Here is a 115,343-nt window from a genome sequence, read left to right on the forward strand (position 1 = left end):
GAACACCTCGGATCAGGACGCGGAGGTGACGATTCATGCTTATTTCGAAGACCGCGAGCCGCTGATGAATATGCAGGCCATCGTGCCTGCGCGAAGAACACGCCATATTCGAACGAGCTCATTAATTGCGGGCAGCGAACGGATTCCTCCCGGTGTCCCCTATGCGATGGAGGTGCGGAGCTCTGTGCCTGTATATGTGCAGTACAGCCGGCTCGATTCCACGCAGGCGGAGAATGCTCTGATGAGTGTTATGGCTTTTCCGGTGAGGGAGTAGGGAGCGAGTTCGGGGAGTCACATTCAGGAGGAGTTGTTACAGTTAAGCTTGCTACCGCTAATGTTCGTCAAACACTGGAAGAGCATGCTAAACTAGAGATTATTGATGATGGCATGGCGGGGAGCACTCTCGCAGCCGAATCGGACGTCATCTTTTAACCAGCCCATTCATATATTTAAGCACTGTCATAGTACAGTTCTGAAAGCGATGAATGGGGGAATGATCGATGGCCAAACAAAAAAGAGGAAAATCACTATGGCATCTGCCAAGCCGAGCACGCGGCACTTGTCCAATCTGCGGCAGCACTCGCACGAAGCTTCTCTATCCCCGCACGAAAACTGACGGTACGGCTGTCAAGGTATGCAAACGTTGTGATGGGGCACCGCAATCGAGAGTAGATGCGGTTTAAGGGTGGAGATGGCCGGTCGCGAGGTGTTGTTCCGAAGCAAGTGGATTACGTTTGTAGCAAGAAAACAGCCGGTTTAGCCGCTCCGGAACGGCTGGACAGATCATGATGAAATCAAACATTGACGAAGACAAGGGCCACTCGTGCGAAGGCGACGGGGGCCCTTGTTATATGGATTGAAGCTGTGGTCGAGGCTATGAGCTTGCATGTTCAGCTTTTTGAGCGAGGAACAGTGCGGATGCCAAGTAATCGCTGTTGTCGAGAATCATCCGGTCATGCTGAAACACGGTTTCCCACAGTGACAGGTCAAGCAAAGCGCCTTCGTCGCGCAGCTCCAGTGCGTCCAGGTGGCGGGTCTGATCCTCTTTCAGCTGCTCGGTAAAGTAATGATATTCAAGGATGTCCTGGCTTCCAAAGCCGCTGTCAAGAAAGGCCTGTTTCCATTCCTCCCGCTTCATCAGCCGCGGAATGCCGAAGAAGTTTTGCAGTTCCGAGAGCTTTGCCTCCGGCATGTTTTTGTCCAGAATGAGCTCGCGGTCGTACAGCTTGCCGCCGGGAGCCAGAACCCGGCTATATTCCGGAAGAGAACGGCTTGTATCGGTGAAGACGGTCACGGATTCTGCAATAATGATGTCAAACTGCGCATTCGGAAACGGAAGGGCACAGACATCCGCTTGCAGAAACTCGACCTCAACCTGCATCGTTGTGGCACGAGTCCGCGCTTTGTTCAGCATGTGCTCATTCAGGTCAATGGCTGTCACATGATGTCCCTGCTCGGACAAATAGCAGGCGGTTCGTCCGGTTCCGCAGCCAACCTCAAGAATCCGGCTGCCCGGCTCAATCGGATAGTTCTTCAGCAGCCGCAGCGTCGCTTCAAATCCGCCGGGGTGGGCGCTGCCCATACCGAGTTTTGACAGCATATTAATGTAGTTCATGTTTGTAAGCATCCCTTCTCCCTATAATCAGCACCAACACATTCGTTTTATTTACCATATGATGGAGGTACGTCTTTCGTTTAAGCTGAATTTAATATTTTGAGCCCTTTTTATCGGGAAGGGAAACTGGGCTGTTCCGGTGTCCGGAATAGGCATTGGGGGAAGGTAACGATGAGGATGGAGCCGATGCTGGCTGCGGAGCGAATTATTGAGGATTCGTATCCGGACTGTTTGCTTGCTGTGCTGGGCGGGAGCGCAGGACGCGGCGAGTTCAACGAATTTTCCGATTTGGATATTGCGGTTGTCAAGCGTGACGGGGAAGAGCTCCAGCGGAGAACCATAGAAGCTTGCGGCTGGGTAGTAGAGCTGTTTCTGCTGCCTATAGACGTATATCGTACTTATTTTGACCATGGAATTATGGCGGGGAACCCGACCCTGCAGCGGATTATTGCCGAAGGCAAAGTCATTCGCCGCACACCGGATGGCGACGAGGTTCTGCATGAGGCGCAGAGCGATCTTCGCTACGGACCGTTGCCCCTGGTTTCATCGGATATTGACGCATACCGTTACATGCTCACAGAGTACATTGCTGATCTGAGAAGTGTGCGGCCGGGAGCGGAGCTATGGTTCACCGTGCAAAAGATTACAACGCTGCTATGTGAGTTTGTCCTGCGCGTTCATAATCAGTGGACAGGAGAAGGCAAGACGCTGTTTCGCCTGCTGAGCGCTTTCGATCCTGACTTCTCGCAGCGGCTGGAGCAAGCGATGGAGGCGATCTATCATCAGGATGAGCCCGCTCAGCTGATGGATCTGTGCGCCGATACGCTGAATGCCTATGGCGGGTTTCTTCTTGTCGGATACGAAGAATAGGCTGAGGACAAGAAGGACAATCGCCGTTCCCGAGAGGCTGCATCACTAATAGATTAATATTGTGATTACATCACGCAACCTTATTTTTTCGGGAGGGATTGCCATGAGCGGAGCATACGGTGGTTTCTGGGGAACTTCTACAGGTGTGGTTCTGGTCCTCTTCATCCTGCTTGTTATCATCACAGTTGCTTGGGTTTAATCCCACCATGGGCAAGGCATCCTAGTAACGCGCGATACACGAGATAAAGACCCGGCCGTGAGGCCGGGTCTTTATCATTTCATGGATGAGGGGAAGCAGAGTTTTGTTAATAAAAGAGCTGGCCTGACGGCACTCGCGTGCTGATGACCAACTCCTGAATTCCTTATTTGTATACTTTTACGCGATCTTCAATAGGAGCGAATTCTTTGTCTCCAGGCTCGGCTGCCGGTTTGCCAAACGGCATCTGGGCGATCAGCTTCCAGCTGTCCGGGATGCTCCACTCGGCTTTGACCTTGTCGTCGATCAGTGGATTGTAATGCTGGAGCGAAGCGCCAAGACCTTCTGCCTCGAGGGCTGTCCAAACGACTAACTGCAGCATGCCGTTGGATTGATTGGACCATACCGGGAAATTGTCTGCATACAGTGCAAAGTTTTTCTGCAGGTCTGCAACGACATCATTGTCTTCAAAGAACAATACCGTACCGTAACCTGCACGGAAGGAAGCCATCTTCTCGGCAGTGGATTTGAAAGCATCTCCATCGCCAACCACTTCTTTCAGAATTCCTTCTGTAATATTCCACAGTTTATCATGCTGTTCACCAAGCAGGACAACGACACGTGCGCTTTGGGAGTTGAAGGAAGACGGCGTGTATTTCACGGCTTCATTCACGATTTCTTGGATCCGTTCGTCAGAGATGACAGATTCTTTCGTGATGGCATAGTAAGAACGGCGCTCTTTAATGGCTGTAGAAAAATCTTTGGACATGGGTAAACCTCCTGCTATCGTTGTTTTTGTACCAAAAATGGCCAAGCTTCTCAGATACAAACCTGATTTAAGATTTCCCTGTAATCAGGCGAATATGCACGAGGGAATTCCAATGGAAAAATCCCTCGTTAATCATTATTCCCTACTTACTTACAAATGGTAAGGAATAATATTTATGTAAGGATAATATTACAAATTCGTCATCGCTGTCAAGAAGAAAATTAAACATTCAGACGTCTTGTGAACCAAATCCACGAAAATGACAAAAATCAAATTTTAATTGATTTTTATTCTCATTTAGACTTGATGGCAAATTAAGTGAATGCTATAATGCTAAACATAGCGAAAATGAGAATCACTATCAATTGGGTCGGCATACAAAATCGCTTGTGCTGCTGATACACTGCATTAAAAGGAAAGTGCCATGAAGATTCGATATTTGATCGCCATCGTTATCGTGCTGTCCATGATCTCTTTGTTCATCGGGGTCAAGGACATCACCCCTCTTGACCTGTTCCGTATGACGGAGCAGCAGCAGCATATTATGGTCGCGAGCCGAATACCGAGGCTGGTGAGTCTGCTATTAGCCGGTGTAAGCATGAGCATCTGCGGTTTGATTATGCAGCAGCTCAGCCGCAACAAATTCGTATCGCCAACGACAGCCGGAACGATGGATTCGGCCAGACTGGGAATTCTGGTTGCAATGCTCGTCTTCTCGACTTCGGGTCCGCTTGTCAAAATGCTCGTTGCCTTCGTATTCGCTCTTGCCGGTACGTTCATATTTATGAAGATACTGGATCGGATCAAGTTCAAGGACGCGGTCTTTATCCCGCTGGTCGGATTGATGTTTGGCAACATCGTCAGTTCGATTGCGACATTCTTCGCTTATAAATATGATCTGATTCAGAACATGTCCGCTTGGCTTCAAGGAGACTTCTCCATGATTCTCAGAGGAAACTACGAGCTGATGTACATCAGCATACCGCTTGTCGTTCTGGCTTATCTGTTTGCCAACAAGTTCACGGTCGCCGGAATGGGGGAAGAGTTCGCAACGAACCTGGGCCTCCATTACCGAAGTGTTGTGAACACCGGCCTTGTGATCGTGGCGATGGTAACGGCATCCGTCGTCCTGACGGTAGGGATGATTCCGTTTCTCGGGCTCATTATTCCGAATATCGTCAGCCTGTATCAGGGGGATCACCTGAAGAAGAGCCTCTCGCACACCGCGCTGCTGGGAGCAGGGTTTGTGCTGTTTTGCGACATTCTGGGACGGATTATTATCTATCCTTATGAAATTCCGATCAGTCTGACTGTAGGCGTGCTCGGAAGCGGTATATTTATCTATTTGCTGATGAGGAGAAGGGCACATGAATCTTAAAGGCAAAATCATTCTCCTGGCTGCGGTGTCCACCGTTCTGATCGCTTTGTTCCTGCTCATTGATCTTAATGGAAGCTGGGATTATGCGTTTCCGCGAAGAGTCAAGAAGGTGCTGGCCATCGTAATGACCGGCGGAGCCATTGCGCTGTCAACGATGGTGTTCCAGACCGTAACGAACAATCGGATATTGACGCCAAGCGTTATGGGGCTGGATTCACTGTATATGCTCATTCAGACCACAGTCATTTTCGTATTTGGCTCCTTTACCCTGTACCAGATGGGGGCGAATGCGAACTTTCTGATAAATGTCTGTCTCATGGTGATTTTCTCAGGGATACTGTACAAAATGTTGTTCCGCAGGGAAGGCAGCAGATCGATATTCTTCCTGCTCTTGATCGGCATGATCTTCGGGACGCTGTTCTCCAGTATGACATCTTTCATGGAGGTGCTCATCGATCCGAATGAGTTCCAGTTCGTATCTGACAAGATGTTTGCCAGCTTCAACAATGTGAAGACCGAGCTGCTGCTCATCGCCGGCATCGTAATGGCTGCAGCACTTCTGTACTTTGCAAGGTTTGCCAAATATCTGAATGTGATTTCACTCGGAAGAGAGCAGGCGATCAATCTCGGGGTTCCGTATGATTATGCGGTGAAGCGGCTGCTGATTGTCGTTGCAATATTGATCTCCGCAGCGACCGCCCTGGTAGGGCCGATTACATTCCTGGGCCTTCTGGTCGTTAATGTGGCCTATGAATGGATGAAGACCTACCGGCATTCCTATCTCATTACCGCTTCCATTCTGATTAGCGTGATCGCGCTTGTCGGAGGGCAGCTCGTGGTAGAACGGGTATTCACTTTCTCCACGACGCTAAGTGTCATCATCAATTTCATCGGCGGTGTTTATTTCATCTATCTGCTATTAAAGGAGAGTAAAGCATGATCCAGGTAACGAATGTATCGAAGGTCTATGGCGGCAAAAAAGTCGTTGATAATGTGTCGATTACGATCCCGACAGGGCAAATTACCTCGTTCATCGGTCCCAACGGGGCCGGAAAAAGCACCTTGCTGTCCATGATCAGCAGATTGACTGGCAAGGACACCGGACAAATTCTGGTTGATGGCAAAGAGGTAAGCCAGTGGAAGAGCGGTGATCTGGCAAAGAAAATTTCCATCCTCAAGCAGTCCAATCACATCAGTCTGCGGCTGACTGTGAGAGAGCTTGTATCCTTCGGGCGTTTTCCGTATTCCCAAGGCAGGCTGAATGCAGAGGATGAGAAGTTCGTGGATGAAGCGATCGGCTATATGGGGCTGGAGGAAATGCAGCACCGGTATCTTCACCAGCTGAGCGGCGGGCAGCTGCAGCGCGCGTATATCGCGATGACGATTGCCCAGGATACCGATTACATCCTGCTCGATGAGCCTCTGAATAACCTGGATATGAAACACTCGGTCCAGATTATGAAGATCCTTCGAAAGCTTGTTGCGGATCTGAACAAAACCATTGTGATTGTCATCCATGACATTAACTTTGCTTCCTTTTACTCCGATTACATCGTGGCGTTGAAGGATGGACGAATTGAGAACGAGGGTAAGACAGACTCGATTATTCAAAGTCAGGTACTGCGGGACATCTACGATATGGATATCAAGATTGAGGAAATCAATGACAACCGTGTATGCGTGTATTATGCCTGATGTTTCATGAGTAGGCTCAGCCTTTACGATCTGTAGCACAAGGCCCTTGTGGCCTTGGCTTATCAGGGCAGGCTTACTGCCGTCTTAAGAATCCATATATAGTAAGAAATTGAAGATATTATATAATATTTAGAGGAGTGTTACATATGAAAAAATGGCTGATTCTATTAACCCTAACCGTATTTACTATCGTAATCGCAGCATGCGGTCAGGATCAAGGAGCTTCCAGCGCTGCAGGCGGAGCGAATGGTGCCGGCGGTGGCGAGTCTGAAGCTCCTGTAGCTGAGGAATTGACGATTACGCATCAGCTTGGTGAAACCAAAGTGGCAAAGAATCCGGCCAAGGTCGTTGTGTTTGACTTCGGGATTCTGGATTCCCTGGATGAGCTCGGCGTTGAAGTAGCCGGTGTGCCGCAGGCGAACATTCCTCCGTATCTGTCCAAATTCGAGGATGCCAAGTACGAGAATGTCGGCAGCTTGAAGGAGCCGGATTTCGAGAAAATCAACAGCATCAAACCGGATTTGATTATCATTTCCGGAAGACAGCAGGAAGCTTATGACGAGCTGCAAAAAATCGGCCCAACCATTTATCTGGGGGTAGATACAAGCCGTTACATGGATTCTTTTAAAGAAAACATGCATACGCTGGGGCAAATCTTCGATAAAGATGCCGAGGTTGAGCAAAAGCTTGCCGACATTGAGGAGAGCATTAAGGCTCTGAATGAAAAAGCGACAGCTTCCGGCAAAAATGCATTGATCATTCTGGCGAACGAAGGCAAAATCAGCGCTTACGGCCCGGGTTCCCGCTTCGGTATTCTGCACGATGTATTCGGCTTTGAAGCCGTTGACAGCAGCATTGAAGTAAGCACGCACGGCAAGGACATTTCCAATGAGTACATTGTAGAGCAAAATCCGGACTACTTGTTTGTTGTTGACCGCGGTGCCGTTGTGACAACAGGAAGCGGCGAGTCGAGCGCACAGCAAACGGTAGAGAACGAGCTTGTCCAAACAACCAATGCTTATAAAGAAGGCCATATCGTTTATTTGAACCCTAACTATTGGTACCTCTCCGGCGGCGGCTTGCTGTCCGTATCGGAAATGGTGAAAGAAGTAGAAGCGGCTATCGAATAATCCAAGCTTGTCCTTTCATCACCTACTACCCCAAGGACCTCATCTTCCACGCAGACGTGGGAGGTGAGGTTCTTTTATGATCAGAGATGAGGATTAAGGCGGTGCGCGATGTCTGAGTCCAGCCTGACTGGTCCGGATAGAGCGTTGTCCGTTTTGCAATTGGGCAGAAGGTTAAGTGATAATATAGAGATGGAAGGCAGCCTTATTTTTAATGGGAGGGATTTGCAATGTTTCGGAATGACATTTATATAGATGGAGAGTGGATCGGGACCCCTGAGGGGACGGATGTCTATAATCCGGCGACCGGTGAGGTGCTTGGCACGTCAGCCAAGGCCGGCCGCAAGGAGGCACAGCAGGCGGTTGACGCCGCTGCCAGGGCGCTGGCTTCCTGGTCGGGCACAACGGCAGATGAGCGCGGCAAGCTGCTATGGCGCTGGCATGATCTGATTGAAGAGCATACGGAGGCATTGGCCCGGATCATGACTTTGGAGCAGGGCAAGCCTCTGAAGGAGGCAGCCGGGGAGATTGCGTATGCGAACAGTTTTGTATCCTGGTATGCTGAGGAAGGTAAACGGGTATATGGCGATACGATTCCGGCCTCGTCCTCCGGGAAGCGCATTATTGTGACCAAACAGCCGGTCGGGGTTGTTGCGGCCATTACGCCATGGAACTTTCCCGCGTCGATGATTACGCGCAAAGTAGCCCCGGCGCTGGCTGCAGGCTGTACGGTGGTGATCAAGCCGTCGGGTGAGACGCCGTTCACCGCTTTGAAGCTGGTGGAGCTGGCGGAGGCGGCCGGTTTTCCAGCAGGTGTCATCAATATCGTAACCGGGCCGTCGGCGGACATTGTGGATGTGTGGCAGCAGGATTCCCGAGTGAGAAAGCTGTCATTTACCGGTTCAACCGAAGTGGGCAGAATGCTGATGGAGGGAGCGGCGGCCAATATCAAGAAAATATCACTGGAGCTTGGTGGACACGCGCCGTTCATCGTAACGGCCAAAGCAGACCTGGATAAGGCTGCTGCCGGACTGATCGCTTCGAAATTCCGCAATGCGGGCCAAACCTGCGTGTGTGCCAACCGGGTATATGTGCAGGAGGAGATTGCCGAAGCATTCGCCGGCAAAGTCGCGGAATTGGTCCGCGCGCTGAAGGTTGGCAGCGGTCTGGAAGAGGGCGTTGATATCGGTCCCCTGATCAATCGGGATGCGGTGGAGAAGGTAGCGGCCCACATCCGGGATGCCGTAGACAAAGGAGGCGTCATTCTGGCAGGGGGCCGTGTGCTGGGCGAACTGCAGGGACATTATATGGAACCGACAGTGATCATGAATGCAACTGATGACATGCTATGCATGGTCGAGGAAACCTTCGGGCCGCTGGCACCGATCTCCAGCTTCCGGAAGATCGAGGAGGCAGTGGAGCGGGCCAATAACAGCCCGTATGGGCTGGCCGCCTATGTGTATACCGAGCATTTGGGCGAGGCAGTCCGGTTGGCTGAGTCGCTGGATTACGGGATCGTGGGCGTTAATGACGCGCTGCCTTCGACGGCGCAGGCCCCTTTTGGCGGGTTCAAGGAAAGCGGTCTTGGCCGCGAGGGCGGCCGGTACGGCATCGAGGAATATTTGGAAACGAAATATATTTCAATCGGGCTGTAGTGCTGCTGTAGCAGCGAGTGGGAACAAGCAGCCTTCGATAGGACTCAACCCAAAAAAGCGCCCGAAAACGGCGCCTTTTTGGTGATTGAATCCCTGCTGAAACCATCTGTTACGCACGGTTATACACTGCCCTCTGGTGAATCCGGCTGTGGGCTGGATCGATTCAGAGTGAAAGTTAGGCCAGCACGTCCGTCATCGAAACGGTATCTTTGCGCTCATCCGAGCGATAGGCGGCGACGGCAACAGCCAGCGCTTGCAGGCCATCCTCTCCGGTGACAGAGGCTTCGGACGCCCCGGATGCAATCGAAGAGACAAAATCACGCACCAGCGCCAAATCCATATCATCGCCCCAGAAGTGATGGGAGTAACCCTGCTCATCCCGGTACACGTTCAGCTTCTGATTGATCGCGTTGAGCGTCAACGTGCCGGCAGACCCGATAATCTCCAGGGTAACATCGCCCCAGACGGGATACGTTTTGTTGCGGGACCAGCTACAATCTAGGGTGGCGAACACGCCGTTGTCAAACTCCAAACTCAGCATGCCACAATCGTCAATCGGGGTCTCGGCAATCAAATGATCGACCTCGGCATACACTTCCTTCACCTCGGCGCCGGTCATCCAGCGCATAATGTCCGCGACATGCACCGTATGGTCGATAACGGCACCGCCCCCGGAAAGGGAAGGTTCGACAAACCATCCGCCCGGATTCCGCCCGCGGTTCGTGCCTTTCATGGCCAAGATGCGTCCCAGCTTGCCTTCATCCACCAGCTGTTTAGCTCGCCGAACCGATGAGTTGAATCGAACCGGAAAGGCGGTCTGAAGCAGCACGCCATGCGCGCGGCAAGCCTCAATCATCGCCTGAGCATCCTTGACGTTGGTCGAGAGCGGCTTTTCGCACAGCACGTGAACACCCGCTTTCGCGGCAGCAAGCACATGCTCTTTATGATAAGCGTTCTCAGAAGTAACGACGACACCGTCCAAGCCTTGTGCTAACAAATCTTCATAGCTTTGAAAATACGATGTTCCAAACTGTGCGGCGTACTTCTGGCCGCGCTCCGCAACCGGATCGGCAATACCGACGAGTTCGACGCCCTCGATCTGCATCAGGGCGGAGGCATAGCCGGCAGCATGCATATGGGCGAAGCTGATGATTCCGATTTTCATTACAATATCCTCCTTATTAACCTGATGTCGACCGGGCGGCGTCGTTCAACGTAACCGGACGACCGGTGCGGGCCGACTCCAGCGCGGCAAGTGAGATACGAAGGGCTTCCCAGGCATCCTCCGCTGTAACAAGCGGCTCGCTTCCGTCCTGAATACACGACACAAAATGCGCAAGCTCCCGGGCATACGGGCTAGGCTCAAGCGGACTTTCCGGAACAGGAACCCCCGCGCGCGATCCGGGTCTCTGCCCCCGATCCCGCATCATCAGCGGTGTATCCTTGGAGCTGTCATAGTCGATCACTCCGCTCGTTCCCGCCATTTCCAATTGCATGAAGAATCCTTCATGCGCCCAGGTTCCTTCGATATGGGCGATAACGCCGCTCTGGAAGCGGAGCGTAACCAGCGCGTAATCGAGCTGTGCTTGAACACGGCCGTGTAGACTTTTGGCAAATACGCGCTCCACCTCGCCAAAGCACCAGCGCAAATAATCAAAATCATGGATCAACGCATCCACAATGACGCCCCCGCTGGCTGACGTATCGCTGTACCAGTCGTTCCAGCCGACCGGATAGCTGCCGCCGCGCGCGGCGCGAATGACAGCAGGACTGCCGATCGCTCCTCTGTCCAAAAGCGCCTTGGCGTTTTGATACTCCGGGAAGAAGCGCAGCACCTGGCCGACGAAAAGGCGCACTCCTTTTTGCTTGCAGTAGTCGATCATCAGACGGGCATCGGCCAGGCTGCCTGCGAGCGGCTTTTCACAGATGACATCCTTGCCATCATCGGCGGCTCGGAGGACATAGCTCTTGTGAAGCGGGGTTGGCAAGCAGATGTCAATGACATCGATGTGCTCGCTGCCAAGCTGTCCAAGGGCCTGATCATAACTCGTGAAGGCTCTGCATTCGCAATGTGCGGCGAGCAGCGCTGCTTTATCCGCTTGGAGATCAGCGATGCCAACGAGTTTAACGCCGGGCATGTTCTTGTAAGCTTCGGCATGGACACTGCCCATTGTGCCAGCACCGATCACCAGTACGTGTAACATGGTTGAACCACTCCTTTTGACTGCCTAATGGGACCCCTAGACACATAGTTATTCCAATGTTCGAAAAAAGTAACGATGATCACAACATGATAAAACGAGTCAATATCGCTCATTTGCGAAAATTATATAATTCTTGAGCCTATATTTCAAGTGAAACGATAGAGAGGACGGTTCGATTGAACGATATGATCTTAACAGACAGGTTTCTGTTAAACTTCTTGTTTCGAGTTATGGAAAAAGTCGAAAAACATGGTATAGTGTTGTTAACATCGATTTTAATATCCGAACACATATGCTGTGTATCATAGGGAATAGAAAGGTTGGACTTGCTTGACCAATATGAGAAAGGGCGATCATAGACTCATTCAGGAGCTGAACCGATCAAAGGTGCTTAACCATATTCGCAGAGAGGGTCCCATCTCCCGCATTGCGTTGGCCAAACAGAACGGGATCAGTCCCTCCACGGTGGCTTCTGCCGTACAGGAACTGATCAAGGAAGGCTACGTGTCGGAGATAGGACCGGGAAGATCCAGCGGGGGGAGGAAGCCCATTCTGCTTCGATTCAACCCGGATCATCACCATTTGATCGCTGTTGCTATTACCAATTCCAGGATGCTGCTGGCGCGCATGAATTTGGAAGCCAGGGTGCTTGCGAAGGCGGAATACCCGATATCCGGCGTCAAGGGGGAGGCGGTGGCCGAGTTTTTGGTTGAGCACCTGGATCGTTTTCTGACCGAGGACGGCGTTCAGAGCACATGCATTGGCATTTCCGTTACGGTTCCAGGCATTGTGCGAAGTGATGAAGGGATTGTGCTTTATAATACAAAGCTCGGCATGAACCGCGTCCCACTCAAGCGTATGCTGGAGTCGCGATATGGAATGAAGGTGTGGCTTGAGAATGACATGAACTCCGTCGTGCTGGCCGAGCGGCAATTTGGCAAGTATGCTTATGCGAATCTGATCTACATTTCTATCGGTGACGGTCTCGGTTCCGGCATTCTTATTAACGAAACGCTGCTGCACGGCAAGCATGGCGGTGCCGGGGAGTTTGGCCACACCAGCGTGAACCGGGGCGGGGTCCGGTGCGAATGCGGCAACGTCGGCTGTCTGGACAGCTATATCAGCTGGATGGCAGTCTATTCCCGGATCCTGACCGCACTGACCTCCGGGCGTACGACACAGATTAACGAATTGACGGGAGGCGATTATACCCGCATCGTGCCTGAGGTGTATAAGGAGGCGCTGCGCAGGGGGGATCGGCTGGCGCTAGATATTAATGAAGAAGTCGCGGACCATCTGGGGGCGGCAATCGTGAATTTGATCAATATGTTTAACCCGGAAGCGCTGGTCCTTGGCGGCGAAATGGGCAGGGACAACGAGGCATTGCTTGAGAAGGTGCGCCTATATATCAACAAGCATGCGATGCCGATCCTGAGGGAGGATCTGGTGTTCGGGATGACCTCGCTTGGGGAGGACGATAAGCTGATCGGCGCGGCAGCGGTATTGCTGCAGGATTTGTTCGGGTTTTCACTGATGGAATCCTGATCTGAATGCGAACATCGGTTTGTGACCGATTTGACAACGTTTCCACCGCATCGTAATCTTTGGGTAAATGCATCCGCAAAGGGGAGACGAAACATGGAGCAGTACATGATGGCGCTCGATCAGGGAACGACAAGTTCCAGAGCCATTTTGTTTGACCGTGACGGGAAAATGGTGCATGCCGCCCAGAAGGAGTTTCCGCAATATTTTCCACAGCCGGGCTGGGTTGAGCAGAATGCGAATGAAATTTGGGGGTCGATCCTTGCGGTGATCGCCACCTGCTTGTCTGAGGCCGGTGTGAAGACCGACCAGATCGCCGGCATCGGAATTACGAACCAGCGGGAAACTACGGTGGTCTGGGATAAGGAAACGGGAGAGCCAGTCTACCATGCCATTGTGTGGCAATCCCGGCAAACAGCCGATATTTGTGAGCAGCTGGCTTCGGCGGGCTATGACAGTCTGATCAGAGAGAAGACGGGACTGCTTATTGATCCCTATTTTTCGGGAACGAAGATCAAGTGGATTCTGGATCATGTGGAGGGCGTTCGTGCAAGGGCAGAGCGCGGAGAGCTGTTGTTCGGGACGATCGACACCTGGCTTATCTGGAAGCTGTCCGGTGGCAAAGCGCATGTGACCGATTATTCGAATGCCTCCCGCACGATGCTGTACAACATTCACGAGCTGAAATGGGATGAGGAGCTATTGGAGCTGCTGGACATTCCAGCCTGCATGCTGCCGGAGGTGCGGCCTTCGTCGGAAATTTACGCGTTGACGGCGGCGTATCATTTCTTTGGACGCGAGGTTCCGATTGCCGGAGCGGCGGGCGATCAGCAGGCGGCTTTGTTCGGCCAGACCTGCTTCAAGGAAGGCATGGTCAAGATCACTTATGGCACGGGCAGCTTCATGCTGATGCATACCGGCGAGCGGCCGGTGAAATCGGAGCACGGACTGATCACTACCATCGCCTGGGGCGTTAACGGCAAGGTGGAGTATGCGCTGGAAGGCAGTGTTTTTGTAGCGGGCTCAGCCGTTCAATGGCTGCGTGATGGCTTGCGCATGTTCCGTGAATCCAAGGACAGCGAGCAATATGCGCGCAGGGTCGACTCAACAGAGGGCGTGTATGTAGTCCCGGCGTTTGTCGGCCTTGGCAGCCCTTATTGGAACAGCGAGGTCCGAGGGGCCGTGTTCGGGCTGACCCGCGGGACAACGAAGGAGCATTTTGTGCGCGCAACGCTGGAGTCTCTGGCGTATCAGACGCGGGATGTGCTGGCTGTCATGGAGGAGGACACCGGCTATAAGATTGAAACGCTGCGGGTCGACGGCGGCGCGGTATCGAACTCATTTCTGATGGAATTTCAGAGCGATATTCTGAATGTGCCGGTGGAGCGCCCGGTCATTATCGAGACGACAGCGCTGGGCGCTGCTTACCTCGGAGGCCTGGCCGTCGGCTTCTGGAAGAGTCAGGACGAAATATGCAGCAAGTGGAGCCTGGAGCAGCGCTTTGACCCGGCGATGGAGGATGAGGTCAGGGAGCGGCTGTATGGCGGGTGGAAAAAGGCCGTCCATGCAGCGATGGCGTTCCAGTGATCGGCTGATGATGTCTGTTCGCCAGGGTTTTGCCGGGAATTGAGGAAACAGATACAGGGGAAATGCAGAGAGCAGCATCTAAGATCGATTTCGGAGATTGGATTGGGGAGGAGTTCTTATATGAACGAAGTACGGTCATTCTCAAGCTTGGAGCGACAGTCGATATTTGAAGGGCTGGGAGCACATCCTTATGATCTTATCGTTATTGGCGGCGGGATTACAGGGGCCGGGATAGCGCTGGATGCGATCACGCGCGGAATGAAAGTGCTGCTGGTTGAGATGCAGGATTATGCCGCTGGCACCAGCAGCCGTTCTACGAAGCTGGTGCATGGGGGGCTTCGCTATCTGAAACAGCTTGAAGTCGGGATGGTCGCCGAGGTTGGCAAAGAGCGTGCGGTTGTATATGAGAACGGCCCTCACGTGACGATACCGGAATGGATGCTGCTGCCGATTCACAAGGGGGGCACCTTCGGCAAATTCAGCACTTCGATCGGGCTGATGGTTTATGATTTCCTGGCGGGTGTCAAGCGGAGCGAGCGCCGGGTGATGCTGTCCCCGGTGCAGACGCTGCTCAGGGAGCCGCTGCTTAAAGCGGACGGTCTGCTCGGGGCTGGGTATTATGTAGAATACCGGACCGATGACGCCCGGTTGACGCTGGAAGTGCTGAAGGAGGCAGCGGCCCGAGGCGCGGTGCTGCTGAATTATGCCAAGGCCGAGCGGCTGAACTACGATGCGAACGGGCGAATTGCCGGAATTACCGTCCGTGATATGATCAGCGGCCAGACGCGCGACGTCAGCGCTCTGAAGGTCGTCAATGCGGCCGGGCCTTGGGTTGATCAGATTCGGGAGATGGATCAATCGCGAAAGGGGAAGCAGCTTCAACTGACGAAGGGCGTGCATCTTGTCATCGACCAGTCGAAGTTCCCGCTGAAACAAGCGATTTATTTCGACACGCCGGATGGTCGGATGGTGTTTGCCATTCCGCGGAGCGGCAAGACCTATGTTGGCACAACCGACACGGTGTATAAGGATGATCCTGCCAGCCCGCACATCCATGAGGAGGATCGGGACTATATTCTACGAGCCATTCACTATATGTTCCCTGAAGTGAAGCTGACGGCTGCCGATGTGGAATCCGGATGGGCCGGGGTCCGTCCGCTCATTCTGGAAGAAGGAAAGAGCCCGTCGGAAATTTCACGCAAGGATGAAATCTGGGAGTCCCCGAGCGGGATGATTACGATTGCCGGCGGTAAGCTGACCGGATACCGCAAGATGGCCGATACGGTCGTGAATCTGGTGGCTGCCAAAATCCGGGAGGCGGGAGGCCCGGCCTTTGGCGAATGCCAGACCAGGCATATGCCGATATCGGGCGGCCACGTCGGCGGTTCAGCCGGGTTCGCGGACTATGTCCGGGAACAGACCGAGATCGCGGCAGCTCAAGGAATTGACCGCAAGCTGGCTGAACAGTGGGTACAGACTTACGGCTCCAACGTGCCTGTTCTGTACGAGCTCGCCCAAGAGCTCGCGGAGCAGAGCATGGGCGAAGGGCCGCATAAAGCCACCCCCCTTCCGGATGCTGTGCTCGTTCCGCTTGTGTATGCGATCCGGCACGAAATGGCATGCAAGCCGACCGACTTTTTCATTCGGCGCACCGGTTCCCTGCTGTTTGATATTAGCTGGACCCAGAAATGGAAGGAGCCGGTCATTGATTACATGGCGTCCGTACTGAACTGGAGTGATCAGGAGAAAGAGCAGCATGCGTCCGAGCTGGAGCAGGAGATCGAGCGTGCAACACAGCCGCAGACAAGGCCGCAGTTATAAACTGCGGTCCACTGTCTCGAAGTGTGCCAAAAAGGATAGAATGACCGTGCTTTCTATGGTAATCTATTAGCGTTCTTAGTTGAGAGGAGAGATCTAGCGTGAGTCATAAAGCATATGAAGGAACCTATCAGGGTGAGAAGGCAGTATGGCTTCAGTTTGGACCATATGAAGCCGTGGTGCTGCCGGAAATCGGCGGCAATCTGATTGCATTTCGCGATACCGAAAGCGGTTACCGTTTTCTGCGCGAGCCAGCCGAATCGGAGATGGAGCAGTTCAAGGCCAACCCTGGCGTGCACGGCATCCCGGTGCTGTTTCCGCCAAACCGTTATGAGGACGGCAAATTTCCTTGGAACGGAAAAACATATCAATTCCCGGTCAACGAGGAGTCCACAGGCAACCACCTGCACGGTTTCTTGCATACGATTCCATGGCGTGTGGAAGAGTTCGGCAGCACCGCTTCCGAGAGCTATGTAACCGTATCCGTGAAGATTGACGAGAATCATCCGGTATACCGCATGCTTCCGCACACGTTCACCTTCCGTCTGCGTTACGCTTTGAGCGAGGACGGATTGTCCCAGCACGTCTTCATTCGCAATGAAGGCCGTGAGTCGATGCCTTGTCTGTTGGCGTTCCATACGGCGGTCAATGCGCCGTTTGCTCCGGGCAGCACCGAGGCGGATTGCAAGGTTAAACTTACGATCGGCGAGCGCTGGGAACTGGATGGACGGATGCTGCCGACGGGCAAATATCAGCCGCTGACTGCGGAAGAGAAGCAGCTGCAGGGAGAAGGGGTCAGCCCGTTCTTCACGTCGATGGATAACCACTATACCGCAGTTCCCCAGAACGGCCGAAACCGGATGGAGCTGACCGATTCCAATATCGGCAAGACGCTCGTATATGATGTAGGAGCTTCCTACAAGCAATGGATGATCTGGAACAACGGCGCTGCCGGGAAGTTCTTCTGTCCAGAGCCGCAAATCAACCTGGTCAATGCGCCGAATGTGAAGCTTCCGGCGGACGAAATCGGATTGTTCGGTCTGGAGCCGGGAGAGATCTGGGAGGAAACCTCTCGATTGTATGTTAGAAACAACGGCTGATTCCTTCTGCTGATTTCTGCTAAGGAAATGGGCCGCAGCCGTTCCACCCAAAAACGCATCCCGTCTGCAGGCACTCCTGCCGATGCCGGATGCGTTTTTTTGATTCGTTAATCGATGGAAGAGGAGGAGCCGGCCTTCGGAGCTGCGCGCTTCCGATAGCGGGCCACTCGGGAAGGAAGCGCGAAGAAGAGCGCGTACATGACCACAAATAGCATCAGTGCAATCAGTTCCTCCGCGAGAATGTAATACGGATGCGGGCCCAGCAGGTCCAGCAGCGAGGACGTCTCGGGCTTGCGCATAAGAAACATATAATTGGAGCCGAGCGCCATGTTGATCAGTCCTACTGCCAGCGCAGCACCGTTCAGGAACAGCATCGTCCAGCCGATGGAGCGCCAGGTTGGTCTGTTTTTCCGCACCCATGTCATATAGAGCGCGGTGAGGATGATCGCACTGTGGATAATGAAGAAGTGAAAGAAGCGAAAATGCGGAAACGGGTAATCCAGGCTCGGTGTCAATATCGCCTGCATGGCCCCGCCGATACCGGCAAAATACACAAGCGGATATAATTTATCAGCGCCTGTGATCAGCAATGCCGCGGACAAAAACAGGGTCAGGCTGCACAACTCCAGCGGCAGGGAAGTAGCAGGATTCCAGACGCCCTTGACGCCATACCAGATATGAAGCGCCGCTTCAGGAAGCAGCAAGGCGGTCAGCAGTGTCCATTTGACGATGCTTTGAGCACGGTCGCTGCCGGCCAGCCTGTTGCGAAACCAGTATAGCAGAAGGGCCGATAGGCATAGTGCAGCAATCGCGCTCCAATGGTCAGCCGCAAAGGCGGCAAACCGCTGCGGGTAGTCCGGATCAAATAGCGATTCGATGGGGATCGCTCCTTTCGTGCGGGTTGACTCTGTTACCGATGATCTTACCATGAACGGGCATTTTTGAATATGAGCTGGTGCTTTCAATCATAATGACCCAATCACTAATAACCAATCATCTATGATCAATGACCAATGACAAAACGCCCCGCTTAACGAGAGCTAAACGGGGCGTTTGCTTTTCTTTTGTCTTGGAGCGATAAGTTGATGTCATGTTAAGTGGCGAACTGCTCAACCGAACCCATCAGACGTTTGATCGCCTCCTGCTTCCAGCGAGGAATGCGAAGCCGCTTGGCCGATGGGGCCATCTCGCCAAAGTAGGCAACGCCTTGCTCCAAAGCGGTGATCTTCCGCACATTCACATAGCAATTGGAGTATACAGGGTAAAAGGTTTTATCTGAGAGCAGGCCGCGAAGTTGTTCGGCAGTCATTCTCTTTGTAATATTGTAGTTTCTGCCGTGAAAGCTGACCAAACCATGTGAACCGGTTTTAAAGAACAGAATGTCCGTCTCCACAACGAAGTCCTCGTACACGTTTCGGCTTTGCGATGCGTGTTTCATCATTCTGTGCTTCCCCCTTATTTCAAAGTCCAACTAATTGGTAACGCTTTCATTTTAACATGAACCGGAATGAGTTGAAAAGGGATTTTTGTGTAAACTTAAAATAAATTGCCCTGCGCATCAAGCACAGGGCAACAAAATCAATGCTAAACACAGGTTCGGAGCTGTTTAGTCCTCCAGTGTGTTTGTAATCGTAGCTTGGTTTTTCAGTTCCTGGACAAAGCCGTTCGCCTGCTCGTAAACCTTCTGGTTAATGAGCTCCTCGCGGATTTCTTCTTTCTTCTCCTCGAACGTCGGATTGGTTGCTTCCTTCTTGTCGGTTACTTTAATGATATGGTAGCCGAAAGAGCTTTGTACCGGACCGCTGATTTCGCCGACCGCCAGTTTGAAGGCAGCCTCTTCAAATGCCGGGTCCATCTCTCCGCGTCCAAAGAAGTTCAGGTCACCGCCTCGATCCTTGGTGGCGTCCTCATTCTTCTCGGCAGCGATCTCGGCAAAATCGGCGCCTTCCTTCAGCTGCTTCTCGATTTCCTCAGCTTCTTCCTTCGTCTCTACCAGGATGTGGGAAGCTCGGACTTGTTCCGGCGTGGCGTATCGGTCCTTGTTCTGCTCGTAGGTTTGTTCAATTTCTTCCTCGGTCGGCTGAACCTTGTCGCCAAGCAGCTTTTTCAGCTGAATCTGGGTTGTGGCCTGCTCCTTCAAATCATCGATGGTCATGCCCGCTTGTCCAAGCGCCGTATTGAAATCTTCCTCGGAAGGGAACGATGCCTTCAAGGCATCAATTTCTTTGTTGAGATCTTCTTCCGTCACGGTGAGGGATTGCTCCTCCATCGCCTGGCGGATCACTTCCATTGTAATCAGGCCGTCCAGCGTTTGCGGCCCGCCAGCCTTCACCATCTCTTCATACAGGCTGTCTTTCGTAATATCGACATTGTTGACCCGCGCAACCGCATCGTTATTGGAGCTCTTACCGAATGGCGGCACGATCAGGACGACAATAAGCGCTGCAGCAAGCACAAGTGAAGTGATCATCCAGCCCTTGTTGCCGCCGCCCCCGCCGCTGGCAGCCTGCTCAGTCTGGCCAGCTGGCTGGTCGGCAACCATGACACCGACCGGGTCCGATGACTGCTCGTCTTGGGTTGTGTCTTCGTTGGCGTTGTACTCCTCAGGTTGTATTTCCAGCGCGGACTCTTCCTCCGGTGCATGCGGATCTTCTGATGCCGTCATTTCTGTATGATCATCAGAAGGAGCAGCCTGCTCAGGTTGAAGCTCGCGTTCATTCTCATTGGTTTTTCCTTGCTCATCCTCCGGCGGACCCGGATTCGTTGATTGCAGATCTTGATCTTTCATGTAAATGTTGACTCCCTTCAAAGGCATGTATTTATGGCTTGTTCCACTTTTTAACTGTACCAGATTGCCGCGCTTTTTACCTTAATAAAAAATAAAAATTGCCGCGGAGCAAAGCTTCTGCACATGCGGATATGATTGTTAATAAAGTGACATGGACTTGACGCTAATCATCTCATATAATGGAAATAAACGTAATTGAGCTGCTGGAGAACGCTGTGCTGCTGTCCGGCATGTCCCTGTTCATAAGGAGGATTGCGCATTGCTTTTGTACATAATGGTCATTACCTTGGCGTTAATCGGCGGCATCGCTACGATGCTTGTCGGACTGTCCCAGGAAAACAGAAAGTCGAATCCGGAATATGAGCGGAAGACCAAGAACAACATCGTAAAGCTGGTTGTCATTTATCTGATTGCGCTGATCGGCTTCATAACGATCTGGGCGCTGGTTGATTGATCAGTCCGGGCAGAGCCTCATCCATAACCTGGCATGCGCGAATCTGACAGGATTCCATGATACATATGTCTGGGTAACATCGCATCGGCCGAACCCGATGGGCGCTTAAGCCCTAAGGTTCGGTCGATTCCATTTCCAGCGGGGAATCTTCCGGCCATTCATTTGCAGCATTCGGTACGGCGTATGTTTTATATTCATCATCGTTCCCAATTTCCAGGCAGAGAAGACGGTGGCCATAAGCGCAGGCGCCGTCGATGCCGATCTTGTCCCCGTGCGGGCTGAACCAGACTTCGCCGGTGTGATGCAAATGGAACGTCGGCGTATGCCCGAACACAACGGTTTTGCCAAGTCCAGTCGGATGGTTGTAGAACGCATCCCGTATCCACATGAAATCGTCGCCGGGTTGCTCCTTCCAGTCCGGATAGGCCGGATTGGTTCCAGCGTGGACAAAGATGTGCTTCTCTCCCTCATGATAGAGGGGCAGGGACTGGAGAAAATCGAGATGATGCCGGTAATGCTCTAATATGTATGTTTTGGCCGCCTGAAAGACTTCGGGCTCCATAATGTTGCCTGTAATGACTTCGCTGCAATAGCTGAGCAAGGTTTGGCTGCCGCCGTTGCTCAGCCAGTGATACTGATACCGCGCATTTTCTTCAAGCAGCGCCTTAAGCATCATATCATCATGATTGCCCTTCAGCACGACGGCCCCGGCCTGCTCATGCAGCTTGATGACCTGCTCGACCACATCCTTGCTTTTCATGCCCCGGTCCACATAATCGCCAAGCAGCAGCAGTTGATCCTCAGCCGGGCGATAACGGACCTTCTCCAGCATGGTGTTAAATTCATCATAACACCCGTGGATATCGCTGATGACAATGGTCCTCATCCAAGTACCTCCCTTCTGTGTAATATGGACAGATTGACGCGATCTATTCCCGACGTAATGTGTTCCCTATTTAAGTCCGATAACCCTGCTTTTTTTGAAGAAAAAACACGGTAAAATAACTTATCGGAAGGCGAGAACTCGTCTTTAACAGACTAATCCCGCTTCATTTGAGCAGAATATACTTGGGACTTCCCGCCAAAATGTGATAATATATCTATCTTCGGTTGGAGATGATGCTGATAATGCTGCTGGAAGGAGTCTGAATGATATAAGAATGATACATACAGAGCGATGGCCGCGGATTCGTTGGATATTAGGAGCGGTTAGCCTTGCCGGATTTATCATAATGTCCCTGCTTGTCGCGCAGCATCGCACAGATTGGCTGGATCCGCCGCTTATCGATGCCGTGCAAGCAGGCGAGCACCCCCGGATCACGCAGGCAGCACAGGTTTTATCTTATATCGGATCGGTGATTCCGATGTTTATCATCTGTCTGATCCTGGCCTTCATGTTCTATATTCGGCTCCGGTTTCGGACGGAATTGCTGCTTATGCTTGCGGTAGTGGCCGGTTCTCCGATATTGAATTCCCTGCTTAAATGGCAGTTTCAACGGGAGCGGCCGGAGATATACCGTTTGGCGGAAGCGGCCGGCTACAGCTATCCGAGCGGGCATGCGATGTCTTCCGTTTCCTTTTACGGTGTTCTTGCTTACTTGCTGTGGAGATATATGCCGGGCCGCGCGGGGAAATTGATTCTGCTTGCTGCGGCGATTGTGATGATGGCCGCGATTGGGCTGAGCCGAATCTATTTGGGGGTTCACTATCCGAGCGACATTGTTGGAGGGTATTTCGCCGCTGCCTTTTGGCTAACCTTGTGTGTAGCTTTTTATGAGCGAAGGTTCGGGCGAACTTCATAGTGCCTCATGATCACAGCGCCTGTTGCATAACGTAATGCAGCGGCGGGTAATAGAATGCAGGAAGGGAGGCTTCTTTCGTGGCATTTGGTGCAAGGATGTTCAAAACCGGCCTGGCGGTTACGCTGGCGCTATATTTGACGATGCTGTTTGAGTTCGAGTCGCCTGTTGTGGCGGCGATTGCGGCCATATTCGCCATGCAGCCATCCATTTATCGGTCATGGAGATACTTCCTAGATCAATTGCAGACAAGCACGCTGGGGGCCGTTCTCGCGATGCTGGGCGGATACTTTCTGTCCAATCAGCCGATTGCTGTCGGCCTGATCTGCATCGTCGTCATCATGATATGTATGAAGCTGAACATGGGAGAGACGATCGGCCTGACGCTGGTGACGGTCATCTCCGTAATGGAGGCTTCGGGTCAGTGGGATTTTGCGCTCAACCGCTTCATACTAACGATTATCGGTATCATATCTGCTTTTCTTATCAATATCCTTGTGTTCCCGCCCAAACCTAAAGAGCAATATTTCGAGCGGATTCACAGCGTTTTTGAGAAAATGTCGCTGCTTCTGCGCACAGCCATTTCGCATGAGATGAAAGATTCCGTCTATCGTGCCGAAAAGAAGGCGCTTGAAGCCGCGATTAAATCGCTGTCTGACAAATATAATTTGTTCGAGGAAGAGCAGAAGAAGCTGAAACGGGCCAAATATAGCCAGGCCAGACAGCTGGTTGTCTACAAGCAGCTGCTGCAGTCGCTGCGCAAAGGGTACGAGGTGCTCGATGCCGTGGAGAATCACTACTTCCAGGCAGAACGCACCGAAGAGGTGGATGCCGAGTTTGATCAGAACCTGGAGCGGCTGATGAAATACCATGAACATATTTTGTGGAAATTCGAAGGAAAGCTGAAGCCCAATGAGCATGAAGCGGATAGTATGTCCGCGTGCAACGAGGAGTTTATGGAGCGGGTCATGAAAGTCCATGGCTCGGAATCCGGAGGACTGCGCCTGTCCGTCGTCGCAGCGGCTATGTATGATTACGGATATCAACTCGATCGTCTGAACCGGGTTGCGGAACAAATCAACCGTCTGGGCGAGAAGGATGGAGATGATGCGTATCTGTCCTGGCTAGGAAGGTAGGGTGCGCTCAAGATCATATAAGAACAGCAGCTGGCCCAAGTATTCGGGCCGGCTGCTGATTTGCTAGTTACGATGTATAAATAAAAAAATCCGGTTATATACCGGGGTGCTGGATACTCTATTGATAAATATAATATAGGCTGATACAATGGAAACTGGTTTCTCAACAAAAGAAATATAATAGACAGAATACATCAATTTTATTATAACAGAGATGTTCAGAGCTGTCAACCAGTAAAATGGGGGGATGGAAAAATGGCGATCAGTGAGCAAGATTGGAAAGACGAACAGCAGCGGGTTACCGAAGTCACAGGTAAAATCAAACATAAAATCGCGCAGCTGGAGGCCGATGTGGGCCAAATACGCGGCGATGTTATCGATATGCGGAAGGATTTCTGGGATGAGGTTACGGTGAACTTCAGCAACCCGGATGATCTGGGGGAAACCTCCACGAACCTCAGGCAGCAGTCGCAGGTGTTATCTGACCGGGAACGGGCGCATTTGCAATCCAGCAAGCTGCTCAAAAAATATAGAAAATTGGCGGAGTCCCCCTATTTCGGGAGAATTGATTTCAAAGAACATGGATCGTCTGAGACAGAGTCCATTTATTTGGGGACCGGTTCATTCTTGGATGAGGATATGGAGAGCTTCCTTGTGTATGACTGGCGTGCGCCCATATCCAGCCTGTACTATGACGGGGCTCCCGGTCCTGCCAAGTACGAAACTCCTTCAGGTGAAGTCAGCGGGGAGATGGAGCTGAAGCGCCAGTTCATCATTCATGACGGCAAGATCCAGGTGATGTTCGACACCGGGGTCACCATTGGAGACGAACTGCTGCAGCAGGTGCTCAGCCATAGTGCGGATGATCGGATGAAGAGCATTGTGGCCACGATTCAGAAGGAACAGAACGCGGTGATCCGCAATGACAAGACCCGTATGCTGATCGTACAGGGGGCGGCAGGCAGCGGCAAGACCTCCGCCGCGCTGCAGCGCGTGGCCTACCTGCTCTACAAATACCGCGGCTCGCTGCGGGCCGACCAGATGCTGCTGTTTTCCCCGAATCCGCTGTTTAACAGCTATGTATCTTCCGTTCTGCCGGAGCTTGGGGAAGACAACATGCAGCAGACGACATTCCAGGCCTATCTGGAGCACCGTCTCGGCAAGGAGTTTGAACTGGAGGATGTGTTCACACAGACCGAATCACTGCTGAACAGCGAGGATACTCCGGAATACCGGGCGCGCATCGAGAGCATTACTTACAAATCTTCGGTCGCCTTCCTGGATACGATCAGACGCTACAAAGAGATGCTGGAGAAGGAAGGCATGATGTTCAAGCCGATTGTGTTCCAGGGCAAGGTGGTGGTCAGCGCTGATGAGATGGCGGCCCATTTCTACAGCTATGATCGTGCTGTGAAGCTGGCCGGTCGCATTGACTTGATGCGTGAATGGCTGCTGAAGCGGCTTGCGGATTTCGCCCAGGCAGAGAAAAAGGAGCCGTGGGTTGAAGAACAGATGCAGCTGCTGGATATCGAGGACTATCAACGGGCGTTCCAAACGATGCGCCGGAAACAGAACAAAAAAGACACGACCTTTAACGATCATGATGTCGAGAAAGACGTGCTTGCACGGATGGTCGTCAGCGATCGGCTGAAACCGGTTCGCCGCTGGATCAAGCGGCTGCGGTATGTCAATGTTACCGGCATGTACCGGAGACTGTTCACCGATCAGGCGCTGTTTCGGCAGGCAGCCATAGATGCGGACAGCATCCCAGCGCATTGGGAGGAGATTTGCAGCCTGACCTTGCAGGCTTTGCGGGATAAAAGATTGCTGTATGAGGACGCAACGCCGTTTCTGTATTTGAAGGAGCTGCTTCAAGGCTTCAGAACCAACACCGCCATCCGTCATGTCATTGTGGATGAGGTGCAGGATTACTCCGCATTTCAGCTTGAGTTTCTGAAACGGTTGTTCCCAAGGGCTAAAATGACGGTTCTTGGCGATCTGAATCAGGCGATCTACGCCCATGGCGAGGCGCTTGGAAGCCTGGAGAACCTCGTTGGCCTGTATGGGGCAGAGGATACGGAGGTCATATCGCTTACGCGGAGCTACCGCTCAACCTATGAAATTGTAGAGTTTACTCGTCAAATGATACCGGGCGGAGAACGGATCGTTCCATTTAACCGGCCAGGCGAAGCGCCCCGGGTCATCCAGCAGGCGGACGAGAAGTCGCTGGATGAGGCGGTGATTCGCGATCTCCGCGAGCTGCATGAGCAGGGCTACAATTATGTGGCTGTCATTTGCAAAACGGCCGAAGAAAGCCGGCAGGTCCATGAGCGTCTGTCGGCAACGCTTCAGACTCGTCTCGTCACCAAAACGACGCCTTCTTTCGAGAAAGGGACGCTTGTCGTTCCCGCTTATTTGGCCAAGGGTGTGGAGTTTGATGCTGTTATTATCTATAACGGCTCTGCCGATGTGTATCGCCGGGAAAGCGAGCGAAAGCTGTTTTACACCGCATGTACGCGGGCCATGCATGTGCTGCATGTTTATCATATCGGAGAGAAGAGCCGGTTCCTGCCGAATCCATAATATGAATTGCATAAAAAGGCTGCCAAGAGAGTCATCTCTGCAGCCTTTTTTGATGGGGAAATCGCCGCTGACGAAAAAATTTTGACCAATGGACAAAAAAATATAAATGTAAGCGATTCCGCACAAAAGCGATCTATTCACTTTCCTATTCAAACGTCCGAAAAAATACTAGGGGGTTTTATTTCAAATAAGAGAAGGTCGGTGCTTTGGAATGAAAATAAGAACAAAAATGGTCATTTCGTCTTCTTTATTAACGCTTGCAACGGCTGTTATTGTCTTCATCGCATTTGTATCATCCTATTCAACCGAACAGAATTTTAATGAGATTATCGATGTAGACGAGCAGATTATTTATAACCTGACTCAGATTGAGAAGAATCTGGAAGGAATTGCTAATAATGAACGCGGGTTTTTGTTGACCGGGGATTTTGCTTATACAGAAGATTTGAACGTCAAGCGAAGTGAGATTAACAGTCTTCTGACAAGCACAAGAGAGCTTATGAGCGAAGAGTCTGATTTGGAGATGCTGTCCGAAATCGAGTCCGGTTTCGAAGAATATGAGCAGGCTGTCATGACCGTATTGAATAAGCTTGGTTACGACACCGGCTTCTACAAAGCGGTTCCGTTCCGGGTTTACGAGGAATCGTATAAACAGGAGCAAAGCATTCGCTCTGCATTTGCAAGCCTGATCGCGAACTTTACGGAAGAGAAGAATCAGGAACTTAATCAGCGGATTAATCAAACAATGAGCAGCAGCTCATGGAATCGAAGCGCGATGCTGTTATTCGGGGTGATTGCCGTTGGCTACTATATTGTTCAGGCTTACCTGCTGATTCGTTCCATTCGGCCGCTGAATACAATGAAGGACCAATTGCTGAAGATTGCTGAAGGCGGAGGCGACTTGGTAACGAGATTGAACATTACAACCAAGGACGAGATTAGAGATATTGCGGATGCGTATAATAAATTGGTAGAAGGGTTCAGAAATATTGTCATGCAGGTTCAGCAAACGGCAGAAAAAGTCGGCGAATCCGCGGCACAACTGAAATCGAGCACGGTCGAAATCCGGCAGGCTTCCCAGCAAACAGCCGGCATTATGGAAGAGCTGGCGGCCGGTGTAGAGAACCAGCTTGCTGATACTGAGCAAACAACGACAACGGCGACGGATATGTCGGAAGGCATGAAGCATATCGCCGAAACAGCCAAGGATGTATCCAGCCTGGCTTCGAGGACCAATCAGCTGGCTTCCGACGGCGAGCAGGCTATCCTGCAAACCTTGAACCAGATGGACGACATTCGCAGCAGTGTGGATGAATCCGCGCAGTCGGTGCGCTCCCTCGGTGAGAAGGCAACCAACATCAGCTCCATCGGTCAAATCATCATTGAAATTGCCGAACAGACGTCTCTGCTTGCCATGAACGCCTCGATTGAGGCGGCGCGTGCCGGCGAGCACGGACGGGGCTTTGCGGTTGTTGCTTCCGAAGTTCGCAAGCTGGCTGAGCAGGCTTCCAACTCCTCAATCGAAATCAAGCAATTTGTGCAGGAGCTGCAGCAGGACATTTATGAGCTTGCGAATGTCATGGAGAACGGAACCCACAAAGTTACCGAGGGCATGAGCGTCGCCCAGGGAGCAGAGCGGGCGTTCAAAGATATCGAGCAATCCATCGTGCAGCTCAATGAACAAATTTACGGGGTGACGGCTGCAACGGATGAAATGAATTACGGCGTGGAAGAACTCGTTCAAGCCATCCGCAGAATTCAGGAAGTCACGGAAACGACAGCAGGCGGCACGCAAAGCGTCAGCGCAGCAACCGAAGAACAGCTTGCCTCCATGGAGGAGATCTCGATGTCGGTAGAAGAACTGAACGAAATGTCGGGCAGACTTCGCCAGCTGATGTCCGGTTTTAAAGTATAGTTCGGCTCATAACGTTAATATGGGAAAAAACGACCACCTTTACGCATGCATATTAAAGGCCATTTAACCTACAATATGGATGCAGAAAACATAAAGGTGGTCTTCTCATGGAAAAAAAGAAATGGGACTTGGTTGCCCTTGCTTCCATACCTCTCATTATGACCCTGGGCAATTCAATGCTTATACCTGTTTTGCCGCAAATCTCCAGGGCACTTGGGATCGGCTCCTTTCGAGTCAGCATGATCATCACCGTTTATGCTGTCGTTGCCATCCTGCTGATTCCGATCGCAGGTTACTTGTCCGATCGGTTTGGCCGCAAGAAGATCATCATTCCCAGTTTGATTATTACAGCGGCTGGCGGGGCGGTGTCAGCTGCTGCGGCATGGATGATGGAAGGCGGGACAGCCTATACGGTCATCCTTGCGGGCAGGTTTCTACAAGGGATTGGTGCGGCAGGCGCTTTCCCGATCGTCATCCCGCTTGTCGGCGACATGTTCGACAACGAGGAAAAAGTGGCCAAGAGCCTCGGCATTATTGAGACCTCCAACACCTTCGGGAAGGTGCTAAGCCCGATTCTCGGCGCGCTGCTTGGGAGTTTTATCTGGTTTCTTCCTTTTGTGGCTATTCCGATTATCAGTCTCATTTCGTTGGTGCTTGTGATCTTTCTGGTCAAGGTGCTTAAGAATGAGAAGAACGAGCAGTCGATTGGGGAATTTCTGAGAACGACAAAAAAAGTGCTCCGGGAGAAGGGAAGATGGGTTTACGCCATTTTTGCGATCGGGGGCATCGCGATGTTTGGCGTGTTTGGTCTGCTTTTTTATTTGTCAGAGACGCTTGAAAGCAAGCATCATCTTCACGGCGTCATTAAAGGTCTGGTGCTTGCGATCCCCCTCGCTTTTTTATGTCTTGCCTCGTATCTTGCAGGCAAATTTACGGGCAAAAACAAGGCGGCCATGAAGTGGACCGGATTTGCCGGAATGAGTTTGTTAACCGTTTCATTGATCGCTGTCGGCTTCACGAGCCAAATCATATATGTATTAGGCCTGATGAGTTTCGGAAGCATCGGGATCGGGATGGTGCTGCCCTGCATGGATACGCTGCTTACCGAAGGCATCGAGAAGGAGCAGCGTGGCACGATTACGTCGCTATACAGCAGCATGCGTTTCATCGGGGTGTCGCTCGGCCCGCCGGCCGTGTCCCTTCTGATGGGAGGCAACCGCTGGGCGTTGTTCGGCACGCTGGCGGGCGTATCTCTGCTGGGCGGCCTGTTGAGTCTGTTTGCGGTTAAGCCGGAGTCCAAGGGGGGCTCGGGTGAAGGCACGTATCGGATGGATTTTAAAAAGCCGGGCGGCATGGGCAAAAAGGAACTGACCCACAAGCGGCTCTCGGCTTTGCGTTGACTTCGACATAAGATAGGGATCACGCTGTCATGTTGCAGTGACGGGTGATCCCCTTGTTTTTATGCTATGACGAATTGTTATTTTCTGTACAGCTGCCACGTTTGCGCAGCATTGCCATAATCGCTCCAAATCTGCACATTGGTGCCGTTTGCTGTCCCGCCTCCGGCGACGTCAAGCGCCTTGCCGCTGTTCGGGTTGATGAGCTTGTAGCCGTTGTTGCTGCGGATGATTGCCCAGCGCTGGGCCGGATTTCCGCCAAAGTCATCCCAAATATGAACATTGGTGCCGTCGGCCGTGCCTGTTCCGGCAACATCCAGCGCCCGGCCGCTGTTCGGATTGATCAGGGTATACGCGCCATCGCCAAGGCTGGTCACGCGCCATTCTTGGGCGGAGGTGTTATTATCCTCCCATATCTGCACATTGGTGCCGTTGCCCCGCTCGCCTCCCGCGACATCCAGCCCTTTGCCGCTGTTTGGATTGATGAGTTTGTAGATGGAGCCGGTCCATGCTGCAGGCTCCGCCGGTGTCAGATCAAAAAAGTCGATTTCCGCATAGCCGTTCCCTTTGGTGAAGCGGACTGTATTCCAGCTTGCGTTCAGATGGGTGCGGATCGTGGACAATCCCCAGTTATCCCATCCTTTGTTCGTGACATGAAACGGCGATGTTCGGCCGTTGATGGTAATGTTCAAATTGGACCAGCCTCCGCCAGACGTTCCGTTTGCCGTGCGAGCGGACAAGATGTAATCACCAGCCGCTGCTGCGTATACCGAAAACTCGACAAAACTGTCCGCGGTATCGATATGTCCGGCCTTCATGCCTCCGGAGCTGCCCGGACCTGGGGAGGCATAGGCTGCACCTCCGAATGTGCCTTCCTCCGCTTCATAGCGAACGCGCTGAGACTCGCCCGATGGAACCGGTATCGGCGTATTGGGCGGGACCGGCACGCCTAAATTCGGCGTGTTGTCAGCATTCCAGGTGAATTTCTGAGCGCGAATTTCCCGATTCCAGCCCGCATTGTGATGCTTGGCGACATGATAGATCATCCAGTCCTCCTTGCCATCCGGCGATACGGTGAAGGATTGATGTCCTGGGCCATACATGCCATTTCCCGATGAGAAGATCGGCTGACTGCGTTTGGTCCAGGAAGACGCAGACAACAGATTGCTGTTCGTGCTGGCCGTGATCAGGCCCAGACAATAATCATTGGTCCAGCTGCCGCTGGCGGAATAGACAAGACTGATCACACCGTTTCGGACAATCACCTGAGGCCCTTCATTGACATGAGGGGAGTGATTCGTTTCCCAGCTGTAGGTTGGCCGGGCAATCTCAACCCGGTTGGAACTGATCGTCCACGGATTGCTCATGGCGGCGATGTACAGGTTCTGCCGCACATTCACGTCGCCTTCCCAGCCAGACCAGATGAAATAGAGCTGACCTCCGACCTGCAGCACGGTACCATCAATGGCCCACTTATTGGTCGGATCGGTAATCTGGCCCTTGTGTACCCAGTTCCCCTGCATCGGATCCGGCGACGTATTCTCCATAACGTACATCCGGTGGTTGACATTGTCACCGTCGTCTTTGGCGTAATAGATATACCAGGCTCCATTAATATAGTGGATTTCTGGCGCCCATACGTTGCAGCAGCCGGTCTCGATGGCTCGCGATGGGGCGGCGTCCAAGCCGCTCAAAGTGGCGCTTTTCCAAATGGTAACGTTGTTCCCCGTCGTCTTCGTAAAATAATAGTAGCCGTCCGTGTGACGGTAGACCCAAGGGTCGGCCCCATCCTGCATAATCACGTTGTAAAACTGGTTTTGATGTGTTGCCGCCTCGGCTGCTCCCGCCGGAAGCATCAGGCCAAGGATCAGCAGTGCGGCCAGCGCCCGGCTCACCAGCTTCCTCCAAGCGCGGTATCCCATCGTCATCCTCATTCAACCCCTTCCTTCATAATGATGCGCATAATGCATGTGCGCATTTACTTCCAGCAAACCATGTTTTTTCCTGTGACAACAGGCCGTTTTTTTGTAAGTACTGGACATTAGCCTATAAATGCCGCCGATGATCTAAAAATACGTCCATAATCTCCAAAGATGCGCGCTGTCCGACTCTCTGCGCCGCTCGCTATACTTGTAGCGGACGGAAGATACGAGGGCGGATACCTCGTGGTCCGGCCGATCATGCAGCGGGAGACTTGGAGGTTATAGAAATGAGAACATTTGCAAACCCGGTACATATTTCAGTCCGTTCCACAGCGGAGCAGCACAGCGCTTTGAACCCCGGTGTCAATCCGGACCCGTACGTGCTGAAATTCAACGGTGAATATTATGCGTATGCGACATCCGGCGGCGGTGTCAGCGTGCTTCACTCCAGCGATATGGTGGATTGGACCCATCTTGGATACGGCTATCAGCGGGAAGGGCAGTCCGATTACTGGGCGCCGGCGGTTTTTTACGATAACGGTTTGTTCTACTTATATGTGTCCTCCCGGAAGATCGGGGAGGAGGACGTGCATTATGAATATTTGCAGGTCGCGGTATCGGAACGCACGCAAGGGCCGTTCCAGTTTCAGCGTCAATTGTTTGATACCTTTTCAATAGATGCGCATGTGGTGCGGGATGCGGATGGGGGACTTGTCCTGCTCTATTCGACGAATGAGACGCTTGGCATTGACGGCGAGCGACCGGGCACGGTCATTCTGGCCGACCGAATGCTGGACCCGCTCACCCCGGAAGGCAAGCCGAAGCTGATCGTCAAGCCGACGCTGGACGAAGAGATTTACGAGCGCAACCGTTTCGGCGATGGACGCAACTGGCACACGATCGAAGGCGCGTTCTATTTGCAGCGGCGCGGCATTCACTATTGCATGTACAGCGGCAATGCCTTTACCAAGCCGCACTACTACATTGGCTATAGCACCGCGCGTCATCAGGATGGCGTATCCATCGCTGATCTGACGTGGACGAAATTTCCGGACGAGCAGACATACCAGCCGCTGCTGCGTCAGAGCGCGCAGGTGGAAGGGGTAGGGCATAACAGTGTGGTCAAAGCGCCGAACAATGTGGATGACTGGGTCGTTTACCATGGACGAGATCGTCTGGATGCGAAGGACGAGCAGGGGAAAGGTGCTGACTCCGGGGCGGAACGCCGTCAGATGCGAATTGATCCTTTGCTCTGGCTTGGCGACAATATGTGGGTTCCCGGTCCGAGCAGCGAGGAAATTGATGCACCGGCGTTCCCGGGCTTTCGCGATCTGTTTGACGGTAGCAACGGGAACCAGCCGGGCAGCAGCTGGCACAATGTGAACGGCACATGGCATGTCCGAAACCGGCAGCTGGAGCAGCAGAGCACGGTCGGATCGGCCCGGCTGCTGCTGGAGCACAGCTACAAGGCAGCGCTGTTTGAGGTGAATCTTCGCTGGCAGCCCCATCATATGGGAGGACTATACGGCGTTACCGCCCGATATTTAAGCGAGCAGCATGTGGCGGAGGTGCTGCTGGACGTTGGCAAACGGACGATTGGCATATATGAGACAGTTGCCGGAGTGCAGCTGGACCCAATGACGGTGAAAGTGCCGGATCGGTTTCGGTTTGACGTGTATCACCAGCTCCTGCTGGCGGTCACGGGCGATCATATATCGATCAAGCTTGATGGAATGACAATGCTAGAGACTCATTTGCAGCCCCTTGAAGCGGCAGACAAACCACGGTTCGGCTTGACTACCCATTATACTGCTGCCGCGTTTGCCGGGGTGGCATTGACAGGACATTTGGCGCTGTCAGAACAAACGGCGAGCCGCTTCCTTCCGTTTGTCAATGTGCGGCAAGGGGCGTGGAGAATGGAGGGCGGAGCGCTCCAAGGGCGCTTGCGCGATAAGGAGGCAGCGGCGATCGAGCTGCTTCATCCGTTTGATGCGATGGATAGCAAGCTTCGCTTTGATGTGAAGGGCAGATGGGGCGATTCGCCGCTACAGCTCACAGCAATAGCATCCGCGGGGAAGCAGCTGCGCCTGGATCTGCCTGCGGCAGCAGGAGAGCACACAGGCACCGTTCACCTGCAGCGGCAGGGCGGACAGCTGCGCATCTGGTATGGGCGTGAGCTGATCGCAAGCGAGCCATGGACAGAGGATATCTGCGCGGTCCTGGTTGAAGCCAGGCTTGATATGCGATTGGAAGCGGTGGAATGGACGGCATTAGGCTTCTAAAAAAATGTCCATTTCATCGAAAGAGATGACATATCTTTGCCCATGTCCGGCGCTTAAGATGAGAAGCGAGGAAGAGAATCCGCTTCCATTATTAAATCGAACATCCTGAGGGGGTAATCCAAATGAGAAAAAAATGGTCATCCTTGCTTACGCTTGTGATCATGGTCGCGCTCGTGATGGCAGGCTGTGGCGGTCAGAGCGGTTCCGGGGGACAAAGCTCCGGGGAAGGCGGCAAGAGCGGAAAAACGGAGCTGCTGTTCTGGTCTCCGTTCTCTGGCGCAGACGGCCCGTTCATGAAGCAGATTGTGGATCGGTACAACGCATCACAGGACCAATACAGCGTCAAGTTTGTCATCCAGCCGAACGGGGAGTATTACAAGCAGCTTGACGTCGCGCTGAGTGCAGCCAAGGATCGTCCGGATTTGGTAATTATGCATCTTGATCAAATTCCGACCTATCAGAATAAAGGCCAGCTGCAGGCGATTGATGAAATCGCTGCGAATGCGGGCCTAAGCAAATCGGACTATGTGGAAGCGGCCATTGACTATGCCACGATTGAAGGCAAATGGTACGGCATTCCGCTGGATATCCATCCGCTGGTCATGTATTACAACAAGGATCTGTTTGAGAAGGCGGGCATTGCTTCGCCGCCGACCACGCGCGAGGAGTTTGAGAATGCAACTCAACAACTGACGGATCAAGGCGCGGGCGTATACGGTTATGTTGTGCCGACGCTGTGGCCGCAGCAGTTCATTTTCCCGACCCTCGTGTGGCAGAACGGTGGAGAGCTGTGGAACGGCAGCGATGTGGCATACAACTCGCCGGAAGCGGTTGAAATGGTTGAGTGGCTGCGCAGCCTGATCGATATGGGCGTATCGCCGGCCAACGTGCAGCAGGATGGAGAGAACACCTTGTTCCTGCAAGGCAAAAATGCGATTCAATTTAACGGGCCTTGGATGAAATCCCAGTTCGACGAAGCGGGTCTGAACTATGGTGTAGCGCCGGTTCCGCAAATCGGCAAAGCGAAGCAGGCTGTATATGGAGGGTCGCATAACTTTGCGGTTCCGCGTGATGTGACAGACGAGAATGTGCTGGCAGGCATTGGCGATTTCCTGAAATACGTCGCTTCCAATTCCCTGGATTGGGCGGAGTCAGGCCAGGCGCTGGCAGCCAAGCCGATGCTGGAAAGCGAAGAGTTTAAGGCGCTGCCGCAAAGCGCGATTGCCGAAAGCTTCTCCTATGTACAGTTTGCACCGGATGTGCTGAACTGGCCAACGATTTCCGAGCCGATCTGGGGCGAGCTGAACAATGCGCTTCTTGGCAAGAAACCTGCCCAGCAGGCGATGGACGATGCGGTTGCCAAATCGAGACAGGCGATCAAATAAGCTGGGTGTCATATGGGACAGGGACGGAGCCGCTCCGTCCTTCCCTTTTTCAGCGATGCCGAAAGTTCATGAAAAGTTGTAGGGGGTTATACGTGTGAAAACAACCTGGAAGTCCCGGTTAAGCTCCTCGCTGTTTGCTTTGCCATACACGCTGTGCTTTGCGGCATTTATGCTGTTTCCGATAGGCTATGGCATTTACATCAGCCTGCATGATTTCGAGCTGCTGTCGCAGGAGCATCCGTTTGTCGGACTAAGCAATTATATTGCGATCTTTACTTCGGGAACCTATGAGAATGCCTTGTTCTTCAACGGACTGTGGGTGACGATTCAATTCGTGCTGTTCTCGGTGCCGCTGCTGATCTTGGTCGGACTGGGCATTGCGCTGCTCGTCAACGCACTGCCGCGTAGAATCAGGGGGCTGTTCCGTACGTTTTATTTTATGCCTTATGCGATTTCGGCTTCGGTTATGGCGGTCATCTGGCTGATGATGTTTGATACCAATGCTGGTTTTCTGAACAGTATGCTGCAGCAGCTCGGCATTGCGTCCATTCCGTGGCTGACCGATACGCCGTGGGTATGGATTTCCCTGATTGCCACGACACTGTGGTGGACCATCGGCTTTAATATGATTATTTTTATTAATGCGCTTAATGAGGTGCCGGAGGATTATTATGAAGCTGCTTCGATTGACGGGGCCAATGCATGGAGCAAATTCAGGCATATTACATTGCCTTCGATCCGGCCTGTCATGCTGTTTGTGATGATCACTTCAACGATTGCCTCCTTCAATATCTATGCGCAGCCGTTCCTGCTGACTCGCGGAGGTCCTGGGGACACGACCCGGGTGCTGCTCATGAATGTGCTGGATCATGCCTTTATTCGCAAAGAGGTTGGCTCAGCGTCAGCGATGGCGATTATGATGGCGCTGATCATTATGGTCATCTCTGTGGTGCAATATCGACTGACCTATGGACGCAAGGAGGGGAACTAACATGAACAAACTGCGCCAAACCATGCTGGTTGCACTGGCTGTCCTATTGGCCGCTGTATTTCTGCTCCCTTTAATCTGGATGCTGTCAACCTCCTTGAAAAACGACTTTGAGGCGCTTGCCGGACAGATGAATTTCATTCCGAAAAAACCGACGCTGGATAACTACATTCAAGGCTTGAACGGAGATCTGATGAATGTGCCAATCATGCGCTGGATCATGAACTCCCTGTCGGTCGGCATGATCGGCACGGCCATTGTGCTGCTGATCGATTCGATGGCAGCGTATGCGCTTGCCCGCTTGAGCGATATGCCGTTTCGCAAAACGTTGTTCTCGATGTTCATCGCGTCCTTGATGATTCCCGGGGTGCTGACGTTCCTGCCGATGTACATGGAGTTCAACGGACTCGGATTGATCAATACGTACGCTGCGCTGGTGCTGCCGTATACCGCCGGTGCGTTCGGTGTGTTTTTGCTGTACCAGTTCTTCATCTCCTTCCCGAAGGAAATTGAAGAGGCAGCGCGCATTGACGGTGCAAACAAGTGGCAGATTTACGCGCGGATATTGCTGCCGGCGTCCGTATCGATTATGGTTACTCTTGGGATCTTTACGTTTATGGGCATTTATAACGATTTCGTATGGCCGCTTTATGCTACCACTTCGCCAGAGATGCGCACGATTACAGCCGGGATTGCGTTGATGTCGCAGGGCAGCTATACGCAGGCTTATGGCAAGCTGATGGCGATGACAACGATTGCGACCTTGCCGGTGCTCATTATTTTCATCGCTGGCCAGCGCTCTTTTGTGAAAGCTATTACGCAATCAGCGGTCAAATAGAACCAGCAGCGATGTACCCTCGGATAGGGGGAGCGGAGAAAGGGAGATGACTGCATGAACAAAAAAATCGCTTATCCATTGGCGGCTCTCGGGGCTGCCTTTGCCATGATCGTCCTGATCGTATGGCTCGTAGCAGGAAACAAGCAGGATGGGAGTGAAGGGAATATGACAGCCTATGCCGGTCATGGCGGTACATTCAAAAACACCATTGTAGACATGGATACACCGGACCCGAGTGTTGTCTATAAGGATGGTTACTATTATATGACGTTTACCCATAACGGGGCTGACATTATGGTCATGAAATCGCGCACGATCGATTTCCGTCAGGCCGAGCGCAAGGTGGTATGGTATCCGCCGATTGGCACGATGTACTCCGCGAACCTATGGGCTCCGGAGCTGCAATACATACAGGGGAAATGGTATATCTACTTTGCAGCTGATGACGGACAGAATGAGAATCACCGGATGTATGCGCTGGAGGCGCTCAGCGACGATCCGCTCGGGGAGTACGAATTCCGCGGCAAAATCGACGATGGCAGCGACCAATGGGCGATTGACGGGCTTGTGATGGAGCACGAGGATCAGCTTTACTTCGTATGGTCAGGCTGGGAAGGCGACATCAACATCAGCCAGAATACGTATATTGCCCCGATGAGCGATCCGCTGACGATCAGCGGCCCGCGCGTGCTGCTGAGCGAGCCGACGCTGGATTGGGAGCGGGCAGGCGGCCCGCCGTATATACAGGAGGGCCAGGCGATTCTGAAGCATCAAGGCCGCTTGTTTATCGCGTATTCCGGCGCAGGCAGCTGGACTCCGTTTTACAGCATTGGCTTGCTGACCTTGAAGGAGGGCGGAGATCCGCTCCAGCCGGACGACTGGACGAAGCTGGAACAGCCGCTTATGGTTATGGACGAGGAGGCTGAAGTATACGGTCCGGGACATAACTCGTTCACCAGCTCACCGGACGGAAGCGAAACCTGGATTGTATACCACGCCACAAGCGGCGTTCACGATGGCTGGAGCAATCGGAAGGCCAGAGCGCAGAAAGTATCCTGGGATGAGCAGGGGATGCCGGTATTTGGCCAGCCGTTGTCGCTGGATACGGCCATTGAAGTGCCGTCCGGGGAGGGAGTCTATCGCGCGGAATATGCTGTGATGGAGGAAGGGAAGCTGCTATTTGACCTTATTCCATCAACCGTTCAGGGAGAAATGCCGGTTCTGCTGCATTACAGCGGAGGCGGAGATGAAGTGATCCTGGACGTCAATGGTGAGGAGAAGAGCAGGCTGGAGCTGCCTCTTGTTGAAGGCGGCGAAGCTGGCTATGCGTGGGTTAGCGTTCCGCTGGAAGCAGGCATGAACACACTGGGGATTCAAGCGCCTGAAGGCACGACTATAGAGGCGATGGAGCTGACGCGCTATGAAGCGGAGTATGGTCAAGCAGAAGGCGGGGCATGGGCAGAAAGCAACCCGTTTGCTTCGGGCGGAGGGATCGCATCCGGCGCAGGTGAGGGCACGGGCGCAGTGAAGTTTGCGAATGTCATCGTGCCGCAAGCAGGCGAATATCAGCTGCGCATCGCCGCTTCGAACCGCTCGGCGTCGGAGGAGACGCTTGAGATCAAGCTAAGCGGCAAGCAGGCTGCACGCGCAGCAATACCCTCTAGCGACAGACAGTTTACGACGGTAACGGTCAATGTGAAGCTTCGCCAAGGGGCGAACGAAATCGTCATCGACAAATTGAACGAATCTCTCGCGATTGACTATATCGATATATTAAGATAGGAAGCATAATAGCAAGGGATATCGAATAGATCGAAGATGCGGGATAAGCATCCTGACGAGGGGGACTCTTCAGCGTGGCACGAGACAGATTGGGATGGGCGAGTAGATGGGCGAAGGCGGCGGCAGTGCTGCTGCTGGCTGGAGCGCTGGCGGGCTGCGCAGGCGAGAGTGAGGAGCAGCCCGCGCCTCAGCCGCGCAGGGAAGCGGTGCGACTGGATTACTGGACGCCGTTTAGCGGAGGCGACAATCAATTCATGACCGAAATGGTCGAGCGATTCAACAAGGAGCAAAGCGAGATCATGGTCGTACAGACCAACTCGCGGCTGGATGATTATTATACTCGCTTGCGCACCGCGATTTTGTCGGGCAACGCGCCGGATATCGCAATTATCCATACGACGAGCATGCCGCAGTTCGTACAGAACGGTTACATTGAAGAGGTGACGGCGGCCGCAGAACAGATCGGACTCGATCTGAACCAGTTGAATTCGAACATCCGCGAGTCCACGGAGTATAACGGCCAGTCCTATGCCGTGCCGCTCGATACGCATGCGCTTGTCATGTATTACAACAAGCAGCATCTGCGGCGGGCAGGCGTGCTTGATGAGGCGACAGGCAAGCCCCGAATTGAACCGGGGGAGGAGGGCTTTCGCCAGTTCCTGGAGCAGATTCGAGAAGCGGTTCCGGCCGATGTGACCCCGATGGCGATGCCGAGCACCCGGATTGACTCGGTCTGGCTGTGGTGGAGCCTGTACAATCAGATGGACGAGGGCGGTATTTTCTACAATGAGCAAGGCGAAGCCGCGTTTAATAACCCGCAGGGATTGCAAGCGCTTTCTTATATTCATGGTTTATATAAGGATGGTCTCATAGGCCCCAATATCAACGACTCATTCAAGTTGTTCTATGACGGCAAGGCGGCGGTCCTATTTCTCGGCATGTGGGGAACAGGAGCATTTGAGAAATCGCCCGAGGTGGAGCTCGGTGTCGTCACCGTGCCGGTTTTGTATGATCGTCCTGCACAGTGGGGGGATTCCCATTCTCTTGCCATACCGAAAAAGCACAACATGACGGATGAGAAAAGACGTGCTGCGATGATCTTCTCCAAATGGATGGTGGAGAACGGCGAGCTGTGGGCGCAGGCAGGGCATGTGCCCAGCATGACCAAGGTGGTGGAGAGCGAGGCGTTCCACCAGCTTGAATACCGCAACGATTATGCGGCGGCAGCCGATCATGTGGTTTATTGGCCGCGCCACCCGAAGCAGTGGTCGATGATCGAGATTCTGATTACGGAGTTCGAGCGGATGATCTACGACAAGCAGACACCGGAAGAAACGCTGATGCAGGCACAACTGAAAGTTGATGTCGCGCTGGAGGAATAGGCAGATGATGAGGCTGTTCATGAAACCCGCGCGCGCGTTTAGAAACCAGGAGCTTGCCCGCAAGCTCATATGGATCAACTGTCTGCTCATTCTTGTTCCGCTGGCCGCCATGGGCGTCTACACCTTCGCCAGCTTCCAGCATGCCATGGAGAAGAATGTCGGGAGCTATCAATTGCAGACACTCAGGCAAGTCTCGCTGAATATCGACACCTATATGAACGAGCTTGACCGGCTCACGCTGACCCCGTATTCGTACAAGGAAATTATGGACTTTATTTCATCTCCCCGTGAGCCCGGACAGCCGTTGTCGCTGGAGGAAATCGAAAGTCTGAATCGCTTTGTCTCCTCCATATTCATCAATGGCCGCCTGGATATTATGGGCGTATCTCTGTACGGCGAGAAGGGCGCTTCCTATGTGGTCCTGCCCGAGAGCCAATACATCACCACGTACAGGCTGGACGAAAGCGCCGATTGGCTGAAGCAGGCGCGCAGCCGCTTCGGTCAGCCTACCTTCATAACGACGCATGAGGTTGTCTCCACGAGCGGCACGCCCTATCAGGTATTTTCCATCGCCCGCGAGCTGCGCAGCTTTGATACCGGGCGCACGTTAGGGTACATCGTCATTGACATTGATCCTGTCAGTGTGCGCAAGCTGCTGCAGCAGGCGGAGACGAGCGCTCACGAAATGATGTATATCGTGGACGGCCAGGGTCAGGCTGTCATCCGGCGCGATGACTCGCAGCCTGTGCTGGAGCTCGGCGCACTAAGCGGGCAAGGCGTGCTCCAGGGCAGCGGGAAAGGAAATGAGAAGCGGCTTGTCGCTTATGTTACCTCCGAGGTGACCGGATGGACCACGATTAGTGCTGTGCCCATCAAAGAGCTGATGAAGGACAGCCTCATTGTGCGCAATTCCATCGCTTTGGCGATGCTGGTATGCATCGGGCTGGCGATAGCGGTTTCAGTTATCGTTGCATACCGCATCACGCGGCCGCTGCGCAAGCTTAGCCGGCTCATGCGCAAGGTGGAGCAGGGAGAGCTGCTCGTCCAGTTTCCCGTGCATTCCGAGGATGAGGTGGGCCGCCTCGGCCATGCCTTTAATATGATGGTGTCGAAGCTGAGCAAGCTTGGATATTTGCTCTATGAGACGGAGATACGGGAGAAGGATGCGCAAATTGCCGCCCTCCAGAGCCAGATTAATCCGCATTTCCTCTACAACACGCTGGGCTCGATCAGCATGCTGGCTGAAGTGGCGGGCAATCGCGAGATTGTGACGATGTCCAACAATTTGGGGCGGCTGCTCCGCTACAGTCTGAGCAACCGCAAAGAGCGGGTAACCTTGCGCGATGAACTGATTCATGTCGGCGGTTATATGAGCATTCAGAAAATCCGCTACGAGGAGCGGATTCACTACACGCAGCAAGTGCCGGACGAGTCCCTGGATCTGCTGGTCATCCCGCTGATGATTCAGCCGATTGTGGAGAACGCGATCAATCACGGCATCGATAAGGGCATTGGCAGCGGGCGTATCGAGCTTCGGGCCGTGGTCGATGCGAATACGCTCACCATTATCGTTGAGGACGACGGCATTGGTTTGACTAAGGAGGAGCTTGATTCGCTCCGGGAACGGATGCTGCATTCCAAGGAGCTGGGCGGACAGTCAGGCAACGGATTGCTGAATGTGCATCGCCGGATTGTGCTGCATTATGGGGAAGCTTACGGCCTAACGCTGGAGAGCATGCCGTACCAGGGAGTGAAGGTGATCATCACATTGCCGGCACAGCGTCATACGGAGTGATCGTTCACTAACTAGCCGTACGCCGCACGCCGCTCCGCCGCACAAGCGATTCCATTCTATCTGCCAGATATCATTTGAGGGAAGGAAGGTCAGCCGAATGCCAACGATCATGATTGTGGATGACGAAGCTATTTTTCGGAGGGGGCTCAGAGCGATGATCGCCGATTCCGGCGGGGATTGGGACATCGTGGCTGACGCCCGCGACGGCTATGAAGCGTTAGAGCTGCTGGAGAAGCATCGTCCGGACGTGGTGTTGACGGACATTCGCATGCCGCGCATGGATGGGCTGCAGCTGCAGCACATTGCACGCGAGCGTTTCCCTGAGCTGCAGGTGGTTGTCATCAGCGGATATGAGGATTTCTCCTACGCCCGGCAATCGATGCGCAGCGGAGCGCGCGATTATTTGATGAAGCCGGTGGAGCGCGAGGAGCTGCTGCGGGTGCTGGACGGATTGAAGCGGGACTGGCAATCGAGGCAGAGTGAACAGCAGCAGGAACTGCCGTTCGAAGGGCAGGAGCTGCGCCAGAAGGCGGCGGCCTATTTAGTGGCGGGGATTATGCGAGGCAGTGTCCAGCAGGCTCATCTGGATCTGCTAAGCCAGATCGGGATCGAGCTGAATGAGCCATTCTTCAATTGCATGGTCATTAAGCTAGATAAGGACTCCGTGGATGATGATCGTTATCGCAAGACGGATCCGTCCCTGTTCCAGCTGTATATTCAGCAGTTTGTACAGGAAATGATCGATCTGCGGATGAAGGGGTTCAGCTTTGTGTTCTCCGACTCCGAGGTGGCAGCCCTCATTAACTTGCCCTATGGCGAGGGCGGGGAGAAACGCTTGCTGGACATGGCGGAATCCGTGCGCCGGCAGATCAAGTCACTGTCCAACCTGACGGTTACAATCGGGATCGGGCGCCCGGTGAAAGGGTTTGAATCGATGCTGTCCACGTTTCGGGAGGCGCAGGTCGCCCTTCTGTACCGGCTGGTCGTAGGTGGTGACAAGGTGCTTGTGTATGAGCAGGCGGTGCAGCAGCAATTTCTTAGATCCGAGCGGCGGAAGTGGTCCTGGGAAGCGCTTGAGCAGGCGATCAATGAAGGCAGGCTGCATGGCATCCACGAACTGGTTGACTCGGTTGTGCTTGAGCTGTGCGAGCAGGCCCCGACTCCGGAGCTTGTGCATCAGCAAATCTGCAAGCTGCTGATCCATTATTACGAATTGTCCGAGGATTTGGGCATCGCCAAGGCCTGGCTCGGCGGGCGGGATATTCGCGCCCTGTTGATCGAGATTTGCTCGATCAGCTCTCGGACAGAGCTAATGGAGCAGTGCCGACAGCTGTTTGGCAATCTGGCGGCCGTCATCGCTGCGGGGAGCAAGCAGCTGGAGAGCGATCCGATTTCGCTGGCGCTGCGCTACATGAGGCGCCATTACAGCGAGCCGGTCACGTTGACCGAGATTGCAGACCGGGTGTATTTGAACCCTGCCTATTTCAGCACGCTTTTCAAGCAGCGGGTCGGGAAGACCTTTATCGAGCATATGACAGAGCTGCGAATCGAGGACGCCAAGAAACGGCTGGCTTCCACGGACGAGAAGATCGCAAGCATTGCCGAGTCTACAGGCTTCTCCAATATCCGTCACTTCAACCGCGTATTTAAAAATGAAACGGGCGTAACGCCAAAAGAGTACCGCGAGCGCATCCGCCAGCAGCACAAGGTGTAACTGCTGCGCTCAAGACGTCCACCCACACAAGAAAAACAGCCTCCTCATTTCTGGAGGAGGCCGATTTCAATCAAGAAGTCCCGGGCCACGATATCCTCGCGATAGCCCTCATCCACCCGGGCGTTCAGTTCCTGCATGTCTTCCTCGCTGATCTTTCCGCCCAGCTCATTGAGCGCATCGCGGATTTCCGGGTACCTGGCCAGAAGATCGTCGCGCACGACAGGGCCGGCATGATAAGGAGGGAAGAATCCTTTGTCATCCTCCAGAATAACCAGATTGATCACTTTGATCTGGCCGTCTGTTGTATAGGCGCTGGCCACATCCAGATCGTTCTGGGCAATGAGGCGATATTTAATGCCTTGGTCCATGCCCTTGACCCGCTTGAAGTGCATATTGTACAGATCTCTTAGACCGGGATAGGTATCCGGCCGGTCCGTGAACTCGAATTCCGCCCCGAGCTCAAGCTCAGCGGATACCTTTGCCAGATCGCTGAACGTTCTCAGATTGTATTGCTCGGCGGTCTCCGGCGTCACAGCCAGCGCGTAGGAGTTGTTGAAGCCAAGGGGCTCCAGAAATTCGAGATTGTCCTGTGCCAGCAACGTTTTGGTCCGCTCAAGCGTTTCCTCGGCGGTGCCTGTCTCTTCGAGATAGTAGTTGGCCACAATGGTTCCGGTATACTCCGGATAGAGCTGGATGTCGTTGTTCAGGAGTGCCTTCCAGGTGACGCTGGAGCCGCCCAGATTCACCGTCCGTCTGACCGTTAGTCCGGTTCGGTCCTCGATCAGATCGGCCATCATGTGCGCCAGAATAATGTTTTCGGTAAAGTTTTTGGAGCCGATCACCAGGTCGGCGGGCCCGGTATTCCCCGTCTGTGCTTGCGGATTCGTGCAGCTGCTCAGCAGGAGGGGAAGCGCTAGCATGAAGGCCAGCGCGAAATTCCGTTTTCCCATCACAGTCAGCCTCCTCATACCTTCAGTCCCCGCGGGGTTGTCCACCGTTCAAGCAGACCCAGCAGATAGTCAAGCAGCAGCGCCAGCACAGCAGCCGGAAGCGCGCCGAGCAGGATCAGGGCATCGATGTTGCGCGTGATGCCAAGGAATATAAAGTTACCCAATCCCCCGGCGCCGATAAAGGCGGCCAGCGTTGCCGTACCGACGTTGATTACCGTGGCCGTGCGAATGCCGGCGAGGATCACGGACATGGCCAGCGGCAGCTGCACCCGGAACAGCACCTGTCTTCCGGTTAGTCCCATCCCTCTGGCCGCTTCGATGACCGAAGGGTCAACATCCTTGATGCCGGTGTACGTATTGCGAATAATGGGCAGCAGGGAGTACAGGAACAGTGCGGCCACCGCCGTTTTTGTCCCGATGCCGAGAATCGGAATCATGAACCCGAGCAGTGCCAGACTGGGAATCGTTTGAAGAACGCTTGCCCCGCCGATGATCCACGACCGCAGTGCGGAGAAACGGGTAACCAATATGCCAGCTGGCACACCGATCAATATCGCAATGATCATGGAGAGCAGCACCAGCTGGATATGTTCTCCGATCGACACAAGCAGCTCTCCCCAGCGCAGGCTGAACTGTCTGCCGAATTGTTCCCAGATCGATAATGTCATCATGCTTCTTCGCCTCCTCCTGCCCAGTGACTTGCAAAGGTGGAAATCAGTGTTCCTCTTGTGACGACACCAACGACTCTGCCGCGGCTGTCCACGACCGGAATGATGCCGAAGGGCGCATCCGTAACCGAAATGAGCGCGTCCTTGGCTGTTGCGGTGTCAGGGAGCGTAATCTGCACAGGCTTCATGATTTCTTGGACGGTTGAAGCGGTATCGATGTTGGCCTGCAGATCATAGGCGGATACCAGTCCTTGCAGAACGCCGTGTTCATCGACGACCAGCAGCGTGTCGGTTTTTCGCTGGCGCATAAAGGTGATCGCACGCAGCGGCGAGCGGGTGATGGCCACGGTTGCCGGGTTGGTGCGCATCACTTCTTTTACAGGAATGAAGGTCGGGTTCTGGTAGACCCGATTCTTCCCGATAAATTCTTCCACGAACCCGTGTCCAGGCTCGCGCAGCAGCTTCTCCGGCGAATCCAGCTGCAGCATCGTGCCTGATTTCATCACACCGATCCGGTCGCCCATCTTGAGCGCTTCATCCATATCATGCGTGACAAACACGATCGTTTTCTTCATCTCCTGCTGCAGCCGGAGCACCTCGTCCTGAAGTTGCTCCCTCGTGATCGGGTCCAGCGCGCCAAACGGCTCATCCATCAGTATAATTTCCGGATCGGCCGCGAGCGCCCTGGCCACACCGACGCGCTGCTGCTGCCCGCCAGACAGCTCTTTCGGATAGCGGGAAGCATAGATGTCCGGGTCAAGGCCGACCATGTCGAGCAGCTCATAGACCCGCCGTTTTCGTTTCTGCTTATCCCAGCCTTTCAGATCCGGCACCAGCCCGACATTTTGCTCCAGTGTATAGTGCGGGAAAAGTCCGGTTTGCTGAATGACATAGCCGATGCTTCTGCGCAGCTCCACCGGGTCGGTTTTGCGAATGTCCTTACCGTGGATCGTAATGGTCCCTCCGGTATGAGGAACAAGCCGGTTGATCATTTTCATTGTGGTCGTTTTGCCGCAGCCGCTCGGGCCGATAAGAACCAGAAACTCCCCTGACTGAATTTCAAAATTCAGCTCTTTGACAGCATTGAACCCATCCGGATAGGTTTTGCTGACGTTCTCAAATTTGATCATGAACACCCCTCCATAATTCCCTTCTATGTGTCTTGAGCTGTTTTAAGACGGTAAAGAGCAAAAGTCTTCAGCAATCAGCTGAAGACAGTTAGCTATCTTTTTTCTATTGTCCCAAAGCGAGCGTTTTGAAACGGAATATGTTTACTGTGTCCTCCAATGAGACGATTTATGCTTGTCCGGGCTCTGAATGCCGAGGGCTGCCTTCGGCCTGCTGCACTGTAAAGAAAACGCTCGCATAAATAGAGGCGAAAGAACAGCGGAATGTCGAATAGGTTCCGTAGCGATAACATAGCCTTAACAAATGGAAGATATAGTAGAGAAGAATATTAAAGATCGGGAGGAAAAAGCTCATGACACCTATTATTAATTTCGCTCATCGCGGCGCTTCTGCCGCTTGTCCGGAAAATACAATGGCGGCTTTTGAGAAGGCGCTGGCGCTTGGAGCAACGGGAATCGAAACCGATGTGCAAATGACGAAGGACGGAAAGCTCGTCCTGATCCATGACGAGACGCTGAAGCGGACGACCGGTGCCGAGGGACTGGTGAAGGATTATACGTATGCGGAACTGTCCGGACTGGATGCAGGCTCATGGTTCGGAGAGGCATTTCGCGGCGAGAAGCTGCCTTTGCTGGATGAGCTGCTCGAACTGACCAGCAGCACAGGCACTGTGGTGAACATTGAGCTGAAGAATGGCGTGGTTCCATATGCCGGACTCGAACAGCAGGTTATCGAGACGGTGCATCGCTTCAAGATGTCCGGGCAAGTGGTCATCTCCAGCTTCAATCATTTCTCGCTGGCAGCCTGCAAGCAGATTGACGCTGAGATTCGCACCGGGATTCTCTATATGGAAGGGCTGTATAATCCGTGGGACTATGCACAAACGGTCAAGGCGGATGCGCTGCATGCCTATCGTCTGGCTGTTCGTCCGGAATGGGTGGCTGAGGCGCGGGCGCATGGCATCGTCTACCACCCGTTCACAGTGAACAGCGAGGAAGAGATGAAAGCGCTGATTGATGCCGGTGTTGCAGGCATTATCACGGATCATCCGGATGTCCTGGCGGGATTGCTGCAGGCCAAGGGAGTGTGAGCATGTGAAGAAGACCTGGCTGCTGGGATTTGGCTTTTTTAGCATTAGCATCACTTGGGCGCTGTACAATGCATTCGTTCCGTTTTTTTTGGAAAAGTACATATCCAGTGTGGCCTGGATCGGATTTTTCATGACGATTGACAATTATTTTGCCTTGTTCCTGCAGCCATGGATCGGTCGTAGGAGCGACAGAACGCGCACGCGGCTCGGCAGAAGAATGCCGTATCTGTTGATCGGCATGCCGCTGGGCGCGCTGTTTACCGCTATTCTTCCGTTTCACACCAGCCTGGCCACCCTGCTGATTTTCATGGTGCTGATGAATCTGTCCATGAGCTTGTATCGTTCGCCAACGATATCGCTGATGCCGGACATTACCGAGGAACGTCGCCGCACGCGGGCGAACGGCATCATTAATTTTATGGGCGGGGTAGGGGCGATTCTGGCGTTTGCTGCAGGCTCCATGCTGTACAACACCCATGAGTCGCTGCCGTTTATCGCCGCTGCGGCCGTTACCCTGATCTCCCTGTTTATTCTGTTGAAGTTTATTCAGGAGAAGCGGGACGCACACACCTATGTTGAAGAGCCGTCTCCATCCGCCACTTCGTTCAGAAACCAGCTGAACCGTACCACGGTGTTGCTGCTGGCCGCGATCTTTTTCTGGTTTGTAGCTTATCAGGGTGTAGAGACCCTGTTCACATTGTATGGCAAAAACGAGATGGGTCTGACCGAAGCCGAGGCTTCATTCTCCTTGACCTTCTTCTCGCTGGCCTTTGTGCTGTTTGCCATTCCAAGCGGCTGGCTTGGCGCCAAGCTGGGCAAAAAACGGATGATTCTGACCGGCATTTGCGGCCTTCTGATCGTCTTCTCGCTTGTGCCAGTGGTGGAGTCCCTGATTGTGCTGCGGGCAACCTTGGCGATCGGAGGCATATTCTGGGCCTGCATCAACATTAACTCCTATCCTTTTGTTGTGTCTACAGGCTCGGAGGAAAGCATCGGAACCCGAACCGGTCTGTATTACCTGGTCTCCTCGCTGGCGGCAATTTCCTCCCCGCCGCTGTTGGGCTGGCTGATTGACAGCGCGGGCTACTCCGTCCTGTTCTACTCGGCGGCCGGCAGCATGCTGCTGGCGCTCATCTGCATGATGATGATCCGGCATACCGAGACAGGCGCGACGGACCTTCAGCACGATAGTTCTGCCCAGCTCTCCTAGACTCGGAGGAGGGATTCCAGTCCATTTATATCCGCGTCATGGTCGAAGACAGCCCCGACACCGGGCTCGCTGTCTTCGGCTTTTTTTGTTGTCTGCGAGAGGAGGGGGAGAGAAACGAGCGGTGCGACTGCTTGTCATCATGCTAAAGCGTTGCCCCCATGTCTTTTTGCCTTAAAACTTGCACATCATGTAAAAGCGCCGGATAATGAGAATAGCGACGAAATTCCTTCCTTCAGGAATAAGGGCGGAGTACATAAAGAGAGGAGGGAAGCGTATGCAGTGGATCGCGATGATTACGATGCTGATTGATCACATCGGTCTTGTGTTTTTTCCGGATCAGGAGATGTGGAGAGTGATCGGTCGCATCGCTTTTCCGATCTATGTCTATGCACTGGTGCAGGGGCACTTTCATACTTCATCAAGACCGCGTTATATGATGCGCCTAGCGGTGATCGCGGTAATTTCGCAAATTCCGTACCAGCTGGCGCTTGATCCATATGGGTTAAATGTGGTGGTTACCTTGTTTGTCGGGGCGGTCATCTTGTATTTGCTTGATCGGTCGGAGTCGGCGATCCTGTCGGTCATCCTCGTTATTGCTGCCTGTGTGGTGATGAATGATCTTCCTTTTGACTATGGCGCATATGGCTTGCTGTTGATTCTTATTTTCCGATATGCCTCATCAGCCTGGCTCGTGCCGTGTCATATTATGCTCAACCTGTTGTTCTGGCTGCTGAACAATTGGGAGATGCAGATGTGGAGTGTGCTGCCCACCGTTGTGATCGCCTACGGTCCGGAGTTCTGGAAGCGACTGGAGTCAATGCAGGTCAGCCGCTGGGTCTGGCGTTCCTTCTACCCGCTGCATCTGGTGCTCATCGCCCTGGCAAGATACATCATGTGAGGGGATGCATACGATGCAGCTCATATAACAGACACCATGTCAGTTTCAAAAAAATACAACGATGAAGGAGCGATCGTCAGATGCTGTATGTAGCATTGGCTGCATTCCTATTATTGATGGGCACAGCAGGGTATATCGTATACCTGAATTCAAGGCTCATTGGCGAGAAGAAGTATAGAAGCGAGCCGGTACAGGCGGCGTCCTATACGGTGTATATGACGCGGTCATTCACGGGAGAAGACGCGCGGAACTTGGCGCCAGTGGCGGTGATGGAATACCGGGAGGGCGGCGCTTCCATGCAGGTCTGCCTGTGCCGAATACATAGCGGTGAGCCGGAGCTGAAGCTGAGCGAAGCCGCCGATGTTTTTAAGCGCCATCTTGAGGCCTCGCTGAAGAACGGGAGCTTCCTGTCTTTCCGAACAGAACCCGGATCGATGCGGGACGAGGAGGAGCAGCGCGTTACTGAACGACTGTCCGCTGCATCGCGCGGGAAAGAAATGCATGGCTAAGCCGATATTATAGCGATAGGGTCAAGGAGGCTTCTTCCGGGGTAATAAACAATAAAAGACCGAAAGGAGAAATTCCGAATGAACACGTTTAGGATCGGAAGGACATCGGTCTCCGTCTTTATCGGCGATATTACGACGTGGGCGGGCGACATTATTGTCAACGCAGCCAATTCAGGTCTCTTGGGCGGAGAAGGGGTGGATGGAGCTATTCATCAAGCCGGCGGCCCATCCATCATGGAAGAGTGCATGGAGATCCGCAAGAGCAAAGGCGGATGCCCTCCGGGTCATGCTGTCATTACTTGCGCTGGCAAGCTCCGGGCCAAGCATGTCATCCATACCGTTGGCCCAATTTGGGAAGGCGGCGGTCGCCGGGAGGAAGAAACTTTAGCGGATTGCTATAGAAACAGCTTGCAGCTGGCCGTTGAGGTCGAGGCAAGAAGCATTGCTTTTCCGAATATCAGCACCGGGATCTATGGCTATCCGAAAGGCCCTGCCTGCGACGTCGCCTTGAAGGCGGTCACAACCTGGCTTGAAGAGGAGCGACCGGATCTCCGGCTGGAGCGCATTGATTTCGTATGTTTTTCCCCGGAGAATGAACAATTGTATGTCGAGTGGCTCCAGCGTTATGCTGAAGAGCGGGCCAGTTAATACACAGGTATGATAATGATTCGATTCGGTGAACCGGGAGCTGCAGCGTAAGCGGCAGCTCCCGGTTCGCGGGCGACATAAAGGAGATGTCCGCTTATGATGGACAGTATGAATATGAAGCGAATCGCAGCAGAGCATGCCGCCGGATTCATACAGAACGGGATGAAGGTCGGTCTTGGCACCGGTTCGACCGCGTACTATGCCATTGTCACCATCGGCGAGAGAGTAAGATCCGGTCTGTCGATCGAGGCGGTCGCCACGTCGCAAGCGTCGGAACAGCTGGCGCGTGAGCTTGGCATTCCGCTGGTGCCGATTGAGCAGGCTCGGCAGCTTGATATCACCATAGATGGTGCTGATGAACTGGATGATCGGCTGCGGTTGATCAAAGGGGGCGGCGGGGCCCTTCTGCGAGAGAAAATGACCGCATACAACAGCAAGCGGCTCATCATTATCGCGGATGAGTCTAAACGGGTGCCCCGGCTGGGTGGATTTCCACTTCCGGTTGAAGTGGTGACGTTTGCCAAGGAATGGACGGTCCGCTCGCTGGAGGCTCTGGGCGCCGATGTGAAGCTGCGCCTGGATGGTCAAGGCGACCTGTACAGAACGGATAACGGCAATTATATTGCCGACTGCAGCTTTGGTGTAATCGATGCACCGGAAGAGCTGGCGCATGAGCTGCAGCGCATTCCGGGCGTCGTGGAGCATGGCTTGTTTATCAGCATGGCGGACATGGCGGTTATCGGCTGCAGCGACGGCTCCATTCAAACCCTGATGCGCTCCTCCTGAAGCGATTATGGACGAGGAGCACAGATTGCCATTATAGAATGGATTTGACAGTTCAACCTGCGTTCATTAACCTAAATACATTGATATCTTTCGGAGGGTGAAGTATGTCAGATACTCGAGAGCATGAAGATTTGCCTTTATACTTACTGGTCGTTCTGGCCAGATCCTTTAACGCCGTCATGACGCATTCCAATCGGAGTATTAACAGTCATGGACTGAACTCCACCGAGTTTGGCGTGCTGGATGTGCTGTATCATAAAGGACCACAGCCGCTGCAGAAGATCGGCGAGAAGGTGCTGATCTCCAGCGGGAATATTACATATGTCGTAGACAAGCTGCAGAAGAAAAATCTGCTCGTGCGCCGCTCGTCCGAAGAGGACCGCCGTGTAATTTATGCAGAGCTGACGGCGGAGGGACGGGAGCTGTTTGAACGCATATTCCCAGAACATAAAGAACGGATGGCCCGGGCGGTCAGCGGCTTGACCGACGAGGAGAAGGCCCAGGCTGCCCACTTGCTTCGCAAGCTGGGACGCAGTGCGCAGGACCTGCTGTAACAGGAATTGAAAGATAGGAGACTGGAACAATGCTGAAAGATATAACTTCCCGAGTGAACCAGCTTGAGATTCGCGAGCTGCTCGGCTATGCGGTTTTATCCGACCCGGACGCGGTCGACCAGGCTGTGGACTTCTACCGGAACTCGGAGAAGAACAAGCTGTATGGATATGAAGAGGAAGGGCTGATCATAGGCGTGATCGGCTGCAGTCTGAAGGAGAAGGTGCTGACGATTCATCATATCGCGGTGATTCCGGAGAATCGGGGCAAAGATTATGGCCGGGGCATGATCCTGGAGCTGCTGCTGCATCATCAGGCCGAGCAGGTCGTGGCTGAAACAGATGAAGAGGCGCTCGGTTTTTATCGCAGCCTCGGTTTTGAAGTATACAGCCTTGGCGAAACGTATCCCGGTGTAGAACGGTTCCGATGCGTCTATGATGTCGAGGAGCCAGGCGAGTGAATGAATCGCTGCTAATCTCGGCTACACTTTTCGCTTCCATATCTTAACTGCCTGTTGTGGCAATATGCGGATAGACGAAGCTCGGTTTCCGATCGGGGGGCATCTACATAAGATGTTACTACCGAGTGGAACGGGGGTGAAGTTTGTGGTGTACCATTATACCGCTGTCGGTGATTCCCTAACCTTTGGGTTTGGTGCAATGCCCGGCAGCGGTTTTGTTTCGTTATACCGCCGCATGGCCGAGGTGAAGCTGAAGCGGTTTGTCGCACATGAAAATCTGGGCATCAACGGATTGACCGCGAAGGAGCTAAATGAGCGGCTCATGCAAGCTGCGGCTTTTCGCTATCACCTGCAGCAGGCGCAGATCATTACGCTCTCCATCGGCGGCAATGATCTGATCCGGGCGGTCAAGTCGAGCGGCGGCCGCCCGACAAGGGAGGTGCTGGATGCGGCCTTGTATCGCTGCCAGCATCACGTCGCGGAGATCATCGGGAAAATTCAGCGGCTCAAGTCTGCCGAAGGCAAGTTGTATTATATGCGGGTCATAGGCTTGTACAACCCTTATCCCGCTTGGTCTGAGGCTGTCGAATATGTGGTCAGGTTCAATCGGTTTCTGTTCGCGATGGAGCATGATTATTTCCGGGTGGCTGACGTATATTCTCTGTTTGCAGGCAGGGAGCGGGAGCTGCTGTCCATCGACGGCATTCATCCGAACGGGAGTGGTTATCGCGTCATTGCCCTGCAGCTGGACCGGCTCGGGTACAAGCCTTTCGGTTAGTGACGGGGATTAGGAGAGAAGCTAACATGTTGCTATGTTCATACAAAAAATGTTCTATACAAAAGGGTGTCCGATTCAGGTCCTGGACCTTTCGGGCACCCTTCGATTTGTGAATGTAAAAGTCTCTTGGAGCAAGCGAGGCGGCTGCTGCCGGATGCGGCCGCCGTTAAGCGATGGAGCGGAAGTAGCTCTTTAACGCCCATCTGCGTTCCTGGCGTCTTTTATATTTGGGAAGCGCCCGGTAAACCTGCAGCGATTCCTTGAATGATTTTTTGGCGTCATCCTCTCTTCCAAGCGTCCGGTACATGGAACCGAGCAGGTAGTAAGCTTCGCTGGAGGAAGAGTGAATGTCGTGGAACTGTTCCAGATAGTGGAGCGCCTTGTCCTTATCTCGTGTGCGGTATGCTTCGGCCAGTCTCAGATAGGGCCGTCCGTATTTAACGCGTGAATTCAGGCTAAGCCCGCGCAGAATATCCTGTTCGCCATTTGGGATATCGCCGGTGAATAGACGCGCCGTTCCGAGATCGTCCCAGTATTCAGCTGATTCCTCGCTGCTGTCCTTAATCGATTCAAGCAGCTGCAGCGCTTCACTATACTTCTTCCGTTCGAGAAGGAGGCGTGCAAGCTCATGTCTTGAGGATACGTCGCTCGGGCTTGCCGCAATGACCTTTCGGAGATTGGATATGTTGCGCAGCCGCTTTATTGGACGGGTGATGCTCGGTGACAAGCCGATAAAGCGCCGGTCAAGCAGATACAAAATAACAAGCAGCACCAAGATCGCTGCAATGGGATTTCCTAAAATTTGCCATAATATAACCAAGCCTATAAATTTCCCCAATGCTATCCCCCATTTTCAAATCAATGATCTTATAAAGCCACAGTATAGGATACCATATTCTGGGCGTAAAGCGAAAGAATGTTTGTCCGGTTCGGGTCACATCTCCCCCATTGCCCGCTGTACAGACGGCTCGTGCATCAGGTCTTGAAAAGCCGCTGATCGTTGCCGATATAGTTACTAAGAGGTGATATTCATGGCGAAAAAAGGGCAGATTTTTCATTATTACAGCTTCGAAACAAAGAAAAAGGCAGTCGCCATGCGTCTGGAGGGCATGACCAAGAAAGAGGTAGCTTCCGCCTTGCAAATTTCGGATATCGGACGCTTGAAGGTGTGGATGAGGAAATATCGCGAACACGGCGAGGAAGGCTTGATTGATCGCCGCAGACGAAGCACCGAGTCGGCCGGCATAGAGATGAATGACGAGGATACTCCAGAGGAGGCGTAACGGCTTCGATCCGCCGAGCGCCTTTCTCCTCCGTCGCGCATGAAGGGGCTAATTCATCAAATCGCGAAAGAAAAGGCATTGGCCTAGTCCTTCCTGACAGAAACGACATAGTATGTGGTATGTTCAGAAAAGGAGGGATTTATGTGAGCGGAGTAGCTGGAGGTTATGGTTACGGCGGCGGTTTTGGTTACGGCATTGGTGGCATCCTGGTATTGTTTATCTTGTTGGTGATAATTACTCGCGCCTTTATCTAATCCATTCTTTCTTGAATAACAAATAACAAATACCATTACGCATGTGACCAATGACATGTAGATGACCTTGCCCAGTGAAGGGCAGGGTCTTTTTTACTGCCATAAAAACAAAAGCCCTCGTAGACACTGCTGTCTACAAGGGCTTTTGTCCGGGCGCCCCTCGCGGGACGCCCATCATGGGAGAGGAGAAACCGGACGAAGAGCTTATGGGGAAACGTAAGTCTTCTCCGCGGTTGTCTACGACATTCATTGATGTCGATACTTCAAGGATGCCCGTCCGGCAAGGAAATATACGTCCAGCATATAAAAAAATGGGTTGAACCAGGTTTCGTTTTTCATATAAGGTGGGATTGTGATACGATAATCACGACCCATGTCTTAATTGACATGCAGCCTAAAGAAGATGAAACGGGTGAGTGCAGTTGTGAGAGTAATATCGGGTAGTGCCAAAGGCCGGCCGCTCAAAAGCGTTCCAGGCATGAGCACCCGTCCGACGACGGATAAAGTGAAGGAAGCGATATTCAGTATGATCGGCCCCTACTTCGAGGGTGGCACCGTGCTCGATCTGTTCGCCGGTACGGGCGGGCTCGGAATCGAGGCGCTGAGCCGGGGGATGGATCGTGCTGTTTTTATTGATTCCGAGTCAAAGAGCATCGAGACGGTGAAGGAGAACCTGAAGTCCTGCCGGCTCGAGGACAGCGCAGAAGTATATCGCAATGATGCGGGACGGGCGCTGAAAGCATTAGCCAAACGCAGCGCCAGCTTTGATCTGGTGTTTCTGGACCCGCCGTACCGGATGAAGAACGGGGACGAGCTGATGCTGGATATGGCGGCGCGAGGCCTGCTGCGAGATGAGGCGCTGGTTGTGCTGGAATATGAATCATCGCATACGTATCCTGGAGATTTCGAAACATTTCGCTGTCTTCGAAAAGCAGAGTATGGAGATACCGCAGTGTCCATTTACCGATACAAAGAGAACCAGGAAGAACATTCGGACCCTGTTGAGGAGGATAACTAGAGATGGCAGAACCGCAGAAAGCATACCGTGTTGCCGTGTATCCCGGCAGCTTCGACCCTGTAACGATGGGGCATATGGATATTATTACTCGCGCCTCGAAGCAGTTTGATCTGTTGATTGTGGCCGTGCTTAACAATTTGAGCAAAAATCCGCTGTTTACGGTGGAGGAACGCACAGAGCTGTTGCGTCAGGCGACCGAGCATCTTCCGAATGTCGAAATCGACAGCTTCCGCGATTTGCTTGCGAATTACATAAGACAGAAGAATGCCCAGGTGATCGTCCGGGGCATTCGTACGGTAACCGACTTCGAGTATGAGCTGCAGCTGGCTTCCACCAATCACAAGCTGAATCCGGAGGCGGAAACGATCTTCATGATGACCCATCCGAAGTATTCGTTCCTCAGCTCAAGCCTGGTGAAGGAAATCGCGCATTTCAACGGCGACACGACCGACCTTGTCAGCCCTGAGGTGGATGCCGCGCTGCGGCGAAAATTCAGCGGCGACGGGAAATAAAGCGGGAGATCATCCCGAACAGAATGACGAGGGTGACGACCATGGCGGCTTGGGCCTGCAGCAGGCCGGGCCAATCCTTCCACAAGGAGAATACAAACTCGGGCCCAGCATCGTACGGCTCGGTCCGGAAGGCGGGCCAGATCGGCGAGATGAATTTGCCGACGGGAATGGCAAAGGCAAGCATGAGCATGAAGGCATACAGGGAATGGACAAGCCGCTGCAGGACAAAACGCTTCCACAGCCCTCCTGATCCCTTTAGAAGGGAGAGGCTTTGTAGATGGGCACTGATGCCGCTCCAGCCCAGGATGGCCGATAGCAGGGCAAGCTGAAGCGTCCCGGATGCCCCCGTCGATAAGCGGATATCGTTGGCGCCAAGATGCATTTCAAGCAGGCCGGAAGCGGCATAGTCCGGCAAATAAGGCAGCAGATAGCGGCCCAGAACATGGGCAAGCACGGCGAATATGAGAATATAGCCGCCGATCATCATCAGTGTCTGAACGGATGCGGTGACCGAATCGCCGAGCAGCCGACCGAAGCTGCGCCCATCGCGCTCCCGGGCCGCAACTGCTGCGGCAGCGGCTCGCTTCAGCAGCGGCCTCGCAGGTTGGGCGCTATCCTTGGCAGCGGCTCTCATAAGGCGGCTGCGTTGATCATCGCCGGGCCGGGCCGGGCCGGCGTCTTCACGCCGGAACAAGCCGAGCGTCCAGGCGGCCAGCCCTCCGGCCAGCCAGTGAACGATCAGCAGCACATAGCCTGCGGACGGCTGGTGCAGCAGTCCGGTGCCGATCACGATAACAATCGTAACCGGATTGCAGAAATGCGACAATGAGGCGAGGTGACCGGCTTCCCTCAGCCCGATCTCCCCTTGCGCATGCATTCTGGCGGCGGTGTGGGCCCCGGCAGGGTACCCGGCTGTCATGCCGGTGATCAGCGCCCAGCCGCCAGAAGCCGGGAGCTTGAACACTTTTTTCATCACCGGTTCCATCAGCACGCCGATGCCATGAGCCCAGCCGTAAGCGGTCAGGATTTCGACCAGGACAAGAAAGGGCAGCAGGGCCGGGAATACGATATTCCACCACAGCTTCAATCCTTGCATGGAAGCCTGGAAGGCGGACTCCGGATCGCTGACCACGGCCAGGATCAGGAGGAAGGCAGCGGCTCCGAGCAATACGGTGTTTCGCATTCTGGATGCGGGCGCGGCAGCGTCGGCTTTATTCATAAGGGTTCTCCTTTCCACGTAAACATAGCTAGTACAACTTTATGCGAAGGGGACAATCATCAGACCATCCTCGATGGAACCGGAGCGATTTAAGGCGAAAGGGAAGAATGGATCATGAATAAGACAGTAAAAACAAGTGGTTTAAAAGTTGTTTTATACCTGCTGGTGGTCGGAATTATGCTCTATGTTGTCGTGTATATGCCGACGCCGTATCTTATCTATCAGCCTGGAAGCGCGCAGGAGGTTCGCCCCATGATCAGCGTGGAGCAGGGCGATCCCGAAGAAGAGGGAACCTTCATGATGACCACGGTGTCAGCGACTTATGCGAATATTTGGCTGCTGATGATGTCCGCATTCAACCCTAACGCCGAGGTTGTCCAGAAAGCGGAGCGAATGGGGGACCAGAGCAGGGAAGAATATACGGCGACCCAGGTATACTATATGAACTCATCCCAGTCGGCCGCGATGGAGGCGGCATACGGCGAGGCGGACATCGATTACACGATCGAGCCTGAGTATGTGTTTGTGCTGTCGATCCCGGATCATGCGGAGAACAAGGATTTCTTTCGGCCGGGTGATAAGCTGCTGTCTGTGGACGGCGATCCGGCAACCGATAATGAACGGCTGATGGCGCTGTTGAAGGGGAAGAAGGTTGGCGACCGGGTTCAGGTTGAACTGGAGCGCAAGGGGAAAAAGGTAAGCGGCGAGGTTCCCCTTGTGGCGATTCAGGACAGCAACACGGGAGCGGAGCGTCCGGGTCTTGGGGTGATGATCGCCACGATGCAGAAGGTGGAACCGGAAAGCCCCGAGTATATCGTGCACTTTGCCGACACGAATATCGGCGGTCCGTCAGCGGGTCTGATCTTTACGCTGGAGATTTACAACCAGCTGACTCAAGGTGACTTGACCAAGGGCTATCTCGTGGCCGGCACGGGCACGATTGACAAAGACGGGAATGTGGGACCTATCGGAGGCGTGAAGCATAAAGTCGTGGCTGCAGACCGGCGCGGGGCGGATATCTTCCTCGTCCCGAGCAAAAATTATGATGAGGCGAAGCAGCGAGCTGACCGGATCGGCACCACGATGGAACTGGTCCCTGTGGACCGGCTGCAGGAGGCGGTCGATTACCTGGAGGGGCTGCCGCCTAAATCGTAACCGGCGGCAGCAGGTGATCGCTGTACAGCTGTTCCAGCAGGGGCTGCGGGCAGCCTGCCGCATACACGGCGGCGGCGCGCAGATCCAGATCAAGCTGAGGATGCTCGAAAGCGGACGGCTTCATGACAACCGGAAGTGAGGCCGTCTTTTTCATTCGCTTCAGCAGCGCTCTGCCAGTGGAAGAGAAGCCGAGGATGCGAAGATAGCCGGGGCCCTCGGCTAGAGCGGAACGGCTCATCCGGGCTTTGCCATGATTCAGCATGACATGGACGAGCATGCGCTGAAGCTTGGTGCGCGTGTAGCGCTTCGTTTTCAGGGCGTCCAGCAGTGCCTCAACGGTCGGCTCGGCCAGACGGGGCAGCTGGCGCCGAATGCGGAATTCCAGGCCCTCGGTTACTTCATGCAGCGTCTCCAGCTGCTGCGGACCGCGGGTGAGCAAGGTTTGCAGCAGCGGCTGACGGAATCGCTCCCAGTGCATAGGCGCTTGTCCGTTCTCCATCTCCCGTTCGAGAATATCGAGGGTATATTCGGGTATATAAGGAGAAACGGCCTGGAGGCCTTCGGTCAGAATCAGCCTGCGGATCGCCGTTGCGCTGGCGATGGAAGCTGACCCGGGTACCTGATCGTGATACTGGGCACTCTCCCTCGGGATGGTGTAGGGCTTGATGCTTGCCTTAAGACGCTCCAAGGCGATCAGGTAATGCAGCCCAAGCGAGTTGTTCGGCCTGGCGAGCATCTGCCTGAGTGATTCGGCATCATGTTCGCCTTGAGCGAACACAGCCGCCGCGGCCGCGGCATATGCGGCAGGGAAATTGTCTCCCTGCTGCAGCCTGTTCGCCATTTCGGCCTGCAGCTGTTCCGTCTCGCGGGCCAGCAGCCTGGCGAGCGGAAGCAGCTGCTCCAGCGTGCCGCTTTCGGAGCCGAAGCAGAGGCTGTCCACGACGCCGGTGCCAGCAAGCAAAGCAACGGCCCCGTGGGCGAACCATTCCGCAGGCTGCACCGCATAGGCAACGGGGAGCTCGATGACGAGATCGGCTCCCATGCGGAGCGCCATTTCAGCTCGGGCCCGCTTGCTGGCGATGGCGGGCTCGCCCCGCTGCAGGAACGGGCCGCTCATGACGGCTACAACGGCGTCCGCGCCGGTAAGCGCTTTGGATCGTTCATAATGCAGGACATGCCCGTTATGCAGCGGATTATATTCAACAACAATGCCAACGGTTTTCATAGACGACAACTCCTTGCTAAAAATATATCATAAATTGCAGGGGTTACTGCAAAAATAACGTTGCGACAACCACCGATCGGTGTTGACAAAAGTCTGACGGAATCGGTATAATAATTTTTGTTTGTTTGGAGTGATGGATATGCTTATTCAATTTCGAAAATTGACAACCAGCGATCACCCGTTACAGTTCCATCAAACCGTGGATGTAAGCCGTGCCGTCAAAGGCCGGAAGGATATCGCGTCCGTTCAGCCGCTTGAGGTTGAGCTGATGGCGAAGCCATCCGTCGCAGGCTCGGTGGAGGTTCGCGGACGATTGCATGGCGGCCTGGAGCTGAAATGCTCCCGTTGCTTGAAGCCGGTCAGCGAACATCTGGACATCCCTTTTCATGAAGTATTCCAGCCGGTGGAGGACCCTGAAGCTGTTCAGGCTGATGACGATGATACTATATATGTGACAGGCGAGAGTGTGGATCTCACCCCGTATGTAGAGGAAGCGTTCCTTCTCCATCTACCGCTAGCTCCGGTTTGCAGCGCGGACTGCAAGGGGCTTTGTCCAAGCTGTGGCAAAGACCTGAACGAAGGCTCCTGCAATTGCGATACGGAAGTGATCGACCCGAGGCTGGCTGGGCTGAAGGACTTTTTTAAATGATAATGGAGTAACAGCCCCGTGAATGCGGGTTGACCTGATTAAGGAGGTGGGAACATGGCAGTACCTCAACGCAGAACGTCCAAAACACGTCGTGACAAACGTCGTACTCACTTTAAACTGGCGGTGCCAGGAATGGTGAAATGCGAGCAGTGCGGAGAATTGAAGCTTGCTCACCGCGTATGCAAAGTGTGCGGAACGTATAAAGCAAGAGAGATTATCAAACAATAATTTTTATAAGTAGTACTTCATCTTTGGTGAGGTGCTATTTTTTTTGCAGCTCTACTTTCTTTTTGACGGGATATCCTTTATACTTATATTTTAGTACCAGGTTCTAATATTTGCGCCTAATCATACATAAATCATAAGCACGGCGATTATATTACGGCTAGAAGGAGTTGTTTCGTCATCGACCGTTTATCGAAAAAAGACCGTCACCAGCGGCTGCTCCAGCTGATCGACGAGAATCCCTTTGTAACAGACCGTGAGTTGACTCGCCAGCTTAAAGTTAGCATACAGACGATCCGCCTTGACCGGATGGAGCTTGGCATTCCCGAGCTTCGTGAACGGATGAAGCAGATGGCCGAACATTCCTTCGATCAGGTTCGCTCCCTGTCGCTGGAGGAAGTGATCGGAGATGTCGTCGATTTGCAATTGGACAAGAGCGGTATATCCATATTCGAGATTCGTGAAGAGCATGTGTTCAGCAAAACCCGGATCGCGCGCGGACATTATGTTTTTGCACAGGCTAATTCCTTGGCTGTTGCCGTCATTAATGATGAAATCGCCCTGACCTCCTCGGCGGATATCCGGTTTTTGAGACAGGTTCATCTCGGAGAGAAGTGCATTGCCAAGGCTTATGTTCGTTCCAGTCCGGAACTGAAGGGGAAGGCCAAGGTCGAGGTGTTCACTTATGTCGCCGATGAAATGGTGTTCCAGGGGAACTTCATCATTTATCGATCGGAAGGCACTGACATCAATGAAGGAGGAAGACGGCAATGAAGATAGTCATTGACGCTATGGGCGGTGACAACGCTCCCCGCAGCAATGTGGAGGGTGCTTTGTCGGCTGCCCGGGAATGGCAGGATATCGAGATTGTGCTTGTAGGAGACCAGCAGCAGATCGAGGCTTTGCTGACGGATCGTCCGTCGAATCTGTCCGTAGTCCATGCCAGCGAGGTCATTGAGGCGGAGGACGAGCCGGTAAAGGCTGTTCGCAGAAAGAAGGATTCCTCGATGGTCGTGGCCGGCAGGATGGTTCGTGACGGAGAGGCCAGCGCCATGATTTCGGCTGGCAATACGGGCGCGCTGATGACGACCGGGCTGCTCGTTGTCGGGCGGATGAAGGGGATCGAGCGGCCTGCGCTGGCTCCGATCATCCCAACGCTTGACGGCAAGGGCGTGCTGGCGCTTGATCTGGGTGCGAACATGGATTCCAAGCCGGAGCATCTGCAGCAATTTGCGCTTATGGGAAGCCTGTATCGGGAGAAGGTGCACGGCATCGCGAAGCCCCGGGTAGGGCTGCTGAATGTCGGAACCGAGCCAGGCAAAGGCAATGAGCTGACCAAGCAGGCGTATCCGCTGCTTGAACAGCTGCCGATTCATTTCGTCGGAAATGTAGAGGCGCGGGATGTGATGGATGGCGTATGCGATGTGCTCGTATGCGACGGGTTTGCGGGCAACATCTTGCTTAAGGCGATCGAGGGCACGGCAGGAGCACTGTTCTCCCTGCTGAAGGAGCAGTTCTCCCAGTCGCTCAAAACGAAGCTGGCTGCGGCGCTTATGATGCCCCAGCTTCGCAGCCTGAAGTCCACGCTTGATTATAAGGAGCATGGCGGCGCGCCGCTGCTTGGGCTCTCGGGCCTGGTTGTGAAGGGTCACGGCTCTTCGGACGCCGGCGCCATCAAGAACGCGGTGCGGCAAGCGAGAATCGCAGTGTCAAGCAAGCTTGTTGAGAGCATATCGAATGAAATCAGCGGGAAGTGAGTGAGGAAATGAACAAATTGCGTTCGGTTGGCATTATCGGCACCGGCAAATATGTACCTGAGAAAATTTTGACCAATCAGGATCTGGAGAAGATTGTAGATACGAGCGACGAATGGATCGTATCCCGGACGGGGATCCGCGAGCGGCACATTGCCGCACCGGATGAAGCGACCTCCGACCTGGCTTACAAAGCAGCGCTGAATGCGCTGGAGTCGGCCGGCATGTCTGCGGAGGATCTGGACCTGATTATCGTAGCGACGATCACGCCGGATATGGCTTTCCCTTCCACTGCCTGTCTGATTCAGGACCGTCTGGGCGCGAAAAAGGCGGCGGCCTTTGATCTTTCGGCCGCATGCTCGGGCTTTGTGTACGGCCTTGCGACAGCAACGAATTTTGTGCAGACGGGAATGTATAACAATGCGCTAGTGATCGGTGCGGATTGCTTGTCCCGGATTACCGATTATACGGACCGCAACACCTGCGTGCTGTTTGGTGACGGTGCTGGAGCGGTGATTGTGGGCGAGGTGCCGGAAGGACGCGGCTTCAAAGCGTTTGATCTTGGAGCTGAGGGCGCCGGCGGGGCCCATCTGTATATCGAAGCGGGCGGCTCCAGGCTGCCGGCGTCTGTGGAGACGCTGGAAAGCAAGAAGCATTACATCTACATGAATGGCCGCGAAGTGTTCAAGTTTGCCGTCCGTGTGATGGGCACCGCGACGGAGAAGGTGCTGTCGAAGGCAGGCGTGGATAAAAAGGATATCGACCTGTTCATACCGCATCAGGCAAATATTCGGATTATTAATTCCGCCATGGAGCGCCTGGAACTTCCGGAGGACAAGGTGGTCATCAATGTGGACAGATACGCCAACACCTCGGCCGCGTCGGTTCCGCTTGCGCTTGTGGAAGCCCAGGAGACCGGTCGCATTAAAGAAGGCGACACCGTGCTGATGGTCGGCTTCGGCGGTGGCTTGACTTGGGGCGCATCGGTATTAGTTTGGTAAATCATAACGATAATGGTGAAGAGAGGGGCTGTACACTTGGGAAAAACAGCTTTTATTTTTCCGGGGCAGGGCGCGCAGTCTGTTGGAATGGGGAAGGACGCATTTGATGCGGTTCCCTCTTCCCGTCACATTTTTGAAACGGCGGATGAGAAGCTTGGCTTCTCGCTCAGCTCGATCATTTTCGAGGGGCCGGAGCAGGATCTGAAGCAGACCGCCAATACCCAGCCTGCATTGTTAACGACCAGCATCGCTTATCTGGAGGCTTTCCGTGCCAAGGGGCTGAACCCCGATTATGTAGCCGGACACAGCCTGGGCGAATACAGCGCTCTCGTCTGTGCAGGTGTACTGACTTTTGAGGAAGCTGTAGCGATTGTCAGAGCAAGAGGAGAATATATGGAAGCTGCCGTTCCAGGCGGCCGCGGCGCGATGGCGGCGGTTCTCGGTGCAGACCGGGAAGCGCTGGCGGGCCTGTGCCGCAGCATATCGGATGCCGGACAGCTGGTGGAACTTGCCAATATGAACTGCCCGGGGCAAATCGTCATTTCCGGGACAGCCGAAGGGGTGGCAGCGGCTTCGGAACGAGTGAAGGAAGCGGGCGGCAAGCGGGCGATCCCGCTTGAAGTCAGCGGGCCGTTCCATTCGTCGCTCATGAAGGAAGCGGCGGACCGGCTGGCACATAAGCTGAAGGAAGCCTCCTTCCAAGAAGCGGCTGTACCGGTTGTGGCCAACGTGACTGCACGTCCGGTTACCGAGGCAGGTGCGATTCGCGATCTGCTGGTCGAGCAGGTGTATTCCCCTGTGCTGTGGCAGGACAGCGTGGAGTGGATGATCAGCCAGGGCGTGGACACGTTTGTTGAGATTGGCCCAGGCAATGTGCTTGGCGGACTGATCAAGAAAATCGACAAGTCGGTCAGCACGATTCAAATAAATAGTCTTGAGGGCATTGACAAGTTGGCATCACTTGCTTAAAAATGGACAGACTGGATGAAATAACAAACGCCGGAGAGGAGGAGCAGCATGAACGAGTTGAAAGGACAAACTGCACTCGTGACAGGAGCTTCACGCGGCATCGGGCGGAGCATCGCGCTGGCGCTGGCCGATCTTGGAGCGAATGTGGCGGTGAATTACGCCGGAAGCGAAGCGGCTGCAGCTCAGGTGGTTGAGGAGATCCGCGCCAAGGGCGTCGAGGCCGTCGCCCTGAAAGCGAACGTCGGCCAGACTGTGGAAGCGGATGAATTGATCAAGCAGGTATTGGACGCTTTTGGTCGAATTGATATTCTGGTGAATAATGCGGGGATTACCCGGGACAATTTAATCATGCGCATGAAGGAAGAGGAATTCGATCAGGTGATCGAGACGAATCTCAAGGGCGTGTTTAATTGTCTCAAGGCGGTAACCCGTCCGATGATGAAGCAGCGTTACGGCCGTATCATCAACATTTCCTCCGTCGTCGGGGCGCTCGGAAATCCCGGCCAGGCGAACTATGTCGCTGCCAAGGCCGGCGTCATTGGCCTGACGAAGTCGGCTGCCAGAGAGCTGGCGTCCCGGGGGATTACGGTGAACGCCGTAGCTCCGGGCTTTATCGACACCGATATGACCCGCGAGCTCCCGGAGGAGATGAGAGAGCAGCTGCTTGGCGGCATCCCGCTCGCCCGCCTGGGCGAGCCTGAGGAAGTGGCCAAGGTAGTCGCATTTCTGGCATCCTCCGGAGCAGCCTACATGACAGGGCAAGTTCTTCATGTAGACGGCGGCATGTATATGTAATCTAGGAAGACTTATACATGGCGAAAGCTGTACTATCGATTTCAAATGCATTCTATGGCATTTTGAAATCATATCTCGTATAATTACCAAGAGGAGGTGAGCCGGATGTCCGATGTACTGGAACGCGTGAAACGCATCGTTGTCGACCGCCTGGGTGTAGACGAAGCCGACGTAACACTAGAAGCATCTTTCAAAGATGACCTTGGAGCTGATTCTCTCGACGTAGTTGAATTGGTAATGGAATTGGAAGATGAGTTTGATATGGAGATCTCTGATGAAGATGCGGAGAAAATTACGACCGTAGGTGAAGTTGTAAACTACATACAATCTCATACCTAAGTCTTAACAGTAAGTCCCGTTCTTTAGCAAGGCGGGACTTCTCCACATTTCAACTGCATATCCAATTGCAGCAAATGATAGATTATTGCTGTCTTTATCTGCGGCTGTTCAGCCGCAGATCATAGACAGTCCACATAGAGGTGAGCTTGATTTGAAGCAACGAGTGGTCATAACAGGAATGGGGGTCATGACCTCCTTAGGTCAGGACCTGGATACCTTTTGGAATCATTTGATGGAAGGCAAGTCGGGCGTATCGCGCATTGAATCGTTTGATGTCAGCGAATATACGACCCAGATCGCTGCAGAAATGAAGGATTTCAATCCTGAAGAATATATGGATCGTAAGGAAGCACGCAAGATGGACCGGTTCGTCCAGCTGGCGGTGGCTGCCGGTGTGAAGGCGCTGGAGGACAGCGGGCTGAAGATCGGTGAGAATGTCGATGCCGAGCGCGTGGGCGTATCGATCGGATCAGGGATCGGAGGACTCGGAACCTGGGAGGATCAGCATAACATTTTGCTGGAGAAAGGCCCGAAACGGGTAAGCCCTTTCTTCATCCCGATGATGATTGCCAATATGGCTTCCGGCCAGATGTCGATTAACCTGGGAGCCAAAGGCCCGAACACGACACAAGTGACGGCTTGTGCGACAGGCACGCATTCCATCGGGGATTCATTCCGCCTTATTCAGCGCGGAGATGCCGATGTCATGATTTGCGGAGGAGCGGAGGCGACCATCCGTCCGACGGGTATGGCTGGCTTCTGCGCCATGCGGGCCATGTCGACCCGCAACGATGAGCCGGAGAAAGCGAGCCGGCCGTTTGACACCGGTCGCGACGGGTTCGTCATGGGTGAAGGAGCGGGCGTGCTCGTGCTAGAATCGCTGGAGCATGCATTGAAGCGGGGAGCGACCATCTACGCCGAGGTTGCAGGCTATGGACTGAGCGCAGATGCTTATCATATTACAGAGCCTGATCCGGACGGAGCAGCGCGCTGCATGAAGATGGCAATTCGCGATGCCGGCATCGCGCCGGAGGAAGTGAACTATATTAACGCTCACGGCACGTCAACGCCGGTCGGTGACCGTTCCGAGACCCGTGCTATCAAGACGGCGCTCGGGGATCATGCCTACAAGGTAGCGGTCAGCTCGACCAAGTCGATGACCGGGCATTTGCTCGGCGCAGCCGGCGGTGTGGAAGCGGTCATTTGCGGACTCAGCTTGAAGCATCAGATGATTGCACCGACGATCAACCTGGAGAATCAGGATCCGGAATGTGATCTGGATTATGTTCCGAACAAGCCGCGGAAAGCCGAGCTGAACATTACGATGTCCAATTCATTTGGCTTTGGCGGTCACAATGCAACGATTATTCTAAAAAAATACGCCGAGTAAGGGGAAAGTGTGTTGAGTGGAGATCTGAAGCAGTTACAGCACAAACTTCAAATCCGGTTTCGCAATGCAATGCTGCTGAAGCAGGCCTTTACCCACGCATCGTATGTCAATGAACATCGCTATAGTCAGAATCAGGATAACGAGCGTCTCGAATTTCTTGGCGACGCCGTGCTTGAGCTGACGGTCAGCGAATTTTTGTACAACCTTTATCCGGATCGGCCGGAGGGCGAATTAACGAAGCTGAGAGCTGCTATTGTATGCGAGCCTTCACTGGTTCAGTTTGCCGTCGGTCTGGACTTTGGTCGATATGTTCTTCTTGGCAAGGGCGAGGAGATGACGGGCGGCAGAACCCGCCCGGCCCTTCTGGCCGATGTATTTGAATCCTTTGTGGGTGCGCTATATCTGGATCAGGGGTTGGATGCGGTTCGCCAGTTTCTGAGCGAACACGTCTTTCCTTCGGTGACCGTCAACGGTCGGCCGCAGATGAGCGATTACAAGACCGAGCTTCAGGAATTAACGCAGCATCACGGCATGGGCGCACTGGAGTATCGTATTGTCGAGGAGCGAGGACCGGCACATGAGCGGGAGTTTGTCTCGGAGGTTTACATGGGAAGCGATTGCCTTGGACGCGGCAGCGGCAGGTCCAAGAAAGAAGCCGAGCAGCAGGCAGCGGCGTTAGCGCTGAAGCGGCTGAAACGTGCGGATGCCTAAGCTTCGCTATGGTGAAGGACAAACAAAGAGCAAAGAGCAGTCAGGCGGATTACCGGACCTTGAGAGTGACTGTTTTTTGCTCTTTTCGTTGTCTGGCGATAAATAGTAAATAGATGAAACCGATATTGGGCCGGCGGTTCCGAAGAAGCTGGATATGAAGGAAGCGTATGGCTAAATTCATAGGTTCGGGTTAGATGAACGATATAGGAACTAGGAAGTGAAGCCGCTTCTACTTGTGGTACAATATCGGAAGAGGTGAGTGCTGGAATATGTTTTTGAAACGGATCGAATTAGCGGGATTTAAATCGTTTGCCGACAAAACCGAGATGGAGTTTGTTCGGGGAATCACGGCCGTGGTTGGCCCGAACGGCAGCGGCAAGAGCAATATCTCCGACGGCATCCGCTGGGTGCTGGGGGAGCAGAGCGCCAAGTCCCTCCGCGGAGGCAAGATGGAGGACATCATCTTCGCCGGCAGTGACGCCCGCAAGGCGGTCAATTACGGCGAGGTGTCGCTGACGCTGGACAACGAGGATCATGCGCTGCCGCTTGATTTCAATGAAGTGACAGTGACAAGACGCGTCCATCGCAGCGGCGACAGCGAATATTTTATTAACAAGCAGTCCTGCAGGCTGAAGGACATTACCGAGCTGTTCATGGACACCGGGATAGGCAAAGAGGCATATTCCATCATTGGACAAGGCCGGATTGAAGAGATTTTAAGCACCCGTTCGGAGGATCGCCGCGGCATCTTCGAGGAAGCCTCCGGCATAGTTAAATATAAATCACGCAAGAAGGAGTCGGTCCGCAAGCTGGAGGAGACCGAGCAGAATCTGCTGCGGATTCATGACCTGGTCACCGAGCTTGAGGACCAGATCGGACCGCTGAAGGATCAGTCCGAGAAGGCGATTCGCTACAAGGAGCTTCGGGAACAGTTGAAGCACAAGGAAATCTCCTTGTATGTGCACCAGATCGAACAGATTCACTCCTCCTGGAGCGAAGAGAGTGCGAAGCTGGAGAAGCTGAAAGAGGAACAGCTGGCGCTCTCAACCGTCGTGTCGGCGCATGACGCGAAGCTGGAGAGCGACCGCTCAGCGCTGCGGCAGCTAGAGACGGAGATTGAACAGATCCAGAACGAGCTGCTGCAGTACAGCGAGCTTTTCGAGAAGAGCGAGGGATATGGCGAGGTGCTGAAGGAGCGGCGCCGGAATCTGGAGCGCACGAAAGAGCAGCTGGAGCAGAGTTTGAACACCGGCGATTCCCGCTTGACCGAGCGTCAGCAGGAGCTGGCCGCGATGGAAAGCAAGCTGCAGGAGCTGCAGCAGGAGCTGGCCCAGGTGAGAGATCAGCTCTCGGCCGAGGAAGCGAAGCTGGTCGGTGTAACCGGGGGCATCAGCCAGCAGCAGGAAGAGAGCCTGAAGGGCAATTTGCTTGAGCTGATGAACCGGATGGCTCAAGCTCGCAACGAAATACGATATGCGGATCAGCAGCAGGAGGCGCTGGAGCGGCGGATGAACCGGGCCCAGGAGGAATCCGGGAAATGGGAAAGCCAGAAGGAGGAACTGCTGCGCCGCAAGGAGGATATTGCTCGCCGTGTGGAGCGCTTCGGCAAGGAGATTGCGGAGCTTCGCGGCGCCTACATTACCGAGAGCGAACGTTATCAGTCCTTGCAGAAGCTGCTGGAGGAGACGCAGGGAACGCTGCGCAAATGGGAGCAGAAGCGGGAGGCGCAGATTTCCCGCCGCGATACGATGAAGGAGCTGCAGGACGACTTTGACGGGTTTATGCTGGGCGTCAAGGAAGTGCTCAAGGCCGCGCGCAAATCGGTACTCCATGGTGTCCACGGCGCGGTGGCGGAGCTGATTCGCGTTCCCGAGAAGCTGGAGCTTGCGATGGAAACCGCGCTTGGCGCTTCCGTTCAGCATATCGTTATGGATAACGAGGCTGTATCGCGCCAGGCGATCTCTTTCCTGAAGCAGCGTCAGCTGGGCCGTGCCACGTTCCTGCCGCTGGATGTGATCCGGCCGCGGACCGTATCGGCTTCCGACCGTTCGCTTGCCGAAGGGGAAGCTGGATTCATCGGATTTGGTTCGGAATTGGTGCAGTATGATCCGAAATATAGCAACATTGTAGGCAGCCTGCTCGGCAATGTGGTCATTGCCGAGACGCTGGAGCAGGCGAACCGGATTGCAGCGCGCTTCTCCTACCGTTTCCGCGTCGTTACGCTCGAGGGAGATGTGGTTAATGCAGGCGGTTCCATGACCGGGGGCAGCCAGCATAAGAAAAACAACAATCTGCTCGGGCGTAAACGCCAGCTGGACCAGCTCGATCAGGAGATCCAAGAAACCGAGAAGCAGCTGGACAAGCTTCGCAAAGGAATTGAGCAGGTGCGTTCGCAGATGACCGCGTCGCAGGACAAGCTGGACGAGCTTCGCAAGGCTGGGGATGACAAGCGGCTGGAAGAGCAGCAGGCAGCTGGCGATCTCAAGCAGCTGGAGCATGAACTGCGCCATGTTACAGAGCAGGCGGAACTGGCCGGGGCCGAGAAGAGCAGCTTCGAGCTGGAGGCCAAGGAAATTCAGGAAAGCCGCGTCAAAGCAGAGGAGCAGCTGCTGAAGCTGGAGGAGGAAGAGAAGGCGACCCAGCAGGCGATTCAGGCTGCCGAGTTTGCCCGCAAAGCCAATGAATCGGCGAAGGAAGAGCTGCAGGGCCAGCTGACCCAGCTGAAGGTTCGCGAGGGCAAGCTGGACCAGGAGAAGTTCTCGCTGGAAGACCAGCTGAAGCGGCTGCGCTCCGATGTGAACAATCATGAGAAGGAGCAGCAGCAGAATCGGACGCTGCTCGCTTCCGTTCAGGCTGATTTGGAGCAGAACGAGGCGGAGAACGTCAAGCAGATTGAGGAGCTGAACACCTACAAGCTGCGGAAGGAAGAGGCTGCGCAGCAGCTGGAATTCAAGCGGGCATCCCGGGCGTCCCTCAGCCGCAAGCTGGAGCTGGCGGAGAGCGAGACGAAGGAGCAGCGTACCCAGCTGAGAGCGGTGGACGACCAGCTCCGGCAAACCGAAATTAGCGTAAACCGGCTTGATGTTGAGCTTGAGAACATCCTGAGAAAGCTGAGCGAGGAATACGAGCTGAGCTATGAGCTGGCGAAACAGCGCTATCCGGTGCCGGAGGATGTGCCGGCGGCGCAGAATGAGGTGCGGGACCTTAAGCGTTCCATTTCCTCCCTGGGCGAAGTCAATCTGGGGGCGATTGAGGAATACCAGCGGGTGAACGAGCGCTATCAGTTCCTGAGCGAGCAGAAGGCCGACCTGGTGGAGGCAAAAACGACGCTGTACCAGGTGATCAAGGAAATGGATGACGAAATGTCCAAGCGCTTCAAAGGAACCTTTGATGCGATCCGTCATGAATTCGGAACGGTGTTCAGCAAGCTGTTCGGCGGCGGACGGGCGGATCTGATCCTGAATGATCCGGATCATCTGCTGGAGACAGGCATCGATATCGTTGCTCAGCCGCCAGGGAAGAAGCTGCAGAATCTGCAGCTGCTGTCCGGCGGTGAGCGGGCGTTGACGGCGATGGCGCTGCTGTTCTCAATCCTGCAGGTCAAGCCGGTGCCGTTCTGCGTGCTCGATGAGGTGGAGGCGGCCCTGGACGAGGCGAACGTCGTCCGTTTTGCCCAGTATTTACGCGAATTCTCGGAGCAAACGCAGTTTATCGTGGTCACCCACCGCAAAGGCACGATGGAAGAAGCCGATGTCCTGTATGGGGTCACGATGGAGGAAGGCGGCGTATCCAAGCTCGTATCGGTTAAACTGGAGAATGAAGAAGCAGAGATCGCCTGACGGCGTGATATAAATATAGAGGAACATGGAGGGAGCCTATGAGCTTTTTCAAAAAGTTAAAAGAAAGCATTTCTAGCAAAACGGAAACCGTCACAAAACAGTTCCGCGACGGACTGGAGAAGACACGCAAAGGTTTCATCGAGAAGGTGTCCGACCTCGTAATTCGCCGCAAGAAGATTGATGAGGAGTTCTACGAGGAGCTGGAGGAAATTCTGATCGGGGCGGACGTGGGCGTCAACACCGTGATGAATCTGATGGACGAGCTGCGCGATGAAGTGAGAAAGCGCCGGATCGAGGACGCTGCTGATCTTCAGCCCGTGCTGTCCGAGAAGCTGATGGATCTGCTCCGGGATGACAGCAGCAGCGAGCTGCGCAGCAATCCGGATGGCATTACTGTCATTCTGTTCGTCGGCGTTAACGGTGTCGGCAAAACGACAACGATCGGGAAATTGGCTCACCGTTACAAGCAGGAAGGCAAGAAAGTGCTGCTGGCGGCAGGGGATACCTTCCGCGCGGGCGCGATTGAACAGCTTGAGGTTTGGGGCGAGCGCGTAGGTGTGGAAGTGATCAAGCAGCAGCCTGGCTCCGATCCGGCGGCTGTTATGTTTGATGCGGTGCAGGCGGCGAAGCAGCGTCAGGTCGATGTGCTGCTGTGCGATACGGCTGGACGCCTCCAGAACAAAACGAATCTGATGGAGGAGCTTAACAAAATTTTCCGGGTCATCCAGCGTGAAATTCCGAGTGCGCCGCATGAGGTGTTGATGGTGCTGGATGCAACGACAGGGCAAAATGCGCTGAGCCAGGCCAAATTGTTCGGGGAGAAGAGCGGAGTCACCGGACTCGTGCTGACCAAGCTGGACGGTACAGCCAAGGGCGGCATCGTGATCGCGATTCGTCAGGAGCTGGATCTCCCGGTGAAGCTGGTGGGGCTCGGAGAGAAGAAGGAGGATCTGCAGCCGTTTGATTCGGAGCAGTTCGTTCATGCTTTGTTTGCCGGCTTGATCAAGGAAGAAGAAACGAATGCCGAGGCATAGGCAGCCCCGGTCTTCAACCCCATTACACGATATACAAAAAGCGCAAGCAGCGGGCGATAGACAGCCCCTGGCTTGCGCTTTTGCTTTAAACAGGATAGGATCCCGATATTATGAGGACACGATCCGTACGAATTCAATGGCCTGCAGCGGGATGACAGCTGTGTCCGTAGGCGGGCCGTAAATGACCGGCGGCACATTCAGGATGATCGTGGTGTCGTTTACTTCGGTCAGCGTGCCGATGATCACGTCCCCGGATACAGCTACCTCTGTTTCGGAACCGACAAAACCCCGAAGCCAATCTGTGTAACTCATACTGATTTTGCCTCCTTTTATGAAACGATTACGTTCGGATTCGTTGGGTTACGCACCGCTTAACCCTGTCACTGGACCGACGTGATGCTGGCAAACGGAATCAGCACGATATCGCCTGACGATTCGCGAAGCTGAACGCCGTCCTCTGCCGTTGCGAGCACGATGCCTTCCAGTGTGACAAAGGTCGTATTCACCCTTACTTGCTGGCCGGTTCTGACTTCAAAAAAACGGGTCAGTTCCGGATTCAGAATCAGTCCTGTGCGCAGCTGGCTCTCAAGCTGCTCCACCCGCTGCGTCAAATCACCGGTCTGGCTGCTAAGCAGCTCCACCTGTCTTGATAGAGATTTGATGCGGGACAGAAGTCGTCCATGAAAAAGAAAGCACATAATCATACTCCTTTCTGGCTAATCGCTGTCATTATCAACCAAAGCTGCCTTCCATCTGCTCTCTCAGCATCTGCAGCGCTTCCCGGCTGCGGTTCTCTGCTGCCCGGATTAACGGCAGCGCCCGCTCCACATCGGCCGGGGCAGCTTTCAGAAAGTGCTCGGCTTTCTCTATCAGCACTTCCAGCGGGAGATCATAAGGGGTGAAATAAGAGCCGAGTTCAAGCGAACCGAGCAGGTTCCGCACCTTTCCCATCGTGCTTAGAGCCAGTACCGGAACGCCTGCCCGAAGGGCGGCCAGGGAAGGGTGGAGCTTGAAGGATATCAAGTAATCTACCGATTGGATCATACAATAGGTCAGCTCGGTATCCGCAAGATTCGGGAGTGTCTCGATGGAGGCAGCAGGCGCATATTTTTTGACATTTTGCTGAAGCTGAAGACAGGTGCTGTAATCGGCAAAAGCATTGCCGGGGTGGTGGATAACCGGGATGAGCACCACATGATAGCCTTGAGCTGATAGATGGGCGAGCAGCTGGGTCATATTGTCCATCGGAAAGGAATCATACGAGAACACGACCACGCCGATCGTGGGCCGATGGGAGAAGCGTCTTACCGGAATTTGCGGTTCGCGATAACCGAACACAATATCGGGGGCTACCTCCGGCTGGAGGTGCAGCTTCGCCCTGGCGGCGATATCGGCTGACTGTGAATCCCGGAAGACGGCTCGTTTAGCCTTGGATATATATTCCCGGTAAGCGGCCACCTCACGCTCGGGCCAGGTATGCTCGGGATAGGCGTCGACGATGCCTACGCCGTACACCCACGTCGGCCGTCCTTGCAGGGGGGACGGGAAGTAGTAGCGGTTAAAGGAATACGGCGTGATCAAATCGCCGCCACCGATAATGACCGCGTCGGCTTGGTCCGGGTCCAGCTTGGCTTGCCACGGGTATACATGATGCCCATGGAAAAGCTGCCGAAACGTATGCAGGAACAGGTCATCGCCGAAATTCCCCATGCCATAATATCCGCTGGCTGCAATGTGCATATCGTCTCACCTCCTTGGGGTCATTCGTTATAGGCGGTGCTTCTAGCTTCATGTCCGGTTACGAGTGAAACTTTCTCCACAGAGGGAAGAGGTCGCGATGCTGCTGGCTGATGCTCCTGCCGTGAAGGACACGGTGATAGAGAACGCCGGGCGTCCAAGCGAGGGGGGATTGGCGCAGCAGCCGATGGGTCAGATCGATATCTTCAAAAATCCGGCCCAAAAGATCCTCGCGCGCATACCAGCCCCCAACCGCTTCCAGCGCTGTTTTGCGGTACATGCGCGGCACCAGCGGAGGCGCACCGCTGTCTGCGGATTCGAGCTTGCCATCCGGATGAAGCCACCGGGATGAATCTACAGTGCCCTTCCGCAGCGGGCCAAACGACCGGCTGCGTATCCACAGCCCGCAGCAAGCGGTGGCCATCCCGGCGGCATGATTCTCGTCCAGCGCTGTCTTCAGCTGGAGGAGCGCCTCTGGAGACAGCCAGTCATCTCCGTCAAGCTCCACTATATAGCGCCCCCTTGCCTCCTTGAGCAGACCTCTCATGACCGAGGCCTTGCCGCGGTTTCTCGTATAGGAGAAGCAGCGGATGCGGCTGTCGTCATAGAACATCGCCTCCAGACTGCTGCCATCGGTGGATCCATCGTCCCCCACTAGCAGCTCCCAGTCGGGCATCGTCTGGGCGAGAACGGATCGGATGCTCCAGCCAAGGGTATCTTGCATATTGTGAACGCTCATCAGCACCGAGACGGAAGGGGGGTGTCCAGCCTTATCCGCTGTCCCGATGGATTGGGCATTGAATGCGGAAGCTGCCTGCAGCACAGGCAGGATATGGCCAAGCTCTTGCGGGTGTCCGCCTGCTGGCAGAAAGGCAGAGTGCTTCCTGTGGCCGTGGCCTCTCCGCCGCGATGTCAGGCCCTCTTCGTTCATCCCGGCCGGTGGGGGAGCGCCCAGCTCCAGCATAGCCTGATTGTCCGCAGGCATAAGATCAAAGGGCAGAAATCTTGCAGCAGGAAGCCGGCTGTTCCACAATCGAAGGCGCTCAATCAGCCAGCACCTACGCCAGTAGAGCGGCGTCTTATTCAGGGTCATACAGACCGCTTCCGCCGGGCCGGGGAGTTTCCCAGGAAAGTGGACTTCGGCATGGCGGTCCAGGAGTACGCTGCCATTATCCCAGCGCAGCCATTCACTGCGGCTGTGCAGCGCTTCTTCGAGCAGCCGTTGCCGGTAAGCAGCCGTATCCTGAGGCGTGAAGCCGCCCGGTCTGCTAATCAGCCTGCTGCAGCTGTTCATCATGGGAAGCGGCTGCCCCTGGCTTCCAGCGCTTGGCGGATCACTTGGTCGGCGGCAATGCCGCGCTCAACCCAGCGATGCTGGCGGGCATAGGAAATCCGCGCCTGCCTGCGTTCCGCGGAATCCTGCTCGCTCAGCATGGCGGCGAGCTTAGCGATATAATCTTCATGGGTCGTTGCCGTTGTCACATGGGGTTCCATCAGAATGCATTCGGGCAGTGCCGTCGACAGCACTCTGACGCCGGCAGCAAGATATTCATAGGCTTTCACCGGGTTGGTGGCAAGGGTGATCGGATGGTACTGGAATGGAATAAGCGCAACGTCGATATGCGGCAGATAGCGCTTCAGCTCGTGATGGGGCTTCTCGCCAAGAATAAACACATTCGGCAGCTGTGAATAATCGGCGGATGTCCCGTACGGGGCGCCGATCGATATGAACTGGACGCCGGGAAAGCGGGCAGCCAGCTTCGCAAACAGCGCATGGTCCACCCAATAAGCCCATGCGCCTATATAAGCTACGACAGGTCCAGGTGGCAGATCACCAGGACGCTCGCCGTCGGGAATGCGGAAAAAAGCGTCGTCCGCTCCGTTCGGAATGAGCGTAATTGGCTTCTCCGGATAGGCCAGAGACAGCCGGGCATGAATGGTCTCGGCGGTGCACACGACATGGTCGGCAGCTTGGACCATTTTATGCTCGTATTTGGCCCACTGCGGAAACTCGTCACAGCAGTCATAGATGGTCACATCCGGATTGAACACGGTCGCAATGCGGGTTCTGAGCTTCGACCATGTCGTCCAGACGACGACAGGGTGCTGCTTGCGAAGCTCCGGGAGCTTGCGGTGCAAAAAGGCCTTTGTATCTGTGAACAGATAAACATTCGGTTCGACTTCCTGAAACTCCCGATCCATGGGGGCCAGATTCTCAAAGTAGACCTGATGCCCGAGGGAGCCTAGCTGAGTCATGAGCTGCTGCGGTCTTTGTTTCATATAAGACCAGTTCATCGTTTTCGGGTAGATGATGACAGCCAAGCAGATTGCCTCCTTTCATGGTTCTGAGGCAGTATATGCGCTGCTAGCTTTATAGAATTGGATGGATACACCTTTTTATGAAAAATGGTCAATCTCCCGGGAATAACATACGGTACTGCCATCCCCGGTCCAGTGACATGCTCCAGGGAGACGAAGTGGAGGCGGGGTTACGTCACCCGAACTTACGGCATTCAGGGGCCGGACCGCTTGCTGGCATTGCATCGGCCCAGCGATTATAATAAGAAGTAGAGAATTTCTTAGTGAAAGGAAAATGATATGGCCAATACTCACATATATCCCCGCAAGGAGGAAATTGCCAATGCCATCACCCATGGCATAGGGGCTGCCCTTAGCGTCGCTGCGCTCGTGCTGCTGATTGTATTCTCGAGCCTTAAAGGGACAGCCTGGCATGTCGTGAGCTTCACGATATACGGAACAACGATGCTGTTGTTATATTTCAACTCCACGCTCGTTCACAGTTTGAGAGAGGGCAAGGCCAAGGACTTTTTCGAGTTTCTGGACCACTCCTCCATCTATCTCTTTATCGCGGGGACGTATACGCCGTTTTTGCTGGTCGCTGTACGCGGTCCGCTCGGCTGGACCCTGTTCGGTATCGTCTGGGGTGTCGCGCTGCTGGGCTGCGTGTTCAAAGCGTTTTATGTCAAAAAGTTTTTGTTCATGTCCACCGTGTTTTACATCGCGATGGGCTGGCTGATCGTCGTTATATGGAAGCCGCTGACGGCGGCGATCGATCCGCAAGGGATCCGGCTTCTCGTCGAGGGCGGGTTGTTGTATACGCTCGGCACTGTCTTTTATGTGTGGCGGGGCTTTCCGTACCACCATGCGATCTGGCATCTGTTTGTGCTCGCGGGAACCGTGCTCCACTTTTTTGCGATATTGTTCTACCTGCTTCCGATTGGCGTCTGACGGGGCATAGAGGAGAAATCTGCTTGACTTAAAGATCATGAAGGATGACAAGGGAAACGGCTTGACATCCTTCTTTGTTTTATGTATGATAGGGTTCGTTAAGTGAACTGTAAAGTGTTTTTCCTTGACGAGGGGGGTGCCCTATATGAGTCAGGAGAACCGGCTTGAGAAGACGAACCGGATCAATTTGCTGTTCGATTTCTATGAGCAGCTGCTGACAGAGAAACAGCAGACGTTTTTGAAATATTACTTTCATGATGATTTCTCATTGGGAGAGATCGCAAGCGAATTTGAGATCAGTCGTCAGGCCGTATATGAACATATTAAACGGGCGGAGCAGGTGCTGGAATCCTATGAGGAGAAGCTCGGGCTGCTGAGCAAGCATGATGCCCGCGTCCGCGAGCTGGATAAGCTCATGGAGCTTGTCAGAGACAGCGAATTGAATGATCGCGACAAGAAATTGATGACCGATATGGTCGACCGATTAAAGATATGGGATTAAAGATTGAACGGAGGTGGCTGTTATGGCGTTTGAAGGACTAACCAGCAGACTGCAGAATGTGTTCAGCAAGCTCCGCGGTAAAGGCAAGGTGTCAGAAGAGGACGTAACCACCGCCATGCGTGAGGTGCGTCTGGCGCTTCTGGAAGCCGACGTCAACTTCAAGGTCGTTAAGGATTTTGTCTCCAAGGTGAAGGAGAAGGCCGTCGGCAAGGAAGTTATGGACAGCTTTACGCCGGGCATGGTCATTATCGACATCGTGAACAAGGAACTGACGGAGCTGATGGGCGGCAGTCAGGCCAAGCTGGCCAAGAGCAACAAGCCTCCAACCGTCATCATGATGGCGGGTCTGCAAGGTGCCGGTAAGACAACGACATCCGGCAAGCTGGCCAAGCTGCTTCAGAAGCAGAACAGCAGGCCGCTCCTGGTTGCGGCGGACATTTATCGTCCGGCGGCGATCAAGCAGCTGCAGGTGCTTGGCGACCAGATTAACGTTCCGGTCTTCGCGCTCGGGGACAAGACAAGTCCTGTCGAAATTGCGAAGCAAGGCTTGCAGCATGCCAAGGACAACGGCAACGACTATGTCATTATCGATACAGCAGGCCGCCTTCATGTGGACGAAGAGCTGATGGAAGAGCTGAAGCAGATTCACAGCGAAGTGAACCCGGACGAAGTGCTGCTGGTGGTCGATGCGATGACCGGTCAGGACGCCGTCAACGTGGCAGACAGCTTCAACCAGCAGCTGGAGCTGACCGGGGTCGTGCTGACGAAGCTGGACGGGGATACCCGCGGCGGTGCGGCACTCTCGGTTAAAGCTGTAACAGGCTGCCCGATCAAGTTCGCCGCGCTCGGCGAGAAGATTGACGCGCTGGAGCCTTTCCATCCGGAACGGATGGCTTCGCGGATTCTTGGCATGGGCGACATGCTCTCTCTGATCGAGAAAGCCCAGTCGAACATCGATGCCGAGAAAGCGAAGGAAATGGAACGGAAGATGCGCAATGCGGAATTTACGTTCGAGGATTTCCTGGAGCAGATGGATCAGGTTAAGAAGCTTGGACCGCTGGACCAGCTGATGGATATGATTCCTGGCATGGGCAAGATGAAGCAGGCCAAGGATTTGAAGGTCGATGAGAAGCAGATGGGCCGGATTGAGGCGATCGTGCACTCCATGACGACCGAAGAGAAGCAGCATCCGGATATTATCAATCATAACCGGCGCAAGCGGATTGCAGCAGGCAGCGGGACTTCGCTGGCTGAGGTCAACCGTCTCATCAAGCAATTTGATGAAATGCGGCGGGTGATGAAGCAGTTCTCGGACATGATGGGCCCGAAAGGCGGCAAGAACAAAGCCTTGAAGCAGTTGAAGGGTCTGACTGGCAAAGGAATGAAATTCCCGTTCCGTTAATTGCTTGTATAGATAGCTTGATATCTTTTGAAGGAGGTGAATGTTCAAATGGCAGTACGTATTCGTCTGAAACGCATGGGTGCTCACAAGGCTCCTTTCTACCGCGTGGTGGTATCCGATTCCCGTTCCCCGCGTGACGGCCGCTTTATCGAGGAAATCGGTTATTATAACCCGGTTGCTCAACCGGCTGAAGTGAAGATTGATGAAGAAAAAGCGTTGAAATGGCTTCAAAATGGTGCGCAAGCATCCGATACGGTTCGCAACTTGCTTAGCAAAGCGGGCGTGATGAAGAAGTTTCATGAGCTTAAGCATCAGAAATAAAACTGATCGCGAGGGTTATCTATGGAAGAATTAGTTCGCGTTATTGCTAAGGCTTTGGTGGATCATCCAGAAGATGTGACCGTGAAGACAGTGGAGAAGGAGAACCTGATTGTATATGAGCTTTACGTGCATCCTGATGATGTCGGAAAGGTTATCGGCAAGCAGGGTCGAATCGCCAAATCACTGCGCACCGTGGTCACATCAGCGGCAGTTAAGATGGATAAACGGGTCACCGTTGATATCATTTCTTAAAATATACGAAAGGGGGTTAGGATGTTTGTCCTAGCCCTTTTTCGTACATGCTGAAGAAATCGAGACTCACCGTCTGACAAGCGGGTTTTCATAACAGGTAGCAGGAGGAAGATCATGTCTGAAAAGCTTTATACGGTAGGTAAAATCGTAAACACACACGGTATTCGCGGCGAAGTGAAGGTAATGCCGTATACGGATTTTGCTGACCAGCGCTTTGCGAAGAACAGCACGCTCTACATCGTACCCGAGACCGGGAATGCCGGTGCCACCCAGGTTACGGTGGAAACTTCCCGTTATCATAAAAACATGTACATCATCAAGTTCAAGGAGCTGCATGGCATTAATGAAGTTGAGAAGTACAAAGGCACGCTTCTGAAAATTACGGCGGATATGCAGGAGGAGCTTCCGGACGACGAGTTTTACTTTCATGAAATTATCGGTTGCCGGGTGATCACCGATGATGAGCCTGCAGAGGAGCTGGGAACGATTTCCGAGATTTTGACGCCGGGTGCCAATGATGTGTGGGTTGTCAGAACAGCGGAGGGAAAAGAAATCCTTCTACCAGCTATTCCGGACGTTATTCTGGATGTGGACAAACATAACAAACTCGTGCGAGTCCATCTTATGGAAGGGTTGTTATAATCATGAAGGTCGATGTGCTGACACTCTTTCCCGAAATGTTTGACGGCGTTTTTCATTCGAGCATTTTGGGCAAGGCGCAGGAAAAAGGCATCGTGCAGCTCAGCGCCGTTAACTTCCGGCAATATGCCGGAAACAAGCATGGAACGGTGGACGATACGCCATATGGCGGCGGGGGCGGCATGGTGCTGAAGCCGGATCCGATCTTTGCGGCGGTCGAGGACCTGCTGCAAGGCGGATCGGGCGGCGGGAGCCAGACGGATCGGAAGGAAGGGCACGCCCCGGAAGAGGTATCAGGGGCGGCTGCTGAGGCTTCTTCTCAGGCGGAGCCTGAGCATGCGCCAGGGATCGATCATCCGGCAGCTCAAGTGCAGCAGGGATCAGACTCGGCAACGGGTGCCGATCCGGGCGCTGAGCCGGCCGTGAGACGCAGCCCGCGCATCATTCTGATGTGCCCTCAAGGAGAGACGTTTACGCAGCAGAAGGCGGAGGAGCTGTCCCGGGAAGAGCATCTTGTGTTCGTCTGCGGGCATTATGAGGGATATGACGAGCGCATCCGGGAGCATCTGGTGACCGATGAGCTGTCGATCGGCGATTATGTGCTGACAGGCGGCGAGCTGCCGGCCATGGTTGTCATTGATTCGATCGTCCGGCTGCTGTCCGGGGTGCTTGGCAATGAAACTTCGGCCGTCACCGATTCGTTCAGCACCGGATTGCTGGAATATCCGCATTATACCCGTCCGCCCGAATTTCGCGGCTGGAAGGTGCCGGATATTTTGCTGAGCGGCCATCATGCCAATATCGAGACCTGGCGGAGGGAGCAGGCGCTGAAACGGACGTGGGAGCGCCGGCCAGATCTGCTGGACAAGCTTGAGCTGACCAAGCAGGACCAGGCTTATCTGGACAAGCTGAGGACTGCCTCGCACTCCTCCCAAGACAGCTAGGAGCGCTCAAGTACGATGGCTCCGCATGTCTCGGTTATTCACGGCGCAGCCCCCAGCAAGTGTGCTTTGCTAACATGGCGGCGGTCAGCCGACCACATGCTGCATGTTCGACATCAGGGCCGCTATGGTGCAAACCGGTGTTTGCCGGGTAATAAGTATCTGGATATAGCATGACTTACATCTTAAGGGAGGCATCCAGCTATGAAAGAGCACCTAGCGGAAACGGAACAGCTTCAGGAACGAAGCATCGCGGATGTGCAGTTTCGGACTGTCGACGATATTTTGGAATACTACAATGCGCAGCATCGTGTGAAGGAGCAGCCGTCAGAAGAACAAGGCCAGTAGAGCTATGGCGTTGCTCTCAGGAAACCATTTCTGGTCGCCTGGACCGGAAATGGTTATTAATTGTGCGGATCGGGAATTTCACTGGGATTTTCGGTGAAATTTGAAAATGGTTATATAATCGTGTAAAGTAAAAATACTTGATTCAAGCCCATAAATATGATAGTATATCTTTTGTTGTGAATACGGTGGTCCGCTGCGGATAATGATGGAGAACAGAGGGTTTTCCGGAAGAGGCAAGAACGCCTGTGTGAGAGGAGGGAGTCATAGATGAATATCGTTCAAGCGATTACTCAAGAGCAGCTTCGCAAGGATATTCCGAGCTTTCGTCCTGGCGACACTTTGAAAGTGTACGTTAAGGTTATCGAGGGATCTCGCGAGCGTATCCAGCTGTTTGAAGGTGTTGTCATTAAACGTCGCGGTGGCGGAATCAGTGAGACTTTTACAGTTCGTAAAATTTCTTACGGTGTTGGTGTGGAAAGAACTTTCCCGATCAACTCGCCGAAAATCGATAAAATCGAAGTGGCTCGCCGTGGTAAAGTGCGTCGTGCGAAGCTTTATTATCTTCGTGAACTTCGCGGTAAAGCAGCGAGAATTAAAGAAATTCGTCGTTAATAACAAGGCGGTAAAAGGGGCTTGTGAATCTTTACAAGCCCCTTTTGTATATGCAAAAAAGCCTTGACCCACAATAAATGTAGAGAGGACGGTGGATTATGCAGCAGGATCAACAGCAGGACGCAATGAAGGAAGCGACATCGCAGCAGCCAGCCAAGAAGCAGAAGAATGAGCTTGTGGAATGGCTGAAGGCTTTGCTCATTGCCCTGATACTTGTCGTACTCATACGCTGGTTGCTCTTTAAACCATTTATCGTCCAGGGACCGTCTATGGAACCGAACTTCATATCCGGGCAGAAGCTGATCGTGAACCAGGTTTTGTATGACATACGGAAGCCTGAACGTGGAGAGGTTATTGTATTCCATGTGCCGGCAGAAGGACGGGATTTCATTAAACGGGTGATTGCAGTCGAAGGAGATACCGTCAAGGTCGAAGGCGACAAGGTATTGGTCAATGGCGAGCCTGTGAACGAGGCATACATACAGGAAGCGATCGATCAGGCACATGCGGAGAACAGGCTGTATAACAATACCGACTTTCCGAATTCGTTTGTGACAGAGGGCGTAGTGCCTGAAGGGCATCTGTTTGTGATGGGGGACAATCGCTCCAACAGCACGGACAGCCGGATGATAGGATATGTGCCTTATGGGGATATTATCGGTCGTGCGGATGTCATCTTCTGGCCGATCCGGGACATCGGGCTGGTGAATCATTAATGAATCAAGCAAGCATGGCAAGTTGAAAGTGAGGTGACGACGTTGACGATACAATGGTTTCCAGGACATATGACAAAAGCGCGCCGCCAAATTCAGGAGAAGCTGAAGCTGATCGATGCGGTTATCGAATTAACGGATGCCAGACTTCCGCTCTCCAGCCGCAATCCGATGATCGATGAGATTTTGCAGGGTAAGCCTCGCCTCATTATATTAAACAAGGCCGACCTGGCCGATCCTGAAGTGACAAGACAATGGCTGTCTTATTTCAAGGAAGAAGGGCATACCGCCTTTCCGGTGGACGCTTCTACGGGGACTGGGCTCAAGGAAATTCCGAACCAGGTTCGCCTGCTGCTGAAGGACAAGATTGACAAGCAGATTGCGAAAGGGATGAAGCCGAGGCCGGTTCGGGTGCTCATTGTCGGTATTCCGAATGTGGGCAAGTCCACGCTGATTAACCGTCTGGCTGGACGCAGCATCGCTGCGACGGGGGACAGACCCGGCGTAACCAAGGGCCAGCAATGGATTAAGGTGTCCGGCGGCGATATGGAGCTGCTCGATACACCGGGGATTTTGTGGCCGAAGTTTGAGGACCAGAATGTCGGTTATCGCCTAGCGGTGACCGGGGCGATTCGTGAAGAGATTTTGAATGTGGAGGACATTGCTTTTTTTGCAATCAAGTATTTCTCACGTTATTACTGGAAAGATATGAGCGAGCGCTTTGAACTCAAGGAGCAGCCGACGGATTTCGACAATCCGGATGAAATCGTGGCGCTGATGGAGGCCATCGGCCGCAAGCGCGGTTGTATGATGAGCGGCGGCCGGGTCGATCTGGAGAAGGCGTCAAGCATCTTCCTGAGAGAGCTAAGAGCCGGCAAAATGGGCCGTTTCTCGCTCGAGGCTCCGTATTAGAAGAGATGAACAGAATGGCGATGCAAGGGGAACTGCCCCTGCATCGCCATTTGTTGTTCTGAGCCTATGTTATCTTTGCTCTTACACATTTTATTGAGAATGCTTTGTCGAGCTTCTGAAGATGGGTTTGGTCTGAATATGCGTGACCTGATAAGGCTGTGAAGGCTCCTTGATTCTGGAGAGCAGCATGTTGGCTGCGGCGATTCCCATTTCATCGCTGAAGATATGAACCGTTGTAAGATGAGGTTCCACAATGCGAGACTCAGGTGCATTGTCAAAGCCTGCCACCACAATATCATCTGGAATCGCCATATCTTTATTCTTCAGAGCTTTCATGACATTGACGGCGATAAAATCATTGGCGCACACGAAGGCGGAAGGCAGATGGTTCATCGCCTCCAGTTGTTTGTCCATCCAATCAGACTCGGAGAAAAATTCCCGATCCGGGTTCAGGATGCATTGTTCAAGGTTAAGTTGGATGCCGCTGTCGGTTAGCGCATTATTGAAGCCGATCCACCGCTCGTGAAAACTTTTGCAGTGATTATAGTCACCTATAAATCCGAGAGAGGTATATCCGCTCAGGATTAATTGCTTGGTCAGCGTAAAGGTGCTGTGCTCGTTCTCCATCAGAAGCAGATCAGCTTCCAGACCAGGGTAGAACATATCGGCCGCGCAATCGATAAAGATAGTCGGGAGCCCTAGGTCAGTAATCAGCTTACTGTACGCCATATCAAACAGTTCAATACATATAATCCCATCCACCTTGGATGTTTCGAAGTTATTGGGCAGATGAAGCGAACTGCGATCAATGTCCCGTACGATATGGATGGAAAGATTATAGCCTTCAGCACTGATTCTCTTCTCAAGACCGCTGATCAGACGGGAGCCAAAGTGCGAGGTATTTGGAAGATTGGCTGTCAGCAGCGCGATGTTTCCCGGGATTTTCGGAAGCAAATTCTCCGTTTCCATATAAGCAAATTGTTTATATTTAAGTTCGATTGCCTTCTTGATCACCTTGTTCCGGGTTTCGTCCGGGACGCTGTCGCTTCCGTTCAGCGCCTTAGAAGCTGTATTTCTGGAAATGCCAAGCGCATCGGCAATATCCTGGATCGTGACTTTTTCCTTTGCCATGAATATGATTTCACCCCAACGTTACTGTATTTATAAGAGGACTATGCAAAATCCTGATACAGATATTTGTTCGATCTTATACGATGTTCTATCTGAAAGTTAATCTCTTATGTCAAATGTATACTAGATTGGATCAAATAGCAATATGTATTTTACAAATGCACAAATTTAATCACTCATTTGATTTCATAATCATATTTTTCTATAGACGTTACTATGCTGAATAGGCATTTTTATGCCGATACAAGTGCGAATTCCACCTTGGTTTTACTAAAATGAACAATTTTAAATAACAAATGCACAATATTATTTTTACAAAATGCATTGACTGGAGTTACATTGTCTGATAAATTGTAAAGGTAAATATAACAAGGGGATAAACACCAAAATGAAAACCCTTACTGTAAGTTCTGTGTAAGCTTGCAGCAAGAGAACGGAGGTAAAGCTTTGGAAAACACGGTGGAACCTAGTCAACAGGATGCGGTGCTGAGGCGAAGGAACTCAACAGGGCGCTGGATTGAGTTTATTAAGAAAAATTATTTTCTTTACGTTTTGCTCGCTCCGGCGCTTCTATTGACGATTATTTTTAAATACGTGCCTATGTATGGGGCCATCATTGCCTTTAAAGATTTCAGCCCGATCAAAGGGATTCTGGGCAGTGAATGGGTAGGCCTGAAACATTTTGAAAAGTTTCTGTCCTCCCCGAATTTTGATGTGATATTCATGAATACGCTGAAGCTCAGCTTTTTCGGTCTGATATTCAGCTTCCCGGTTCCGATCCTGCTGGCGCTTATGCTGAATCAGCTGCGCAAGGCGGCGGTGAAAAAAAACATCCAGCTGTTTTTATACGCCCCAAACTTCATTTCGGTTGTTGTCATTGTCGGAATGCTGTTCATTTTTCTTTCCCCGACAGGCCCAATTAATCAGCTGGTGATCTGGTTGACGGGAAAACCGGTGATGTTCATGTCGCAGCCGGAATATTTCAGATTTATTTATATCCTATCGGACATATGGCAGAGTGCCGGTTGGGCTTCCATTATCTATGTAGCAGCTTTGGCTAATGTGGATCCGGAACTGCACAATGCGGCTAGCCTTGACGGAGCCAATCTGCTTCAGCGCATTCGCAATATCGATCTCCCGACCATCAAACCCATCATGGCCATCGTGTTTATTCTGGCTGCAGGGGGGATCATGTCCATCGGATTTGAGAAGGCGTATCTAATGCAAACGTCGATGAATCTGCCAGCCTCGGAAATAATAGCAACCTATGTTTACAAGGTGGGGCTGCAATCAGGCGACTATGCTTATTCCGCAGCTGTAGGGCTGTTCAATTCCATCATCAACGTGATTCTGCTGGTTACAGTGAATTTTATCGTAAAGAAACTGAATGAGGGCGAAGGTCTCTACTAGGAAGGAGTTAAATCTTATGGCGGTCAAACATTCACGCTTCGACCGGTTTTTGCTGACCCTAAATGCCATATTTCTGATCTTGGCTGTTCTGGTTGTGGTCGTGCCTTTGGTTTACATTGTTGTTGCCTCTTTCATGGATCCCACTGTTTTGTTGAATCAGGGGCTTTCGTTTCGGGTGTCGGATTGGAGTCTGGAAGGATATCAAAAAATATTATCCAATCCGGCAATGCTCCGCGGTTTTGCGAATTCTGTGCTGTACTCAACCGCTTTTGCGTTTGTTACCGTTTCCATATCCATCTGTGCGGGCTATGCCCTCTCTGAAAACAGACTGGCTGGGCGACATATTTTTATGACCCTGTTTGTATTCACCATGTTCTTTGGAGGCGGTTTAATCCCTACCTACCTTCTGGTCAGGGAACTCGGAATGCTTAACACCGTGTGGGCTGTCATTATTCCGGGAGCAGTAAACGTGTGGAATATCATCCTGTCTAGGACGTTTTTCAAGGGCGTGCCTAACGAGCTGAAGGAAGCCGCCAATGTTGACGGTGCATCGGATATGAAAATCTTCTTCCAGATCGTCCTTCCGCTGTCCAAACCGATTGTGTTTGTCCTGGCACTTTATGCATTCGTAGGGCAATGGAACGCATTTTTTGATGCGATGATTTATCTGGAGGATTCCAAGTTGCATCCGCTGCAGCTCGTGCTCCGGTCGATATTGATCCAGAACCAGGCCGCGCCAGGGATGATTCATGATCAGCTGGCCATGAACGAATTGAAGCGCCTCTCGGAAATGATTAAATATTCTGCAATTGTAATATCGAGTCTTCCGCTGTTGGTTATGTATCCATTTTTCCAAAAGTACTTTGAAAAGGGTGTTATGGTGGGATCCCTGAAATAGGACACGCCAAAGCATACAAGCAATGATTACATTAGTTTGGAGGTCATGAACATGAAGAAATTGAAAAGAAAGAAGCTGGGAAAGAGCCTTGCCATCTCCGGGCTGGCAACCTTGCTGCTTCTGTCAGGATGCGGGGGCAGCGACGAACCTGCCGATTCACAGGACGGTAAATTAACGCTTAATTTTCTGACCCAGAGCTCACCGCTGGCTCCGGCCGATCCGAATGACAAGCTGATCTTCAAGCGTCTGGAGGAGAAAACCGGCATTCATATCCAGTGGAAAAACTACACCAATGATGTGTTTGCTGAGAAACGGAATTTAGCCGTAGCCAGCGGCGATCTTCCCGATGCGATATTCGATGCCGGTTACGGCGATTACGATCTGCTGAAGCTGGCCAAAGACGGCGTGATTATTCCGCTGGAGGACTTAATTGACTCTCATATGCCGAACTTCAAAAAGGTATTGGATCAAGCACCGGAGTACAGAAGCATGATCACCGCTCCGGACGGTCATATCTACTCCTTCCCATGGATCGAAGAGCTTGGATCCGATAAAGGGCGGATTCAGTCGGTAGATAATTTTCCGTGGATCAATGTCGAGTGGCTGGATAAGCTGGGGCTCGACATGCCTACTACAACGGATGAGCTTAAGGAAGTGTTGATCGCTTTTAAAACGCAGGATCCGAACGGGAACGGGAAGGCGGATGAAATCCCGCTCTCCTTCATTAATAAGCCTGGCGGCGAGGATTTGACCTTCCTGTTTGCATCGTTTGGCCTTGGCGAGAACTGGGATCATACGGTGGTTACCAATGACGGCAAGGTCGTGTTCACCGCGGCAGACGAAGGCTACAAGGAGGCGGTGAAGTTTATTCATGAACTGTATAAGGAAGGGCTTGTTGATATCGAAGCTACTCAGCAGGATTGGAACACCTATCTCGCCAAGGGCAAAGACCACCGTTATGGGCTGTACTTTACCTGGGATAAGGCGAACATTACCGGCATGAACGATACTTATGAGCTCATGCCGCCTCTAGCTGGCCCAAGCGGAGAGATTAATGTAACCAGGACCAATGGCATCGGGCTGGATCGCGGAAGAATGGTGATTACGAGCAGCAATAAACACCCCGAGGAAACCGCCAAATGGGTGGACGCCCTCTATGAACCCCTGCAGTCGGTCCAAAACAACTGGGGGACTTACGGGGATGATACACAGCAGAATATATTCGAATTGGATGAGGAGAAGGGGATGCTGAGGCATCTGCCTTTGGAAGGCACTGCGCCGGTTGAACTGAGACAGAAAACCAGCGTTGCCGGACCGCTGGCGATTCTGGATGAGTATTACGGCAAGTATACTACCATGCCGGATGATGCGGCCTGGCGGCTTGAGCTGATGGAGGACGTCATGGTGCCTCATATGAAGGCGGAGAATACGTACCCGAAAGTATTCTTCTCCATTGAAGAGTTGGATCGGCTGTCCGCAATTGAAACCGACCTGTTTGCTTACCTTGAGCGCATGCGTACAGAATGGTACCAGAACGGAAAGGTTGAAGAGCAATGGGGAGATTATTTGCAAGAGCTGGATCGATTGGGGCTGCAGGAGTGGTTGTCGATCAAGCAGGCGGGATATGACCGCAACGTAAAATAAGTTGAAGTGAAGTCGCAAGGTTGTGCACCATGATCACAAGGATGAAGGAGCATATATATGTCAACGATTGAGAAACAACACCACCGGGGTACCTATCACTTTTCGCCAAAAGAAAACTGGATGAACGATCCGAACGGAATGGTCTATTTTCAGGGGGAGTATCATCTGTTTTTTCAGCATCATCCCTACGGTACAACCTGGGGGCCAATGCACTGGGGGCATGCCGTAAGCAAGGATTTGGTCGTATGGGAGGAGCTTCCTATTGCCTTAGGACCTGACGAGCACGGGATGATCTTTTCCGGAAGTGCGGTGGTTGACTGGAATAATACAACAGGCTTTTTTGACGGGGAGCCGGGGTTGGTCGCGATCTTTACCCACCATGCCGAAGCGGCGGACAATAAGCCAGCGGTTCAATGCCAGAGCCTGGCTTACAGCAGGGATAACGGCAGAACCTGGGTGAAATATGAGCACAATCCGGTTCTGCGGCATGAGTCATATGTTGATTTCCGCGACCCCAAGGTGTTCTGGCACGAGCCCTCCCAGCTATGGGTGATGGTGCTTGCCTGCGGTCAGACCGTTTGTCTGTATCGCTCTCCCGATTTGAAGAGCTGGACATTTGCCAGCGAATTTGGCAAGGACGTTGGCTTTCATAACGGCGTCTGGGAATGCCCCGACCTGTTTCCGCTTCAGGTTGACGGCAACGATAGCGGCACGAAATGGGTGCTGCTTGTCAGCATCGGGGATGACCCGGCTTTTGCTGAGGGATCGAGAACACAATACTTCACTGGGGACTTTGATGGTGAACGATTTAAACCGGATCGGGTATCGAGGGAAACCATCCGCTGGCTGGACAGCGGCAGGGATAATTATGCCGGCGTCAGTTGGTCCGATATACCGGCTGAGGATGGCCGACGCTTGTTTATCGGATGGATGAGCAATTGGAAATATGCAAATTTGACGCCTACGGCTGGCTGGAGAGGGGCTATGACGATACCTAGGGAGATTGGGCTGCAGCTCAGAAATAATGAAACATGGCTTACCCAGCAACCGGCGAGGGAGCTTCTTGCTTACCGCAGGCCGCGGATCAATAACAGCAGGATCACGGCGAAGGCAGCGGCGGCGGTCTTAGAGGATTTGCAGCTTTCAAACTATGAAATTCGGGTTGTTCTGGATGCGGCGAATTCGCTCGATATCCATGTCAGAGTCGGATCCAAGGAAAAAACGGTGATCGGTTATAACGGGAGCGCGTCAGAGGTCTTTATTGATCGGACACAGTCCGGCGTTACTGATTTTCATCCGGATTTCCCGGGCAGACACACAGCGATGATCCCGGAGCAGGAGGGGACACTTGAACTGCGGATATTCGTCGATCAAGCCTCGGTGGAGGTGTTTGCGGGTGGTGGACAGGCGGTCCTTACCGATTTGATCTATCCGGCTCCGGCCTCGACAGGGCTGACGGTATTTGCCGCAGATGACCGGATGATTATCGATTCCCTGGAAGTGTATGAGTTATCCGTATGACTTGCAGGTAAGGAAGGGGCAGAGATATGCGTATTGGAGCAATTGAAGCGGGTGGCACCAAATTCGTGTGTGGAATCGGAAATGAGCATGGGGTGATAGAGGACCGCATCCATTTTCCCACCGAACTGCCTGAGCAAACCATGTTTCGGGTCATCTCCTATTTTGAGTCGCACCAGGTGGATGCCATCGGAATCGGGGCATTCGGCCCTCTCGATCTCAGACCTGACAGTTCGACGTATGGATATATCACAACGACTCCGAAGGCTGGCTGGGCCCAGTATCCGTTCCTCGATACGCTGAGGAGCCATTACGAAGTTCCCTACGGCTGGGATACGGATGTGAACGCGGCGGCGTTCGGGGAAGCGGCCTGGGGAGCGGCAAAAGGCTTGGACAGCTGTGTATACTATACCGTTGGAACCGGGGTCGGAGCAGGTGTTTATGCCGAAGGGCGGCTCATTCACGGCATGGTTCATCCTGAAGGAGGTCATGTGCCGATTCGGCGTTTGCCGGAAGACGATTTTTCAGGTGTATGCCCGTTTCACCAAGAATGCCTGGAGGGAATGGCGTCCGGGCCGGCTATTGAAGCTAGATGGAAGAGGAAAGGAAGCGAGCTTCCCGCAGATCATCCGGCCTGGGCGATGGAGGCCCACTACATTGCCCAGGCGGTAAGCGGAACAATTCTGATGCTGTCGCCCCAAAAAGTCATTCTTGGGGGCGGCGTGATGCAGCAATCCCAGTTATTCCCCATGGTCCGCAAGGAAGTTTGTCGTTACTTGAACGGATATGTCCAGGCTGAAGCGCTGCTTGAGGATATGGATAACTACATCGTTCCTCCAGCTCTTGGAGCCGAAGCAGGGTTGTACGGAGCGCTGGCGCTTGGCCTTGAAGCTTGGAAGAAGTCGAAGGCGCTCCCCTGAAATGTAAACCGGGAAGGAGATAGTGCCGATAGCCGGCCGCTTAAGCGGCTCGGCTGTTCGGTGCGGGATATAGGGCAGGAGTCCCGAAAGCGGAACTGTGGAACGAAACTTGAAAGCGGTTACGATGATATCTCGGATTGGAGCGTGAGAAGGTTGAAAAACGGCCGAGTCAAAATAGGTTTAGGGCTGGTGTATACCTTGATTTGCATTTCCGTATTGCTAAACGGTTTCCCCGTTCATCATCTGACAGGGGACAAGCAGAACGTGCCTCAAGCGGCGGCGGAGGGAAAGAAGGAGGAGGTATCTAAAATGGGAAGCCCAGTCCATACCAATTTATCCGGATGGCAGCTCCGGGGCCAGGGAAGGATGGAGGAAACGGAGCAAGGACTGCGGGTCACCGCCGAGCCTGGACAGCAGGTTCGAGTGCTATCCGACACCGAGTCCAGCGATTTTATTTATGAAGCGGACGTACAGATCAAGGACCGACACACAGATGCCGCACTGATCTTTCGATCTGTTGAAGAGACGGAGCTTTCCTATATCCTGCAGTTATCTTCCAGGGATAGCTTGCTGCAATTGATGACTTCCCGAAGCGGCAGCGATCAGGTGCTGTCCGAGAAGCGGGTTGAGTTCAAGGAAGGGGAGATTTACCATCTGAAAGTAAAGGCTGAGGGCGCTGACCTTAAGGTGTATTGGGGTACGGCCTATGAGCCTGTGCTTGAAGTTCATGATGCCTCATTTGCGACTGGCCGCCTCGGTCTTCGCACAGGGAACGGGTCAGCGCTGTTTCAGAATATAAGAGTCAGCGACCTGTTGGGGAATGTAGAGGTAGAACTCGTTGCTGAAGGAAGCTGGCAGCCCGATCTAAAAGGACTTAAAGGATCAGCCTCCGGCGACGGTAAACCTGCGCTGAAGCTTTATGAAAACCATTCATCAAATGTTATATATGAAGGGAATGTAATACTGGAGGAGATGTCCAAAGCCGGTTTAATATTTCGGATGAATGAACGGGCCGAGGCGGGATATGAGGTGCTGCTTACGAAGGAGGACGGCAGGGTGCGCGTAGAGCTGCGGAAATCCGACGGTTCGATTCTTGCTGTCTCCGAGCCTAGCTATCCCAGCTTGCCAACAAGCAAGCATCATCTTGAAGTCAGGGCGGAGGGCCAGCGAATTCAAGTCTTACTGGACGGCTATGCCCCGGCAGCCATAGATGTGGAGGACGGGACTTTCACAAGCGGATATCATGGACTGAAAGTATATGCCGGCACTGCTTATTTCCAGGACGTGTACACCGTGGATATGGAGGACTACTATACGGAAAAATACAGGCCGCAGTATCATTACAGCCCGATTCGAGGTTCTGCCAGCGATCCGAACGGCCTGGTTTATTTCGAAGGGGAGTACCATCTTTTTCATCAGGATGGGGGACAGTGGGCTCACGCTGTCAGCCGTGACCTGGTGCACTGGAAGCAGCTTCCGATCGCCCTGCCGTGGAATGATCTCGGACATGTGTGGTCCGGATCGGCTGTGGCCGATACAACGAATGCGTCCGGCCTATTCGGCGATGTCGGCGGCAAGGGACTGATTGCGTACTATACTTCCTACAACCTGGATCTTCCGGGCGGCAACCAGAAAATCGGTCTGGCTTATAGTCTCGACCGGGGCCGAACCTGGGAGTATTCCACAGAGCGTCCCGTCCTCATCGAAAACCCGGGGCGCAGCGACGAAGAACCGGGAGGCTGGGATTTCCGGGATCCGAAGGTGGTCAGGGATGAGGCGAACAAACGGTGGGTCATGGTGGTATCCGGGGGAGATCACATTCGCTTTTTTACTTCGGAAAATTTACTGGATTGGACGCTGACCGATCAATTCGGTTATGGCAACTATATTCGCGGCGGCGTATGGGAGTGCCCGGACCTGTTCCAGCTGCCGGTGGAAGGTACAGAGGAGCACAAGTGGGTGCTGATGATCAGCACGGGCGCCCACCCGAAAACAGACGGCTCGGATGCGGAATATTTTATCGGTGAACTGACCGCGGACGGCAAATTCATCAACGATCATCCGCCCGGACATGTGCTGAAGACGGACTGGGGCAAAGAGTTTTACGCCTCCATGTCCTTTTCCGACATGCCGGACGGGCGCCGAATTATGCTGGCGTGGATGACCAACTGGGATTATCCCTTCAGCTTTCCGACTGCAGGCTGGTCAGGACAGCTGTCGATCCCGCGGGAAGTGTCGCTGCGTCTGACGGATGAAGGGATTCGAATGTATCAAGCGCCAATCGCCGAGTTGGCCTCACTGCGCATTCCCGTGCTGGAAGCGGCAAATCGCGGGATTACGGAGTCCAGTGAGAATATCTTGAAAGGACTCGGATCCGGCGCATATGAAATTGAAGCTGAGATAGAGCTTCCGGCAAATGGCGGAGCATCGGAATTCGGCTTTGGTCTGCGTGAGGGGGGCGGCAGAAGAACGGTTGTCGGCTACAGCGCAGACGCGCAACAGATGTTTATGGATCGATCCGCTTCCGGGGTGACGGATTTCTCAGACCGATTCACTACGGTTCACGAAACCAGGCTTTATCCAGAGAATAACCGAGTTCGTCTGCGGATATTTGTGGATGAGGGTTCAGTTGAAGCCTTTGGCAATGACGGCAGGGTCGTATTTTCCAACGTGATTTTCCCAGAACCGTCCCAACGAGGGATGAGCTTTTATGTCCGGGAAGGCCGTGTCAAGATCGTGTCTTTAAAAGTGTATGAGCTAGCCTCCGTATGGAGAGCGTGTGACCGGGCTTCTTCAGCCTATATGATCATGGACCACAAGGAACTGGAACTGTCAAAGGGGCAGACGACTGAGCTTGGAGCCGTTTATGTACACGGTCCCGGCCGCGGAGAGAAGCCGATGGTTTGGACATCCAGCCGTCCGGACATCGTCAAGATTATGTCCGTCAATGGCGGACGTGCAATAGTGAGGGCCGAGGAAGCGGGGGAAGCGCTCATCACAGCCGCCACTCCAAGCGGGAAGGCATCTTCAAGCATGCCGATAAGCGTGGCTGATGGCGTGTTTGAGACGAATCTGAGCGGGTGGAGGCCGGACCGCTCGTCTGCAAGGTGGATGGTTACGCCGCTTGGTCTACGAGGCAGTCACACGGCAGATACCGTCTATATGGCCGATGAAAAGGCGGGGGACTTCATCTATGAGACTGATATGAGGCTGGGGAGACAGGGCGGCGCCGGATCGATTTTGTTTCGTGCCAGCCCTGACGGGAGAAGCGGATACTACTTCAATCTGGACCCGAACATGAACGCCTTTCGCCTCTTCTATAAAGTGGACGGCCGGTTTGAGGAGCGTCAGGTATTGGCCCGAATGCCGCGCTTCCTCAATGCGGAAACGGAATATCGTATCAAAATTGAAGCTCGTGGGCCGCATCTTAGGATTGATGTTAACGGAGAGAAGGTCGTGGATCTGATGGACGGTACATTTGCCGAAGGTAGCTTTGGGCTCCATGTGTTCGGGGGGCAGGCATTGTTCCAAAACGCTTATGTTCGTGACATTTCGGATGCGAATCTGATGGAAACCCAGTTCGTGAACGCGGGCATAGACAAAGCTCTTCATGCCGAGTCATCACGAAACGGGGATCTGGTGACGATCCAAGACCCGGACGGTTCTATCAGACAGCGATGGGTGCTTGTTCCTGACGGGAAAGGAATGTATTCGATCCGGACGAAGGAAGGCAAGGCGCTGGATCTGGATACGGGACAAGATCGGCTGCAGCTGTACGATTATCTTGGCTATGACAATCAACGTTGGCGGCTGGAGGACAGGGGAGACGGGACCGTAACCATTGTCTCGGCACACAACGACAGGGTGCTGGAGATATCCGAGGACGGGATAAAGCTTCAGCTGGGAGAGCCATCGCCCGATCAGCCGCGTCAATCCTGGAGACTGACGCCCGGGGTTGATCTTCAGCTTATGGAATAAGTTAAACTTCTTATTGTATGCTTCAAGGATATGACGTAAGAGATGGGATTGGTTAAGGATTGGTTTGACAAGACCGCAGAATTCACTCGGCGGTCTTTTTTGTTGTTGAATAGATTCAAAATCGAGGCTCGGGCCTAATCATCGGTGCTTGACAGTCAAGCCTGCAACCGATCATGGCCTGGAGTACGAACTAGCTGTCCGGAGGCTTTGTATGATGATCCCGTTTGATCAGGTAGCTTCCTGAACTAAAGGGATCACCCGTGAAAAGTGTATGGAGAGACAACAAACACTCATCTCAGTCATCATTTATTTAGTCAAGCACAGATTTTGGTCCTGAGCCCAAATTGATATACTTTAAAATTCCTGATACAATATATGCGAACAAACATTCGCAAGCTTGCGGTGAAGTCTTTTGAATACATTTGGTTTTGGAGGGAAGGAAATATATGAAACTGGCCATTATCAATCGTGTGCGAACAAATAATTTCAATGATCCTGATTTGATACCGAAGATTACGGAGCTGTGGAAGGAGGCTTCTAATCGTCTGACGGATCCAGAGACGATCATCTATGGCGTCTATCACGATTACGAGAGCGACTATAAAGGTGACTATACATTAAGCATTGCTATAGAAGATAGCAACAGCGAACCTGCACTGGAAATACCGGATAACGCAGCATATGAAATCTTTAACGTGGACCCATCAGAAGAACAAGGGGTTATAAACACCTGGAAAAAGATATGGGAACGTGAGGATTCAGGCACCTTGAATAGAGCGTATACCTACGATTATGAGAAATATGATTCCCGTGGAGGAGTTGAGATTTACATAGCCATACAGTGATTCGGACGGGGACTCTCCTAATGATCTTAGCGTGACGATCGGGAATAAGATATGATAATCTATATTATATGAAACTCCATGTAAGTTGAAGCTACTTTGTTCAATCCATTACGGGACAAGAGGGGTTTTCTATTTTATAGAATCATATCATCTGGTGCGGTTTGTTGTCATGAAGGATATAAGTTCGTGAGATGATCAATCCGGCATAGCGAAGGACAGGGAGAGAATCGATGACGGATTTATTGATGTATGAGCGGGAATTATGGGAGCGTTACGTGCATATCGCTGGCATTGACGAGGTGGGACGGGGCTGTCTGTTCGGCGACGTGGTCGCCGCTGCGGTTATTTTGCCGCAGGGGCTGGAGATAGAAGGAATCAACGATTCCAAGAAACTGAGCGCGAAGAAGCGGGATGCCTTGTACGAGCAGATCATGGATCAGGCGCTGGCAGTTGGGGTAGGCCAAGTGGATGCGGAGACGATTGACAGAATCAATATCAAGCAGGCGGCCCGGCTTGCGATGAAGCTTGCGCTAGAGCAGCTGTCGACCAGACCGGATTTTCTTCTGGTTGATGCGGAGAAGGTGGATTGTGATCTGCCGCAGCGGGCGATCATTAAAGGGGATGCGAACAGTCAATCAATCGCTGCCGCCTCCATTGTAGCCAAGGTTACCCGGGATCGGTTATGTGAAGAAGTGTGGGAAGCCCGGTTTCCGGATTACGGGATTGCAATACATAAAGGCTATGCCACCAAACTGCATCGGGAGAAGCTGAGCTTGCATGGCCCCACGTCGCTTCATCGGCGAAGTTTTTTGAAAAATATGGAAGTCGAGCAATTGTCGCTCTTCTAAGGTTCGTTGCAGCCCGCCCTCGCGAAAAGGCGGGCTGCTGCCGATATATAAGGGAAAGGAACAATTAGGGGGACAAATAAGGTGAACATCGGATCGTTGATTCGAGGACTGTTGGGAGAGCAGAAGCCGGGGGATGCGAAGACATTGGAATTGAAGCCCGGCCAAGTCGTCCGCGGTGTAGTAATGAATGTAACGGAGAACGGTCAGGAGGCGGTTGTCCAGATTCAGGGCGTACAGGTTAAGGCGAAGCTGGAAACCCCGCTGCGGGCGGGGGAAACGGCATTGCTTCAGGTTCAGCCGCCCGGAGAAAGTGCGACCGCGGTCCTGAAACCGCTGAGTCAATCGCAGGCACTGCCGCTGTCTCCTTCCTCGATGGCTGAGGTGCTTGAGTATGCAGGATTGCCGGATACGAAGGAAAACCGGGAAATGATTCGGGCGATGCAGCTTGCGGGCGTTCCTTTGACTCGAGAAAATATAAGCCAGTTTCAAGGGATGATGGGAGCCAGGCCGCCGCAGGTGCCGGCGGCAGAGTGGCTGGAATCGGCAGCGATCGCGTTTCATCGCGGGCTGCCTATCACACCGGAGAGTGTGCGGGGGCTGCATCAGGCCGTATTCGGCCCGCCGCTCCATCAGCTGCTGCAATCTCTGGAGCAGCAGCTGATCGCTGCGCTGACCGGGCAGAGCAGTCCCGGCAGCCCTGGGGAGGCGGCCGGAGCATCCCGGACCGCTCAGGCGGCTCCGGGCCCGGGGGCGGCCGCTGATGCGGCTCCGCAGCCGCAGGGCGCAGCCGCAGGCCAAGCCGGCGCTGCCCAGGCGGCGGGCGGGGGCCAGCAGGCGGTGCTGGTGAAGCTGCAAGGCTTGCTTCACCAGCTGCGCACCGAGCTGGCCCAGCAGCCCTGGAGCGGCCAGCAGCCGGCGCAAGGCTCGGCTGCTGCCGCCCAGGGCCAGGCCGCCGGGCTGCCCGCAGGGCCGGCGGCCGCGGCCGCGGGCGCGCCGCCAGCTGCAGAGGCGCCACAGGGGGGCGAAGGGGCCGCAGGCCCTTCGCCTCAGCAGCCGCCTGTCCGCGGCTCTGACGAGCCGTGGGTAGGGCGGCTGCTGAAGCTGCTCGGTGCGGAGCACGAGCAGCAGGCCCTGCGCGGGGCGGCTGGCAGCAGCCCCGCAGGGGACGCGGCGCGAGCCGCAGGCAGCGCCGCGCAACCCGGGCAGCAAGCGCAAGCGCTGCCCGGGGGCGGGCCGGCCGCGGGCGGTTCCGCCCAAGGCGCGGCCGGAGCGGCGGGCGCCGGGGCCGCGAATGCGCCGGCGCCTGCCGCCGCTGGCCAGGCCGCAGCTAGCGTAGCTGCCGCGGGGGGCCAGGCTGCCCAGCCTGCGGCAGTGGCAGCTGGCCAAGCCCCAAGCCAGCCTGGCGGCTCCGCAGCGCCAGGCGCAGGGGCAGCGGCGGCTGTGCCGCAAGCTGCCCAGGCTGGAGCTGCGCAAGGAACACCGAACCTGCCCGGGGCCGTCGCCCCGCAGGCCGGTTCGGTAGCCGCGCAGCAGGACACCATCAAAGGGCTGCTGCTTCAACTGGTGTCGGGGAATGATACGCCGCCTGCGCTTAAGGAGGCAGCCCAGCAGCTTGTACAGCATCTGACAGGCCAGCAGCTGCTTCTTAATACCGACCGGACCGCACCTTTTGCCCAGGTGACGATGTTTATTCCTCTTCATGGTGCGGACGGTCAGCAGACCGCTTCGATCCACATTCAGTCGCGAAGAGGACCTAAAGGCGAACTCGACAGCACGAACTGCCGACTGCTGTTTGACCTCGATATGAAAGCGCTCGGTCTGACGCTGATTGATGTGCAGATTGTCGACCGGATTGTCAGTGTGAACATCCGAAATGATCAGGTGTGGGCTTCAGAGCTGTTTGAACAGCGGAGGGAAGACCTTGCCACAGGGGTGGAGTCTGTCGGCTATCAGCTGCTCAGCCTGAAGGTTGAACCGCTGCCTGAGGCACAAGACATGGCGTCCGAGCTTCCTTCAAGAGGCACGGCCTCGGAGTATACGCCTCAATCATACAAAGGGGTGGATATGAGGATATGAAGCAGCCAGATACTGAAGCCAATGCTGCGGTCAAAAAAGCAGTCGCCCTCAAGTACGCTCCTGGCGACCATGAAGCTCCTGTCGTCGTAGCAAAGGGTTCGGGAGAACTGGCGGAGACGATCCTGCAGAAAGCGATGGAGCATGGCGTGCCGGTACAGGAGGATGCGGCTTTGGTGGAGGTGCTCTCCAAGCTGGATCTAGACCAGCAAATCCCTCCCGAGCTTTATCAGCTGGTGGCCGAAGTGCTAACTTATGTGTATCAGGCTGACCGTCAGGCAGAAAGAGGGGGCATGATGAAATAATGTCCTCAACAGGCAAAGCGGATAACCGCAAGCAGAAGGGAGACGCGGCCGAGATGGCGGCAGCTGAGATGCTGCGCCGGAAAGGATACCGCATTCTGGAGCGCAACTGGCGCAGCCGTTATGGCGAGCTGGACATTATCGCAGAGACGGAAGGCGTGCTGGTATTTATCGAAGTGCGGAGCCGAACCGCCACCGCAAGCTACGGTACGCCGTCTGAATCCGTCAATGCAAGAAAAATGATGCAGGTCAGAAACACGGCGGAGCAGTACATTCACTATAAACGCTATTACGACAAGCCTGTTCGGTTTGACGTCATTTCGATCATTCTTCAGGATGACATGACAGCCGCCTCCATGGATCATATCGTCAACGCTTTTTAACAACACGGATGAGCGGGGAACACTACACTGCTCACGGATTATAGATCATACATCAAAAAACGCATGCCGCAACAGACGGATTTCTATTCCTCGGCATGCGTTTTTCTATGATTAATAGGCATCAGCATTTCTCTGCTCTATTGTGTTTCATGCGTTACTTACTTTTGGTCCACTCCATCAAATACTCCGGCTGCCGGGTGTCCGGGTCCAGCATTTCTTGTTGCACCTTAAACCCGTGTCGGGAATAAAACTGAACGGCCTGTTCATTTGCCTTGTATACCTTGAGCTCCAACCGCTCCTGTCGGCTTTTGATATGATCGAGCAGCTTCCGACCATATCCGCGAGACTGATACTCAGGGTCGATGAACAGCGCGGCCAAATACGAACCGACAATCGAAATGAACCCTCGAATATGTCCGTCTATCTCCAGGACATAGGATTCCGACATCGGCAAATACACATTTTTCATCTCGCTCTGCTTTGATGACCAGTATTCCATCGGAATAAAATGGTGGGCCTGTTCCGACCCTCTCAGCCATAGTTCAATCATTGAATCCTGCTCACGTTCTTCCATAAGTCGAATATTCATAGACATGCTCCTTGTGATGATTTCTTCAGACATACACCGGCAGCTGGTCCAGCTGCCGATATTGGATCGCCTCGGCGACGTGGTGGCTGCCGATGCACTCTGCTTGGTCCAGATCCGCGATCGTTCTGGCAAGCTTTAATATTTTATCATAGGCGCGCATGCTGAGCCCAAGCGTATCGATCGTGGTCTGGAGCAGGCTGGCCGAGGCGCTGTCGAGCGCAGCATAACGACGCAAATGACTGCCAAACAATTCGCTGTTCCAGCTGAATGGCAGATGTCGGTATCGCGTGGATTGAAGGAGCTGTGCTGCCATAACCTGCTCCCGCATTTCCCGGGATGAGAGCTGATGCGCGGTGTCATAACGGTCTTTCGGACGCGGAACCTCAACCTGCAGATCGATGCGATCAAGCAGAGGGCCGGATATTTTAGCACGATATTGTCCGATCCGTCGCGGGCTGCAGGTGCATCGCTGCTGCGGATGATCGTTTCCCCAGAATCCGCACGGACAAGGATTCATCGATGCAGCGAGCATGAAATGTGCAGGGAAGGTGAGAACAGCTCTCGCCCTGCTGATCGTAACCTCACGATCCTCCAGCGGCTGGCGCAGCACCTCAAGCACATGCCGGGAGAACTCCGGAAGCTCATCGAGAAAAAGTATGCCCTTGTGTGCGAGGCTGACCTCGCCGGGCCTTGGAATGGTGCCGCCCCCGATCAGCCCGCCGGATGAAATGGTATGATGAGGGGATCTGAAAGGACGTCTGGTCATCAAACTTCCGGTATGCTTAAGCTTTCCGGCTGCGCTGTATATTTTCGTTGTCGTTAACGACTCTTGTTCACTTAACGGAGGCAGAATGGTAGGAAGCCGCTTCATCAGCATCGTTTTTCCGGTACCGGGAGGGCCGATGAGCATGATATTGTGCATGCCTGCTGCGGCAATCGTCAGCGCGCGCTTGACATGCGGTTGTCCGATGACGTCGCTATAATCCTCAACGACATCATCCGGGGTGTTCACGCATCCATGGTTTTCAATATCGGACTTGGTATAAAGCAGTTTGGACAGATGGACTGTGAAAGGCGCGGATCTCCCCGGCGAGTGCGTTTCACTTTGAGGCCTGTCCGGTTCAATTAACCCGTCCGCCTGGCTGCCCGTGAGCTCCTTAATATGACGCAGCCCGTATACGTTCATCCCGCCGATTAGCGCAGCCTCCGGGGCGTTCTCGTAGGGGAGCAGCACGCCCTTTAACCCGTCCCGTTTGGCCTTCTCCACCATAGGCAGCACCCCGTTAATGGGACGGAGTGATCCGTCCAGCGCCAATTCACCGAGAATGAGCAGCGATTCAGGTGAAAAATCAATTTGCTCGCTCGTTACCAAAATGCCTAACGCAATGGCAAGATCAAAGGACGATCCTTCCTTGCGCAGGTCGGCTGGCGCCAGATTAATGGTGACCCTTTTCATCGGATAGGTGAATCCGCAATTTTTGACCGCGGCCCGCACCCGCTCGACCGATTCCCGGATCGAGGAATCCGGTAGTCCGATGATGGAGGTTTGAGGCAGACCATTCGACAGATCAACTTCAACCTGAATCGTGACGCCGTCGATTCCGTGAAGGCAAGCGCTGTATAGCTTACCGTACATATTAAAAAGCACCTCTCTTTCGATATTCGGCTCTGGTGGCTCTACTATGTTGAGTCCGGCCGACAATCCGAAAAAGGGTGCTTCCTCATTTTCGTTCATATATAAGTAATTGTAAAATTATTCATCAGTTACTGTCAATAACGAGTCTTGGGTATCCCTTTCCTCTGCCTTTGCATGATTATCCCTTTCGTTCAGGAATCGAAGAGCGGTGGGAAAGGTTCATGAATCGTGGAGTGGAACAAAAGTGTGGATGCAGGAGTAGATGCTAGACTGGATGCAACAACGGCTCACGTCAAGAGGGATACGTATAGGAAATAAACAAGCTTACGGTTCAAAGTCGGGTTCAATGTTCTACCTGACTAAAAGGAATAAGCGTACAAAGCTGGCGAAAATCGAGAGTGAATCTATAATGCATGGCTGCTTGAAGCTAGCAGGACGACTAAAGTAGAGAAAATCCCTCCTGACTACCTTTGAAAAATGTATTATAATATTTTAAATTACATTAATTGGATAACTAACTCCATTAGTAAAACTCTCTAACCAAGCCTCGTCCATGCCTATATTCACGACTCCCCCATAGCGTATGCGAATCGATTATTGCTGCCAACCTGCATCCCATCTAGTTGGGGGACAGCCCGCCGTTACCATTTGCAGACGGAACCATAGAATAAAGTACATGCTAAGACAATCGCAATGGGTGTTAGATCAGGAGATCAAGGAGGTAAGAGCATGCCGATAGTGTGGATAGATCCTGGACATGGTGGAAGGGATTCGGGCGCAACCGGCAACGGATTGCTGGAGAAAGATGTGGTGCTGGCGCTCTCGGTAGCGATCAAGCGAAAGCTGGAGGCCGAGTATGACGGGGTTCAGGTGCTGATGTCCCGGGACAGGGACGTGTTCCTGGAACTCTCGGAGCGCACGAACGCAGCGAATCGGTCCGGTGCCGATATCCTTGTATCCATTCACTGTAATGCCGGTGGAGGCAATGGAGGGTTTGAGTCGTTTCGTTACACCTCGGTATCATCCACTACCGTGAACCTGCACGATGCGCTGCATGCTGAGATTATGAAAGCACTGGCGCCATTTAACGTTATAGATCGAGGTGTGAAATCCCAGAACCTGCACATGCTGCGGGAGAGCAGAATGCCGGCCGTTTTAACGGAAAATCTGTTTATTGATGTAGCGTCGGATGCGAACAAGCTGAAGAACCCCGACGTCATTAACGCACTGGTAAACGGTCATGTGAACGGGATTGCCAGACACTTGGGCCTGACACGAAAAGGGGGGACTCCTCAAATGGACAAGGCTAACGTTATCGCCTACGGTAAGGAAATTCAGAATGGCCTCATCATTAACAATACGGTGTATGTTCCTTTAAGAGCATTGGCAGAAGCAAGCGGAGATCGTGTGGCGTGGGACAATCAGACGAAAACCGCGACCGTCACCAAACCACAATAAACGAGTAATGATTGCAATAATAGCGAGTAGTACTGCAACCCAACGGGTAACACAACAGCATAACACGTGTTATAAACCTCCCTTAAACATGACTAAAGGGAGGTTTATCGTTGTGATCGCCCTATGAGGTCGATCTTGCCTGCTGGCGATATTGCCTTGGGGTCACCCCGATTTTTTTCTTGAACAGTTGATGGAAAAATTTCAGGTCGCTGTATCCCACCTCGGATGCTATTTCTGCCACGCTTTGATGGCTGGCCGCAAGCTGGCGGCAGGCGGCATCCATTCGGATGCCCTGCACATATTCGGTGAAGCTCATTCCGGTCTGCTTCCGGAACAGGCGACTGAACTGCCGTTCACTGAGATTGGCCTTGGCGGCAAAATCACCGAGTCTGAGGCTGCTGGCATAATGGCGGTCAATATAGGCGACAGCTTCATCGATGGACAACCACTGCGGTCTGTCCCGCTCAGGCGATCCGAGCTGAAGCTGATGTCTGTACAAGCCGGCTAATATTCGAACGACCAGCGCAGCGAGCACCCCCAAATATCCTGGCGGTCTGGCGGAAAACTCGCGATGCATCTCGCGGAATAGGGCATGGTATTCTCCGGCATCATCCCGCATCGAGAACCAGTGCACCCGCTGCTCGATAAACGGTTCGCATAACTCTGAAGCATGGGGAAAGGCGTCCCGCAGCTCCACTAAATACCGGGCTGGAAACAGACAGTTGTATACGATCAGCGGCCGGTCCTTGCGCATCGTTCTCGGACGAAACACATGGCTGCGCCCGATCGGAATGAAGAACAGTGTCCCGTGCTCCACCGGAACGGCATCACCAGCAATGTAATGGACCCCGGAGCCTTCGCTCACATAAGTGATTTCAATAAATTCATGGGAATGCTCGGCCATCTCAAACGTTTCGCAAGCCCGGTTTACATAGATCGGAATTCCCGGTTCAAAAAAATGCTCCCCTGGCATTACAAAAGTACTCCGTGTCATGCTCACGTCTACCGCCCCTTATTCAGACTGCCTTGTTTGGCTTCATCTTACGAAACCGGTTGTAAAATGTCCAGATCGACCTATAAAAATGTCGCATGCCTCCCCTGAACAAGAGAGCAGCGCCCCCTACAATAGAGGTGAGATGCTGCTCGCATGGCGGCAAATGCTCGATGAAAAGGAGGAACACGTATGCAAGCACTGGAAGTGACCCGTCTGAGCTGCGAATATCGCCACAATCCGATTGGACTGGGAGTAAAGCTGCCCAGATTCAGCTGGCAGCTGGCGTCGGATCGCATGCATGTGATGCAGCATGCTTACCGGATTCAGGTGTCCAGCGGCGGGCAGGGGTTTGATGAGCAGCGGCTGGTATGGGATACGGGAAAACAAACATCGGACAATTCCTTGCTCGTCGAATACGGCGGAGAGGCGTTACAGTCCCGGCAACGGTACTACTATCGAGTCAAAGTATGGGATCAACGCGGAGGCGAGTCGGACTGGAGCCCGTCGGCCTGTTTTGAGATGGGGTTATTGCACCCTTCGGACTGGTCTGCACGCTGGATCACGCCGGATGACAAGGCGATTGATCCGCTGGCAGAGGAAGTGTTCCAGCTGAGAACTACCTTCACTGTCCGGAAGGGGGTTAGCCGGGCTACCGTATACGTCACCTCGCGAGGGATGTATGAGCTGGAGCTGAACGGCCGGCGTGTCGGGGACGAGCAGTATGCCCCGGGCTGGACCAGTTATGACAGCAGGCTGCAGGTACAGGCTTATGATGTCACCGATCAGATTCAGGAGGGCGAGCGCAACGCCATCGGCGCTTTCCTGGCCAATGGATGGTACAAAGGGGTTCTGGGCTGGGACAGTCAATCTGGTAAATATGGCGATACGCGGGCACTTTTGCTGCAGCTGCATATGGACTACGAGGATGGGACGACAGATGTATTGGTCAGCGACAGGTCTTGGCGGGCTTCCACAGGGGCGATTCTCATGTCTGAGCTTTATCATGGCGAAACCTATGATGCTCGCCTGGAGAAAACCGGATGGTCTACTGCGGCCTATGATGATTCCGAATGGGCAGAGGTCAGGGAGTTGGCCGATTCGAGAGATGTGCTTGTGATGCAGGAGAATGAGCCTGCACGCGTGACAGAGCGGATCAAGCCCGTGGCCTTGCTGCGGACCCCGTCGGGTGAAACGGTCATTGATATGGGCCAGAATATGGTCGGCCGCCTTCATCTCCGGCTGGATCTGCCGTCAGGCACTTCGATTACGCTCCAGCACGGGGAGGTGCTTGATCAAGACGGCCATTTTTACACCGCGAATCTCCGGTCTGCCAGACAAACGGTGCGGTACACCTGCAAGGGCGGCGGGGAGACGTATGAGCCGCGATTCACATTTCAGGGCTTCCGTTATGTCAAGGTGGAGGGCTGGCCGGCAGAGGCTCCGCTGGAACTGGAGCGGATCACCGGGCATGTCATTCATACCGATATGGAGAGAACCGGTGACTTTGAATGCGCTCATCCGTTGCTGAACCAACTCCAGCGTAATATCCGATGGGGGCAGCGAGGCAATTTTGTGGATGTTCCTACCGATTGCCCGCAGCGGGATGAGCGGCTTGGCTGGACCGGGGATGCCCAGGTGTTCATTCGGACCGCGGCTTTCAACTACGGAGTCGCGTCGTTTTTTACGAAGTGGCTGCGCGATTTGAAGGCTGATCAACGTGAAGATGGCGGCGTGCCGTTTGTCATTCCGGATGTGCTGGATGAGAAGTCACACTCCTCTTCGGCCTGGGGCGATGCAGCGGTTATATGCCCATGGACGCTGTATGTCTGTTACGGCGACAAGCGTGTGCTGGCAGAGCAATATGACAGCATGAAAGCGTGGATTGAGTATATCCGCTCCCAAGGGGATAACGAGTTTTTATGGAATACCGGATTTCACTTTGGCGACTGGCTCGGCCTTGATGCTAAGGAAGGCAGTTATGTAGGAGCTACGCCGAAGGATTTGATCGCCACCTGCTTCTATGCCTATTCGACCGGGCTGTTTGTGAGAACGGCGCAGGTGCTCGGCTATAAGGAGGACGCTCGAAAGTATGGCGAATTGTATGAAAGCATTGTGGCGGCATTCAACCGGGAGTTTGTGACGGGAAGCGGCAGGCTTGCTGCCCATACCCAGACGGCACATGTGCTGCCGCTGATGTTCGGGCTCGTCGATGGCCCGGTGCGCGAGCGACTGGCACGGACGCTGGCGGATGACGTGCAGGAGCAGAACGGTCATCTGACAACCGGCTTTGTAGGAACCCCGTACCTGTGCCATGTGCTGTCCGAGAACGGGTATCATGAATTGGCCGTAAAGCTTGTGCAGCAGGAGGACTATCCATCCTGGCTGTACTCGATCCGCCAGGGGGCGACAACTATATGGGAGCATTGGGACGGGATCAAGCCGGATGGGACGTTCTGGAGCAAGGACATGAACTCCTTTAACCATTATGCTTACGGCTCCATCGGCGACTGGCTGTACCGGGCCGTGGCCGGGCTTGACCTCGACGAGTCGCAGCCGGGATATAAACGCATTCTGTTCCGGCCACGGCCGGACTCTGGTATGGTCTATGCCAGAGCCTCGTATGAGTCGGGGTATGGAGTGATTCGGAGTGGATGGCGCATAGACGAGAGCGGCTCCGTCATCTATGAGTTTGAACTGCCTCCGAATACGACGGCAGAGGCTCGCATTCCGCACGGGCAACTGGCGGGTGTCTTGGTCAACAACAAGCGTGCAGAGCAGGCTGAGGGCGTGCTTTCCGCCCGAGAGTACGAAGCTTGCGCGGTGCTCGAGCTTGGCTCGGGGACGTACCGAATCGTGGCTGGCGGAGTCATCGAATAGACGGCGAGAATGAGCGGGCAGCGCTGCGTTGGCAGCGATGATTAGGAGGGCACCTGACAGGACTTCCTTATATTTCTGAGCGGCTGTTGACCCATGTTGATGGGTGGCAGACGCTCTATTTTTTTACGATTATAGTTAGAGAAACCTATCTTCGGAATTCCATTATATTCCAAATATTCTCTTGACGGGATCAATTCCATATCAAAATAGAGTGGATCAGAGGCCATTTTTTTAAGGTAAGCGTTTTAAAAACATGTTACAATAACTTGGGTTCATTATATAAAAGGTTGTCATGGGAACCGCTAACATAGATAGCTTTCCCAGCCGACCCGCCTTGTTCCAGTCATGTTGATAGGAGGATTCCAGAATGAATATCCATGAATATCAAGGAAAACAAGTACTGAAGCAATACGGAGTAGCCGTTCCGAACGGCAAGGTTGCGTTTACGGTTGAAGAAGCTGTCGAAGCGGCCAAATCTTTGGGCAGCCCGGTGACGGTTGTGAAGGCGCAAATTCATGCAGGTGGCCGCGGTAAGGCCGGCGGCGTGAAAGTTGCGAAGAACCTCGATGAGGTTCGTGCCTATGCCGAAGAGATTTTGGGCAAGGTGCTGGTCACTCACCAGACCGGACCGGAAGGCAAAGAAGTTAAGCGCTTGCTTATTGAGGAAGGCTGCGACATTCGCAAAGAATATTATGTCGGCGTTGTGGTGGACCGTGGAACCGGACGCGTCGTTATGATGGCCTCCGAAGAAGGCGGAACGGAGATTGAAGAGGTTGCAGCAGCTACGCCGGAGAAGATTTTTAAAGAGGTCGTTGATCCAGCGGTTGGACTGCAAATGTTCCAGGCTCGCAAACTGGCATATTCCATTAATATTCCGAACGAACTGGTAGGCAAGGCAGCCCAATTCATGATGGCTTTGTATAAAGCCTTTGTGGAGAAGGACTGCTCGATTGCCGAGATTAACCCGCTTGTCGTTACAGGTGACGGCAATGTGATGGCACTGGATGCGAAGCTCAACTTTGACTCCAATGCGATGTTCCGTCATAAGGACATCCAGGAGCTGCGTGATTTGGATGAAGAGGACGAGAAGGAGATCGAGGCATCCAAATTTGACCTGAGCTACATAGCGCTTGACGGCAACATTGGCTGTATGGTGAATGGTGCCGGTCTTGCGATGGCAACGATGGACATCATCAAATACTACGGCGGCGAGCCGGCCAACTTCCTTGATGTAGGGGGCGGTGCAACGACGGAGAAGGTTACGGAAGCCTTCAAGATCATTCTGTCCGACCCGCAGGTTAAAGGCATCTTCGTGAACATCTTTGGCGGCATTATGCGCTGTGATGTCATCGCCAACGGTGTGGTGGAAGCCGCGAAGCAAATCGGGCTTAGCCGTCCGCTTGTCGTGCGTCTGGAAGGGACAAACGTAGAGCTTGGCAAGCAGATTCTGGCGGAATCCGGACTGAACATCGTACCTGCCGATTCCATGGCCGACGGAGCGCAGAAGATCGTCTCCCTCGTTCAGTAATTATTCATTCCTGAACAGGCATGGCACATGAAGGAGAATTCCGCTCCTGCCGTGCGGTTGCTTTCATTATTCAAATGAGGAATTTTGCAAAGTCCTGAAATTACAATAGGGGATGTGAATCAATCGTGAGTATTTTGATCGATAAACATACAAAAGTAATAACGCAAGGGATTACAGGGAAAACGGCTCTGTTCCATGCCAAGGGCGCTCTGGATTACGGCACGCAAATGGTGGGCGGTACATCTCCAGGCAAAGGTGGAACCCAAGTCGAAATTACGCTGGAGAATGGAACAAACGTCAGCCTCCCGGTGTTTAATACGGTTGAAGAAGCCAAAGCGAAGACCGGTGCTACGGCCAGTGTTATCTATGTTCCGCCTGCATTTGCCGCAGATTCCATCATGGAAGCTGTCGATGCTGAAATGGAGCTGGTTATCTGTATTACCGAGGGGATTCCGGTCCTTGATATGGTGAAGGTAGCGCGTTACATGGAAGGCAAGAAGACACGCCTGATCGGTCCGAACTGTCCGGGTGTCATTACGCCAGGTCAGTGCAAAATCGGCATTATGCCAGGCTACATCCATACTCCGGGCCATGTCGGCGTTGTATCCCGCAGCGGTACGCTGACGTATGAGGCGGTTCACCAGCTGACGGCTCGCGGCATCGGACAATCCACCGCGGTTGGCATCGGCGGCGACCCGGTGAAGGGAACCGAATTCATTGATGTGCTGAAGCTGTTCAATGAAGACCCGGACACCTATGCGGTTATTATGATTGGTGAAATTGGCGGTACGGCCGAAGAAGAGGCTGCCGAGTGGATCAAAGCCAACATGACTAAGCCTGTTGTCGGCTTTATCGGTGGAGCTACAGCGCCTCCAGGGAAGCGGATGGGTCATGCCGGCGCCATTATTTCCGGCGGTAAAGGTACAGCCAAGGAGAAGATTTCGGTACTTGAAGCTTGTGGTGTCAAAGTTGCGCCAACCCCTTCCGAGATGGGCTCGACACTCGTTAGTGTTCTGGAAGAACAAGGCATTCTGGCGAAGTGCACAACGCACTAATTAACGGGGCGCTACTGAAATTCATAGTTTCATAGTAGTTTGATTCAAGGTAAGCAACCTTTTATTTCCCGATGGGAGATAAAGGGTTGCTTTTCGTGTTTTTAAGGATAATTCTATCGTCATTAACTGAACCGAAGGGAGCAGCGTTATATGGATATAAGCAATATCGTATTGGCGGCACTGCATGAAAGTGAAGGGATCGGCTGGAAAACAATCGAGCGCATCATGCATCACGGTGGCATACGCAGCGAAATGCTTCATTATAGAGCAAAGGATTGGGAGGCTTGCGGCGTGGGTGTCGAAACGGCGCATCATCTCGAACATAACTTCATGCTTACTGTCGAATCGGTGACGAACCGGATGTCGGACGATGACACGAACGAGCCTCGACAACAATGCAGCTCCGCATCAAATTTGACAAATGATCAAAAAATACGTATTATTACAGCCCTCGATACGTTGTATCCACAGCGCCTGCATTCGTCCTCCCAGCCACCGTGGGTGTTGTACGCAATTGGCGATCTCCAGCTTATGGAGATGCCAAGCATTGCCATGGTAGGCACCCGCCTGCCCACGGCATATGGCAAGAAGGTAGCGGCCGTGCTGGCGGAGGAGCTGGCAGAGGCGGGATTTGCCGTCGTCAGCGGCATGGCAAGAGGCATCGACAGCGTGGTGCACGACGCGGTTCTGGCCCGTGACGGCCGGACGATCGCTGTGCTCGGAGGAGGGATCGATGTCGTTTACCCGCCGGAGAATCGCTCGCTCTATGAGGATATTGCAGACAAGGGGCTGATCCTCTCTGAATATCCGCCGGGAACCAAGGTGCGCCCGGGCTTCTTTCCGCGTCGAAACCGGATTATTGCAGCGCTTGCGCTCGGGACGGTGGTGGTCGAGGCCGATGCCCGCAGCGGCTCGCTCATTACGGCGGATATGGCGCTGGAGGCGGGAAGGGATGTTTTCTCGGTTCCTGGACAAGTGACATCTCCGAAGAGCAGGGGGACGCTGGATTTGATCAAGCAGGGAGCCAAGATGGTGACATGCGGTGCGGATATTATAGAAGAATATGAAATTTGGTTGCCAAAAGGCATAAAGGATTCATACAATAAGGAGCGGCAGGAGGATCATTTTGCTGCTGGAGAAAACGCCGGGTTGACAAATGATGAACTGGAAATATACCATAGGCTCGAACAAGGGCCGGGCTCGCTCGACGATTTGCTGGAGCAAACCCGATGGGATTTTGGACATTTGCATTCAGTTCTGTTATCTTTAATCATAAAAAAGCAGATAACCCAATTACCCGGTGCTATATATAAGATCATTTAAATGGGAAGTTTGATGTTGGAGAGGAGGATGAACCTGTGGCGGATTCTCTCGTCATCGTAGAGTCGCCTGCCAAGGCGAAAACCATTGGCAAATATCTCGGCAGCAAGTACATCGTGAAAGCTTCAATGGGGCATGTTCGCGATCTGCCGAAAAGCCAAATCGGCGTTGAGGTAGAAAATGGCTTCAACCCGAAATACATTACGATCCGCGGAAAAGGTTCTGTCTTAAAGGAACTTAAGGATGCAAGCAAAAAAGTGAAAAAAGTGTATCTCGCGGCTGACCCCGATCGTGAAGGTGAGGCGATCGCGTGGCATCTGGCGCATGCGCTGGAGCTGGATGAATCCCAGAGCCTTCGTGTCGTCTTTAACGAAATTACGAAAACAGCCGTCAAGGACGCTTTCAAAACACCGCGCAAAATCAACATGGACCTGGTGAACGCGCAGCAGGCGAGACGAATTCTTGACCGTCTGGTAGGTTACAAGATCAGCCCGCTGCTGTGGAAGAAGGTGAAGAAGGGGCTGTCGGCCGGCCGCGTGCAATCCGTAGCCGTCAAGATCATTCTGGATCGGGAGAATGAAATCAATGCGTTTGTTCCCGAGGAATACTGGACGATTACCGCGAAGCTGGCGGTGAAGGGCGCTTCTTTCGAAGCGAAGTTTGTTCAACTCGACGGCGCGAAGAAGGAACTCGGGAGCGAGCAGGATGTAAACGAAATTCTGGCCGCGATTCAGGATGCCTCCTTCGAGGTAACCGACGTGAAGGAACGCGAGCGTCAGCGTCATCCATCCCCACCATTTACGACAAGCTCCTTGCAGCAGGAGGCAGCGCGTAAGCTCGGCTTCAGAGCTGCGAAAACGATGTCGGTTGCCCAGCAGCTGTATGAAGGTGTGGAACTCGGCAAAGAGGGAACCGTCGGTCTGATTACCTACATGCGTACGGACTCCACACGGATCTCGGAAACGGCGCAAGGCGAGGCCAAGGATTACATTCAAAACAAGTACGGAGATCCTTTCGTGCCGGAAAGCCCAAGGCAATATTCGAAGAAAGGCGCAAACGCCCAGGATGCGCACGAAGCGATTCGTCCGACATCGGTCCTGCGTGATCCGGAATCCGTCAAGCCTTACATGAGCCGTGATCAGCTTCGGCTGTATAAACTGATCTGGGAGCGCTTTGTCGCCAGCCAGATGTCATCGGCTGTACTGGATACGCTTTCCGTAGACATCGCCGCCGGACGCACGGTCTTCCGGGCAACGGGCTCCAAGGTTCGTTTCCCTGGATTCATGAAGGTGTATGTTGAGGGCAATGATGATGGCACCACCGAGGAAGACAAATATTTGCCAGCGCTTCACAAGGGCGATCAACTGGAGAAACAGAACATTGAACCGAAGCAGCACTTTACCCAGCCGCCTCCACGCTATACGGAAGCGCGTCTTGTCCGGACGCTGGAGGAACTTGGCATAGGACGTCCGAGTACGTATGCGCCGACGCTGGAGACGATCCAGAAGCGGGGTTATGTCGCGATCGAAGAAAAGAAATTCGTTCCGACAGAACTTGGCGAGCTTGTGATCGAGCAGATGGAGCAGTTTTTCCCGGAAATTCTGAACGTGGAATTTACGGCGAACATGGAAGAAGACCTTGACCATGTGGAGGATGGAACGGAGGATTGGGTCAAAATTTTGTCCGAATTCTATGAATCCTTCGAAAAGCGGCTTGAGGTTGCGGAAGAAGAGATGAAGGAAATCGAAATCGAAGATGAGGTTTCCGATGAAATATGTGAGAAATGCGGCAAGCCGCTCGTATACAAGCTGGGACGATTCGGAAAATTCCTGGCATGCTCGGGCTTCCCGGATTGTCGCAACACGAAGCCGATCATCAAGAATATTGGCGTTGCTTGTCCGAAGTGCAAGGAGGGGCATGTGGTGGAACGCCGCAGTAAAAAGGGGCGCATTTTCTACGGATGCGACCGTTATCCGGAATGCGATTATGTATCCTGGGATAAACCGTCTCCGAAGCCTTGTCCGAACTGCAGCGGACAGATGATCGAGAAGAAGAGCAAGCAGGGCATCAAGCTTCAATGTACAGCCTGTGACTATTCTGAAATGATGGAAGAACAGGACGAAGCAGCAGAATTGTAAGGCATACAGGAGGTAATGAAGTTGACTGAAGCACAAAGGGTGACTGTCATCGGAGCCGGTCTTGCAGGGAGCGAGGCCGCTTGGCAAATTGCCAGCCGGGGGGTCCCCGTCACCTTATATGAGATGCGTCCGGTGGTCAAGACGCCGGCGCATCATACGGACAAGTTCGCTGAGCTTGTCTGCAGCAACTCCCTTCGCGCGAACGGTTTGACGAATGCCGTGGGCGTTCTGAAGGAAGAGATGCGGATGTTGAATTCACTCGTTATCGGCTCGGCAGACCGCAACTCGGTACCCGCCGGCGGTGCGCTGGCGGTAGACCGGGACGGCTTTTCCGGAGAGATTACGCACACGCTGCATAATCACCCGTTAATTGAAGTCGTAAACGAGGAAATCCAGCATATACCTGAAGAAGGCATCGTCGTCATTGCTACAGGTCCGCTGACATCGCCGGCACTGTCGGCCGAAATTCGCGAGCTGATGGGCCAGGATTATTTCTACTTCTACGATGCGGCTGCGCCGATTATCGAGAAAGACTCGATTGATATGAGCAAGGTTTACCTGGCCTCCCGATACGATAAGGGAGAAGCCGCCTACTTGAACTGCCCGATGACCGAAGAGGAGTTCAACGCCTTCTACGAGGCGGTCGTGAACGCAGAGGTGGCCGAGCTCAAGGAGTTCGAGAAGGAGATCTATTTTGAAGGCTGCATGCCGATCGAAGTGATGATGAAGCGGGGAAAACAGACGGCGCTGTTTGGTCCGATGAAGCCGGTGGGCCTCGTCAATCCGCATACGGGAGAGCTGCCTTATGCCGTTGTCCAGCTTCGTCAGGACAATGCGGCGGGCACGCTGTACAACCTTGTAGGATTCCAGACCCATTTGAAATGGGGAGAGCAGAAGCGGATCATCTCGATGATCCCAGGCCTAGAGAACGCGGAAATTGTACGCTACGGTGTCATGCACCGCAATACGTTTGTCAATTCGCCGAAGCTGCTTGAACAGACCTATCAGGTGAAAAACCGTCCGAACCTATATCTCGCCGGGCAAATGACCGGTGTGGAAGGATATGTGGAATCGGCTGCTTCCGGCTTGATTGCAGGCATCAATGCAGCGCTGGCAGCGCAGGGCAAGGAAGGAATTGTATTCCCGCAAGAATCAACGATCGGCAGTATGGCATATTATATTACCCATGCCGATCCGGACAACTTCCAGCCGATGAATGCCAATTTCGGACTGCTGCCTCAGCTTGAGAAGCGCATTCGCAACAAGAAGGAGAAGAATGAAGCTTTGGCCAACCGGGCGCTGGACCAGATCCGTTACTTTATTAATGACCATGGACTGAATAAGATTTTATAACCATTAGGGAGGTCGGCCATCATGGATATGACTTTTCATGCGACTACGATCT

Annotated in this window: 107 protein-coding genes and 1 pseudogene (2 of these 108 running past the window's edge); 83 read left to right on the plus strand and 25 right to left on the minus strand. The window is 53.5% G+C overall.

All coding sequences use genetic code 11. The features are described 5' to 3' along the window. Together CHH75_RS06550 and CHH75_RS25215 are read left to right on the plus strand one after the other, a co-directional pair. Positions 1-274: the 3' portion of a sensory rhodopsin transducer gene (locus CHH75_RS06550; RefSeq protein WP_095265855.1), read on the plus strand. It extends 95 nt beyond the left edge of the window; only the last 274 of its 369 coding nucleotides appear in the window; its start codon lies off the left edge, out of view; its stop codon occupies positions 272-274. Between the two features lie 226 nt (positions 275-500). Next, on the plus strand, positions 501-683 hold the full coding sequence (locus tag CHH75_RS25215; RefSeq protein ID WP_095265854.1) for a hypothetical protein: 183 nt from the start codon (positions 501-503) through the stop codon (positions 681-683). Positions 684-874: 191 nt separating this feature from the next. Here the strand turns inward: CHH75_RS25215 and CHH75_RS06560 are convergent, their stop codons facing one another. Further along, the gene (locus CHH75_RS06560; protein WP_095397790.1) at positions 875-1,615 is read right to left on the minus strand and encodes a class I SAM-dependent methyltransferase; all 741 of its coding nucleotides are present in this window, start codon (positions 1,613-1,615) and stop codon (positions 875-877) included. Between the two features lie 171 nt (positions 1,616-1,786). Between CHH75_RS06560 and CHH75_RS06565 the strand changes: the two genes are divergently transcribed. Together CHH75_RS06565 and CHH75_RS06570 are read left to right on the plus strand one after the other, a co-directional pair. Then, a complete protein-coding gene (locus CHH75_RS06565) occupies positions 1,787-2,485 on the plus strand; it encodes a nucleotidyltransferase domain-containing protein (protein ID WP_095397791.1) in 699 nt (232 codons plus the stop codon). Positions 2,486-2,588: 103 nt separating this feature from the next. Next, entirely contained in the window at positions 2,589-2,684 is a 96-nt protein-coding gene (locus CHH75_RS06570; protein WP_095265851.1) for a sporulation protein YjcZ, read from the plus strand. A 163-nt stretch (positions 2,685-2,847) separates the two neighbouring features. Here the strand turns inward: CHH75_RS06570 and CHH75_RS06575 are convergent, their stop codons facing one another. Beyond that, complete coding sequence (locus tag CHH75_RS06575; RefSeq protein ID WP_095265850.1) at positions 2,848-3,450, minus strand: nitroreductase family protein; 603 nt, start codon at positions 3,448-3,450, stop codon at positions 2,848-2,850. A 424-nt stretch (positions 3,451-3,874) separates the two neighbouring features. Here CHH75_RS06575 and CHH75_RS06580 point away from each other — a divergent pair, with 424 nt between their 5' ends. The 5 genes from CHH75_RS06580 to CHH75_RS06600 all read left to right on the plus strand — a co-directional run bounded on the left by CHH75_RS06580 (position 3,875) and on the right by CHH75_RS06600 (position 9,305). Further along, positions 3,875-4,828 carry an ABC transporter permease gene (locus tag CHH75_RS06580; RefSeq protein WP_095265849.1) on the plus strand — a complete coding sequence of 318 codons (954 nt, stop codon included), beginning with the start codon at positions 3,875-3,877 and terminating at the stop codon, positions 4,826-4,828. Beyond that, positions 4,818-5,768 carry an iron chelate uptake ABC transporter family permease subunit gene (locus CHH75_RS06585; RefSeq protein ID WP_095265848.1) on the plus strand — a complete coding sequence of 317 codons (951 nt, stop codon included), beginning with the start codon at positions 4,818-4,820 and terminating at the stop codon, positions 5,766-5,768. Before CHH75_RS06580 ends, CHH75_RS06585 begins: the two co-directional genes overlap by 11 nt. Next, complete coding sequence (locus CHH75_RS06590) at positions 5,765-6,523, plus strand: iron ABC transporter ATP-binding protein (RefSeq protein WP_095265847.1); 759 nt, start codon at positions 5,765-5,767, stop codon at positions 6,521-6,523. Before CHH75_RS06585 ends, CHH75_RS06590 begins: the two co-directional genes overlap by 4 nt. Positions 6,524-6,669: 146 nt before the next feature. Further along, entirely contained in the window at positions 6,670-7,653 is a 984-nt protein-coding gene (locus tag CHH75_RS06595; RefSeq protein ID WP_095397792.1) for a siderophore ABC transporter substrate-binding protein, read from the plus strand. A gap of 227 nt (positions 7,654-7,880) precedes the next feature. Next, positions 7,881-9,305 (plus strand): NAD-dependent succinate-semialdehyde dehydrogenase, encoded by a 1,425-nt coding sequence (locus tag CHH75_RS06600; protein ID WP_095397793.1) that lies wholly within the window; start codon positions 7,881-7,883, stop codon positions 9,303-9,305. Positions 9,306-9,480: 175 nt separating this feature from the next. Here CHH75_RS06600 and CHH75_RS06605 read toward each other — a convergent pair whose 3' ends face one another. Next, a complete protein-coding gene (locus tag CHH75_RS06605; protein ID WP_095265844.1) occupies positions 9,481-10,470 on the minus strand; it encodes a Gfo/Idh/MocA family protein in 990 nt (329 codons plus the stop codon). 16 nt (positions 10,471-10,486) lie between these two features. Next, positions 10,487-11,509 (minus strand): Gfo/Idh/MocA family protein, encoded by a 1,023-nt coding sequence (locus CHH75_RS06610; protein WP_095397794.1) that lies wholly within the window; start codon positions 11,507-11,509, stop codon positions 10,487-10,489. A gap of 339 nt (positions 11,510-11,848) precedes the next feature. Here CHH75_RS06610 and CHH75_RS06615 point away from each other — a divergent pair, with 339 nt between their 5' ends. The 4 genes from CHH75_RS06615 to CHH75_RS06630 all read left to right on the plus strand — a co-directional run bounded on the left by CHH75_RS06615 (position 11,849) and on the right by CHH75_RS06630 (position 17,556). Further along, a complete protein-coding gene (locus tag CHH75_RS06615; RefSeq protein WP_255222987.1) occupies positions 11,849-13,054 on the plus strand; it encodes an ROK family transcriptional regulator in 1,206 nt (401 codons plus the stop codon). A 93-nt stretch (positions 13,055-13,147) separates the two neighbouring features. Then, positions 13,148-14,638 carry a glycerol kinase GlpK gene (gene glpK, locus CHH75_RS06620; protein ID WP_095397796.1) on the plus strand — a complete coding sequence of 497 codons (1,491 nt, stop codon included), beginning with the start codon at positions 13,148-13,150 and terminating at the stop codon, positions 14,636-14,638. 120 nt (positions 14,639-14,758) lie between these two features. Then, positions 14,759-16,459 (plus strand): glycerol-3-phosphate dehydrogenase/oxidase, encoded by a 1,701-nt coding sequence (locus CHH75_RS06625; protein WP_095397797.1) that lies wholly within the window; start codon positions 14,759-14,761, stop codon positions 16,457-16,459. A 98-nt stretch (positions 16,460-16,557) separates the two neighbouring features. Continuing rightward, positions 16,558-17,556 carry an aldose 1-epimerase gene (locus CHH75_RS06630; protein ID WP_095397798.1) on the plus strand — a complete coding sequence of 333 codons (999 nt, stop codon included), beginning with the start codon at positions 16,558-16,560 and terminating at the stop codon, positions 17,554-17,556. 107 nt (positions 17,557-17,663) lie between these two features. Here the strand turns inward: CHH75_RS06630 and CHH75_RS06635 are convergent, their stop codons facing one another. The 3 genes from CHH75_RS06635 to CHH75_RS06645 all read right to left on the minus strand — a co-directional run bounded on the left by CHH75_RS06635 (position 17,664) and on the right by CHH75_RS06645 (position 20,344). Further along, complete coding sequence (locus CHH75_RS06635; protein ID WP_095397799.1) at positions 17,664-18,485, minus strand: YwaF family protein; 822 nt, start codon at positions 18,483-18,485, stop codon at positions 17,664-17,666. Positions 18,486-18,649: 164 nt separating this feature from the next. Next, complete coding sequence (locus CHH75_RS06640; RefSeq protein WP_095265837.1) at positions 18,650-18,997, minus strand: hypothetical protein; 348 nt, start codon at positions 18,995-18,997, stop codon at positions 18,650-18,652. A 165-nt stretch (positions 18,998-19,162) separates the two neighbouring features. Beyond that, positions 19,163-20,344, minus strand: a complete 1,182-nt coding sequence (locus tag CHH75_RS06645; RefSeq protein ID WP_095397800.1) for a peptidylprolyl isomerase — start codon at positions 20,342-20,344, stop codon at positions 19,163-19,165. Positions 20,345-20,603: 259 nt separating this feature from the next. Between CHH75_RS06645 and CHH75_RS06650 the strand changes: the two genes are divergently transcribed. Further along, positions 20,604-20,798 carry a hypothetical protein gene (locus CHH75_RS06650; protein ID WP_095265835.1) on the plus strand — a complete coding sequence of 65 codons (195 nt, stop codon included), beginning with the start codon at positions 20,604-20,606 and terminating at the stop codon, positions 20,796-20,798. 112 nt (positions 20,799-20,910) lie between these two features. Here CHH75_RS06650 and CHH75_RS06655 read toward each other — a convergent pair whose 3' ends face one another. Continuing rightward, on the minus strand, positions 20,911-21,684 hold the full coding sequence (locus CHH75_RS06655; protein WP_095397801.1) for a metallophosphoesterase family protein: 774 nt from the start codon (positions 21,682-21,684) through the stop codon (positions 20,911-20,913). A 274-nt stretch (positions 21,685-21,958) separates the two neighbouring features. Here CHH75_RS06655 and CHH75_RS06660 point away from each other — a divergent pair, with 274 nt between their 5' ends. The 5 genes from CHH75_RS06660 (at position 21,959) to bcbE (ending at position 29,631) form a co-directional block, all read left to right on the plus strand. Next, complete coding sequence (locus CHH75_RS06660; RefSeq protein ID WP_095265833.1) at positions 21,959-22,600, plus strand: phosphatase PAP2 family protein; 642 nt, start codon at positions 21,959-21,961, stop codon at positions 22,598-22,600. Between the two features lie 77 nt (positions 22,601-22,677). After that, positions 22,678-23,733 carry an FUSC family protein gene (locus CHH75_RS06665; protein WP_095265832.1) on the plus strand — a complete coding sequence of 352 codons (1,056 nt, stop codon included), beginning with the start codon at positions 22,678-22,680 and terminating at the stop codon, positions 23,731-23,733. Between the two features lie 255 nt (positions 23,734-23,988). Beyond that, positions 23,989-26,316 carry an RNA polymerase recycling motor HelD gene (gene helD, locus CHH75_RS06670; RefSeq protein ID WP_095397802.1) on the plus strand — a complete coding sequence of 776 codons (2,328 nt, stop codon included), beginning with the start codon at positions 23,989-23,991 and terminating at the stop codon, positions 26,314-26,316. Positions 26,317-26,527: 211 nt separating this feature from the next. Next, on the plus strand, positions 26,528-28,231 hold the full coding sequence (locus CHH75_RS06675; protein ID WP_095397803.1) for a methyl-accepting chemotaxis protein: 1,704 nt from the start codon (positions 26,528-26,530) through the stop codon (positions 28,229-28,231). Positions 28,232-28,338: 107 nt separating this feature from the next. Then, positions 28,339-29,631, plus strand: a complete 1,293-nt coding sequence (gene bcbE / locus CHH75_RS06680) for a bacillibactin exporter BcbE (RefSeq protein WP_095397804.1) — start codon at positions 28,339-28,341, stop codon at positions 29,629-29,631. Between the two features lie 77 nt (positions 29,632-29,708). Here bcbE and CHH75_RS25220 read toward each other — a convergent pair whose 3' ends face one another. After that, a complete protein-coding gene (locus tag CHH75_RS25220) occupies positions 29,709-30,176 on the minus strand; it encodes an RICIN domain-containing protein (RefSeq protein WP_255222988.1) in 468 nt (155 codons plus the stop codon). Further along, positions 30,150-31,484: pseudogene (locus tag CHH75_RS06685) on the minus strand (family 43 glycosylhydrolase); the annotation flags it as partial. The gene CHH75_RS25220 and the pseudogene CHH75_RS06685, both read right to left, overlap by 27 nt. Positions 31,485-31,837: 353 nt before the next feature. Here CHH75_RS06685 and CHH75_RS06690 point away from each other — a divergent pair. From CHH75_RS06690 to CHH75_RS06725, 8 genes are all read left to right on the plus strand, one after another. Next, positions 31,838-33,832: a glycoside hydrolase family 43 protein gene (locus CHH75_RS06690; RefSeq protein ID WP_095397805.1), complete on the plus strand. Its 1,995-nt coding sequence runs from the start codon at positions 31,838-31,840 to the stop codon at positions 33,830-33,832. A gap of 122 nt (positions 33,833-33,954) precedes the next feature. Next, positions 33,955-35,217: an ABC transporter substrate-binding protein gene (locus CHH75_RS06695; protein WP_095397806.1), complete on the plus strand. Its 1,263-nt coding sequence runs from the start codon at positions 33,955-33,957 to the stop codon at positions 35,215-35,217. Between the two features lie 94 nt (positions 35,218-35,311). After that, a complete protein-coding gene (locus tag CHH75_RS06700) occupies positions 35,312-36,208 on the plus strand; it encodes a carbohydrate ABC transporter permease (RefSeq protein ID WP_244908198.1) in 897 nt (298 codons plus the stop codon). Between the two features lies 1 nt (position 36,209). Beyond that, positions 36,210-37,043 (plus strand): carbohydrate ABC transporter permease, encoded by an 834-nt coding sequence (locus tag CHH75_RS06705; protein ID WP_095265826.1) that lies wholly within the window; start codon positions 36,210-36,212, stop codon positions 37,041-37,043. 54 nt (positions 37,044-37,097) lie between these two features. Further along, positions 37,098-38,825 carry a family 43 glycosylhydrolase gene (locus CHH75_RS06710; RefSeq protein WP_095397807.1) on the plus strand — a complete coding sequence of 576 codons (1,728 nt, stop codon included), beginning with the start codon at positions 37,098-37,100 and terminating at the stop codon, positions 38,823-38,825. A 74-nt stretch (positions 38,826-38,899) separates the two neighbouring features. Next, positions 38,900-40,207, plus strand: a complete 1,308-nt coding sequence (locus tag CHH75_RS06715) for an ABC transporter substrate-binding protein (RefSeq protein WP_095397808.1) — start codon at positions 38,900-38,902, stop codon at positions 40,205-40,207. Between the two features lie 19 nt (positions 40,208-40,226). After that, positions 40,227-42,002, plus strand: coding sequence for a cache domain-containing sensor histidine kinase (locus tag CHH75_RS06720; RefSeq protein WP_255222982.1), 1,776 nt, complete (start codon positions 40,227-40,229; stop codon positions 42,000-42,002). Between the two features lie 97 nt (positions 42,003-42,099). Further along, positions 42,100-43,716 (plus strand): response regulator, encoded by a 1,617-nt coding sequence (locus CHH75_RS06725; RefSeq protein WP_095397809.1) that lies wholly within the window; start codon positions 42,100-42,102, stop codon positions 43,714-43,716. Between the two features lie 44 nt (positions 43,717-43,760). On the opposite strand, the gene CHH75_RS06730 is transcribed toward CHH75_RS06725, so the two are convergent. From CHH75_RS06730 to CHH75_RS06740, 3 genes are read right to left on the minus strand one after another with little or no spacing between them, the layout of a single operon-like run. Continuing rightward, entirely contained in the window at positions 43,761-44,666 is a 906-nt protein-coding gene (locus CHH75_RS06730) for a glycine betaine ABC transporter substrate-binding protein (RefSeq protein ID WP_095265822.1), read from the minus strand. A 14-nt stretch (positions 44,667-44,680) separates the two neighbouring features. After that, the gene (locus CHH75_RS06735; RefSeq protein ID WP_095265821.1) at positions 44,681-45,337 is read right to left on the minus strand and encodes an ABC transporter permease; all 657 of its coding nucleotides are present in this window, start codon (positions 45,335-45,337) and stop codon (positions 44,681-44,683) included. Beyond that, positions 45,334-46,464, minus strand: a complete 1,131-nt coding sequence (locus CHH75_RS06740; RefSeq protein ID WP_095397810.1) for an ABC transporter ATP-binding protein — start codon at positions 46,462-46,464, stop codon at positions 45,334-45,336. Before CHH75_RS06740 ends, CHH75_RS06735 begins: the two co-directional genes overlap by 4 nt. Before the next feature lie 350 nt (positions 46,465-46,814). Between CHH75_RS06740 and CHH75_RS06745 the strand changes: the two genes are divergently transcribed. The 9 genes from CHH75_RS06745 (at position 46,815) to CHH75_RS06785 (ending at position 53,393) form a co-directional block, all read left to right on the plus strand. Continuing rightward, positions 46,815-47,552, plus strand: coding sequence for a glycerophosphodiester phosphodiesterase (locus tag CHH75_RS06745; protein WP_095397811.1), 738 nt, complete (start codon positions 46,815-46,817; stop codon positions 47,550-47,552). A 4-nt stretch (positions 47,553-47,556) separates the two neighbouring features. Then, complete coding sequence (locus CHH75_RS06750) at positions 47,557-48,762, plus strand: SLC45 family MFS transporter (protein ID WP_095397812.1); 1,206 nt, start codon at positions 47,557-47,559, stop codon at positions 48,760-48,762. Positions 48,763-49,036: 274 nt separating this feature from the next. Continuing rightward, the gene (locus tag CHH75_RS06755) at positions 49,037-49,660 is read left to right on the plus strand and encodes a TraX family protein (protein WP_095397813.1); all 624 of its coding nucleotides are present in this window, start codon (positions 49,037-49,039) and stop codon (positions 49,658-49,660) included. Between the two features lie 80 nt (positions 49,661-49,740). Continuing rightward, positions 49,741-50,169 (plus strand): hypothetical protein, encoded by a 429-nt coding sequence (locus CHH75_RS06760; protein ID WP_095397814.1) that lies wholly within the window; start codon positions 49,741-49,743, stop codon positions 50,167-50,169. A 78-nt stretch (positions 50,170-50,247) separates the two neighbouring features. Beyond that, on the plus strand, positions 50,248-50,817 hold the full coding sequence (locus CHH75_RS06765) for an O-acetyl-ADP-ribose deacetylase (RefSeq protein WP_095265814.1): 570 nt from the start codon (positions 50,248-50,250) through the stop codon (positions 50,815-50,817). A 108-nt stretch (positions 50,818-50,925) separates the two neighbouring features. Further along, positions 50,926-51,603, plus strand: a complete 678-nt coding sequence (gene rpiA / locus CHH75_RS06770) for a ribose-5-phosphate isomerase RpiA (RefSeq protein WP_176475491.1) — start codon at positions 50,926-50,928, stop codon at positions 51,601-51,603. A 104-nt stretch (positions 51,604-51,707) separates the two neighbouring features. Further along, on the plus strand, positions 51,708-52,157 hold the full coding sequence (locus CHH75_RS06775) for a MarR family winged helix-turn-helix transcriptional regulator (RefSeq protein WP_095265812.1): 450 nt from the start codon (positions 51,708-51,710) through the stop codon (positions 52,155-52,157). Positions 52,158-52,186: 29 nt separating this feature from the next. Then, positions 52,187-52,615 (plus strand): GNAT family N-acetyltransferase, encoded by a 429-nt coding sequence (locus CHH75_RS06780; RefSeq protein WP_095265811.1) that lies wholly within the window; start codon positions 52,187-52,189, stop codon positions 52,613-52,615. 112 nt (positions 52,616-52,727) lie between these two features. Then, on the plus strand, positions 52,728-53,393 hold the full coding sequence (locus CHH75_RS06785; protein WP_095397816.1) for a GDSL-type esterase/lipase family protein: 666 nt from the start codon (positions 52,728-52,730) through the stop codon (positions 53,391-53,393). A gap of 166 nt (positions 53,394-53,559) precedes the next feature. On the opposite strand, the gene CHH75_RS06790 is transcribed toward CHH75_RS06785, so the two are convergent. Further along, complete coding sequence (locus CHH75_RS06790; RefSeq protein WP_255222983.1) at positions 53,560-54,213, minus strand: tetratricopeptide repeat protein; 654 nt, start codon at positions 54,211-54,213, stop codon at positions 53,560-53,562. Positions 54,214-54,424: 211 nt separating this feature from the next. On the opposite strand from CHH75_RS06790, the gene CHH75_RS06795 reads away from it, so the two are divergent. From CHH75_RS06795 to coaD, 4 genes are all read left to right on the plus strand, one after another. After that, positions 54,425-54,676, plus strand: a complete 252-nt coding sequence (locus tag CHH75_RS06795) for a helix-turn-helix domain-containing protein (RefSeq protein WP_095265808.1) — start codon at positions 54,425-54,427, stop codon at positions 54,674-54,676. 143 nt (positions 54,677-54,819) lie between these two features. Beyond that, positions 54,820-54,930 (plus strand): YjcZ family sporulation protein, encoded by a 111-nt coding sequence (locus CHH75_RS06800; RefSeq protein WP_280523039.1) that lies wholly within the window; start codon positions 54,820-54,822, stop codon positions 54,928-54,930. A 424-nt stretch (positions 54,931-55,354) separates the two neighbouring features. Continuing rightward, a complete protein-coding gene (rsmD, locus tag CHH75_RS06810) occupies positions 55,355-55,948 on the plus strand; it encodes a 16S rRNA (guanine(966)-N(2))-methyltransferase RsmD (RefSeq protein ID WP_483310920.1) in 594 nt (197 codons plus the stop codon). Between the two features lie 2 nt (positions 55,949-55,950). Next, on the plus strand, positions 55,951-56,460 hold the full coding sequence (coaD, locus tag CHH75_RS06815; RefSeq protein WP_095265805.1) for a pantetheine-phosphate adenylyltransferase: 510 nt from the start codon (positions 55,951-55,953) through the stop codon (positions 56,458-56,460). Here the strand turns inward: coaD and CHH75_RS06820 are convergent. After that, entirely contained in the window at positions 56,441-57,679 is a 1,239-nt protein-coding gene (locus CHH75_RS06820; protein WP_095265804.1) for a nucleoside recognition domain-containing protein, read from the minus strand. The two genes, coaD and CHH75_RS06820, sit on opposite strands and share 20 nt — an antisense overlap. 114 nt (positions 57,680-57,793) lie before the next feature. Between CHH75_RS06820 and CHH75_RS06825 the strand changes: the two genes are divergently transcribed. Further along, positions 57,794-58,834 carry a SepM family pheromone-processing serine protease gene (locus CHH75_RS06825; protein WP_095397818.1) on the plus strand — a complete coding sequence of 347 codons (1,041 nt, stop codon included), beginning with the start codon at positions 57,794-57,796 and terminating at the stop codon, positions 58,832-58,834. Here the strand turns inward: CHH75_RS06825 and CHH75_RS06830 are convergent. Further along, a complete protein-coding gene (locus CHH75_RS06830) occupies positions 58,824-60,059 on the minus strand; it encodes a nucleotidyltransferase (protein ID WP_095397819.1) in 1,236 nt (411 codons plus the stop codon). The two genes, CHH75_RS06825 and CHH75_RS06830, sit on opposite strands and share 11 nt — an antisense overlap. A gap of 139 nt (positions 60,060-60,198) precedes the next feature. Here CHH75_RS06830 and CHH75_RS06835 point away from each other — a divergent pair, with 139 nt between their 5' ends. The 12 genes from CHH75_RS06835 (at position 60,199) to ftsY (ending at position 72,765) form a co-directional block, all read left to right on the plus strand. Continuing rightward, positions 60,199-60,708 carry a YceD family protein gene (locus tag CHH75_RS06835; protein ID WP_095265801.1) on the plus strand — a complete coding sequence of 170 codons (510 nt, stop codon included), beginning with the start codon at positions 60,199-60,201 and terminating at the stop codon, positions 60,706-60,708. Positions 60,709-60,762: 54 nt separating this feature from the next. Further along, on the plus strand, positions 60,763-60,936 hold the full coding sequence (rpmF, locus tag CHH75_RS06840; protein WP_006211382.1) for a 50S ribosomal protein L32: 174 nt from the start codon (positions 60,763-60,765) through the stop codon (positions 60,934-60,936). Between the two features lie 177 nt (positions 60,937-61,113). Next, positions 61,114-61,707, plus strand: coding sequence for a transcription factor FapR (gene fapR, locus CHH75_RS06845; protein ID WP_095265800.1), 594 nt, complete (start codon positions 61,114-61,116; stop codon positions 61,705-61,707). Next, the gene (plsX, locus tag CHH75_RS06850; RefSeq protein ID WP_095397820.1) at positions 61,704-62,690 is read left to right on the plus strand and encodes a phosphate acyltransferase PlsX; all 987 of its coding nucleotides are present in this window, start codon (positions 61,704-61,706) and stop codon (positions 62,688-62,690) included. The genes fapR and plsX overlap by 4 nt, the downstream gene beginning before the upstream one ends. Positions 62,691-62,698: 8 nt before the next feature. Beyond that, entirely contained in the window at positions 62,699-63,688 is a 990-nt protein-coding gene (locus CHH75_RS06855; protein ID WP_095265798.1) for a beta-ketoacyl-ACP synthase III, read from the plus strand. A gap of 36 nt (positions 63,689-63,724) precedes the next feature. Further along, positions 63,725-64,657: an ACP S-malonyltransferase gene (fabD, locus tag CHH75_RS06860; RefSeq protein ID WP_095265797.1), complete on the plus strand. Its 933-nt coding sequence runs from the start codon at positions 63,725-63,727 to the stop codon at positions 64,655-64,657. Between the two features lie 48 nt (positions 64,658-64,705). Next, positions 64,706-65,452 (plus strand): 3-oxoacyl-[acyl-carrier-protein] reductase, encoded by a 747-nt coding sequence (fabG, locus tag CHH75_RS06865; RefSeq protein WP_095265796.1) that lies wholly within the window; start codon positions 64,706-64,708, stop codon positions 65,450-65,452. 105 nt (positions 65,453-65,557) lie between these two features. Next, a complete protein-coding gene (gene acpP, locus CHH75_RS06870) occupies positions 65,558-65,791 on the plus strand; it encodes an acyl carrier protein (protein ID WP_007132116.1) in 234 nt (77 codons plus the stop codon). Between the two features lie 151 nt (positions 65,792-65,942). Next, the gene (gene fabF, locus CHH75_RS06875) at positions 65,943-67,181 is read left to right on the plus strand and encodes a beta-ketoacyl-ACP synthase II (protein WP_095397821.1); all 1,239 of its coding nucleotides are present in this window, start codon (positions 65,943-65,945) and stop codon (positions 67,179-67,181) included. A gap of 12 nt (positions 67,182-67,193) precedes the next feature. Continuing rightward, on the plus strand, positions 67,194-67,892 hold the full coding sequence (rnc, locus tag CHH75_RS06880; protein ID WP_095265794.1) for a ribonuclease III: 699 nt from the start codon (positions 67,194-67,196) through the stop codon (positions 67,890-67,892). Positions 67,893-68,161: 269 nt separating this feature from the next. Continuing rightward, a complete protein-coding gene (gene smc / locus CHH75_RS06885; RefSeq protein ID WP_095397822.1) occupies positions 68,162-71,731 on the plus strand; it encodes a chromosome segregation protein SMC in 3,570 nt (1,189 codons plus the stop codon). Positions 71,732-71,769: 38 nt separating this feature from the next. Continuing rightward, positions 71,770-72,765, plus strand: coding sequence for a signal recognition particle-docking protein FtsY (gene ftsY, locus CHH75_RS06890; RefSeq protein ID WP_095265792.1), 996 nt, complete (start codon positions 71,770-71,772; stop codon positions 72,763-72,765). A 108-nt stretch (positions 72,766-72,873) separates the two neighbouring features. Here the strand turns inward: ftsY and CHH75_RS06895 are convergent, their stop codons facing one another. From CHH75_RS06895 to CHH75_RS06915, 5 genes are all read right to left on the minus strand, one after another. Beyond that, positions 72,874-73,077 carry an LSm family protein gene (locus CHH75_RS06895; protein WP_095265791.1) on the minus strand — a complete coding sequence of 68 codons (204 nt, stop codon included), beginning with the start codon at positions 73,075-73,077 and terminating at the stop codon, positions 72,874-72,876. A gap of 68 nt (positions 73,078-73,145) precedes the next feature. Beyond that, entirely contained in the window at positions 73,146-73,463 is a 318-nt protein-coding gene (locus tag CHH75_RS06900; protein ID WP_230875665.1) for a hypothetical protein, read from the minus strand. A gap of 34 nt (positions 73,464-73,497) precedes the next feature. Beyond that, a complete protein-coding gene (locus tag CHH75_RS06905) occupies positions 73,498-74,505 on the minus strand; it encodes a polysaccharide pyruvyl transferase family protein (RefSeq protein WP_095265790.1) in 1,008 nt (335 codons plus the stop codon). 58 nt (positions 74,506-74,563) lie between these two features. After that, entirely contained in the window at positions 74,564-75,799 is a 1,236-nt protein-coding gene (locus CHH75_RS06910) for a glycosyltransferase family 2 protein (protein ID WP_255222984.1), read from the minus strand. Further along, positions 75,796-76,824, minus strand: coding sequence for a glycosyltransferase family protein (locus CHH75_RS06915; protein WP_095397823.1), 1,029 nt, complete (start codon positions 76,822-76,824; stop codon positions 75,796-75,798). The genes CHH75_RS06910 and CHH75_RS06915 overlap by 4 nt, the downstream gene beginning before the upstream one ends. A gap of 276 nt (positions 76,825-77,100) precedes the next feature. On the opposite strand from CHH75_RS06915, the gene trhA reads away from it, so the two are divergent. The 11 genes from trhA to ylqF all read left to right on the plus strand — a co-directional run bounded on the left by trhA (position 77,101) and on the right by ylqF (position 84,393). After that, positions 77,101-77,751, plus strand: coding sequence for a PAQR family membrane homeostasis protein TrhA (gene trhA / locus CHH75_RS06920; RefSeq protein WP_095265788.1), 651 nt, complete (start codon positions 77,101-77,103; stop codon positions 77,749-77,751). A 145-nt stretch (positions 77,752-77,896) separates the two neighbouring features. Further along, entirely contained in the window at positions 77,897-78,253 is a 357-nt protein-coding gene (locus CHH75_RS06925; protein ID WP_095397824.1) for a putative DNA-binding protein, read from the plus strand. A 22-nt stretch (positions 78,254-78,275) separates the two neighbouring features. Next, positions 78,276-79,655 carry a signal recognition particle protein gene (ffh, locus tag CHH75_RS06930; protein WP_095265786.1) on the plus strand — a complete coding sequence of 460 codons (1,380 nt, stop codon included), beginning with the start codon at positions 78,276-78,278 and terminating at the stop codon, positions 79,653-79,655. 48 nt (positions 79,656-79,703) lie between these two features. Beyond that, positions 79,704-79,976, plus strand: a complete 273-nt coding sequence (rpsP, locus tag CHH75_RS06935; protein ID WP_054957805.1) for a 30S ribosomal protein S16 — start codon at positions 79,704-79,706, stop codon at positions 79,974-79,976. 21 nt (positions 79,977-79,997) lie between these two features. Further along, positions 79,998-80,228 carry a KH domain-containing protein gene (locus tag CHH75_RS06940; protein ID WP_095265785.1) on the plus strand — a complete coding sequence of 77 codons (231 nt, stop codon included), beginning with the start codon at positions 79,998-80,000 and terminating at the stop codon, positions 80,226-80,228. Positions 80,229-80,342: 114 nt separating this feature from the next. After that, positions 80,343-80,870 (plus strand): ribosome maturation factor RimM, encoded by a 528-nt coding sequence (rimM, locus tag CHH75_RS06945; protein ID WP_095265784.1) that lies wholly within the window; start codon positions 80,343-80,345, stop codon positions 80,868-80,870. Between the two features lie 2 nt (positions 80,871-80,872). Next, on the plus strand, positions 80,873-81,811 hold the full coding sequence (gene trmD / locus CHH75_RS06950; protein WP_095397825.1) for a tRNA (guanosine(37)-N1)-methyltransferase TrmD: 939 nt from the start codon (positions 80,873-80,875) through the stop codon (positions 81,809-81,811). A 201-nt stretch (positions 81,812-82,012) separates the two neighbouring features. Next, positions 82,013-82,156, plus strand: coding sequence for a hypothetical protein (locus CHH75_RS24800; RefSeq protein WP_176475485.1), 144 nt, complete (start codon positions 82,013-82,015; stop codon positions 82,154-82,156). Between the two features lie 267 nt (positions 82,157-82,423). Next, positions 82,424-82,768, plus strand: a complete 345-nt coding sequence (gene rplS, locus CHH75_RS06955; protein WP_095265782.1) for a 50S ribosomal protein L19 — start codon at positions 82,424-82,426, stop codon at positions 82,766-82,768. A gap of 98 nt (positions 82,769-82,866) precedes the next feature. Beyond that, positions 82,867-83,484 (plus strand): signal peptidase I, encoded by a 618-nt coding sequence (gene lepB / locus CHH75_RS06960; protein ID WP_095265781.1) that lies wholly within the window; start codon positions 82,867-82,869, stop codon positions 83,482-83,484. Positions 83,485-83,526: 42 nt separating this feature from the next. After that, entirely contained in the window at positions 83,527-84,393 is an 867-nt protein-coding gene (gene ylqF / locus CHH75_RS06965) for a ribosome biogenesis GTPase YlqF (protein ID WP_095265780.1), read from the plus strand. Between the two features lie 90 nt (positions 84,394-84,483). On the opposite strand, the gene CHH75_RS06970 is transcribed toward ylqF, so the two are convergent. Then, entirely contained in the window at positions 84,484-85,524 is a 1,041-nt protein-coding gene (locus tag CHH75_RS06970) for a LacI family DNA-binding transcriptional regulator (RefSeq protein ID WP_095265779.1), read from the minus strand. Positions 85,525-86,007: 483 nt separating this feature from the next. Between CHH75_RS06970 and CHH75_RS06975 the strand changes: the two genes are divergently transcribed. The 11 genes from CHH75_RS06975 to CHH75_RS07025 all read left to right on the plus strand — a co-directional run bounded on the left by CHH75_RS06975 (position 86,008) and on the right by CHH75_RS07025 (position 100,343). Then, on the plus strand, positions 86,008-86,934 hold the full coding sequence (locus CHH75_RS06975) for an ABC transporter permease (protein ID WP_244908202.1): 927 nt from the start codon (positions 86,008-86,010) through the stop codon (positions 86,932-86,934). A 16-nt stretch (positions 86,935-86,950) separates the two neighbouring features. Beyond that, entirely contained in the window at positions 86,951-87,832 is an 882-nt protein-coding gene (locus CHH75_RS06980; protein ID WP_095265777.1) for a carbohydrate ABC transporter permease, read from the plus strand. Between the two features lie 51 nt (positions 87,833-87,883). Continuing rightward, complete coding sequence (locus CHH75_RS06985; RefSeq protein ID WP_413773603.1) at positions 87,884-89,476, plus strand: ABC transporter substrate-binding protein; 1,593 nt, start codon at positions 87,884-87,886, stop codon at positions 89,474-89,476. A 57-nt stretch (positions 89,477-89,533) separates the two neighbouring features. After that, positions 89,534-90,997 (plus strand): glycoside hydrolase family 32 protein, encoded by a 1,464-nt coding sequence (locus CHH75_RS06990; protein WP_095265775.1) that lies wholly within the window; start codon positions 89,534-89,536, stop codon positions 90,995-90,997. Between the two features lie 26 nt (positions 90,998-91,023). Beyond that, entirely contained in the window at positions 91,024-91,914 is an 891-nt protein-coding gene (locus CHH75_RS06995) for an ROK family protein (protein WP_095265774.1), read from the plus strand. Positions 91,915-92,223: 309 nt separating this feature from the next. Next, positions 92,224-95,892: a GH32 C-terminal domain-containing protein gene (locus tag CHH75_RS07000; protein WP_095265773.1), complete on the plus strand. Its 3,669-nt coding sequence runs from the start codon at positions 92,224-92,226 to the stop codon at positions 95,890-95,892. A gap of 446 nt (positions 95,893-96,338) precedes the next feature. Further along, entirely contained in the window at positions 96,339-96,737 is a 399-nt protein-coding gene (locus CHH75_RS07005; protein ID WP_095265772.1) for a GyrI-like domain-containing protein, read from the plus strand. Between the two features lie 230 nt (positions 96,738-96,967). After that, the gene (locus CHH75_RS07010) at positions 96,968-97,585 is read left to right on the plus strand and encodes a ribonuclease HII (protein WP_095265771.1); all 618 of its coding nucleotides are present in this window, start codon (positions 96,968-96,970) and stop codon (positions 97,583-97,585) included. An 81-nt stretch (positions 97,586-97,666) separates the two neighbouring features. Next, positions 97,667-99,661: a hypothetical protein gene (locus CHH75_RS07015; protein WP_095397826.1), complete on the plus strand. Its 1,995-nt coding sequence runs from the start codon at positions 97,667-97,669 to the stop codon at positions 99,659-99,661. After that, the gene (locus CHH75_RS07020; RefSeq protein WP_095397827.1) at positions 99,658-99,963 is read left to right on the plus strand and encodes an EscU/YscU/HrcU family type III secretion system export apparatus switch protein; all 306 of its coding nucleotides are present in this window, start codon (positions 99,658-99,660) and stop codon (positions 99,961-99,963) included. Before CHH75_RS07015 ends, CHH75_RS07020 begins: the two co-directional genes overlap by 4 nt. Further along, the gene (locus tag CHH75_RS07025; RefSeq protein WP_176475486.1) at positions 99,963-100,343 is read left to right on the plus strand and encodes a YraN family protein; all 381 of its coding nucleotides are present in this window, start codon (positions 99,963-99,965) and stop codon (positions 100,341-100,343) included. The genes CHH75_RS07020 and CHH75_RS07025 overlap by 1 nt, the downstream gene beginning before the upstream one ends. Before the next feature lie 154 nt (positions 100,344-100,497). On the opposite strand, the gene CHH75_RS07030 is transcribed toward CHH75_RS07025, so the two are convergent. Continuing rightward, positions 100,498-100,932: an N-acetyltransferase gene (locus CHH75_RS07030; protein ID WP_095397829.1), complete on the minus strand. Its 435-nt coding sequence runs from the start codon at positions 100,930-100,932 to the stop codon at positions 100,498-100,500. 25 nt (positions 100,933-100,957) lie between these two features. After that, the gene (locus CHH75_RS07035; RefSeq protein WP_095397830.1) at positions 100,958-102,568 is read right to left on the minus strand and encodes a YifB family Mg chelatase-like AAA ATPase; all 1,611 of its coding nucleotides are present in this window, start codon (positions 102,566-102,568) and stop codon (positions 100,958-100,960) included. Between the two features lie 729 nt (positions 102,569-103,297). Here CHH75_RS07035 and CHH75_RS07040 point away from each other — a divergent pair. Continuing rightward, positions 103,298-104,026, plus strand: a complete 729-nt coding sequence (locus CHH75_RS07040; protein ID WP_095265765.1) for an N-acetylmuramoyl-L-alanine amidase — start codon at positions 103,298-103,300, stop codon at positions 104,024-104,026. 121 nt (positions 104,027-104,147) lie between these two features. On the opposite strand, the gene CHH75_RS07045 is transcribed toward CHH75_RS07040, so the two are convergent. Then, complete coding sequence (locus CHH75_RS07045; RefSeq protein WP_255222985.1) at positions 104,148-105,020, minus strand: AraC family transcriptional regulator; 873 nt, start codon at positions 105,018-105,020, stop codon at positions 104,148-104,150. Positions 105,021-105,209: 189 nt separating this feature from the next. On the opposite strand from CHH75_RS07045, the gene CHH75_RS07050 reads away from it, so the two are divergent. The 7 genes from CHH75_RS07050 to hslV all read left to right on the plus strand — a co-directional run. Beyond that, entirely contained in the window at positions 105,210-107,897 is a 2,688-nt protein-coding gene (locus CHH75_RS07050; RefSeq protein ID WP_095397832.1) for an alpha-L-rhamnosidase, read from the plus strand. Positions 107,898-108,264: 367 nt separating this feature from the next. Continuing rightward, complete coding sequence (gene sucC, locus CHH75_RS07055; RefSeq protein ID WP_095397833.1) at positions 108,265-109,425, plus strand: ADP-forming succinate--CoA ligase subunit beta; 1,161 nt, start codon at positions 108,265-108,267, stop codon at positions 109,423-109,425. 125 nt (positions 109,426-109,550) lie between these two features. Further along, a complete protein-coding gene (sucD, locus tag CHH75_RS07060) occupies positions 109,551-110,480 on the plus strand; it encodes a succinate--CoA ligase subunit alpha (protein WP_095265761.1) in 930 nt (309 codons plus the stop codon). A 150-nt stretch (positions 110,481-110,630) separates the two neighbouring features. Next, entirely contained in the window at positions 110,631-111,803 is a 1,173-nt protein-coding gene (dprA, locus tag CHH75_RS07065) for a DNA-processing protein DprA (protein ID WP_095397834.1), read from the plus strand. Between the two features lie 35 nt (positions 111,804-111,838). Next, positions 111,839-113,938 (plus strand): type I DNA topoisomerase, encoded by a 2,100-nt coding sequence (gene topA / locus CHH75_RS07070; protein WP_095265759.1) that lies wholly within the window; start codon positions 111,839-111,841, stop codon positions 113,936-113,938. 21 nt (positions 113,939-113,959) lie between these two features. Then, positions 113,960-115,291, plus strand: coding sequence for an FADH(2)-oxidizing methylenetetrahydrofolate--tRNA-(uracil(54)-C(5))-methyltransferase TrmFO (gene trmFO, locus CHH75_RS07075; RefSeq protein WP_095265758.1), 1,332 nt, complete (start codon positions 113,960-113,962; stop codon positions 115,289-115,291). Positions 115,292-115,312: 21 nt separating this feature from the next. After that, positions 115,313-115,343: the start of an ATP-dependent protease subunit HslV gene (gene hslV / locus CHH75_RS07080; protein ID WP_095265757.1), read on the plus strand. The gene runs 512 nt beyond the window's last position; only the first 31 of its 543 coding nucleotides appear in the window; it begins with the start codon at positions 115,313-115,315; the stop codon falls past the right edge of the window.

Origin of the sequence: Paenibacillus sp. 7541, assembly GCF_002276395.1 — a bacterium.
Taxonomy (GTDB): domain Bacteria; phylum Bacillota; class Bacilli; order Paenibacillales; family Paenibacillaceae; genus Paenibacillus_AQ; species Paenibacillus_AQ campinasensis.

Coding starts and splice junctions, on each gene's coding strand:
- CHH75_RS06820 (WP_095265804.1), bottom strand. CDS start 57,679: ATGAATAAAGCCGACGCTGCCGCGCCCGCATCCAGAATGCGAAACACC.
- CHH75_RS07025 (WP_176475486.1), top strand. CDS start 99,963: ATGTCCTCAACAGGCAAAGCGGATAACCGCAAGCAGAAGGGAGACGCG.
- CHH75_RS06660 (WP_095265833.1), top strand. CDS start 21,959: ATGATACATACAGAGCGATGGCCGCGGATTCGTTGGATATTAGGAGCG.
- CHH75_RS06900 (WP_230875665.1), bottom strand. CDS start 73,463: ATGTGCTTTCTTTTTCATGGACGACTTCTGTCCCGCATCAAATCTCTA.
- rpsP (WP_054957805.1), top strand. CDS start 79,704: ATGGCAGTACGTATTCGTCTGAAACGCATGGGTGCTCACAAGGCTCCT.
- dprA (WP_095397834.1), top strand. CDS start 110,631: ATGGATATAAGCAATATCGTATTGGCGGCACTGCATGAAAGTGAAGGG.
- CHH75_RS06745 (WP_095397811.1), top strand. CDS start 46,815: ATGACACCTATTATTAATTTCGCTCATCGCGGCGCTTCTGCCGCTTGT.
- CHH75_RS06640 (WP_095265837.1), bottom strand. CDS start 18,997: ATGATGAAACACGCATCGCAAAGCCGAAACGTGTACGAGGACTTCGTT.
- CHH75_RS06735 (WP_095265821.1), bottom strand. CDS start 45,337: ATGATGACATTATCGATCTGGGAACAATTCGGCAGACAGTTCAGCCTG.
- CHH75_RS06785 (WP_095397816.1), top strand. CDS start 52,728: ATGTTACTACCGAGTGGAACGGGGGTGAAGTTTGTGGTGTACCATTAT.
- CHH75_RS06765 (WP_095265814.1), top strand. CDS start 50,248: ATGAACACGTTTAGGATCGGAAGGACATCGGTCTCCGTCTTTATCGGC.
- ffh (WP_095265786.1), top strand. CDS start 78,276: ATGGCGTTTGAAGGACTAACCAGCAGACTGCAGAATGTGTTCAGCAAG.
- CHH75_RS06775 (WP_095265812.1), top strand. CDS start 51,708: ATGTCAGATACTCGAGAGCATGAAGATTTGCCTTTATACTTACTGGTC.
- rimM (WP_095265784.1), top strand. CDS start 80,343: ATGTCTGAAAAGCTTTATACGGTAGGTAAAATCGTAAACACACACGGT.
- CHH75_RS07045 (WP_255222985.1), bottom strand. CDS start 105,020: ATGACACGGAGTACTTTTGTAATGCCAGGGGAGCATTTTTTTGAACCG.
- ftsY (WP_095265792.1), top strand. CDS start 71,770: ATGAGCTTTTTCAAAAAGTTAAAAGAAAGCATTTCTAGCAAAACGGAA.
- glpK (WP_095397796.1), top strand. CDS start 13,148: ATGGAGCAGTACATGATGGCGCTCGATCAGGGAACGACAAGTTCCAGA.
- CHH75_RS06580 (WP_095265849.1), top strand. CDS start 3,875: ATGAAGATTCGATATTTGATCGCCATCGTTATCGTGCTGTCCATGATC.
- CHH75_RS06605 (WP_095265844.1), bottom strand. CDS start 10,470: ATGAAAATCGGAATCATCAGCTTCGCCCATATGCATGCTGCCGGCTAT.
- CHH75_RS06575 (WP_095265850.1), bottom strand. CDS start 3,450: ATGTCCAAAGATTTTTCTACAGCCATTAAAGAGCGCCGTTCTTACTAT.
- CHH75_RS06825 (WP_095397818.1), top strand. CDS start 57,794: ATGAATAAGACAGTAAAAACAAGTGGTTTAAAAGTTGTTTTATACCTG.
- CHH75_RS06905 (WP_095265790.1), bottom strand. CDS start 74,505: ATGCACATTGCAGCCAGCGGATATTATGGCATGGGGAATTTCGGCGAT.
- coaD (WP_095265805.1), top strand. CDS start 55,951: ATGGCAGAACCGCAGAAAGCATACCGTGTTGCCGTGTATCCCGGCAGC.
- CHH75_RS06565 (WP_095397791.1), top strand. CDS start 1,787: ATGAGGATGGAGCCGATGCTGGCTGCGGAGCGAATTATTGAGGATTCG.
- CHH75_RS06980 (WP_095265777.1), top strand. CDS start 86,951: ATGGCGGTCAAACATTCACGCTTCGACCGGTTTTTGCTGACCCTAAAT.
- fabG (WP_095265796.1), top strand. CDS start 64,706: ATGAACGAGTTGAAAGGACAAACTGCACTCGTGACAGGAGCTTCACGC.
- CHH75_RS06720 (WP_255222982.1), top strand. CDS start 40,227: ATGAAACCCGCGCGCGCGTTTAGAAACCAGGAGCTTGCCCGCAAGCTC.
- rpiA (WP_176475491.1), top strand. CDS start 50,926: ATGAATATGAAGCGAATCGCAGCAGAGCATGCCGCCGGATTCATACAG.
- CHH75_RS07020 (WP_095397827.1), top strand. CDS start 99,658: ATGAAGCAGCCAGATACTGAAGCCAATGCTGCGGTCAAAAAAGCAGTC.
- trhA (WP_095265788.1), top strand. CDS start 77,101: ATGGCCAATACTCACATATATCCCCGCAAGGAGGAAATTGCCAATGCC.
- CHH75_RS25215 (WP_095265854.1), top strand. CDS start 501: ATGGCCAAACAAAAAAGAGGAAAATCACTATGGCATCTGCCAAGCCGA.
- CHH75_RS06855 (WP_095265798.1), top strand. CDS start 62,699: ATGAACAAATTGCGTTCGGTTGGCATTATCGGCACCGGCAAATATGTA.
- CHH75_RS06835 (WP_095265801.1), top strand. CDS start 60,199: ATGCTTATTCAATTTCGAAAATTGACAACCAGCGATCACCCGTTACAG.
- CHH75_RS24800 (WP_176475485.1), top strand. CDS start 82,013: ATGAAAGAGCACCTAGCGGAAACGGAACAGCTTCAGGAACGAAGCATC.
- CHH75_RS06645 (WP_095397800.1), bottom strand. CDS start 20,344: ATGAAAGATCAAGATCTGCAATCAACGAATCCGGGTCCGCCGGAGGAT.
- rpmF (WP_006211382.1), top strand. CDS start 60,763: ATGGCAGTACCTCAACGCAGAACGTCCAAAACACGTCGTGACAAACGT.
- CHH75_RS06595 (WP_095397792.1), top strand. CDS start 6,670: ATGAAAAAATGGCTGATTCTATTAACCCTAACCGTATTTACTATCGTA.
- CHH75_RS06585 (WP_095265848.1), top strand. CDS start 4,818: ATGAATCTTAAAGGCAAAATCATTCTCCTGGCTGCGGTGTCCACCGTT.
- sucC (WP_095397833.1), top strand. CDS start 108,265: ATGAATATCCATGAATATCAAGGAAAACAAGTACTGAAGCAATACGGA.
- CHH75_RS06830 (WP_095397819.1), bottom strand. CDS start 60,059: ATGAAAACCGTTGGCATTGTTGTTGAATATAATCCGCTGCATAACGGG.
- CHH75_RS07005 (WP_095265772.1), top strand. CDS start 96,339: ATGAAACTGGCCATTATCAATCGTGTGCGAACAAATAATTTCAATGAT.
- smc (WP_095397822.1), top strand. CDS start 68,162: ATGTTTTTGAAACGGATCGAATTAGCGGGATTTAAATCGTTTGCCGAC.
- CHH75_RS06560 (WP_095397790.1), bottom strand. CDS start 1,615: ATGAACTACATTAATATGCTGTCAAAACTCGGTATGGGCAGCGCCCAC.
- CHH75_RS06570 (WP_095265851.1), top strand. CDS start 2,589: ATGAGCGGAGCATACGGTGGTTTCTGGGGAACTTCTACAGGTGTGGTT.
- CHH75_RS06925 (WP_095397824.1), top strand. CDS start 77,897: ATGAGTCAGGAGAACCGGCTTGAGAAGACGAACCGGATCAATTTGCTG.
- rplS (WP_095265782.1), top strand. CDS start 82,424: ATGAATATCGTTCAAGCGATTACTCAAGAGCAGCTTCGCAAGGATATT.
- CHH75_RS07050 (WP_095397832.1), top strand. CDS start 105,210: ATGCAAGCACTGGAAGTGACCCGTCTGAGCTGCGAATATCGCCACAAT.
- CHH75_RS07030 (WP_095397829.1), bottom strand. CDS start 100,932: ATGAATATTCGACTTATGGAAGAACGTGAGCAGGATTCAATGATTGAA.
- CHH75_RS06655 (WP_095397801.1), bottom strand. CDS start 21,684: ATGAGGACCATTGTCATCAGCGATATCCACGGGTGTTATGATGAATTT.
- CHH75_RS06635 (WP_095397799.1), bottom strand. CDS start 18,485: ATGGTAAGATCATCGGTAACAGAGTCAACCCGCACGAAAGGAGCGATC.
- CHH75_RS06710 (WP_095397807.1), top strand. CDS start 37,098: ATGAACAAAAAAATCGCTTATCCATTGGCGGCTCTCGGGGCTGCCTTT.
- CHH75_RS07040 (WP_095265765.1), top strand. CDS start 103,298: ATGCCGATAGTGTGGATAGATCCTGGACATGGTGGAAGGGATTCGGGC.
- trmD (WP_095397825.1), top strand. CDS start 80,873: ATGAAGGTCGATGTGCTGACACTCTTTCCCGAAATGTTTGACGGCGTT.
- CHH75_RS06730 (WP_095265822.1), bottom strand. CDS start 44,666: ATGGGAAAACGGAATTTCGCGCTGGCCTTCATGCTAGCGCTTCCCCTC.
- CHH75_RS06910 (WP_255222984.1), bottom strand. CDS start 75,799: ATGATGAACAGCTGCAGCAGGCTGATTAGCAGACCGGGCGGCTTCACG.
- CHH75_RS07000 (WP_095265773.1), top strand. CDS start 92,224: ATGGGAAGCCCAGTCCATACCAATTTATCCGGATGGCAGCTCCGGGGC.
- CHH75_RS06985 (WP_413773603.1), top strand. CDS start 87,884: ATGAAGAAATTGAAAAGAAAGAAGCTGGGAAAGAGCCTTGCCATCTCC.
- CHH75_RS06895 (WP_095265791.1), bottom strand. CDS start 73,077: ATGAGTTACACAGATTGGCTTCGGGGTTTTGTCGGTTCCGAAACAGAG.
- CHH75_RS06725 (WP_095397809.1), top strand. CDS start 42,100: ATGCCAACGATCATGATTGTGGATGACGAAGCTATTTTTCGGAGGGGG.
- CHH75_RS06740 (WP_095397810.1), bottom strand. CDS start 46,464: ATGATCAAATTTGAGAACGTCAGCAAAACCTATCCGGATGGGTTCAAT.
- CHH75_RS06625 (WP_095397797.1), top strand. CDS start 14,759: ATGAACGAAGTACGGTCATTCTCAAGCTTGGAGCGACAGTCGATATTT.
- CHH75_RS06600 (WP_095397793.1), top strand. CDS start 7,881: ATGTTTCGGAATGACATTTATATAGATGGAGAGTGGATCGGGACCCCT.
- CHH75_RS06760 (WP_095397814.1), top strand. CDS start 49,741: ATGCTGTATGTAGCATTGGCTGCATTCCTATTATTGATGGGCACAGCA.
- CHH75_RS07035 (WP_095397830.1), bottom strand. CDS start 102,568: ATGTACGGTAAGCTATACAGCGCTTGCCTTCACGGAATCGACGGCGTC.
- plsX (WP_095397820.1), top strand. CDS start 61,704: ATGAAGATAGTCATTGACGCTATGGGCGGTGACAACGCTCCCCGCAGC.
- acpP (WP_007132116.1), top strand. CDS start 65,558: ATGTCCGATGTACTGGAACGCGTGAAACGCATCGTTGTCGACCGCCTG.
- CHH75_RS06615 (WP_255222987.1), top strand. CDS start 11,849: ATGAGAAAGGGCGATCATAGACTCATTCAGGAGCTGAACCGATCAAAG.
- CHH75_RS06590 (WP_095265847.1), top strand. CDS start 5,765: ATGATCCAGGTAACGAATGTATCGAAGGTCTATGGCGGCAAAAAAGTC.
- bcbE (WP_095397804.1), top strand. CDS start 28,339: ATGGAAAAAAAGAAATGGGACTTGGTTGCCCTTGCTTCCATACCTCTC.
- CHH75_RS06705 (WP_095265826.1), top strand. CDS start 36,210: ATGAACAAACTGCGCCAAACCATGCTGGTTGCACTGGCTGTCCTATTG.
- CHH75_RS06610 (WP_095397794.1), bottom strand. CDS start 11,509: ATGTTACACGTACTGGTGATCGGTGCTGGCACAATGGGCAGTGTCCAT.
- lepB (WP_095265781.1), top strand. CDS start 82,867: ATGCAGCAGGATCAACAGCAGGACGCAATGAAGGAAGCGACATCGCAG.
- CHH75_RS06795 (WP_095265808.1), top strand. CDS start 54,425: ATGGCGAAAAAAGGGCAGATTTTTCATTATTACAGCTTCGAAACAAAG.
- CHH75_RS06970 (WP_095265779.1), bottom strand. CDS start 85,524: ATGGCAAAGGAAAAAGTCACGATCCAGGATATTGCCGATGCGCTTGGC.
- CHH75_RS06990 (WP_095265775.1), top strand. CDS start 89,534: ATGTCAACGATTGAGAAACAACACCACCGGGGTACCTATCACTTTTCG.
- CHH75_RS06690 (WP_095397805.1), top strand. CDS start 31,838: ATGAGAACATTTGCAAACCCGGTACATATTTCAGTCCGTTCCACAGCG.
- CHH75_RS06995 (WP_095265774.1), top strand. CDS start 91,024: ATGCGTATTGGAGCAATTGAAGCGGGTGGCACCAAATTCGTGTGTGGA.
- helD (WP_095397802.1), top strand. CDS start 23,989: ATGGCGATCAGTGAGCAAGATTGGAAAGACGAACAGCAGCGGGTTACC.
- CHH75_RS06755 (WP_095397813.1), top strand. CDS start 49,037: ATGCAGTGGATCGCGATGATTACGATGCTGATTGATCACATCGGTCTT.
- CHH75_RS06675 (WP_095397803.1), top strand. CDS start 26,528: ATGAAAATAAGAACAAAAATGGTCATTTCGTCTTCTTTATTAACGCTT.
- CHH75_RS06695 (WP_095397806.1), top strand. CDS start 33,955: ATGAGAAAAAAATGGTCATCCTTGCTTACGCTTGTGATCATGGTCGCG.
- CHH75_RS07010 (WP_095265771.1), top strand. CDS start 96,968: ATGACGGATTTATTGATGTATGAGCGGGAATTATGGGAGCGTTACGTG.
- CHH75_RS06780 (WP_095265811.1), top strand. CDS start 52,187: ATGCTGAAAGATATAACTTCCCGAGTGAACCAGCTTGAGATTCGCGAG.
- CHH75_RS06940 (WP_095265785.1), top strand. CDS start 79,998: ATGGAAGAATTAGTTCGCGTTATTGCTAAGGCTTTGGTGGATCATCCA.